At 72.8% G+C, this 108,849-nt stretch carries 104 protein-coding genes; 57 read left to right on the top strand and 47 right to left on the bottom strand.

Annotated elements, in window-relative coordinates:
• Positions 1-457: 457 nt before the first annotated feature.
• On the bottom strand, positions 458-1,414 hold the full coding sequence (locus CG736_RS08820) for an acyl-ACP desaturase (RefSeq protein ID WP_100585585.1): 957 nt from the start codon (positions 1,412-1,414) through the stop codon (positions 458-460).
• Between the two features lie 343 nt (positions 1,415-1,757).
• Here CG736_RS08820 and CG736_RS08815 point away from each other — a divergent pair, with 343 nt between their 5' ends.
• On the top strand, positions 1,758-2,222 hold the full coding sequence (locus CG736_RS08815) for a calmodulin-binding protein (RefSeq protein ID WP_100585584.1): 465 nt from the start codon (positions 1,758-1,760) through the stop codon (positions 2,220-2,222).
• A gap of 153 nt (positions 2,223-2,375) precedes the next feature.
• On the opposite strand, the gene CG736_RS08810 is transcribed toward CG736_RS08815, so the two are convergent.
• Positions 2,376-2,885: a helix-turn-helix domain-containing protein gene (locus CG736_RS08810; RefSeq protein WP_100585583.1), complete on the bottom strand. Its 510-nt coding sequence runs from the start codon at positions 2,883-2,885 to the stop codon at positions 2,376-2,378.
• A gap of 108 nt (positions 2,886-2,993) precedes the next feature.
• On the opposite strand from CG736_RS08810, the gene CG736_RS08805 reads away from it, so the two are divergent.
• On the top strand, positions 2,994-3,509 hold the full coding sequence (locus tag CG736_RS08805; RefSeq protein WP_100585582.1) for a Tautomerase enzyme: 516 nt from the start codon (positions 2,994-2,996) through the stop codon (positions 3,507-3,509).
• 63 nt (positions 3,510-3,572) lie between these two features.
• Here the strand turns inward: CG736_RS08805 and CG736_RS08800 are convergent, their stop codons facing one another.
• The 3 genes from CG736_RS08800 to CG736_RS08790 all read right to left on the bottom strand — a co-directional run bounded on the left by CG736_RS08800 (position 3,573) and on the right by CG736_RS08790 (position 8,105).
• The gene (locus CG736_RS08800; RefSeq protein ID WP_100585581.1) at positions 3,573-4,913 is read right to left on the bottom strand and encodes a GH1 family beta-glucosidase; all 1,341 of its coding nucleotides are present in this window, start codon (positions 4,911-4,913) and stop codon (positions 3,573-3,575) included.
• 188 nt (positions 4,914-5,101) lie between these two features.
• Positions 5,102-5,653 (bottom strand): transcriptional regulator, encoded by a 552-nt coding sequence (locus tag CG736_RS08795; RefSeq protein ID WP_100585580.1) that lies wholly within the window; start codon positions 5,651-5,653, stop codon positions 5,102-5,104.
• 247 nt (positions 5,654-5,900) lie between these two features.
• Positions 5,901-8,105, bottom strand: a complete 2,205-nt coding sequence (locus tag CG736_RS08790) for a DUF11 domain-containing protein (RefSeq protein ID WP_100585579.1) — start codon at positions 8,103-8,105, stop codon at positions 5,901-5,903.
• 1,181 nt (positions 8,106-9,286) lie between these two features.
• Here CG736_RS08790 and CG736_RS08780 point away from each other — a divergent pair.
• Positions 9,287-11,626 carry a collagenase gene (locus CG736_RS08780; RefSeq protein ID WP_100585577.1) on the top strand — a complete coding sequence of 780 codons (2,340 nt, stop codon included), beginning with the start codon at positions 9,287-9,289 and terminating at the stop codon, positions 11,624-11,626.
• Between the two features lie 200 nt (positions 11,627-11,826).
• On the opposite strand, the gene CG736_RS08775 is transcribed toward CG736_RS08780, so the two are convergent.
• The 7 genes from CG736_RS08775 to CG736_RS08745 form a co-directional block, all read right to left on the bottom strand.
• Positions 11,827-12,327 carry a hypothetical protein gene (locus tag CG736_RS08775; protein WP_157815482.1) on the bottom strand — a complete coding sequence of 167 codons (501 nt, stop codon included), beginning with the start codon at positions 12,325-12,327 and terminating at the stop codon, positions 11,827-11,829.
• Positions 12,328-12,616: 289 nt separating this feature from the next.
• Positions 12,617-13,108, bottom strand: a complete 492-nt coding sequence (locus CG736_RS08770; RefSeq protein ID WP_100585575.1) for a flavodoxin domain-containing protein — start codon at positions 13,106-13,108, stop codon at positions 12,617-12,619.
• 413 nt (positions 13,109-13,521) lie between these two features.
• Entirely contained in the window at positions 13,522-14,901 is a 1,380-nt protein-coding gene (locus CG736_RS08765; protein WP_100585574.1) for a dipeptidase, read from the bottom strand.
• Positions 14,898-15,332, bottom strand: a complete 435-nt coding sequence (locus CG736_RS08760; RefSeq protein ID WP_100585573.1) for a hypothetical protein — start codon at positions 15,330-15,332, stop codon at positions 14,898-14,900. Before CG736_RS08760 ends, CG736_RS08765 begins: the two co-directional genes overlap by 4 nt.
• Positions 15,329-16,819 (bottom strand): APC family permease, encoded by a 1,491-nt coding sequence (locus tag CG736_RS08755; protein WP_232733878.1) that lies wholly within the window; start codon positions 16,817-16,819, stop codon positions 15,329-15,331. The genes CG736_RS08760 and CG736_RS08755 overlap by 4 nt, the downstream gene beginning before the upstream one ends.
• Before the next feature lie 295 nt (positions 16,820-17,114).
• Positions 17,115-17,396 carry a DUF202 domain-containing protein gene (locus tag CG736_RS08750; RefSeq protein WP_100585572.1) on the bottom strand — a complete coding sequence of 94 codons (282 nt, stop codon included), beginning with the start codon at positions 17,394-17,396 and terminating at the stop codon, positions 17,115-17,117.
• Positions 17,393-17,743 carry a YidH family protein gene (locus tag CG736_RS08745; RefSeq protein WP_100585571.1) on the bottom strand — a complete coding sequence of 117 codons (351 nt, stop codon included), beginning with the start codon at positions 17,741-17,743 and terminating at the stop codon, positions 17,393-17,395. Before CG736_RS08745 ends, CG736_RS08750 begins: the two co-directional genes overlap by 4 nt.
• Positions 17,744-18,128: 385 nt before the next feature.
• Between CG736_RS08745 and CG736_RS08740 the strand changes: the two genes are divergently transcribed.
• Positions 18,129-19,247: a DUF2776 family protein gene (locus CG736_RS08740; RefSeq protein WP_100585570.1), complete on the top strand. Its 1,119-nt coding sequence runs from the start codon at positions 18,129-18,131 to the stop codon at positions 19,245-19,247.
• Between the two features lie 42 nt (positions 19,248-19,289).
• Here CG736_RS08740 and CG736_RS08735 read toward each other — a convergent pair whose 3' ends face one another.
• The 9 genes from CG736_RS08735 to CG736_RS08695 all read right to left on the bottom strand — a co-directional run bounded on the left by CG736_RS08735 (position 19,290) and on the right by CG736_RS08695 (position 27,564).
• Positions 19,290-20,636, bottom strand: a complete 1,347-nt coding sequence (locus CG736_RS08735; protein ID WP_100585569.1) for an ammonium transporter — start codon at positions 20,634-20,636, stop codon at positions 19,290-19,292.
• A 24-nt stretch (positions 20,637-20,660) separates the two neighbouring features.
• Positions 20,661-21,620 (bottom strand): urease accessory protein UreD, encoded by a 960-nt coding sequence (locus CG736_RS08730; RefSeq protein WP_100585647.1) that lies wholly within the window; start codon positions 21,618-21,620, stop codon positions 20,661-20,663.
• 79 nt (positions 21,621-21,699) lie between these two features.
• Positions 21,700-22,320 (bottom strand): urease accessory protein UreG, encoded by a 621-nt coding sequence (gene ureG / locus CG736_RS08725; RefSeq protein WP_100585568.1) that lies wholly within the window; start codon positions 22,318-22,320, stop codon positions 21,700-21,702.
• 37 nt (positions 22,321-22,357) lie between these two features.
• A complete protein-coding gene (locus tag CG736_RS08720; RefSeq protein ID WP_100585567.1) occupies positions 22,358-23,104 on the bottom strand; it encodes an urease accessory protein UreF in 747 nt (248 codons plus the stop codon).
• 5 nt (positions 23,105-23,109) lie between these two features.
• The gene (gene ureC / locus CG736_RS08715; protein ID WP_100585566.1) at positions 23,110-24,834 is read right to left on the bottom strand and encodes an urease subunit alpha; all 1,725 of its coding nucleotides are present in this window, start codon (positions 24,832-24,834) and stop codon (positions 23,110-23,112) included.
• The gene (locus CG736_RS08710; RefSeq protein ID WP_100585565.1) at positions 24,834-25,262 is read right to left on the bottom strand and encodes an urease subunit beta; all 429 of its coding nucleotides are present in this window, start codon (positions 25,260-25,262) and stop codon (positions 24,834-24,836) included. The genes ureC and CG736_RS08710 overlap by 1 nt, the downstream gene beginning before the upstream one ends.
• Positions 25,259-26,176 carry a sirohydrochlorin chelatase gene (locus CG736_RS08705; RefSeq protein WP_198520404.1) on the bottom strand — a complete coding sequence of 306 codons (918 nt, stop codon included), beginning with the start codon at positions 26,174-26,176 and terminating at the stop codon, positions 25,259-25,261. The genes CG736_RS08710 and CG736_RS08705 overlap by 4 nt, the downstream gene beginning before the upstream one ends.
• Before the next feature lie 3 nt (positions 26,177-26,179).
• On the bottom strand, positions 26,180-26,485 hold the full coding sequence (locus CG736_RS08700) for an urease subunit gamma (protein ID WP_100585564.1): 306 nt from the start codon (positions 26,483-26,485) through the stop codon (positions 26,180-26,182).
• A gap of 77 nt (positions 26,486-26,562) precedes the next feature.
• A complete protein-coding gene (locus CG736_RS08695) occupies positions 26,563-27,564 on the bottom strand; it encodes an urea transporter (protein WP_100585563.1) in 1,002 nt (333 codons plus the stop codon).
• Positions 27,565-27,723: 159 nt separating this feature from the next.
• Between CG736_RS08695 and CG736_RS08690 the strand changes: the two genes are divergently transcribed.
• The 3 genes from CG736_RS08690 to CG736_RS36040 all read left to right on the top strand — a co-directional run bounded on the left by CG736_RS08690 (position 27,724) and on the right by CG736_RS36040 (position 29,138).
• On the top strand, positions 27,724-28,221 hold the full coding sequence (locus tag CG736_RS08690; RefSeq protein WP_232733877.1) for a CrcB family protein: 498 nt from the start codon (positions 27,724-27,726) through the stop codon (positions 28,219-28,221).
• The gene (crcB, locus tag CG736_RS08685; RefSeq protein WP_100585562.1) at positions 28,211-28,588 is read left to right on the top strand and encodes a fluoride efflux transporter CrcB; all 378 of its coding nucleotides are present in this window, start codon (positions 28,211-28,213) and stop codon (positions 28,586-28,588) included. The genes CG736_RS08690 and crcB overlap by 11 nt, the downstream gene beginning before the upstream one ends.
• A 349-nt stretch (positions 28,589-28,937) precedes the next feature.
• A complete protein-coding gene (locus tag CG736_RS36040) occupies positions 28,938-29,138 on the top strand; it encodes a hypothetical protein (protein WP_157815481.1) in 201 nt (66 codons plus the stop codon).
• Positions 29,139-29,192: 54 nt separating this feature from the next.
• On the opposite strand, the gene CG736_RS08680 is transcribed toward CG736_RS36040, so the two are convergent.
• Positions 29,193-31,190, bottom strand: coding sequence for a S9 family peptidase (locus tag CG736_RS08680; RefSeq protein ID WP_232733876.1), 1,998 nt, complete (start codon positions 31,188-31,190; stop codon positions 29,193-29,195).
• Between the two features lie 136 nt (positions 31,191-31,326).
• Here CG736_RS08680 and CG736_RS08675 point away from each other — a divergent pair, with 136 nt between their 5' ends.
• The gene (locus tag CG736_RS08675; RefSeq protein WP_232733875.1) at positions 31,327-32,118 is read left to right on the top strand and encodes a MerR family transcriptional regulator; all 792 of its coding nucleotides are present in this window, start codon (positions 31,327-31,329) and stop codon (positions 32,116-32,118) included.
• A gap of 6 nt (positions 32,119-32,124) precedes the next feature.
• The gene (locus CG736_RS08670; RefSeq protein ID WP_100585559.1) at positions 32,125-33,327 is read left to right on the top strand and encodes a glycosyltransferase; all 1,203 of its coding nucleotides are present in this window, start codon (positions 32,125-32,127) and stop codon (positions 33,325-33,327) included.
• 1,138 nt (positions 33,328-34,465) lie between these two features.
• Here CG736_RS08670 and CG736_RS08655 read toward each other — a convergent pair.
• Entirely contained in the window at positions 34,466-34,828 is a 363-nt protein-coding gene (locus CG736_RS08655) for a hypothetical protein (RefSeq protein ID WP_100585557.1), read from the bottom strand.
• A gap of 229 nt (positions 34,829-35,057) precedes the next feature.
• Here CG736_RS08655 and CG736_RS08650 point away from each other — a divergent pair, with 229 nt between their 5' ends.
• The 14 genes from CG736_RS08650 to CG736_RS08585 all read left to right on the top strand — a co-directional run bounded on the left by CG736_RS08650 (position 35,058) and on the right by CG736_RS08585 (position 50,814).
• A complete protein-coding gene (locus tag CG736_RS08650) occupies positions 35,058-35,489 on the top strand; it encodes a DoxX family protein (protein WP_100585556.1) in 432 nt (143 codons plus the stop codon).
• A gap of 157 nt (positions 35,490-35,646) precedes the next feature.
• Positions 35,647-36,951: a globin domain-containing protein gene (locus CG736_RS08645; protein WP_198520403.1), complete on the top strand. Its 1,305-nt coding sequence runs from the start codon at positions 35,647-35,649 to the stop codon at positions 36,949-36,951.
• Positions 36,952-37,218: 267 nt separating this feature from the next.
• A complete protein-coding gene (locus tag CG736_RS08640) occupies positions 37,219-37,644 on the top strand; it encodes a hypothetical protein (protein ID WP_100585554.1) in 426 nt (141 codons plus the stop codon).
• A 495-nt stretch (positions 37,645-38,139) separates the two neighbouring features.
• Entirely contained in the window at positions 38,140-39,900 is a 1,761-nt protein-coding gene (gene ctaD, locus CG736_RS08635) for a cytochrome c oxidase subunit I (protein WP_100585553.1), read from the top strand.
• Between the two features lie 120 nt (positions 39,901-40,020).
• Positions 40,021-40,548, top strand: a complete 528-nt coding sequence (locus tag CG736_RS36980) for a hypothetical protein (protein ID WP_189277565.1) — start codon at positions 40,021-40,023, stop codon at positions 40,546-40,548.
• 29 nt (positions 40,549-40,577) lie between these two features.
• Entirely contained in the window at positions 40,578-41,300 is a 723-nt protein-coding gene (locus tag CG736_RS08625; protein WP_043907850.1) for a sigma 54 modulation/S30EA ribosomal C-terminal domain-containing protein, read from the top strand.
• Between the two features lie 78 nt (positions 41,301-41,378).
• Positions 41,379-42,041, top strand: a complete 663-nt coding sequence (locus CG736_RS08620) for a hypothetical protein (RefSeq protein WP_232733874.1) — start codon at positions 41,379-41,381, stop codon at positions 42,039-42,041.
• Positions 42,042-43,051: 1,010 nt separating this feature from the next.
• The gene (locus CG736_RS08615) at positions 43,052-46,639 is read left to right on the top strand and encodes a hypothetical protein (protein WP_232733873.1); all 3,588 of its coding nucleotides are present in this window, start codon (positions 43,052-43,054) and stop codon (positions 46,637-46,639) included.
• A gap of 121 nt (positions 46,640-46,760) precedes the next feature.
• Entirely contained in the window at positions 46,761-47,462 is a 702-nt protein-coding gene (locus CG736_RS08610; RefSeq protein WP_100585550.1) for a Crp/Fnr family transcriptional regulator, read from the top strand.
• Between the two features lie 111 nt (positions 47,463-47,573).
• A complete protein-coding gene (locus CG736_RS08605; RefSeq protein WP_100585549.1) occupies positions 47,574-48,362 on the top strand; it encodes a hypothetical protein in 789 nt (262 codons plus the stop codon).
• Positions 48,363-48,379: 17 nt separating this feature from the next.
• Positions 48,380-48,646, top strand: coding sequence for a hypothetical protein (locus CG736_RS08600; protein WP_100585548.1), 267 nt, complete (start codon positions 48,380-48,382; stop codon positions 48,644-48,646).
• Positions 48,633-49,388, top strand: coding sequence for a hypothetical protein (locus tag CG736_RS08595; RefSeq protein WP_157815480.1), 756 nt, complete (start codon positions 48,633-48,635; stop codon positions 49,386-49,388). Before CG736_RS08600 ends, CG736_RS08595 begins: the two co-directional genes overlap by 14 nt.
• Positions 49,385-49,693: a helix-turn-helix domain-containing protein gene (locus CG736_RS08590; RefSeq protein ID WP_100585546.1), complete on the top strand. Its 309-nt coding sequence runs from the start codon at positions 49,385-49,387 to the stop codon at positions 49,691-49,693. Before CG736_RS08595 ends, CG736_RS08590 begins: the two co-directional genes overlap by 4 nt.
• On the top strand, positions 49,690-50,814 hold the full coding sequence (locus CG736_RS08585) for a hypothetical protein (protein WP_100585545.1): 1,125 nt from the start codon (positions 49,690-49,692) through the stop codon (positions 50,812-50,814). The genes CG736_RS08590 and CG736_RS08585 overlap by 4 nt, the downstream gene beginning before the upstream one ends.
• Before the next feature lie 58 nt (positions 50,815-50,872).
• Here the strand turns inward: CG736_RS08585 and CG736_RS08580 are convergent, their stop codons facing one another.
• From CG736_RS08580 to CG736_RS08565, 4 genes are all read right to left on the bottom strand, one after another.
• Positions 50,873-52,045: a magnesium and cobalt transport protein CorA gene (locus CG736_RS08580; protein ID WP_100585544.1), complete on the bottom strand. Its 1,173-nt coding sequence runs from the start codon at positions 52,043-52,045 to the stop codon at positions 50,873-50,875.
• A gap of 371 nt (positions 52,046-52,416) precedes the next feature.
• The gene (locus CG736_RS08575; protein ID WP_100585543.1) at positions 52,417-52,836 is read right to left on the bottom strand and encodes an SRPBCC family protein; all 420 of its coding nucleotides are present in this window, start codon (positions 52,834-52,836) and stop codon (positions 52,417-52,419) included.
• 34 nt (positions 52,837-52,870) lie between these two features.
• Complete coding sequence (locus CG736_RS08570; RefSeq protein WP_100585542.1) at positions 52,871-53,881, bottom strand: aldo/keto reductase; 1,011 nt, start codon at positions 53,879-53,881, stop codon at positions 52,871-52,873.
• A 185-nt stretch (positions 53,882-54,066) separates the two neighbouring features.
• A complete protein-coding gene (locus tag CG736_RS08565) occupies positions 54,067-55,488 on the bottom strand; it encodes an MFS transporter (protein WP_100585541.1) in 1,422 nt (473 codons plus the stop codon).
• Positions 55,489-55,652: 164 nt separating this feature from the next.
• On the opposite strand from CG736_RS08565, the gene CG736_RS08560 reads away from it, so the two are divergent.
• Positions 55,653-56,510 (top strand): helix-turn-helix domain-containing protein, encoded by an 858-nt coding sequence (locus CG736_RS08560; RefSeq protein ID WP_100585540.1) that lies wholly within the window; start codon positions 55,653-55,655, stop codon positions 56,508-56,510.
• A gap of 10 nt (positions 56,511-56,520) precedes the next feature.
• Here the strand turns inward: CG736_RS08560 and CG736_RS08555 are convergent, their stop codons facing one another.
• Complete coding sequence (locus tag CG736_RS08555; protein WP_100585539.1) at positions 56,521-57,594, bottom strand: YafY family protein; 1,074 nt, start codon at positions 57,592-57,594, stop codon at positions 56,521-56,523.
• A 63-nt stretch (positions 57,595-57,657) separates the two neighbouring features.
• Between CG736_RS08555 and CG736_RS08550 the strand changes: the two genes are divergently transcribed.
• Complete coding sequence (locus CG736_RS08550) at positions 57,658-58,044, top strand: VOC family protein (RefSeq protein ID WP_100585538.1); 387 nt, start codon at positions 57,658-57,660, stop codon at positions 58,042-58,044.
• A 6-nt stretch (positions 58,045-58,050) separates the two neighbouring features.
• Here CG736_RS08550 and CG736_RS08545 read toward each other — a convergent pair whose 3' ends face one another.
• On the bottom strand, positions 58,051-59,952 hold the full coding sequence (locus CG736_RS08545) for a serine hydrolase (protein WP_100585537.1): 1,902 nt from the start codon (positions 59,950-59,952) through the stop codon (positions 58,051-58,053).
• A 100-nt stretch (positions 59,953-60,052) separates the two neighbouring features.
• Positions 60,053-60,358: a hypothetical protein gene (locus CG736_RS08540; RefSeq protein WP_100585536.1), complete on the bottom strand. Its 306-nt coding sequence runs from the start codon at positions 60,356-60,358 to the stop codon at positions 60,053-60,055.
• A 124-nt stretch (positions 60,359-60,482) separates the two neighbouring features.
• On the opposite strand from CG736_RS08540, the gene CG736_RS08535 reads away from it, so the two are divergent.
• Positions 60,483-62,177: a histidine kinase gene (locus tag CG736_RS08535; protein WP_100585535.1), complete on the top strand. Its 1,695-nt coding sequence runs from the start codon at positions 60,483-60,485 to the stop codon at positions 62,175-62,177.
• A gap of 29 nt (positions 62,178-62,206) precedes the next feature.
• Here the strand turns inward: CG736_RS08535 and CG736_RS08530 are convergent, their stop codons facing one another.
• Positions 62,207-63,007, bottom strand: coding sequence for an aspartate/glutamate racemase family protein (locus CG736_RS08530; protein ID WP_100585534.1), 801 nt, complete (start codon positions 63,005-63,007; stop codon positions 62,207-62,209).
• 168 nt (positions 63,008-63,175) lie between these two features.
• On the opposite strand from CG736_RS08530, the gene CG736_RS08525 reads away from it, so the two are divergent.
• The gene (locus tag CG736_RS08525; RefSeq protein WP_198520401.1) at positions 63,176-63,964 is read left to right on the top strand and encodes a beta-glucanase; all 789 of its coding nucleotides are present in this window, start codon (positions 63,176-63,178) and stop codon (positions 63,962-63,964) included.
• Here CG736_RS08525 and CG736_RS08520 read toward each other — a convergent pair.
• Complete coding sequence (locus CG736_RS08520) at positions 63,947-64,579, bottom strand: response regulator (RefSeq protein ID WP_100585533.1); 633 nt, start codon at positions 64,577-64,579, stop codon at positions 63,947-63,949. The genes CG736_RS08525 and CG736_RS08520 overlap by 18 nt on opposite strands.
• 183 nt (positions 64,580-64,762) lie before the next feature.
• On the opposite strand from CG736_RS08520, the gene CG736_RS08515 reads away from it, so the two are divergent.
• The gene (locus tag CG736_RS08515; RefSeq protein WP_043907866.1) at positions 64,763-64,969 is read left to right on the top strand and encodes a DUF6011 domain-containing protein; all 207 of its coding nucleotides are present in this window, start codon (positions 64,763-64,765) and stop codon (positions 64,967-64,969) included.
• 5 nt (positions 64,970-64,974) lie between these two features.
• On the opposite strand, the gene CG736_RS08510 is transcribed toward CG736_RS08515, so the two are convergent.
• A complete protein-coding gene (locus CG736_RS08510; protein WP_232733872.1) occupies positions 64,975-65,739 on the bottom strand; it encodes an adenosylcobinamide amidohydrolase in 765 nt (254 codons plus the stop codon).
• Between the two features lie 136 nt (positions 65,740-65,875).
• Here CG736_RS08510 and CG736_RS08505 point away from each other — a divergent pair, with 136 nt between their 5' ends.
• The 4 genes from CG736_RS08505 (at position 65,876) to CG736_RS08490 (ending at position 68,402) form a co-directional block, all read left to right on the top strand.
• A complete protein-coding gene (locus CG736_RS08505) occupies positions 65,876-66,562 on the top strand; it encodes a TetR/AcrR family transcriptional regulator (protein ID WP_100585532.1) in 687 nt (228 codons plus the stop codon).
• A 134-nt stretch (positions 66,563-66,696) separates the two neighbouring features.
• Positions 66,697-66,897 (top strand): DUF1918 domain-containing protein, encoded by a 201-nt coding sequence (locus CG736_RS08500; RefSeq protein WP_100585531.1) that lies wholly within the window; start codon positions 66,697-66,699, stop codon positions 66,895-66,897.
• A 36-nt stretch (positions 66,898-66,933) separates the two neighbouring features.
• Positions 66,934-67,623, top strand: coding sequence for a DedA family protein (locus CG736_RS08495; RefSeq protein WP_100585530.1), 690 nt, complete (start codon positions 66,934-66,936; stop codon positions 67,621-67,623).
• Positions 67,624-67,688: 65 nt separating this feature from the next.
• Positions 67,689-68,402 carry a hypothetical protein gene (locus CG736_RS08490; protein ID WP_100585529.1) on the top strand — a complete coding sequence of 238 codons (714 nt, stop codon included), beginning with the start codon at positions 67,689-67,691 and terminating at the stop codon, positions 68,400-68,402.
• Here the strand turns inward: CG736_RS08490 and CG736_RS08485 are convergent.
• On the bottom strand, positions 68,389-69,132 hold the full coding sequence (locus tag CG736_RS08485; RefSeq protein WP_100585528.1) for a PIG-L deacetylase family protein: 744 nt from the start codon (positions 69,130-69,132) through the stop codon (positions 68,389-68,391). The genes CG736_RS08490 and CG736_RS08485 overlap by 14 nt on opposite strands.
• 323 nt (positions 69,133-69,455) lie before the next feature.
• Positions 69,456-70,112, bottom strand: a complete 657-nt coding sequence (locus CG736_RS08480) for an NADPH-dependent F420 reductase (protein WP_100585527.1) — start codon at positions 70,110-70,112, stop codon at positions 69,456-69,458.
• Positions 70,113-70,481: 369 nt separating this feature from the next.
• Here CG736_RS08480 and CG736_RS38540 point away from each other — a divergent pair, with 369 nt between their 5' ends.
• The 6 genes from CG736_RS38540 to CG736_RS08450 all read left to right on the top strand — a co-directional run bounded on the left by CG736_RS38540 (position 70,482) and on the right by CG736_RS08450 (position 76,688).
• On the top strand, positions 70,482-73,394 hold the full coding sequence (locus CG736_RS38540) for a polysaccharide lyase family 8 super-sandwich domain-containing protein (RefSeq protein ID WP_100585526.1): 2,913 nt from the start codon (positions 70,482-70,484) through the stop codon (positions 73,392-73,394).
• A gap of 140 nt (positions 73,395-73,534) precedes the next feature.
• Complete coding sequence (locus CG736_RS08470) at positions 73,535-73,936, top strand: hypothetical protein (RefSeq protein ID WP_157815479.1); 402 nt, start codon at positions 73,535-73,537, stop codon at positions 73,934-73,936.
• Between the two features lie 71 nt (positions 73,937-74,007).
• Positions 74,008-74,517: a hypothetical protein gene (locus CG736_RS08465; RefSeq protein WP_100585524.1), complete on the top strand. Its 510-nt coding sequence runs from the start codon at positions 74,008-74,010 to the stop codon at positions 74,515-74,517.
• A gap of 157 nt (positions 74,518-74,674) precedes the next feature.
• Entirely contained in the window at positions 74,675-75,403 is a 729-nt protein-coding gene (locus tag CG736_RS08460; protein ID WP_100585523.1) for a class I SAM-dependent methyltransferase, read from the top strand.
• Between the two features lie 176 nt (positions 75,404-75,579).
• Positions 75,580-75,912, top strand: a complete 333-nt coding sequence (locus CG736_RS08455; protein WP_100585522.1) for a hypothetical protein — start codon at positions 75,580-75,582, stop codon at positions 75,910-75,912.
• Positions 75,913-76,070: 158 nt separating this feature from the next.
• On the top strand, positions 76,071-76,688 hold the full coding sequence (locus tag CG736_RS08450) for a DUF1707 domain-containing protein (RefSeq protein ID WP_198520400.1): 618 nt from the start codon (positions 76,071-76,073) through the stop codon (positions 76,686-76,688).
• A gap of 54 nt (positions 76,689-76,742) precedes the next feature.
• Here CG736_RS08450 and CG736_RS08445 read toward each other — a convergent pair whose 3' ends face one another.
• A complete protein-coding gene (locus CG736_RS08445) occupies positions 76,743-77,177 on the bottom strand; it encodes a MarR family winged helix-turn-helix transcriptional regulator (RefSeq protein WP_100585642.1) in 435 nt (144 codons plus the stop codon).
• A 66-nt stretch (positions 77,178-77,243) separates the two neighbouring features.
• On the opposite strand from CG736_RS08445, the gene CG736_RS08440 reads away from it, so the two are divergent.
• Together CG736_RS08440 and CG736_RS08435 are read left to right on the top strand one after the other, a co-directional pair.
• On the top strand, positions 77,244-77,648 hold the full coding sequence (locus tag CG736_RS08440) for a VOC family protein (protein ID WP_100585521.1): 405 nt from the start codon (positions 77,244-77,246) through the stop codon (positions 77,646-77,648).
• A gap of 29 nt (positions 77,649-77,677) precedes the next feature.
• On the top strand, positions 77,678-78,295 hold the full coding sequence (locus CG736_RS08435; RefSeq protein ID WP_100585520.1) for a DUF6629 family protein: 618 nt from the start codon (positions 77,678-77,680) through the stop codon (positions 78,293-78,295).
• On the opposite strand, the gene CG736_RS08430 is transcribed toward CG736_RS08435, so the two are convergent.
• Positions 78,267-78,557, bottom strand: coding sequence for a hypothetical protein (locus tag CG736_RS08430; protein ID WP_198520399.1), 291 nt, complete (start codon positions 78,555-78,557; stop codon positions 78,267-78,269). The genes CG736_RS08435 and CG736_RS08430 overlap by 29 nt on opposite strands.
• Before the next feature lie 240 nt (positions 78,558-78,797).
• Here CG736_RS08430 and CG736_RS08425 point away from each other — a divergent pair, with 240 nt between their 5' ends.
• Entirely contained in the window at positions 78,798-79,049 is a 252-nt protein-coding gene (locus CG736_RS08425) for a hypothetical protein (protein WP_100585519.1), read from the top strand.
• Between the two features lie 141 nt (positions 79,050-79,190).
• On the opposite strand, the gene CG736_RS08420 is transcribed toward CG736_RS08425, so the two are convergent.
• Positions 79,191-80,033, bottom strand: a complete 843-nt coding sequence (locus CG736_RS08420; RefSeq protein WP_100585518.1) for a polysaccharide deacetylase family protein — start codon at positions 80,031-80,033, stop codon at positions 79,191-79,193.
• Positions 80,034-80,128: 95 nt separating this feature from the next.
• Between CG736_RS08420 and CG736_RS08415 the strand changes: the two genes are divergently transcribed.
• Positions 80,129-81,232: a calcium:proton antiporter gene (locus CG736_RS08415; RefSeq protein WP_100585517.1), complete on the top strand. Its 1,104-nt coding sequence runs from the start codon at positions 80,129-80,131 to the stop codon at positions 81,230-81,232.
• 72 nt (positions 81,233-81,304) lie between these two features.
• Here CG736_RS08415 and glmS read toward each other — a convergent pair whose 3' ends face one another.
• The gene (gene glmS, locus CG736_RS08410; protein ID WP_100585516.1) at positions 81,305-83,146 is read right to left on the bottom strand and encodes a glutamine--fructose-6-phosphate transaminase (isomerizing); all 1,842 of its coding nucleotides are present in this window, start codon (positions 83,144-83,146) and stop codon (positions 81,305-81,307) included.
• Positions 83,147-83,209: 63 nt separating this feature from the next.
• Positions 83,210-83,515: a hypothetical protein gene (locus CG736_RS08405; RefSeq protein ID WP_043907886.1), complete on the bottom strand. Its 306-nt coding sequence runs from the start codon at positions 83,513-83,515 to the stop codon at positions 83,210-83,212.
• Between the two features lie 70 nt (positions 83,516-83,585).
• On the opposite strand from CG736_RS08405, the gene CG736_RS08400 reads away from it, so the two are divergent.
• The 10 genes from CG736_RS08400 to CG736_RS08355 all read left to right on the top strand — a co-directional run bounded on the left by CG736_RS08400 (position 83,586) and on the right by CG736_RS08355 (position 95,705).
• Positions 83,586-84,683, top strand: coding sequence for a winged helix DNA-binding domain-containing protein (locus CG736_RS08400; RefSeq protein ID WP_100585515.1), 1,098 nt, complete (start codon positions 83,586-83,588; stop codon positions 84,681-84,683).
• Between the two features lie 268 nt (positions 84,684-84,951).
• Complete coding sequence (locus CG736_RS08395) at positions 84,952-86,055, top strand: hypothetical protein (RefSeq protein ID WP_100585514.1); 1,104 nt, start codon at positions 84,952-84,954, stop codon at positions 86,053-86,055.
• Positions 86,056-86,175: 120 nt separating this feature from the next.
• Positions 86,176-87,615 (top strand): aminotransferase class V-fold PLP-dependent enzyme, encoded by a 1,440-nt coding sequence (locus CG736_RS08390; protein WP_100585513.1) that lies wholly within the window; start codon positions 86,176-86,178, stop codon positions 87,613-87,615.
• A gap of 105 nt (positions 87,616-87,720) precedes the next feature.
• Positions 87,721-89,055 (top strand): GNAT family N-acetyltransferase, encoded by a 1,335-nt coding sequence (locus CG736_RS08385; protein ID WP_100585512.1) that lies wholly within the window; start codon positions 87,721-87,723, stop codon positions 89,053-89,055.
• A 188-nt stretch (positions 89,056-89,243) separates the two neighbouring features.
• Positions 89,244-90,500 carry a MurT ligase domain-containing protein gene (locus CG736_RS08380; protein ID WP_043907891.1) on the top strand — a complete coding sequence of 419 codons (1,257 nt, stop codon included), beginning with the start codon at positions 89,244-89,246 and terminating at the stop codon, positions 90,498-90,500.
• Between the two features lie 254 nt (positions 90,501-90,754).
• Entirely contained in the window at positions 90,755-91,483 is a 729-nt protein-coding gene (locus CG736_RS08375; RefSeq protein WP_043909294.1) for a type 1 glutamine amidotransferase, read from the top strand.
• Positions 91,484-91,761: 278 nt separating this feature from the next.
• Positions 91,762-92,787, top strand: a complete 1,026-nt coding sequence (locus CG736_RS08370; protein WP_043907892.1) for a 6-phosphofructokinase — start codon at positions 91,762-91,764, stop codon at positions 92,785-92,787.
• Positions 92,788-92,852: 65 nt separating this feature from the next.
• Positions 92,853-93,848: a 2-hydroxyacid dehydrogenase gene (locus CG736_RS08365; protein ID WP_100585511.1), complete on the top strand. Its 996-nt coding sequence runs from the start codon at positions 92,853-92,855 to the stop codon at positions 93,846-93,848.
• A gap of 129 nt (positions 93,849-93,977) precedes the next feature.
• Complete coding sequence (locus CG736_RS08360; protein WP_369879968.1) at positions 93,978-94,532, top strand: TetR/AcrR family transcriptional regulator; 555 nt, start codon at positions 93,978-93,980, stop codon at positions 94,530-94,532.
• 150 nt (positions 94,533-94,682) lie between these two features.
• On the top strand, positions 94,683-95,705 hold the full coding sequence (locus CG736_RS08355; protein ID WP_100585509.1) for an agmatine/peptidylarginine deiminase: 1,023 nt from the start codon (positions 94,683-94,685) through the stop codon (positions 95,703-95,705).
• Positions 95,706-95,744: 39 nt separating this feature from the next.
• Here CG736_RS08355 and CG736_RS08350 read toward each other — a convergent pair whose 3' ends face one another.
• Positions 95,745-96,917, bottom strand: coding sequence for an agmatine/peptidylarginine deiminase (locus CG736_RS08350; RefSeq protein ID WP_232733871.1), 1,173 nt, complete (start codon positions 96,915-96,917; stop codon positions 95,745-95,747).
• 155 nt (positions 96,918-97,072) lie between these two features.
• Between CG736_RS08350 and CG736_RS08345 the strand changes: the two genes are divergently transcribed.
• A complete protein-coding gene (locus CG736_RS08345; protein ID WP_157815478.1) occupies positions 97,073-97,711 on the top strand; it encodes a TetR/AcrR family transcriptional regulator in 639 nt (212 codons plus the stop codon).
• 104 nt (positions 97,712-97,815) lie between these two features.
• On the opposite strand, the gene CG736_RS08340 is transcribed toward CG736_RS08345, so the two are convergent.
• From CG736_RS08340 to CG736_RS08315, 6 genes are all read right to left on the bottom strand, one after another.
• Positions 97,816-98,613: an ABC transporter ATP-binding protein gene (locus CG736_RS08340; protein ID WP_100585507.1), complete on the bottom strand. Its 798-nt coding sequence runs from the start codon at positions 98,611-98,613 to the stop codon at positions 97,816-97,818.
• Positions 98,606-99,562, bottom strand: a complete 957-nt coding sequence (locus CG736_RS08335) for an ABC transporter ATP-binding protein (protein WP_100585506.1) — start codon at positions 99,560-99,562, stop codon at positions 98,606-98,608. Before CG736_RS08335 ends, CG736_RS08340 begins: the two co-directional genes overlap by 8 nt.
• A gap of 13 nt (positions 99,563-99,575) precedes the next feature.
• Positions 99,576-100,433: an ABC transporter permease gene (locus CG736_RS08330; protein WP_100585505.1), complete on the bottom strand. Its 858-nt coding sequence runs from the start codon at positions 100,431-100,433 to the stop codon at positions 99,576-99,578.
• On the bottom strand, positions 100,430-101,392 hold the full coding sequence (locus CG736_RS08325; RefSeq protein ID WP_304528205.1) for an ABC transporter permease: 963 nt from the start codon (positions 101,390-101,392) through the stop codon (positions 100,430-100,432). The genes CG736_RS08330 and CG736_RS08325 overlap by 4 nt, the downstream gene beginning before the upstream one ends.
• Complete coding sequence (locus CG736_RS08320; RefSeq protein WP_100585504.1) at positions 101,389-103,035, bottom strand: ABC transporter substrate-binding protein; 1,647 nt, start codon at positions 103,033-103,035, stop codon at positions 101,389-101,391. The genes CG736_RS08325 and CG736_RS08320 overlap by 4 nt, the downstream gene beginning before the upstream one ends.
• A gap of 112 nt (positions 103,036-103,147) precedes the next feature.
• On the bottom strand, positions 103,148-104,158 hold the full coding sequence (locus tag CG736_RS08315; RefSeq protein WP_198520398.1) for an agmatine/peptidylarginine deiminase: 1,011 nt from the start codon (positions 104,156-104,158) through the stop codon (positions 103,148-103,150).
• Between the two features lie 262 nt (positions 104,159-104,420).
• On the opposite strand from CG736_RS08315, the gene CG736_RS08310 reads away from it, so the two are divergent.
• The 4 genes from CG736_RS08310 (at position 104,421) to CG736_RS08295 (ending at position 108,844) form a co-directional block, all read left to right on the top strand.
• Positions 104,421-105,002: a TetR/AcrR family transcriptional regulator gene (locus CG736_RS08310; protein WP_100585503.1), complete on the top strand. Its 582-nt coding sequence runs from the start codon at positions 104,421-104,423 to the stop codon at positions 105,000-105,002.
• 215 nt (positions 105,003-105,217) lie between these two features.
• A complete protein-coding gene (locus CG736_RS08305) occupies positions 105,218-106,381 on the top strand; it encodes an agmatine/peptidylarginine deiminase (protein ID WP_100585502.1) in 1,164 nt (387 codons plus the stop codon).
• Between the two features lie 43 nt (positions 106,382-106,424).
• Entirely contained in the window at positions 106,425-107,138 is a 714-nt protein-coding gene (gene ureA, locus CG736_RS08300; protein WP_100585501.1) for an urease subunit gamma, read from the top strand.
• Positions 107,135-108,844: an urease subunit alpha gene (locus CG736_RS08295; RefSeq protein ID WP_100585500.1), complete on the top strand. Its 1,710-nt coding sequence runs from the start codon at positions 107,135-107,137 to the stop codon at positions 108,842-108,844. Before ureA ends, CG736_RS08295 begins: the two co-directional genes overlap by 4 nt.
• Positions 108,845-108,849 lie beyond the last annotated feature (5 nt).

Genomic DNA, 108,849 nt, shown 5'->3' with positions numbered 1-108,849 from the left:
AAGGAACGGACACTTCCTTCGGGCGGCCTTCCGACCGACCCTCCGGGCGCTTCGTTCTTTCGTGTTTCCAGCTTATCAGATGTTTTCCGCTCCGTTTTCCGGAGTTTCCAATCCGACTTGCTGTTCGTCTTCCCGACCTGACGGCCTGTCCGACGTTTCAAACTCTAGCCGATCCCCGCTCCGAAAAGCGAATCCGCCGCAATCTCCGAAAACGCGCACAGCAAATACGAACGGAGACGCGAAAAGGACGCGACCCGGCACGGATCAACTGGGTGGTTCTTGAGGATTGGCCGCCCCGGGACCGTCCACACAGATGCGTGTCCGGTGCTCCCTGCCGAGCGACTGGTGAACAGTACTCCAACTTCGCGGCCGACACAAACACCCCTGCTGGTCACCGGCGCCCGCAGCCTCCGCCGGCGGTCGCGAGCGGAGGTTGCAGGTGTCGGAGGCGTCGGCGTCAGCCCTTGGCCGCGGCCCGCCGGGCCCGGATCGCCGCCTGCCGTTCGTCGAATCGGGTCGCCTGGGCGGTCAGCCCGTCGAGCATCAGGCCGAGCTCCATCTGAGCCCTGACCCCGTCCGGGCCCAGGCCGCCCATCTCCATCACCTTGAGGTGGCGCAGTACGGGGAGCAGCACGTCGTCGAGGTGGACGCGGAGGTTGTAGACGCCGTCGACGGCGATCCGCGCGGCTGCTCGTTCGAAGCCGGGCATGCCGTGGCCGGGCATGCGGAAGTTGGTCACCACCTCGTTGACGGCCTGCATCGTCTGGTCGGGGGCGAGTTCGAACGAGGCCTTGAGCAGGTTCCGGTAGAAGATCATGTGCAGGTTCTCGTCGTTGGCGACCTGCGCCAGCATCCGGTCGCAGACGGGGTCGCCGGAGGCGTGTCCGGTGTTGCGGTGGGAGATGCGGGTGGCCAATTCCTGGAACGCGACGTAGGCGACGGTGTGGAGCGGCGAGTGCCGGTTGTCGGAGACGAAACCGTTCTGCATGTGGGTCATGCGGGCCCGCTCCAGCTCCACCGGGTCGACGGCGCGGGAGGCGATCAGGTAGTCGCGCAGCACCATCGAGTGCCGCGCCTCTTCTGCCGTCCACTGGTGCACCCAGGTGCCCCAGGCCCCGTCCCGGCCGAACAGGGTCGCGATCTCGTGGTGGTAGCTGGGCAGGTTGTCCTCCGTCAGCAGGTTCACCACCAGCGAGACCCGGCCGACCTCGGTCAGCGGCGACTGCTCGACCGACCAGGCCTCACCGCCGAGCGGCCCGTCGAAATCCCGACCCCGACTCCAGGGCACGTACTCGTGCGGCATCCACTCCTTGAAGACCTGCAGGTGGCGGTGGAGCTCGCGCTCGACCACCTCCTCCAGGGCCTCCAGAAGTCGGGCGTCGGTCCACCGGGCGTGGGAGGAGGTGCTGCTCACGGGTTCAACTCTCGATCGACGAACAAACCTACGGTCCCGTAGGTAACGCCACCGTAGGTTCGCCACCCCGGCGGTGTCTGGGGCCGTTCGGCCCCATTCCTCACGGCCGAATTTCGTCGGCCTCCGTGCCCTGCCCGGCGAAGCACCCGAGGGCCGCGAACGCCTCGACGCCGACGGAGTACGGGCGACGGAGTGCAGGCGACGGGACGGCTCCCTCGCGCACCGGCGAGAACCACCCGGACGCGAACCGCACCATCGACCCAGTCACTCATCGTCACTGATTCAATGCGCAGGGTGCCGAGTCGTGCCGTGCACGACGCCCGGAGAGAAGAAGGGAACCCCTATGCCCCGCGTGTTCACCAAGGCGGTCGGCTTCGCCGCCGTCGGCGTGCTGGCCTTCGCCACCGCACAGCCCTCGCAGGCCAGCACCACCGCCGACCAGCCGGTCCGGGCGGCCGGCGCGCACCACGCCTACTTCGTGATGACCGACGTCACGGAGGAGGAGTTCGTCATCGAGCTGACGGAGCGCGACGAGATCGAGCACGCCCGGAGACTCGTCCACGGCGAGACCGCCGACCGTCCCCACGTGATCGCGCGGATCATTCCGCGGCCGGCTCGCTACAACCCCCGATGGAGCTACCACACCGACCCCGGGACCACGCACTTCTTCGACAGCGCCACCGAGGTCTGTGACGCGACCATCCCGTACGTCGAGGAGCACCTCGACGAGGCCGGCGGCGCCTTCCTGCCCGACTACACGTGGTGCGACTGGTCCTCCCACCTCGTCAGGGAGATCCACGCCCGATAGCCGACCATGCCGGCGTCACAACACCCGTTTCACACGCGGCTGTTGGGGCCGATCGCCGCGTCGGCCCCAACTCGCCGTCGCACTCGGGTCGCCCTGCCGGGCGCACCGGGCCGGAGCGCCGACCGAGACCCTCGGCCCCGCCGCGCCGCCGGCTCAGGCGGGCAGGAAGCGGGCGCCCGGGCCGGGAGAGCGGTAGACGGAGGCGGGCGGCAGGTCGGTGTGGCCGGCGGCGCACTGCAGGACGAGGGCGACCGGTTCGTCGCAGCCCGACGACCCCTCGGAGCTGTGGTGCCGTACGACGACCGACGGCCCCTGCTCGTCGACGAGGTACTTGTCCCCCCACTCCAGCAGGGCGATCACCGTGGGCCGCAGGTCCGTCCCCTTCTCGGTGAGGCGGTACTCGAAGCGCTCCCGGTCGCCGGGCTCGCGGTACGGCACGCGCTGCAGTACGCCCGCGGCGACGAGGCTGTCGAGCCGGGTGGAGAGCAGGTTGCTCGCGATGCCGAGGCGGGCCCGGAAGTCCCCGAAGCGGCTCGCACCGTCGAGAGCCTCGCGCACGATCAACAGCGACCAGCGCTCGCCGACCACGGACAGCGCGCGCCCCATCGAGCAGTTGGCCGGGTCGATCCGCCGGTTCTGCCGCTGCTCCTGCTGCTCCGTCATGCCTTGATCCTAACCTCCCGAAACAGACCTGGGTTGACAATCTCCATCCAGCTCTGGCTAGGCTCCCGACCACCTGAGTTGAGATGGTAAATCCAGGAGGTCGCGGCCATGCCGATGCTCGATGTCCACATCCCCGACGGCGCGTTGCGCCCGGAGGCCGAAGCGGCGCTGCTCGACCGGATCACCGGGATCCTCATCCGCCACGAGGGGTTCGACCCCACCGACCCGGTCGCCCGCTCCGTGTCCTGGCTCTTCCTGCACCGCCCCGCCGCCGTCTACGTCGGCGGCCGGATCACGGACGCCCCGCGCTACAAGGTCGTCCCCTCCGTGCCCGAGGGACAGCTCGACGCCGACAAGCGCGCAGGCGTCATCGCCGACGTCACCGAGGCCATCCTGGACGCCGAGGACGGCGCCTGGCCCCGCGACCCGGCCCGCATCTGGGTCTTCCCCACCGAAATCCCCGAGGGACACTGGGGCGGCCACGGACAGATCAGGCCCCTCGCCACCATCCTCGCCCGGCTCACCGACGACGACCACGACCGTGCCCGCACCCTGGCCACCGAACGCATCACCGCCAGCCGCACCGAACGCCACACACTGCCCGGACCCACCCCACAGCTCTGACGGCGGGGCACGCCCGACGGGTGGGCGCCGCGCCCCGCCGACACTGGAGCCTGCCGGACGCTGCTACCGCACGGCGGCCTTCGCCCGGTGAGCAGCAATCAGGTCGCGGTACCAGGCGTACGACGCCTTCGGCGTGCGGCGCTGGGTGGTGAAGTCGACGTGGACCAGGCCGAAGCGCTGACTGAAGCCCTCTGCCCATTCGAAGTTGTCGAGCAGGGACCAGGTGCAGTAGCCGCGGACGTCGATGCCGTCGGCGGCGGCGCGGGCCAGGGCGTCGAGGTGGCCGGCGAGGTAGTCGACGCGGAAGGTGTCGTCGAGGGTGTCGTCGGTGGAGCAGCCGCTCTCGGTGACGGTGATCGGGGGCAGGGCGGCGCCGTAGCGGTCCCGGAGGGTCAGCAGGAGTTCGCGCAGGCCGTCCGGGACCACTGGCCAGCCGAAGTGGGTGCGGGGGACGCCGTCGATGGGGGCCTCGGCGAACGGGAGTCCCGGGTCGGTGGGAGCGGCGATGCGGGTGGGGTTGTAGTAGTTGACGCCCAGTCCGTCGAGGCCGGGGGCGGCGATCAGCGCGAGATCGCCGTCGCGGACGGAACCGTGCAGGTCCTCCCCCACCCCGTACGCCGACAGGTCGGGGTAGCGGCCGAGCAACAGCGGGTCCGTGAACAGGCGGTTGTGCAGGGCGTCGTAGGCGTCGGCGGCGGCCCGGTCCTCGGCCGAGTCGCTCGCGGGCCGGACGGGCGTCAGATTGTTGGCGATCAGGACGTCGAGGCCTCGGGAGCGCAGCTCGGCGGCGGCCAGACCGTGGGCGAGCAGCTGGTGGTGGGCGGCCGGGAGTGCGTCGAGCATCATGCTGTGGCCGGGCGCGTGGATGCCCAGGGCGTAGCCGTAGACCATGTGCACGAAGGGCTCGTTGAGGGTGATCCAGGCGGGGACGCGGTCGCCGAGCCGGTCGGCCACCACGGACGCGTACTCGGCGAAACGGAAAGCGGTTTCCCGTTGCATCCAGCCGCCCTCGTCCTCCAGTGCCTGCGGCAGGTCCCAGTGGAACAGGGTGGGCAGCGGCGTGATGCCGGCCGCGAGGAGCCCGTCGACCAGCCGGTCGTAGAAGTCGAGCCCGGCAGCGTTGACGGGGCCCCGGCCGGTGGGCTGGACGCGCGGCCAGGCGAGCGAGAACCGGTAGGTGTCGAGCCCGAGTCCACGCATCAACTCCACGTCCTCGGGCCAGCGGTGGTAGTGGTCGCAGGCCTCCCGCCCGCTGTCGCCGTTCTTCACCGCACCCGGCCGCTCGCAGAAGGTGTCCCAGACCGACGGGCCCCGGCCGCCCTCGTCGACCGCCCCCTCGATCTGGTAGGCGGCAGTGGAGGCGCCCCAGCGGAAGCCGGCGGGGAGGTCGTAACGGTCCGTCATGGGGGTCCTTCCACACAACACGAGTCACAAAATGCGAGCAGTGCTCATGTTAGGAAGACGGAGAGTGCGGGTCCAGAGGCAGGAACGCCCGATCCACCGACCCGCCGACCACTCCAGCACCGCCAACAGCACCGCCAGCGCCTCGCACCGACCCGCGCCAGAGGTGCCAGCGCCCGGCCACAGACCCCTCACTGCGGGTCCGCTCCGTCCCCGGTGCGGGCCCACGCCGTGCGACGGCGGGACTCGTCCCCCTGGGCAAGGCGGCGCAGCACGGCCAGGACGGGTTCGGGGAGCAGGACGACGATGGCTGCGTGTTCGGCGAGCCGGCGGCGGTCCTCGATGTGTTCGAGCCGGTCGAGGTCCAGTCGGGCTGCGGCGGCGGCGAGTTCGGCGCAGGACAGCAGTTCCTCCGTGCCGTACTCCGTGCCGAGGCGGTTGAGGTCCATCGGGCCGGCGGCGAGTGCTCTGCGGTGCGGCGATTCCTCGGAGATCTCCCATCGCACGGCGTCCACCAGCCGGTCGACCTGCGGCGCCTGCTCGTCGACCGCGTCGGTCTCGGCGGCGTCGACCGGAGTGGGCGGGGCGTGGTGGACGGCGCGGAGCGTGTCCAGCGGTTCGAGCGGCTGGTCGATCGCAGTGAGAACGTCGCGGGTGGCGGAGATGGACAGGCCCCCGGAGGCGGTCCACTTCGACGCCCAGGCCGAGGCCGGACTCAACCGGGCCTGGGCCATGGTCGGCATCGGCTTCGCCGTCGCCCTCCTGCTCGGCCTCGCCAGCACCCGCCGCTACGACCGCAAGGGCCTGCACCGCACCGCGCCCCACGCACCCGCACCGCAACCCGCCCCGATCGGCCGACAGACAGGAAGCGCCTTGGGCCTCACCGGTCCTGGTAGTCAATTCGAGTCTGTCCTCGTCCCGACCGGGCACGTGCGAGGGCGGCCACAGACGGCTTCGGTGGCCGCCCTCACGGCGGGTCCGGACGGGGTGTCAGTGCCGGTGGCGCCGACGGCGGGAGGCTGCCAGGACGAGCGCTCCGCCGAGGCCGAGGACCGTGGCGATGCCCCCGGTCAGCGCGACCTGACTGCCCGTGTCGGCCAGATCTTCGCCGGTCGGGTGGCCCGGCTTGCCGCCGTGCCCCGGCCCGTGGCTGCCGCTCCCGGTCGGGGCGGGGCTCGGCGAACTGGTCGGGGTGTTCACGGTGACGGTGGCCGTGCACTCGGCGGCGGTGGAACCGGCCGGGCAGTTGCCGCCCGCCTGGTCGGCCACGACGGTGTTGCGCAGCGTGTGGTCCCCGGTGGCCGGGTCGTTGACCGTCACCGTGTAGGTCAACCGGGCGCTGGCGCCGACCGGCAGGTCGCCGGTCCAGCTGAGCACCGGCTGGGCGTAGGACGGCGTGCCCGCGGTGGCGGTGGCGTCGTCGTTGTACGTGGCGTCGTCGAGGACGGCGCTCAGGTCGTCGGTGACGGTCAGTTGGGTGAGCGGCGTGTTGCCGGTGTTGGTGATGTCCACCTGGTACTCGACGGTGTCACCGGGGAGGGCCTGCGCCTTGTCTGCGCTCTTGGCGAGCCGGTAGCCGGCGTGCTCGGCGACGGTGTTGCGCACGGTGTTGCTGGTGCGCTGCTGCTCGCGGTCGGTCTGGATACCGCGGTAGGAGAGCGAGGCGGTGTCGTCGAGCTTGGTGCCCGGCGCGAGCCCGGCGTCGACCCTGGCCCGGAAGGAGACGGTGGCCTCGGCGCCCGGAGCGAGGTCGGCGGCGGTGCAGGTGACGTTCCGCCCGGAGGCGGTGCAGCCGGCGCCGGAGCCGTCGACGTAGGTGGTGCCGGCCGGCAGCACGTCGGTCAGGGTGACGTCGGTGGCGGTGTCCAGGCCGGCGGTGCCGCCGTCGCTGTGCCGGTTGGCGAGGGTGAAGGTGTAGGTGATCTCGGCCCCGGGGTCGACGGTGCCGGGCGGGTTGTCCGTGGTGGAGCCGGCCGGGTCGTTGGCCTTGGTGATCTGCAGGTCCGGTTCGAGGGCGTCGACGGCGAGCCAGACGGCCTGGGGTTCGAGCGCATCGCCCGCGCCGTTGATCCGGAGCACGACCTGGGAGCTGCCGGCGGGGATCTTGCCGGTGACGTCGATCATCCGGGCGTCGTAGCCGTAGTTGTTCACCGGCGCGGGATCGCGGGTGGTGATGTTGGTGCCGGTCCCGTCCGCGGCGACGTGGTCGATCCGGCTGGTGAAGGCGTTGTCGGTGGTGACGCCGCCGGCCGGGTCGGGCATCGGCAGCAGCGTCAGGTCGTCGACCGAGGAGCCGACCAGCAACTGGTCGCCCGCGATCGGCGCGTCGCCGTCGCCGACGGTGACGCCCAGGGTGGCCGGCGGGACGGTGGCGGGCGTGCGGATGCCGGCCAGGGTGATCGTCGCGAGGTTATTGGGGCTGCGCAGCAGTTGGAAGCCGTCCCAGACCTGGAGGTAGCGCAGCGGCTCCGCCTGGTCCTCGTAGGCGACCACCAGCGACCAGCCGCCCCAGCAGCCCACGTTGTTGCCGCCGAAGTTCTGCGCGGAGGAACGTCCGGCGCATGCCTGGATGTCAGCGACGGTGTAGCTGCCCGCACCGGCGGCCTTCACCTCGGCGGTGACGTCCTTCACGCCTGCCCCGGCCAGCAGCGGCTCCGGCGGGTTGCCACCGACCTGCTGGTCGAACCAGTCGTAGGTGTCGGCGGTGAGCTGCTCGTAGGAGGAGCTGCCCGGGACCTTCCAGAACACGTGGTTGCCGGTGTTGATGTCCCCGGAAGTGCCGCCCATGGTGCTGGTGTTGGTCGGGTTGAACTGCCAGTACAGGCGGGCCGACAACACCTGGGCGCCGGCCGGGATCACCAGCTGCGCGGAGGACGCGTTGTTCCCGGGCGCGTTCGGGTCGATCTTGACGTACTTGGTGCGGTTGTTGTTGGAGCCCTCGGTGTCGTTGCAGACCGAGCCGTCACTGTCGTCACAGGTCAGCACCGAGTTCGACGCCATCGTGAGGTTGCCGTGCGCCAGCAGGTCCACCACCGGATCCGGGCCGATCGGCCGCTCGGTCCCGAGACCGCGAACCGCCGCGCCGGTCGTGTCCGCCCGCGCCTGGACCTGGCCCGAGGAGGAGACGGCCGACGGGGCGGCGAGCGGCGCGGAGGGGGCGAGCGCCAGCGCCGAGGCGGCGACGGCACCGATCACCGCGCGACCGGGCAGGCGGCGGACCCGATTTCCGAATGCCGGGCGTTTCCCGCGCGTGGCGGGTGGCGTGCGGTCTCTCACGGAGGCTCCAGGAGATTTTCGAGGGTACGGGAGGGCGAGGGGACCTTCCGGGTCGAATCATGACGTTCTGTCACTTTTCGAGCAGGTCGGGTAGTGACACACTCCCTCATCTCCCGCTCCTGAACGTCCGTCACCTCGCGGTGCCGGGCAGGAAATTACCTCGTTGGCCGCATCGCACCCCCTTTGCATCAACATGTCGACGTGGGTGACGGAGGTTCCGGGCCCCCAGGGCCGGCGGACGGCCCCCTCGGCACCGATGGCGAGCGCGCCCCCGGCACCCCTCGGGCGAGGAGCACGGAAACCCGACCTTCGGGCAAGCAGAGCCTGCGACATGACGACGCCCTCGGCCGGGCGCCGGCGGGTCGGCCGGGCACCGGCGGGTCGGCCGGGCACCGGCGGGTCGGCCGTTCTGTCGGGCCGCCAAGCCTCACCTCATGGGCAGGTAAACACTAGTGCAATTTCACATTGCCATGTTACATTTCACATCCGCGTCAACTGGCCCCCCATCTGACGGCCACTGCCCCATTCGGCCATCGACTCCGCCCCACCTCCCCCCACAGGAGAATCGGTGTCAACTCTTCGCGCCACGCGCCGAGTCACGCTCGCCCCGACGACGGGCAACGCCCGCACCCGCCCGCCGGGCCCCTAGGCCCTCTCTTCCGGATCTTGCCGGGCGCGCAACGCCGGATCGTCCCTCCCCCGGCCCTGGCGGGCCGGGATGCGCTCCCGCGGAAGCACCGGCAAACCGTCCAAGTACGCCCAGTACGAGGACAGTTCGTCGGCACTCCTGGCCGGGCGCGAACTGCGGGCACCTCCCGACCCCCAAGAGTCGGGGGAGCCACCCGCCGATCCGACAAGATCCGTAAGAGAGGGCCTAGCCGGAGCCCCGAAGCCCGTACGAAGGCGCCGGTCCACCGCTTCCGCCGCATTTCCGTACGGGCTTCGGGCTCCGCATCACCGGCGTGGTCACCCGTTCCCGGGCTGCCCGTTCCCTCACGCCCCCCGCACCGGTTCCGGCAGCGTTCGCTGCCCCGCTCCTCGCCCGGTGCGCCCCGCACACAGCACCACCAGACCACCCCCACACCAACGAGGAGATCTCGGTGCCTTCATCAGCCACCGTGCGCAACACCCTGCTCTCGGCCGCGCTGGCCGCCACCCTCGCGGTCCCGCTGCTGCACAGCGCCCAGGCCACTGCCTCGCCTGCGCGTACCGTCTCGGCGGCGTCCCCCACTGCGCCCGCCCCGCAGCAGGCCGGCGACCACGTCGCCCACCAGGGCGCCCCGGGCGGCGGCACCTCGGCCGGCCCGCAGGGCTGGCCCGGCACGGCCGCGCGACAGCCGACCACCGGCCTGCAGTCCGGCGATCCGGCCGACACCGCCGAGTCGCTCCCGGCGGCCGGAGCCGCGAAGAGCGCCGCCTGCACCCCGGAGGCGTTCACCTCGCTCTCCCCCGCCGCGCTGGTCGACTTCCTCACCGACCGCGGTCACACCTACCAGGACTGCCTGCGCCCGCTGCTGGTCAACTGGGACCCGCGGACCGCGAAGGTGATGACGCCCGACCACGTCCGGGCTGTCGCCGCCAAGGTGAGCTCCCTCGCGCCGTCCTTCGACAGCGCCAACAACCTGAACCAGCAGGAACTCTGGTACTACCTGCACATCGCCGTCTTCTTCGACTTCTACCACGCCGAGGTCGACCTCGGCGACGACACCACCGTCGCCGCCCTCGACCGCGCCATCCGCGACTACGCCGCCAACCCCCGGGTGTTCGACCCCACCACCACCAACGGCGACACCATGGGCGAGCTGCTGCAGACCAGCAGCGCCCCCAAGCTCCGGCTGGCCCGGCTGCCCCTGGTGAAGCAGGTCATGCGGACGTTCGCCCCCGGCTCGCCCGTGGTCGGCGACCGCGGCTGGAACTGGGCCGTCCAGGGCGCCCTCCAGATCAACTTCCAGGGCATCGAGAACGTCGGCGAGGACCCCGAGGGCCGGTTCCGGGCCGCCGTCGCCGCCGACGCCGACTACCGCGAGGCGTTCCGCGCCTACGCCGGCTACACCCACCTCAAGGGAACGAACAGCGAGTGGGCCGCCGGCGACGCCATGCTGGAGTACGGTCGCTTCGCCCGGATCGACGCCCTCAAGTCCGAGATGAAGCAGCGGATCGGCTCGCAACTGCAGCTCGCCGCAGCGACCTTCGGCCGGATGACCCTGCCCTGGGCCAACCTGGTCGGCCCGGTCAACGACCTCGGGCTCTGCGGCCAGTACGGGGTCTGCCGCACCGACCTGGAGCGCCAGATCTTCCCCTACACCTACAGCTACGACAACAACACCCTGATCGTGCGCACCGCGCTCGACAAGGCCGCCGCCGACCAGCTCTACTACGCCACCAAGCAGGTCAAGGCCCAGTTCTTCCGGACCCTGGGCACCGACCAGCCGCTGGCCGACGACAACCACCCGGCGCTGACCGTCCAGCTGTACGACACCAAGAGCAACTACCAGGCCCTCCAGCGCGTGCTGTTCGGCATCGGGGACGTCCAGAACGGCGGGATGTTCATCGAGGAGAACTCCACCTTCTACACCTACCAACGCACCTCCCAGGAGTCGTACTTCAGCCTGGAGGAGCTGTTCCGGCACGAGTACACCCACTACCTCAACGCCCGCTGGGCGATCCCCGGCGAGGGTTACACCACCCGCTGGCCCAGCGACGCCACCTTCGCCATGAACGAGGGCACCGCCGAGTACTTCGCCGGCGCCACCCGCGACAGCGGGGTCAAGGCCCGCAAGTACATGGTCCGCCAGATCGGTTGGGACGACCAGGCCCGCACCCCCCGCCTGACCGTCGACCAGGTCCTGCACGCCACCTGGGACGGACTGGGCTTCCGCGCCTACCCCTACGCCGCGACCTTCTTCAACCTGCTCGGCGAGAAGCACCCCGAACAGCTCGCCGAGATGTACCGCCTGCTGCGCGCCGACGACCGCGCCGGCTACGACGCCTGGCGCGACCGCCTGGGCCGGGACGCCGGCCTCCAGCAGGAGTACACCGCCTACCTGGACGCCGAAATCCCGCTCGCGGACAGCCTCTTCGTCCCCGTCACCGCCTACACGCCCAACGGGCAGCTGAACTACGCCTGGGCATCCGAGGTCCGCAACGCCTTCGCCGCCGCCACGCAGAACACCCCCGACTGCAAGGACAACGGCGACTGGAGCAACAAGATGCGCTTCACCTGCACCGGACGCATCACCGCCAACCTCACCAACTCCGCCGACCCCGGCCGGAACCGCAAGGAAATGGCCGCCACCGTCGACCACTTCCTCCTCGGCCGGGGTGGCGCCGCCAGCAACAACATGGCCGACATGAACTGTTGGTTCGGCAAGGTCGAGGTCTGGCCCTCGGGCCAGGCCGGAACCGCGAACTACTCGTGCGAGGGCCCGCTGCGCCGCTGACCCCGCGCAGCGACGACGGCCGAATCCGTCCGTCGGTGCACAACACGCCCGGGGAACAAGGACCGGGGTGCTGAGCGGCCTCCCGCGGGCACTCCGACGGCAACCTCACGGCGCGAACGAAGTGGCTGCGGCCCGGTCCTCGACGGTTTCGAGGACCGGGCCGCACAGCCGAGCCGGACGGGGCACGACGGCCCGCGGTGTCAGGGGCAGTGGACGGTGAAGGTGCCTTCGTGGATGCCGGCGACGCTACTGCCCCAGTTGCCGAGGACGTCCTTCATCTGGACGCCGTAGTAGCTCCACACCTTCCAGGCGCCGTCCTGGCAGGGGACGCGGCTGCTCTCCGATGCGGCCGAGCTCGAACCGGACGCACCGGGGAAGGTGCCCTCGTACACGGTGCCGTCGGGCGCCGTGAGCTTGTAGGAGCTGGGCTCCCAGATCCGACAGCCGTTGGGCGGCGCCGCCCAGCCGATGATCTTCCACCAGCGGCACTCGGTCCACAGGCCCGCATAGACGTTCCTGGAATCCCCGGCGTCGTACATGCACAGCCAACTCTTCATCTCCCGCGTGTCGTCGGAGTTGGAGTCGATCCACTCCCCCGCGCAGTGCGGTTCGTCGACCGATCGCGGCGCCGTGGCGGCGGCTGCGGGAACGGCCTGCACGGTCCGGTTCGACGGAGCCGGGACGGCAGTGGCGGTGGCCACGGGCACAAGAAACGCAACCGCGGAGGCAGAAGCCGCCAACCGCGCCAGTCCAGCGAAACGCATGAAAAGCTCCTTTTCGCGAAGGCCGACGAAGAGGGAAGCCCGAACCGGCCCCGGGGCAGTCAGAGCCCGGGCAGAACCCTCGCCCTGGGAGCTCAAAGTGGCATCGCCCGCAACCACCGGCAAGGCTCGCCGGGCGGTATCCACCCGAACGAGTGCGCCGTCGTTCCCACCGCACTCACGTCGTTGACCGACACGTGGAACCCTGCGACCCGGTGTCGCGGCGACCTCAGGCGAGCGCGGCGCCCCAGGCCTTCGCCCGGTCCAGTTCGCCGTCGCGCAGCGGTCCGTTGACCTCGTCCACGAGGAAGCCGACGGGGTCGGACGTGAGGTCGTAGTGGTGGCGGGTGAGGCGCGCGGCGATGCCGTCGGCCGCCGCCCCGGCGTGCTTCGTCTCGACCCGGGTGTCGAACGCGGCGGCGCGGACGCCCGCACCGTCGTCCGGCAGGGCGCGGAACCAGGCGCGCAGGCCCGGGCTCTCCTCCGGTGCGCCCGCCTTCGCGGCCAGGGTGCGGCTGAGGCCGGTGGACATGCCCCGCATGTGCGTCGGGCCGCCGACCACCAGCAGGTCCGCGTCCCCGACGACTCCGGTCCCGGCCTCGGCGACCGGTAGGCACCGCACGTCGGCGTCCGGCTTGGTCGTCCGAATGCCGTCGGCGATCGCCTTGGCGAGCTGCCCGGTGTTGCCGTACATGCTCTCGTAGACGATCACGGCAAGCATCGTTCGTTCACCTCTCTCTGGTCAGCGGCTTGTCGGCGCCGCGCCCGACGCGAACGCGGGAACGGCGACGACGCGGCGGAGCGCCCGGCGAAATCCGCGCCGCTCGGCTCGGCAGCCCGGCCGCCCCGCCGGGCACGGGCGCCCGGCACGATCGGGCGGGGTTCGGTGTGCGATGTCATGACTCCTCCCCCGCTGCGCCGGTCGTGGTCCGACGAAGGTCGGCCGATTCCCACGGTAGGCGCGCCCGGTGGGACGGGCGAGGGCCGACCGGCCCCGGCCCGGTGGGACGTCGGGACCTCGCCAAGTCGGCGAGTTCAGCGCGTGCAGTACGGCACACGCCGAGCCCCGGCCCTGTCACGCCGCAGTTCGCGCCCCACCGCGACGGCGGCAGCCGCAGCCGGGCGGCCGACGGTTCAACTACGGCCGGCCTGCGCGTAGTTGTGCAGGAACAGGGCCTCCACCAGGGACATCCGCTCGATCTCGGTGGGGTCCACGCTCTCGTTGGGAGCGTGGATGAGGCAGCGCGGCTCCTCCACGCCCATCAGGATCATCTCGGCGTCGGGGAAGGTCGAGCCGAGGACGTTGCACAGCGGGATCGATCCGCCCTGGCCGAGGAAGGACACCGGCCTGCCGTAGGCGTCGCGCATCGCGCGGTCGAGCGCGGCGTACGCGGGCCCACCGGTGGCGGCACGGAACGGCGCGCCGGTGCTTTCCCGTTCGACCTCGACCCGCGCGCCCCAGGGTGCGGCGGCTCTCAGGTGGGCCTCCAGCGCCTCGGCGGCCGCGGTGGCGCCGGTGCCGGGCGGCACTCGCAGGCTCACCCGGGCCCTGGCCCGGGCCGGGACGGCCGCGGCCGAGCCGACCACCGGGGGGCAGTCGATGCCGAGGACGGTGACTGCCGGACGCGCCCACAGCCGGTCGGCGACGCTGCCCGAGCCCAGCAGTGACACGCCGTCCAACACGCCCGCGTCCGTGCGGAACTGCTGTTCGTCGTAGCCGAGGCCCGGCCAGGCGCCCTCGTTGTCCAGGCCCTGGACGCGGGTGCCGCCGTCGGCGTCGCGCAGCGAGTCCAGGATCCGGATCAGTGCGGCCAGCGCGTCGGGGGCTGGGCCACCGAACATGCCCGAGTGCATGTCTCCCGCCAGGGTGGAGACGGTGACCACGACGTTGGCCAGGCCGCGCAGTGCTGTCGTCGCGGTCGGGACGCCGACGGCGGCGTTCCCGGTGTCGCAGATGAGCAGTGCGTCGGCGCGCAGCTCGTCGGCGTGGCCGGGGACGTAGGCCTCCAGTCCCCCGGTCCCCTGTTCCTCGGAACCCTCGACGACCAGCCTGAGGCCGACCGGGACGTCGTCGCCGAGCGCCCTCAGGGCGGTGAGGTGCATGACGATGTTGCCCTTGCAGTCGGCCGCTCCTCGCCCGTACCAGCGGCCGTCCCGCTCGGTCAGTTCGAACGGCGGGGAGTGCCAGGCGGCGGCCTCCAGCGGGGGCTGGACGTCGTAGTGGCTGTACAGCAGGACGGTCGGGGCACCGGGCGGCGCCGGGCGGTGGCCGAGGACGGCGTGGCTGCCGTCCGGGGTCTCGGCCAGCCGGACGTCCTCCAAGCCGGCGTCGGCGAAGGCTCCGGCCACCCACTCGGCCGCGCGGCGGCAGTGCTCGGGCGGGTACTGGCGTGCGTCGGCGACGGACGGCATCGCCACCAGCTCGGCGAGATCGGCCTTGGCCCGCGGCATCAGCGCGGCCACCCGGGCGGCGAGGTCGTCGGGCAGGCTCGGCCGGGCGGTCGGTTCTGTCATCGGACCAGCTCTCCGGTCTTGAGGGCGTTGATCTGTTCCTGGTATTCCGCCAGCTTCTCCGGGCAGTACACCTTGATCACCTCGGCGCCCGCCTCCAGGACCCGGCCGTCCGCGATGATCGGGCGCATGCCGGGCCCGCCGGCGCCGTTGGCCATCTGCACCCGCCACAGGCCCTGCCTCAGCGCCGAGTTCGGATCGTTGCAGACCGCGCCGCCGTCGGTGCCGAGGGTACGGGCCGTGTTCTGGACGTTGATGGCGCGAAAGCCCTTGGCGACCAGCGCGTCGTTCAGCTGCTGGGCCTTGGCGTGGGCCTCGTTGGTGGCCTTCTGCTGGGAGTAGGTCAGCAGGCCGATGATCACGAAGGCCACCAGCAGCACGATCGAGCCGATGTAGATCCACCGGTGCTCGGTGGCCATCCGGGTGGGGCTCATGCCACCTCCTCCTCGAAAGCGCCGGCGCCCGCCTCGGGCTGCCGCCAGCTCGGCTTGCGCGCCTTCAGGAAGGAGAACGGGATCACGACTCCGAGCAGCAGCAGACCGCCGCCGACGATCCCGATGTAGGCCCAGACGCTGCCGCTGCCGAACTGCGAGGACGGCACGAAGCCGATCACCATGGCCAGCGCCGAGGCCACGAACCCGACCACGCAGATCACGGTCAGCAGCGGCGCGCGGTAGCCGCGCGGGTGGTCCGGCTGCTTGCGGCGCAGCTGGATCGCGGCCAGGAACATCAGCAGATAGGTGATCAGGTACACCTGCGTGGTGATGACCGAGAAGATCCAGTAGACGCTGGACACGTTCGGGATCAGCGCGTACAGCAGGGCGATCACGGTGGTGACCACGCCCTGGGTGACCAGGATGTTCTGCTGGATGCCGTGGCTGTTGAGCCGCTGCAGGAACGGGGGCAGGTAGCCCTCCTGGCGGGAGATCAGCAGCAGGCCCTTCGACGGGCCGGCCAGCCAGGTCAGCATGCCGCCGAGCGAGGCGGCGCACAGGGCGACCGCGACGATCGGGACCAGCCAGCCGATGTGGAAGTACTGGAAGAACGCGTCGAACGCCTGCATGACACCGGCGGTCAGGCTGAGCTGGCTCGCCGGGATGACCCAGCTGATCGCCAGCGCCGGCAGGATGAAGATCAGCAGCACCATCCCCATGGCCAGGAACATCGACTTCGGGAACTCCTTGCCCGGGTCCCGCAGCTTGTTGACGTGGACGGCGTTCATCTCCATGCCGGAGTAGCTGAGGAAGTTGTTCACGATCAGCACCAGGCTGGCCACGCCGGTCCACTCCGGGAACAGGTGCGAGGCGGTCATCGGTGCGGCGGAGGCGTTGCCCTGTCCGAGGAAGACGAACCCGAGGAGGACCAGCAGCGCGCCGGGGATCAGCGTTCCGATGATCAACCCCCAGGACGCCAGCCCCGCGACGGCGTTCGTGCCGCGGGAGGACACCCACACGCCGGTCCAGTACAGGACGACGATGACGATCGCGGTGTAGGCGCCGTTGCTGGCCAGTGCCGGGTTGATCACGTAGGAGACCGTGCTTGCCACGAAGGCGAGCAGGCTGGGGTAGTAGAAGATCGTCATGGCGAACTGGCACCACACCGCGAGGAAGCCCATCCGCTTCGACAGGCCCTGCGCCACCCAGTTGTAGACCCCGCCGCTCCACCCGGAGGCCAGCTCCGCGGACACCAGGGCGGTCGGCAGCAGGAACACGACCGCGGGCAGCAGGTAGAGGAAGACACAGGCGAGGCCGTAGATCGCCATGGTGGGCGAGGCCCGCAGGCTCGCCACCGAACTGGTCGTCATCAGCGCCAGCGTCACCCAGGTGATCTTGTTCGACCCGGCTGCGACCCGAGCCTCACCGCCCGCCCGCGCTCTGCCCGCCCGGCCCGCGTCGTCGCCCGGTACGTCCATGGTGCTCAACTGGCGCCTCCTCAACCCGACCTGCCGATGCCTCATGCGTCGTACCCGATCGTGGTGACCCCTCGTGGGCACCGCACGCCCGACTACGCCGAGGGGAGGCAGCGAACGCCGGCGGTTCACCGGCGCGGTGGCCCGCGCCGACTTCCGTGGGGGTGACCCGATCCGCGGCCGCCGTGCACGGCGCACCGTGACACCGCGTCCTCGGCGGTAGCGGGCACCGGGCCCGTACTCGTGTCCGTCACCGCGTGCGGGCCGCCGGTTTCCCGGCGGCAACCCGGACCGGTGCGCGGACCCGTCACCGCGTCCGGGACACCAGGGCGCACCATGCGGTGCCGACCGCCGCGACCACCACCACCGCGGTCAGCGCCCGCACCGGCCACTCGCCGGCCACCGGGCCGCGCCCGCGCATGCCGAGGACGCAGAACCCCACTGCTGCCAGCGCCAACCCCCCGCCCACGGCCAACAGGCCGGGTTCGCCGCCGATCAGAGCGGTCCGCAGCACCAGCAGCGCGTCCACCGCGAGGACCAGCGCAGTGCGGCTCCACGCCAACAGGGTGCGCTCGCCGTGTCCGTTCACCGGGCCCAGCCGATGATCAGTACCGAGAACACGATCGCGGCCGCCGCCACGCACACCGTCAGCACGAGCATGATCCGGCCCGCCGGCAGCGGTTCGCCCGCGCGCATCGCCCGCTCCGTGCGCACCCACCGCCGGTACGACGCGATCCCGAGCACCGCCCCGCCCAGTGCCAGGGCCACCGCGAGCGCCGCCCGCACCGGGGCCGGCGCGAGCTCCGGCGCCAACTGGTCCAACGCCACCCCGCCCGCGAGCAGCGCCAGCGCCGTCCTGATCCAGGCCAGGAACGTCCGCTCGTTCGCCATCGTGAGCGGGTAGTCCGGCTCCACCGGCCCGTCGTCCTGCGCCATGTCACCGACCCTAGGTCCGAACCCGGACGGGTGCACCGGCAGGGCGGTTGGACGGCGAGCCGCCGTCGCTCTCCTCACCCGTTGCCGGTCTCCGCACCGGGAGGAGCGAACGTCCCCCCGGGCTGACGCAGCGCCAGGTGCCACCCGGCGGCCGGGACCAGCTCGACCCCGGGCATGAGCGCATCGACTGTCGGACCGCGTCACGCCGGTGCGTCGGCGCAGGTCGGTGGCCGCACCGGATCCGAGCAGCGGCGGTGTCCTCGCCGGGCGCACCCCGCGGCAGCAGGACCGCCTTCCGGGCCGGCGGACCGGGCCGTCCGTGTCCCGGTGGCCACCGGCCCGGACCGGCACGAGGATGAGGGCGACGCCACCACCGGGAGGCCTGGTGAACGACAAGATCAGCGTCCTGTTCCGTGCCATTCCCGTGCTGATGGGCGCGGTGTCGTCGGCGCTGGGCGGCTACGTCCTCGCCCACGCCTCCGGGCCGAGTGCCCGCGTCGCGGGCCTGGTGCTGGTCTTCCTGGCCGCCGTCTGCCTGTGCCTGTTCGCGACGGCGGCGACGATCATCAGGCAGCTCATCGGCCGCTTCACCGCGCTGGACAAGGTGCTGTACCCGGTGTTCGGGTTCGCGGTCAGTGGCGTCACCATCGGCTACGGGCTCTCCCTGCTGGCCGAGACTCCGCGGCCGGCACCGGACTTCGTCGCCGGGCACGTGGTGTTCGGGGTCGGCATGATCTGCGTCTGCGTCTCGTGCGTCGCCACGGTCTCCACCCGGTTCGTGAAGATCACCGAGAACTCCGCACGGCCCGAGGGCTCGCCACCGCTGTCGCCGGCGCCGTTCGGCGCGTTCACCGTCCGGGCTCTGCCGGCGCTCCCCGTCCTGGCGGCCGTGATCACCTGGGTGTGGGCCGTCGTCCTGCTGGCGGGCGGAGGCGGCGGGGACCGCGACGGGCGGTTCACCGCCGGACACGTGATGGTGGGCCTGGCGCTCGTCTGCACCTGCCTGATCGGGCTGGTGGCCGGCATCCTGCGGCAGATCCAGAACACGTACTCCGCCCGGGAGCGGGTGCTCTGGCCCGGTGTGGCCGCCGCCTGCGGCGCGGTCGCCGTCGTCTGGGCCGTGATCGTCCTCGCCGTGCACACCCGGTCCGCCCAACTGGCCGCCGCCTACGTGCTGATCGGGCTCGGGCTGATCTGCTGGAGCATCCTCAGCAAGGTGCTGCTGCTCGCGCTGGTCTGGCGCCGGGACGCCCCGCTGGCGAACCGGGTCCCGCTGATCCCGGTCGGCACGGCCCTGCTGTGCCTGTTCCTCTCCTCCTTCCTGTTCGAGTCCGCCGGTCCTGCAGTGATCGTCCCGGCCCGGGTCCTGGTCGGCCTCGGCTGCATCTGCTTCTCGCTGTTCTCCATCGTCTCCATCCTGGAAAGCGGAACCGGCGGCGGGGACGGCACGCAGGCGGACGACGACGGCAGGGCCGATCCCGTCAGCGGTACAGGGCCTGTCTGAGGCGTCCCGGCGAGGTGGCTGCGTGACGGCCGACGACGTGCGTCAGTCCTGGCGGCGGGTGCGGAGCAGTTCGGCGACTTTTCGGACGAGTTCGCTGTCGCTGCGGCCGGCGCCCTCGGAGACCAGGGTGCCGAGGCGTTCGGCGGTGAGGGTGTCGTAGGCGGTCTCGGCCTCCGCACCGGGGACGTGGGCGTACTCGGTGGCGTCCCGGAAGCCGATCGCCAGGTCGACGGCCTTGGCGAGCAGCCAGCTGAGCAGGAACGAGAAGGCGCCCACGGCGAGGACGGCGAGGACCTGCTTGCCGAGCAGGCTCCAGCCGCCGCCGTAGAACAGGCCTTTCTGGCCGCTGATCCGGGCGGTGGCGAACAGGCCGACCATCAGCAGCCCGGTGATGCCGCCGACGCCGTGCACGCCGACCACGTCGAGGGTGTCGTCCACACCGAAGCGGTACTTGAGGGTGATGGCGAACGCGCAGACCGCGCCGGCGACCAGGCCGGTGATCACCGCGCCGAGCGGGTTGATCTCGCCGCAGGCGGGGGTGATGGCGACCATGCCGGCGACCGCGGCGGAGACCACGCCGGTGGTGCTGACCCGACCGGTCTGCAGTTTTTCCACCAGGGGCCAGGTGACCATGGCGGCAGCCGCGCCGAGCTGGGTGTTGAGGAAGGCCGCGGCGGCGGTGCCCTGGTCGCTGAGTGCGGAGCCGGAGTTGAAGCCGAACCAGCCGAACCAGAGCAGCCCGACGCCGATCACCACCAGCGGGATGTTGTTGGGGCGCTCCTCGCGGCGGGCCCAGTCCCGGGGGCCGCGCAGGGCGAGCGCGACGGCCAGTCCGGCGGCGCCGGAGGCGAGTTCGACCGGCAGGCCGCCGGCGAAGTCGAGCGCGCCGAGCTGGTGGTGGATCCACCCCTGGGAGTCGAACACCCAGTGCGCGGCGGGCGCGTAGACGATCAGCAGCCAGAGCGGGACGAACACCAGCCAGCCGCGCATCCGGGCCCGGTCGGCGATGGAGCCGCTGATCAGGGCGACGGTGACGACGGCGAAGCCCATCTGGAAGGTGGCGAAGATGTAGGTGGGGATGGCGCCGGTGAGGGTGGTGAGCTGGATGCCGCGGAAGAACGCCCGGTCGACGTTGCCGATCAGGCCGACCCCGCCGACGTCCGGTCCGAAGGCCAGGGTGTAGCCGAGCGCCCACCAGACCAGGGTGCCGAAGGCGAGCGCGGCGAAGCTCATCTTGATCATCATCAGGATGTGCCGGACCCGGACCATGCCGCCGTAGAAGAACGCCAGTCCGGGCGTCATCAGCAGCACCATGGCGGTGGATGCCAGCAGCCAGGCCGTGTCGCCGGCGTTGTAGGCCGGGGGCATCGGCGGGGGCGCGGTCAGCACGGGTTCTACCTCCAGGACGGCGGGTCAGGTCTTGCGCAGGACGGGCGCGGGGCTGCCGGTGAGCAGCAGGCGGACGGCGCGCCAGGCGGTGTCGAGCGCGGCGGCGGTGCGGACGGGGCTGTCCTCCAGCAGGCGCAGCCAGGCCCCGCTGTCCCCGGGGAGGGTGGAGACGCCGAAGTGGAGGCCGTGTCCGTCGAGGGCGCGGTGCAGGGCGTCGGCGATCTCGGCGGCGGGGCGCAGGTCGCTGACGACGAACAGGGTGGCCAGCTGGTCGCGCCCGGCGAACACGGCGGGCCCGGTGACGGCGCTCCGGTCGCCGTCGGGGACCAGGCGCAGGGTGTCGACGGCGAGCAGGGTGCCGTCGGGGCGGGCGATCTCCAGGTCGGTGGCGAGCACCCGGTAGTCGTGGCGTTCGCCGCGGGCGAGCCGGCCGGCGGTGATCGTCTCGCCGAGGACGACGGTGGCGCCGGGGGCGGCGGTGACGGTGGTGCGCTGGTAGAACCGGGCGTCGCGGAACGGGATCAGCGGGTCGGGCAGGTACTCCAGGTACGCGCCGTCACCGGCCCGCAGGTTGACGAGCTGGGTGGCGTAGTCCTGTTCCATCCGGAACACCTTGGTGGCGGCCTGGGTGGTGAGGTGGACGTGGGTGCCGGGGCCGCAGCGCACGTCGATCCGGTAGCGGTCGGCCTGGGTGACGCCGCCGCCGGTGGCCATCAGGTAGACGTACGCGGCGTCGGGGTGGGCGGGGTCGAGCCGCAGCGGGCGCATGATCTGCAACGGGGTCTTCTGGTAGCGCTCGACCAACTCGGTGCGGCCGCCGCGCAGTTCGAAGCCGAGGTCGAGGATGCCGACCTTGGCGGGCGAGCCGGGGGCGAGGGTGTCGGGCCGACCGGCCCAGCCGGCCACCTCGGCGGGGAGGCGGCCGGCCGACCAGTACGCCTCGGCGAGCCGGTCGACGGCCGGCCGCGCCGGGACGGAGGTCATGCCGGTGGGGACATGTCGGGGAGCCTGCCGGGTCTCGGTGGGCCGGTCGGCGGCCGGCCGGGGCGGAGCGACGGTCATGTCAGATCAGTGCCTTGCGCCGGGCGCCGAGGAAGGAGGCGAGCTCCTCGATGCCGACTCCGTCGAGCGAGTTGGTGAGGAGGACCGGTCGGCCGTCGCGGACCTTGTGCGCGTCGGCCTCCATCACCTCGATGTCGGTGCGCACGTACTGGGCGATGTCGATCTTGTTGATGACCAACAGGTCGGACTCGGTGATGCCGGGGCCGCGCTTGCGGGGCATCTTCTCGCCCTCGGCGGTGTCCAGGACGAACACGAAGACGTCGACCAGGGCGGGGCTGAAGGTCAGGGTGAGGTTGTCGCCGCCGGATTCGTACAGCAGGGTGTCGACCTCGGGGAAGCGTTCCAGCAGTTCGGCGCCGGCGGCGAGGTTCATCGTCGGGTCGTCGCGGACGGCGGTGTGCGGGCAGGCGCCGGTCTCCACGCCGACCACCAGTTCGGGGTCGAGGACGCCGTCGAGGGTGCGGCGGACGTGCTGGGCGTCCTCCTGGGTGTAGATGTCGTTGGTGATCACGGCGGGGCGGTGGCCGCGGGCGATCAGCACCGGCACCAGCGCCTCGATCAGCGCGGTCTTGCCGGAGCCGACCGGTCCGCCGATCCCGATCCGCAGTACGTTGTCGTCCACAGTGCTCCTTGTCGTGCGAGGCGGCTCCGGGCCACTCTCAGCTGGCGAACAGTCGGGCCTCGGCGCGCTCGTGGCGGCCGGACATGATGTCGGAGGCGAAGGCGGTCGAACCGAGGTCCGCCGGCTCCCTCGCCAGCGCCGCCCGGACGGTCTCCTCGATCACCGGGGCGGCGCCGCGCAGCAGTACCTGGGCCTTGCGGTGGTCGGTGAGCCGCAGCCGCAGCGCGGCCCCGGCGAAGCTGGCGCTGAACGCGAACAGGTCGCTCGCGACGGCCTGCGCGGCGGGCACTCCGGCGGCGGCGTACACGATCCCGGCGGCGACGGCCTGGCAGCCGGGCGCCCGACGGTCCTTCACCAGTCGCAGGTAGGCGGGGATCGCCGGGTGGTCGAAGACCTCCGCCGACAGGTCGAGCAGCTGCCGCCCGGTGCGGGTGGCGGCCTGCCGCATCTCACGGCTCAGCCTGCCCGCGTACAGCCGCCGGTCGACGCTGACGGCGTCCGCCGACTCCCCTTCCCGGCAGGCCCGGTGGGCGAGCGCCAGCGCAGTGGCGTCGCCGGGGCCGACGCCGTGCCGGAGCAGGTCGGCGAGCAGCGCGGGGAGGGTGTCGGGGGTGACGGCGCCGGCCTGGGCGTAGCCCTCCAGGCTGTGCGAGAGGGTGTAGAAGCCGCTGGGGAAGGCGGAGTCGGCGAGTTGCAGGCTGACCAGCAGGGCCGAGAGCCCCCCGGGCGGGGCCTGCTCGGGGGACTGCGCCGCGGTGTCCGGGTGGTCCGGGCCGGCGAACATCCGCGCTACACCACGAAGTACAGCTGGTTCAGCGGCAGCGTCTCGGCGGGTTCGATGGTGGTGACCTCGCCGTCCAGGGAGACCTTGAAGGTCTCCGGGTCGACCTCGACCTTCGGCAGCGCGTTGTTGCGGACCATGTTGTGCTTGCCGATGACCCGGGTGCCGCGCACCGGCAGCACTCTGCGCTTGAGGCCCAGCTTCTCCGGGACGCCGGCGGCGATGCCCGCCTGCGACATGAAGGTGACGTGGGTGGACTCCTGGGCCCGTCCGAACTGGCCGAACATCGGCCGGTAGATCACCGGTTGCGGGGTGGGCAGGGAGGCGTTCGGGTCGCCCATCTGCGCCCAGGAGATGATCCCGCCCTTGATGATCATCTTGGGTTTGGCGGCGAACGAGTGGATCGGCCAGAGCACGATGTCCGCGAGCTTGCCGGGTTCCAACGAGCCGATGTACTCGGAGATGCCGGTGGCGATGGCCGGGTTGATGGTGACCTTGGCCAGGTAGCGCAGCACCCGCTGGTTGTCGTTGCGGGCGCTGTCGCCGTCCAGCGGGCCGCGCTTGTCCTTGCAGTGGTGCGCGATCTGGAAGCAGCGGGTGACGGATTCGCCGACCCGGCCCATGGCCTGGGAGTCGGAGGAGATCATGCTGATCACGCCGAGGTCGTGCAGCACCGATTCGGCGGCGATGGTCTCGGCCCGCACCCGGCTGTCGGCGAAAGACACGTCCTCCGGGATGTCGTGGTTGAGGTGATGGCAGACCATCACCATGTCGAGCAGTTCGTCCACCGAGTTCTTGGTGTACGGCAGCGTCGGGTTGGTGGAGGACGGCAGGATGTTGGCCTCGCCGGTGACCCGCAGGATGTCGGGGGCGTGACCGCCGCCCGCGCCCTCGGAGTGGAAGGTGTGGATGGTGCGGCCGTCGATCGCCGAGCGGGTGTCCTCGAAGAAGCCGGACTCGTTGAGGCTGTCGGTGTGGATCGCCACCTGCACGTCGTGCCGGTCGGCGACGCTCAGCGCGTTGTCGATCACCGCCGGGGTCGCGCCCCAGTCCTCGTGCACCTTGAGCGCGCAGGCGCCGGCCTCGATCTGCTCGTCCAGCGCGCCGGGCAGGCTGCCGTTGCCCTTGCCCATGATGCCGATGTTGACCGGCACCTTCTCGGCCGCCTCCAGGAAGCGGGCGATGTTGAACGGGCCGGGGGTGCAGGTGGTGCCGTTGGTGCCGTCGGACGGGCCGGTGCCGCCGCCGATCAGCGTGGTGATGCCGTTGGTCAGCGCCTGCTGGGCCTGCTGCGGGGAGATCAGGTGGACGTGGGTGTCGATCGCGCCGGCGGTGGCGATCAGGTGTTCGCCGGAGATCGCCTCGGTACCGGGGCCGACCACCAGCTTCGGGTGGACGTTGTTCTGGGTCTGCGGGTTGCCGGACTTGCCGATGCCTGCGATGAAGCCGTCCTTGATGCCGATGTCGCACTTGACGATGCCGAGCACCGGGTCGATCACCACCACGTTGGTGATCACGGTGTCCAGTGCGCCCTGCGCGGCGGTGGCCTGCGGGTCGGAGCCCATGCCGTCGCGCATCGACTTTCCGCCGCCGTACACGATCTCGTCACCGTACAGGCCCTCGCTGAAGTCCTTCTCCACCTCCACGATCAGGTTGGTGTCGGCCAGTTGGAACCGGTCGCCGACGGTGGGCCCGAACATGTCGGTGTACTGCTTGCGGGACAGGATCGGCATCAGTGCGCACCCTTCTTCTTCGCGGAGCCCTTGGCGGTGCTCTTCTCGTCCTTCGACCCTTCGGCTCCTTCGAAGCCCAGTTCCAGGGCGCGGTGGAAGGCCTCGATGCGGGCCGGGTGGGAGACCACGCTGCCGTTGATCAGGCCGCTGAAGCCGACCAGCCGGCCGGTGCCGGCGTACTCGCACAGCTCGACCTGGCGGGTGCCTCCGGGTTCGATCCGCACCGAGGTCCCCGCGGGGATGTTCAGGTGCATGCCGAGCGTTTCGTCCCGGTCGAACCGCAGCGCCGGGTTCACCTCGAAGAAGTGGAAGTGCGAGCCGATCTGGATCGCCCGGTCGCCGGTGTTGACCACCTCGACGGTGACGGTGCGGCGGCCGGCGTTGATCTCGATGTCGCCGTCGCCGTACAGGTACTTTCCGAATGTCATGGGTGGCTCCTTGCGCCCGCCGAGGCGACGGGTCGGGCGTGGGGGGACGGGGTGGGCGAGTGGACGTACGTGTGGGCCTGCGGGGAGTGACCGTGGGACCGGTCCTCCCCGGAACCGTGGTGATGGTGGTGGTCCGCACCGGGTCCGTGGGTGTGGGTGTGGGTGTCGGTGTGACCCTCCCCCGGTCCGTGGGTGTGGCCGAGACCGTGGCCGTGGGCGGCGCCGAGCGCACGGTCGACTCCGTCGTCCTCGCCCTCGCGCAGCAGGCGGACGGCGTCGGCGACCCGGGCGGCGAGCACCGCTGCGAGCGCGGCCGGGCTGAGCAGCGGACCGGCGTCGAGCACCCGGACGCCGTCGCTCGCGGACGGCCGGGGGACGGGGCTGAACGAGGCGGGGAGCAGGGCGATGCGCCGCGCCCCGAGCAGCGCGCACCGCCGCACCCCCTCGACGGGGTCGGGGTCGCCGCCGACGAACGCGGTCTCCACCAGCCGGTGCCGCCCGTAGCAGCGCACCAGCCGGGCGACGCGGTACAGCTCCGCGTCCTCGTACGGGTCGCCGGCGGGCGCGGTGACGAGCAGCGCCGCGTCGGCGGGCACGGTCGTCGCGGCGGCGCGCAGCCAGCCGATCAGGTGCTCGGCGGTGCCGAACGGCCGGGCGACGGCCACGCCCCGGCGCGACTCGGGCGGCAGGCCGCGGACGGTGCGGGCGGCGTCGGCGACGAGTTCGAGGTCGCGGCCCAGCGTCATCGGGACGACCACGACGTCCTGCCCGGCGGGGCGGGCGGCGAGCGCCCGGGCCAGCTCCCGTCCGCCGGTGACCACGCCGGTCCCGGGCCCGGCGAGTCGGCGCAGCGCGGCGCCGCGGGCGGATTCGTGGCCGCAGACCGCGAGGACGTGGGCGTGGGGGCGGGCCACCGGTCAGCCGCCGATGGGATCGTGCACGGAGACCAGCTTGGTCCCGTCCACGAAGGACGCCTCGACCTGGAGCAGAGGGAGCATCTGCCGCACGCCGTCCATGCAGGCGTCGGGGCCGATCACGTGCCGGCCGAGTTCCATGCAGTCGGCGACGGACCTGCCGTCCCGGGCGGCTTCCAGGATGGCCTCGGTGATCAGGGCGACCGCTTCGCTGTAGTTCAGCTTGAGGCCGCGGCCCTGGCGCTTGCGGGCCAGGTCGGCGACGACGTAGACGACCAGCTTGTCGAGTTCGCGGGGCGCGAGGTTCATCGGGTTCCTTCCTCGGGACTGGGGAAACGGGTCTGGGGCGGCGGCCGGGGGCACCTCGCGCGAGGGGTGACGGGGTGTCAGCCGGCCTCGGCATGCCGGAGTCTGGGCAGCAGGGGGACGGCAGCCATCAGCATCCAGGTGGTGAGGATGAACGGCCACGTGAAGGTGTGGCCGTGGAAGGGCTTGAAGAGCGTGGTGATGGCTGCGGTCAGCCCGGTGGACACGCCCGCGCCGAATGCGGCGTAGCAGGCGTTCCAGACCGTGCCGGCGAGGAACACCGCGCCGACGGCGATGCCGACCAGGACGGCGTTGTAGCCGTAGATGCCCTCGCGGATCAGCTCGGTCGGGGCGCCGAGCGCCCAGGCCGAGACGATGCCCACCACGCTGCCCAGGACAGCGGCGAGCAGCACCCGCATCCCCGCGAACGCCAGGCCCACCAGCATGATCAGCCCGACGTACCAGCTGTCCACCAGGAAGATCTGCGAGACGTTGGAGAAGAACGCGCGCCACAGGTCCGACCAGGCGATTCCGGTGTCGCCCATGGTGGGGTTGGCGACCGGCGAGGGGGCGCCGTGCCAGATCCGCGCGAAGGAGGGCGCGCCGTGCACCATCACGCCGGAGACGATGCAGAACGGCGAGGTCAGCGCAGTAAGGCCGTAGGGCTTCATGAAGTGGGTGACCGTCGCCGTGAGGACGGTGCAGATCACGCAGGCGGCCACCGTGAGCAGGTAGGTCGAGAGGTGGTTGCCGAGGAAGACCACCATGGCGATGCCGGTGAGACAACCTGAATAGCCCTGCAGACCCTGGGCGATGGAGCCGCGGTCGACGGCGAGCAGGTAGGCCGTGGCGGTGGAGATCAGGGTGCCCAGGGTGGCGAACAGACCGACCTTCCAGCCCGCGGCCCACAGGGCGGCCAGGATGAACGCACCGGTGAGCAGCTGCGGCTGCAGATCGACCTGGCCGACGCCGCGCAGCGAGGCGACCAGGTACGCCAACGGCTCCCGGTCCCAGATCCGGCGAGTGTCCTGCGCTGCGCCGGCGGCGTCACCCTGTGTCACGATTTCCCCTGAATGTCCCATCCACGCCGAACATTGTGAAATACGTTGATCTGCAATGTTTCTGTCCGGCAGTCATGTCTAACCGACCCGGACGGTCACCCGCATGCGGTGGCGGACGGTGACCGACGGTTTTCGCCTGATCAGCCCACGTTCGGGTTCCGATGGAAGGAACGCGCTCCCGTGACCAACCCCTACTTCGACCTGAAGGACCGTCCGCTCCGCCCGCCCGGCCACGCCCACTCCGAGCACGCGCCCGGCCGCCAGCTGCCGATCGTCCTCGCGGTGGCCGCCGGCGGCGGTCTCGGCGCCGTCGCCCGCTACGCGGTGGAGCGCGCCTGGGTGACGTCCGGCACCGCCTTCCCCTGGCCGATCCTGACCGTCAACGCGGTGGGCTGCACCGTGATGGGCGCGCTGATGACGGTGCTGACCGCCCGCTTCCCGCAGGCCAAGAAGCTGGCCGGCGCCCTGCTGGGCACCGGGTTCCTCGGCGGCTTCACCACCTTCTCGCACTACGAGAACGGCGTCCGGGAGCTGTTCCACGCCCACGCCCCCGGCACGGCCGTCGCCTACCTGCTGCTGACGGTGGTCGCGGCGCTGGCCGGCGTCACGCTCGGGGTGTTCGCGGCCCGCGCCGTCGTGGGCACCCCCGCGCACCAGGAGGCGTCCCGTGGTCACTGACTGGCTGCTCGTCCTGGCCGGCGGCATGCTCGGCGCGCCCACCCGCTACCTGACCGGGGTCGCCGTCAAATCCCGGGTGCACAGCCCGTTCCCGTTCGGAACGCTGACTGCCAACGCAGCCGCCTGCCTGATCCTCGGTTTCCTCTCCGAGGCGGTCCTGCGCGACCGGCTCGGCCCCGACCCCGAACTGTTGCTGGCCACCGGCTTCTGCGGCGCCCTGTCCACCTGGTCCACCTTCTCCTACGAGGTGTTCACCCTCACCTCCACCCGCCGGGTCGCGATCGCCGCCCTCTACGTGGTGGTCGCCGTGGCACTCGGCCTCGGCCTGTCCTTCACGGGCGCAGCCATCGCCGGCGGCATCTGGTGAACCTGCCGGGCGCGCCGAGGGTTCGCTGACGGGCCACCACCCCGAACACGGTGGGGTCCGCACGCGCAGCGGGCGGCCGCCGCGTGCCCCCGGGCGCGGGTGGGCCGCTCCGAACAATGGGACATGCCGTGTGCAGGGCCGGTGGTGAGAGGGGAAGGCCCGAGTCCCGGAGACAGCGCCCACTGGAGGGCGACGGAACGGCGGGCCGCCCCCGAACTTCCCACCCCGAGAGCCGAGTTGATCCCAGCCGAGACTCCACCACCGGGCCGTAGCCCTTCGGCAGGCCCGGCCGGCACCGCACCGCCCGACCCGGTGCGCACACTGTTCCGCGCAACCCCTTGGGCCTGGCATGACCGACCGCCAAATCGCATGCCTCGCAGCTCGGTTGGAAGGAGAGGGCATCCCCGGCGGCTCGGTCGCCATCTCCGACGTCGACGGCTACCCAGCCTGCGGCACCAGCGGGCCCGTTCCGATCCGCTTCGGCCCCGTCGACCCCTGGGTCACGGCCGGTCCGAACGCCACCGTCGGCGCCACCATGACGTTCGGGTAGGGCGCTTGTCGCATCGTGGTCCGGGTCGAAAACTCGATCCGGGGCGTCCCTCGGTCACGCCCCGGCGCGGGCTCGCAGCAGGCGGTCGTACCAGGCGCGGATGCGCCGGAGGGCGTCGAGCTGGTGGGCGCGTTCCTCCAGCCCGTGGCCCTCGCGGGGGTAGACGACGAACTCGTGCTCGACGTCGAAGTGGCGCAGGGCGCGATGGAAGTGGATCGCCTGGCCGAGCGGGACGTTGGTGTCCTGCTCGCCGTGCAGGATCAGCACCGGGGTGCGGATCCGGGCCGCGTGGGAGAGGGGGCTGTTCCGGTCGTGGAGGTGCGGCCCCGGGCCGTCCCATCCGTTGCTGCCGCCGAGCGCCGCGTCGAGGATCCCCCAGTCGCCCGTCCCGGCCTGCGCGCCCCAGTCGCTGATGCCGGCGCCCATCATGGCGGCCTTGAACCGGTCCGTCCGTCCGATCGCCCAGGCCGCGAGGAAGCCGCCGTGGCTCCAGCCGCCGATGCCCAGCCGCTCGGGGTCGGCGACGCCCTGCGCCACCAGTAGGTCGATGAAGCCGAGGATGTCGGTCCACTCGTCGCCGCCGACCGCGCCCGCGGCCGTGGCGGCGAACTCGTGGCCGTGTCCCGAGCCGCCCCGGGGGTTGGGCAGGAGGACCGCATACCCGGCGGCCGCCAGCCACTGGCCGCAGTCGACCGCGTTGAGGGCGAATTCGTCGGCGTACCGGGAGTAGGGACCGCCGTGGACCAGGGTGACGAGCGGGAACGGGCCGTCGTCCCGGGCCCGGCCGACCGGCAGGATCAGCAGGCCGTCCAACTGGAGCCCGTCGGCGGCCCGGTGCCTCAGGCGTTCCTGAACTCCCCAGCGAATCCCCCGCAGTTCGGGTGCGGTGTCGCCGATCCGGGCCAGCGGTCCGCCGACGGGTCCGGCGTGGACGTCCTTGGGCTCGTACGCCGTGCTCGCCAGCAGGGCGACGGTGTCCCCGGAGCGGCTCGCGGTGAGCCCGGCGAGCAGGCCGGGGGCCTTGGACAGCTGCTGGAACCGCAGCGTCTCCGGGTCGAGCCGGTACAGCGCGGTGTCCAGTCCGTCGGCGAACAGCGCGAGCGGGGGCCCGTCCGCGACCTGCACCAGCTCGGTCGGGCAGACGGACATGCCGGCGGTGAGGTTGCGGTGTTCGACGGCCGGGCCGGTCGTCGGCGGGACGGTGTCGACCACGGCGAGCCCGCCGATCACCTGCCCGGGGGTCACTGCCAGATGGGCCAGGTGCCAGCCGCCGTCGCGCTTCCACCAGACCGGGGACTGCGCCTCGGCCCCGACCGGACCCAGGTCGTGGACGGCCCCCGAGCCCGAGTCGACCACGTGCAGTTCCGCCGTCATGACGCCGTGGCCGAGCTCGGGGGTGGACCAGCTCAGCACCGCCAGCGGACCGCCGTCCGGACGCTGGGTCACCTCGACCACATGCCGGTCGCCGAGACCGTCCACGGTGCGGACCACGCCGCTCGTCAGGTCGAGCAGGCGCAGCCGGGTGGGCGGCAGGTGCCGGCCCCAGACCTTGGCGTCGTCGCGCTCGGCCTCCCGCCGTTCGTCCTCGGCGGTGGGTTCGTCCGCGGCGAGCAGGGCGACGGTGCGGCCGTCGAGGAGCGGACAGTGGTCGACGATCCCGCCGCGCCGGCCGGTCAGGGTCTCGGCCGTGTCCTCGCCGCCGTCCAGGCGGATCCGCCGGAGCTGCGCGCCGCCCGCCTCCTCGCGGTCGGAGGTGAAGAACAGAGCCGCCGAGTCCGGCGCCCACTTCGGCGCGAGCTCGCGGGCCGCGCCGTCGGTCAGCCTGCGCGGAGCGGCGCTGCCGTCGACGGCGGCGACCAGGACGGTCCCGGACGGCCGCCCGCCCGCACCCCCGTACGCGACCACGCCGTAGGCGACCAGTCGGCCGTCCGGCGAGACGGCCGGCGTCACGGCGGCAGCGATGTCCACCACCAGCTCGGCGGTCAGCGGGTCGGTCGGCTCGGGGTGCGGCATGCGGGCGGCCTCTCGCTCGTCGGTACGGCAGGCAGACATCCTGACGCACCATCAGGCGACCGTCAGCCGGATTTCGGCGAACGGGCGGCCCGCGATCCCGCGCGGCGGCCGGTCCCGGGTTGACCCTCTCCTGGCGTCAGGGTTCAGCATGGGGGCGTTCGAAGGGAGAACGGGCGTGGCCGAGCAGGGTGCGAGCTTTTCGGTGGGGCAGGTGGCGGGGTTCGCCGGGGTGACGGTGCGGACGTTGCACTACTACGACCGGGAGGGGTTGCTGTCGCCGAGCGAGCGAAGTGCGGCGGGGTACCGGCTGTACAACGACCGGGATTTGGCGCGGCTCCAACAGATCCTCTTCTACCGGGAGTTGGGGTTTCCGATCGAGGAGATCCGGGGCATCCTCGCCGACCCGCGGGCGACCGCGCTGAGCCACCTGAAGGAACGGCACCGCCAACTCAACGAGCAGATCGCCACCTTGCAGAAACTGGTGGAGGTCGCCGAGCAGGCCATCGAGGTGGAGCGGACCGGTGTGCAGCTCTCGCCGGAGGAGCGGTTCGACATCTTCGGCGAGGTCCGCTGGGATCTGAGCTACGCGACGGACGCGCAGCTGAAGTGGGCGGACAGTCCACGGCAGCGGGAGTCGATGGAGCGGGCGGCCCGGCACAGCAAGGCGGACTGGCGGCAGCTGATGGCCGAATCGACGGCGTGGCGGCGGGAGTTGATCGTCGCGTTCGAGGACGGCCAACCGGCCGACGGTGAGCGGGCGATGGACCTGGCGGAGCAGCACCGGGCGCATGTGGAGCGGTGGTTCACGCCGTGTCCGCCGGAGGCGCACCGGTTGATCGCGGCGGACTATCTGACCGATCCGCGGGCGTTCGCGATGCTCGTGCCGCCGTCCGAGCAGCTGCCCGGGCTGGCCCGGTTCCTGCATGCCGCGATCGAGGCCAACGCCTCTCGCACGATGGAGGGTTGAGAAGAGATGCGGATTCTGGTCACGGCGGCGGGCTCGCACGGCGACGTCGCACCGTACACGGGGCTCGGCGTTCGGCTGGCCGAGGCGGGGCACGAAGTCGCGCTGGCGACGCACGGCAGCTACGCGGAGACGGTGGAGCGGTGCGGGCTGGAGTTCCGGCCGCTGCCCGGCGACCCGCAGGGCGGCGGGAAGGGCGGGATGCTGCGCCGGGCGAAGGAGTTCGTCGGGGAGCTGGGGCAGGGGATCGCGCAGGCGGCCGAGCCGGGGGCGGACGTGCTGCTGCTGTCCACCTCGACGGCGCCGCTGGGGTGGCACGTGGCGGAGGCGCTGCGGACGGCCAGTGCGGGGGTGTATCTCCAACCGGTGGAGCCCACCGGGGAGTTCGGGCCGGTGGTGGGCGGCGCCAGGTCGCTCGGCCGGTGGGGGAACCGGGCGGCGGGGCGGGCCGCGCTGGGGGTCGTCGACCGCCTGCACCGGGACGCCGTGGCGCAGTTGCGGGCCCGGCTCGACCTGCCGCCGCTCTCCGGGCCGGCGATGCGCCGCAGGCTGCTCGGCGAGCAGTGGCCGGCCCTGCATGGCTTCAGCCCAGCGCTGGTGCGCCGACCGACGGACTGGCGGCCGGGGTTGGCGGTGGTGGGCAACTGGTGGCCGGTCGGGTCGGGCGAACTCCCGGACCAGGTCGAGGAGTTCCTCGCGGCCGGCCCGGCGCCGGTGTTCATCGGCTTCGGCAGCATGGGCGCGGGCCAGGGCGAACGCCTGGGCCGCCTCGCGGTGGCGGCGCTGCGCGCGGCCGGGCAGCGGGGGATCCTCCAGGCCGGCTGGGCGGGACTGACTGCGGAAGCGGAGGACGTCCTGACGGTGGGGCAGCTCGACCACGCCGCCCTGTTCCCGCGCGTGGCGACCGTCGTCCACCACGCGGGCGCGGGAACGACGGCGGCGACGCTCCGCGCGGGAGCGCCGTCCGTTCCCGTCCCGGTGACGGCCGATCAGCCGTTCTGGGCGCGGCGGTTGACGGCGATCGGGGCGGCGGTGGCGCCGATCCCGTTCCGCGACCTCACGGCGGAGCGCCTGGCGTCGGCGATCCGACAGGCCGTCACCGACCCGTCCCACCGGGAGTGCGCGGCCGCGGCCGCCGCCCGGATGGCGAAGGAGGACGGCGCGGGCCGCGTGGTGGACCTGGTCGCCCGACTGGGGCGGGACGATTTGTAGCTTCAACCGGTCGTTCCCGGAACGGGGTTGGCAGGCCGGCGCGGGTGGCGGCCCGGTCGTGGAAGGGGGCAGCCGACGGGGTCGGCATGGGTGCAGTCCAGGGCGCCCTGCACCAGGTCGAGGCAGGCCTCAACCTGTTCGAGGCGTCGGCGGATGCGGTCGGCGTGCTCTGCGAGGCGCTCGCGCCGGCCGGTCGGATCGGTGGTGTCGACGAGGGGGCGAGGCCGGTCTCCTTCGCAGTGAGGGCGGCGGCGACCCTGACCAGGTGCGCGGCGTCGTACCGGCGGTGTGTCCGGCCGCGTCCCGGTCCGGTTCGAGCAGGCCCGTGGCCTCCCGGTGCCGCAGCACGTGGGTGGCCAGTCCGAAACGGGCGGCGACATCAGCGACCGGGAGGGTCGCGCCGCTTGATTTCAAGCCAACGCGAAGGCACAGGCCGGCAGTTGTGACCATCGAAACCGGGCCCGACGCGGCCTCCCCGGAATCCACCCGCCTGCTCGACGCGGTCGACTCAACCTCGGAGTCGGCCGCACTCCGCGCCCGCTCCTTCGACCTGTTCGCCGTGGGCCCGGGCACCCGCCTGGTCGACGCGGGCTGCGGAGGCGACCTGGCGGAGGCCGGGCGCCGAGGCGGTCGGCGTCGACGCCGCTCCGTAGATGGTCGCGGCGGCCCAACAGCGGCGGCCCGAAGGGACATTCACCGACGGGGACGCCTGCGCCCTGCCGTTCGCGGACGGGTCACTGACGGCCCACCGGGCCGACACGGTCTACCACGAGCTCCCGGACCCGGCGTCGGCCGCGGCCGAGGCGCATTGTGCTGCTCGGTCAGGACTGGGACGCGCTGATCGTCGACGTGGACGACGCCGAGCTCACCCGCACCCCGGTCCGGGCCCGCGCGGCCCTGATCCCCCGCTCTCGGGTGGCCCGCCGAAGTCGCAATCTCCTGCTGGACACGGGCTTCCGCGAGGTGCGGGTCGAGTTCCGCACAGCGGTGTTCGCCGACGGCGCGGCCCTCCGAGTGCTGACGGGCTCGGCCGCTGCCCTCCCCCAGGCCGACCCCGGGACCGGCACCGCCCTCGGACGCCGGCCGGCCGAGCAGCGCCGCCGCGCTGCCGTGCCGTCGCACCGCCACAGGGCAAGGCTCAGGCGTCGGAGTAGCTCAGGTCGCCGACCGACCAGGCGCTGATGTCTCCGATGGCGATGCGGTACATGCCGCCGGTGTGCGGGAGGCCGAAGTCGCCCTGGAGGATCCTCGCCCGGTGCAGGTGGAGGTGGGTGGGGCGGGCCGGGGGGCCGGCGGTGGGCTGGGCGAAGAGGGCGGCGAAGGGCTTCAGGTGGTCGGAGGCCTGGAGGACGTCGGCCACGCGTTCCCACCACAGGGACACCGGGGCCAGCCGGCCGGTGATCACGGCGCCGGGGACGACCACCGTGAGGGACATCTGGTTGCTGTGCTCGGACTCGACCATCGCGGCGATGTCCACGAGCAACCCATCGGGGTTCGACATGCTGCCCAGCGTAGGACACACCCTCGCGGCCGCCGACCTTCCCGGGCCGCGCAGGGCGCCCGCACTCATAGGAATCTCATAGCTGGGGGCGCTTGGCCGCCACCCTGACCCACCGTCAGAATTGTCGCCACTTCGTCAAATCGGGGGCGGGTTCCGACCCGCTCCCCTCTCCGGTGGGCTCCCTGCAGCCGGTCGTCAACCGTCTCGCCCCCACACGAGGAGTTCACACATGTTCGAAGAGTTGTCGCGGCTCGCCGATCGGGCCCGCCCCACGGTGCTCGGCCTGGCCCGGATCGTCGTGTCGCTGCTGTTCGCCTGCCACGGCGCGGCCACCCTGTTCGGGGTGCTCGGCGGCCCGCACGGCAAGGCCCCGCAGGTCGGGGAATGGCCGGGCTGGTGGGCAGCACTGATTCAACTGGCTGGCGGCATCATGGTGTTGGCGGGCGTCGCGGTCCGCCCGGCGGCGCTGCTGTGCTCGGGTTCGATGGCGTACGCGTACTTCAGCGTGCACCAGGAGCACGCCCTGTGGCCGATCCAGAACGGCGGCGAGTCGGCCGCGATGTTCTGCTGGGCGTTCCTGCTGATCGCCGTCGTCGGACCGGGCGGGTTGGCGCTGGGCTCCCTGCTCCGTCGCCGCGTCCCGGCCGTCGCCACCGCCTGAGAACCTCGCGCCGCGGGCCCGTCGGACGCCTCCCCCGAGGCCGCCGACGGGCCTGCGGCAATGTGCATCGCACCAGGTCAAGGGCCGAACGTCCCTCCTTCGGGCGGCCGAACAGTCCATGATCAACTCGCCTTCGCGGGTGGTTAACCTGACGTTCATGGAGTACATCAGCAGCGGCGCCACGCGCCCGCGCACCGCCACCCCCACCACCGCCGGCTCCTACGACGAGGACGCGTTCAGCCCGGAGTACGATCGACTGCTCGCCCGCCACCACGCGATGCGATTGCGCCGCAGCATCCTGGCCCCGACCGGCCGGTCGTCCGCCCCGAAGGGGCCCGCGGTGGAGCCACCGGAACCCGGCGACCGGGACTTGATCCTCCGTCACCTCGCGCCGCTGCTTCCGTTCGACGCACTGATCGAGGTGCTGTACGACGCGATGTTCGTCCGGCGGCCGTACCTGCGGCGGCTGTTCCCGGAGTCGATGGAGTTCCAGCGCCAGCACCTGGCGCACATGTTCCAGCACCTGATCGACCACCTCGACCGGCCGGTCGAACTCGACGCCCGGCTGCGGGCGTTGGGCGCCGACCACCGCAAGCTCGGGGTCTGGCCCGCGCACTACGAGGCGTTCGAGGAGTCGCTGATCAGCGCGCTGCGGGTGCGCGGCGGGCAGCTGTGGACCGGGCAGGTCGAGGCGGCCTGGATCCGGATGCTGCGGTTCGCGGTGGCGGCGATGGTCGCGGGCGCGGAGGGCGCGGCCACCGAGCCGCCGTTCTGGCACGGCGAGGTGGTCGGGCACGAGCGGCGGCGCCCGGACCTGGCGGTGCTGCGGGTGCGCACCGGCGAGCCGTACCCGTACCGGGCGGGCCAGTACGCGGCGCTGGAGTCGCCGCTGCTGCCGCACACCTGGCGGACGTACTCGGTGGCGTGCGCGCCGCGCGAGGACCGGGTGCTGGAGTTCCACGTCCGCCGGACCTCGCCCGGCGGGGTGAGCGCGGCACTGGTGGAGGGCACGGGCGTCGGCGACCAGATCCGGGTCGGGCCGCCGCGCGGCTCGCTCTCGCTGGACCTCGACGGCTCGGACGTCCACCGCGATCTGCTGCTGGTCGGCGGCGGAACGGGCCTGGCTCCGATGAAGGCGCTGGTGGAGGAGTTCGCGGCGGCGCACCGGGCCCGCGGCCGGCGGGTGCGGCTGGTGGTCGCGGCGCGCGGCCGGGACGACCTGTACGACTGGCCGGCGCTGGTCGAACTGGCCGCCAACCGTTCCTGGTTGGAGCTGACCCCGATGCTCGGACCGGACCTGGAGGGCCTGGCGGCGCTGCTCCGCGGTCACCAGAGCGTGCCGGGGCTGGCGCTGCTCAGCGGCCCGTCCGGGATGGTCGCCGGGGCCCGTTCGCTACTGCTGGACGCGGGTGTGCCGGACCACCGGATCCGCTACGACGGGTCGACCGGCGTCTCGCGGTAGCCCCCGACCGCTGCGGCAACCGTCCGGTTCGGCCGCCCGTTTCCGGCGGCCGTTTCCGGCGGCCGGACCGCAGTAGGCCGCGGTGGGCCGCGGTCCGGTCGCAGTGGGGCCGCCGTCAGGCCCCGGCGAACGGGGCCGTTCGGCCCTTCCCCCGCCGTTTCCGGCTTGGGGACAGTGACACCCAGGTCAACAGGTCAGCGTTGGCTGTGTCCGGTCCGCACGCGGCGGGCCGGTCGGTTGGGCGCGCGCGCCCGGAGAGGCCGAGCAATGGAATCCGACGAGGTCATGCTGGCTGTCCGGCTCACCACCGCCGACCGGACGCTGCTACGGCGGCTGGCGCACGGACACCGCGGCGACGTGTCCGAGGTGGTGGCGGACGCCCTGCTGGACGTCCTGCCCGCCGTCCTCACCGGCGGCACTCCCCAACTCGCCGACGAGCTGCGGCGGTTCGCGCCCTGCGCGGTGACGGTGTGGCTGCCGCCGGAGCTCGCCGAGCTGCTGCCGGCGCTGGTCGACCGGATGACCGACCTGAGCGGCGTCCGCCCGGCCTCCCCGTGCGCGGCACTGGGCGCGGCGGTCCGACTCTGGCTGCGCCAGGACCCGGCGCTGCTGATGGCGGGCCTGCGCACGCTGCACGGCGCGGACGCCCGCAGCCACCACCTGCACCACGTCGCGCACCGCGCCGCGGCCTGACGCGCCGCGGCCTGACGCCCCGTCCGGACGCCTGACGCCCCGTCCGCGCGAGGCGCCGGGCCGGGCCGCGTCCCTGCGCACCCGACGGGCGTCCCTGCGACGCCCGTTCGCGTTCCCGCGGCGCCGGGAGCCGTCCCGCCCGTTCCCCAGCGGCGTCCCCGCGAGCCGCGTTCGGGCCCTTCCGGCGTCCTGACCTGGTGGTCCGTCAGTCCCTCCCGCTCCCGGGCCGTTCGGCGCGGGAGGGCCTCCGGACCGGGGACGCCCGGCCGCCCGCGGCGGGACCATCGGCCCTGGGGTCGCGACCCGTCCGCGAACGAGCATGGATCGCCACCGCTCGGCGGGGGTGCTCCACTCCCCGGAAGCACCCCGTGGACCGGGTGGTCCGGCACTGCGCCGCCGCCCGCCCCCGGACGTCACCGGTCTCCTGTCATGGCAGGTGACGGTCCGTCGGGCGGTGGCGCCACCAGGTTCGGCAAGGACGAAGGAGGGCGGCCGATGGCTGCCATCGAGGCGAGTCGGGGGGCGGCCGAGGCCGCTCCACGACGCACACCGGGCAGCGCGATAGTGCGGATGCTCACCACAACCGATCACAAGACGATCGGCACGATGTATCTGGTCAGCGCATTCGCGTTCTTCCTGATCGGCGGCGTGCTGGCGTTGGTGATGCGGGCGGAGCTGGCCCGCCCGGGGACGCAGATCCTCTCCAACGAGCAGTTCAACCAGGCGTTCACCATGCACGGCTCGGTGATGCTGCTGCTGTTCGCGATGCCGCTGTTCACCGGCTTCGCGAACTGGATCATGCCGCTGCAGATCGGCGCGCCCGACGTGGCGTTCCCGCGGCTGAACATGCTGTCGTACTGGATGTTCATGTTCGGCTCGCTGATCGCGGCGGCCGGCTTCCTCACCCCGCAGGGCGCGGCCGACTTCGGCTGGTTCGCCTACGCGCCGCTGTCCGACGCCATCCACTCCCCCGGTGTCGGCGCCGACATGTGGATCATGGGTGTGGCGTTCAGCGGCTTCGGCAGCGTGCTCGGCGCGGTCAACTTCATCACCACGATCATCTGCATGCGCGCCCCGGGCATGACCATGTTCCGGATGTCGATCTTCGCCTGGAACGTGCTGCTGACCTCGCTGCTCGTGCTGATGGTGTTCCCGGTGCTGGCGGCCGCGCTGCTCGCCCTGGAGATGGACCGCAAGTTCGGATCCCACGTCTTCGACCCGATGAACGGCGGGCCGATGCTGTGGCAGCACCTGTTCTGGTTCTTCGGCCACCCCGAGGTGTACATCCTGGCGCTGCCGTTCTTCGGCATCGTCTCGGAGATCATCCCGGTGTTCAGCCGCAAGCCGATGTTCGGCTACTCCGGCCTGATCGCCGCGACCATCGCCATCGCCGGCCTCTCGGTGACGGTGTGGGCGCACCACATGTACGTGACCGGCCAGGTGTTGCTGCCGTTCTTCTCGTTCATGACCTTCCTGATCGCGGTCCCGACCGGTGTGAAGTTCTTCAACTGGGTCGGCACCATGTGGAAGGGCTCGTTGTCCTTCGAGACGCCGATGCTGTGGGCGACGGGCTTCCTGGTCACCTTCCTGTTCGGCGGCCTGACGGGCGTCCTGCTGGCCGCGCCGGTGCTGGACTTCCACGTCTCGGACTCGTACTTCGTGGTCGCGCACTTCCACTACACGCTGTTCGGCACCGTGGTGTACGCGATGTTCGCCGGCTTCCACTTCTGGTGGCCGAAGTTCACCGGCAAGATGCTGGACGAGCGCCTCGGCAAGATCACCTTCTGGACGCTGACCATCGGCTTCCACACCACCTTCCTGGTCCAGCACTGGCTCGGCGCCGAGGGCATGCCCCGCCGCTACGCCGACTACCTGGCCGCGGACGGCTTCACCACCCTCAACATGATCTCCACCATCGGCTCGTTCCTGCTCGGCCTGTCGATCCTGCCGTTCCTCTACAACGTCTGGAAGACCGCCAAGTACGCGCCGAAGGTCCAGGAGGACGACCCCTGGGGCTGGGGCCGTTCGCTGGAGTGGGCGACCTCCTGCCCGCCGCCGCGGCACAACTTCACCAAGCTGCCGAAGGTCCGCTCCGAGTCCCCGGCGTTCGACCTCCACCACCCGGAGATCGCCGCGCTGGACTACCTGGAGAACCACGGCAAGCCGGCGCCGCACCTCGGCGACGTCACCCCGGCCAAGCTCGACCTGCCGGAGCGCGAACGCCGTCGGCTCGCCGCGTCCTCGTCCGAGGACTGACCGGCCGGCCCACCCGCCCGTCGGCCCGGCCGACGGTTCATCGACCGCCGTCCCCGCCCCGCCCCCTCTCCCGGCCCGGGCGGGGCGGGGACGGCATCCCTCAGCCCTGGAGGACCCGCCATGGCCCACCCCGTCCTGGCCCTCGGCACCGCCGCACTCACCGCCGCCGGCAGCGCCTGGTACCTGCCCGCGCTGCTCGACCTGCGGGCCGGCGCCGACCGCCCGCGCGCCGTCCGGCTCGCCGCCACCGGCTGCCTGCTCTGGTGGAGCGGCCTGGCCGCCGCCGCGCTGCTGCTCACCACCCCGCTCAGCTGGCACGTTCCGCTCGGCGCGGCCCTCACCGGCGCGCTGTCGGGTGCGGCGCTGCGGGTCCTCGCCGCCTCCGAGCGGCGCGCCGACCGGCGCGAACAGGACCGCGCCTGGGGCCTGTCCCCGTACGAGCTGCCCACCGTCCGGGGCGTGCGGCCCTCCGCCGCCGCCGTCGGCTGGGTGACCGGCGGGCTGGCGGTCGCCGCCGCGACCGCCGCCGCCACCCTGCTGGCCGGAAACCCGGGGCCGACCGGCTCCGCGGTGGTGACCGTCGCCGGGTCCGTCGGACTGTGCCTGCTGATCCTGCTGGTCGCCCTGAACCGCACCCGCCCGCACTGACCCCGCTCTCCCCCGGAGGAAGCACAGCCATGGACGTCGCCGAGTCGATCACCCTGCACCCGGGCGGCCTGCCGGGCGAGGCGGCCGCTCTCGCCCGGACCCGGATCGCCGCGGTCACGCAGGACGCCTCCGCGTTGGTCGAAGCCGTCCGGATCCGCCTGGCCGGCGCGCCGGGACGGGTGCTCGCCCAGGTCAACGCCGAGGTCGACGGGCGCCGGGTCCGGGTCCAACTGGCCGCGCGCAACATCGGCGAGGCCGCCGACCGGCTCGCCGACGGGCTGGGCCGGCGCATCCGCGCCGTCTCCGCGAGCTGGCGGCCGCGGCCCTGGCCGTCCGCGGGCGACCGCGCGATCGGCGTGCCGACCACCGGCAGCGAACGCATCGTCCGGGTCAAGTCCGCGCCGCTGGTGTGGTGTTCGCCCGACGCGGCGGTCCGCACCCTGGACGCGATGGACTACGACATCCACCTGTTCACCGACCCGGCGACCGAGACCGACGCCGTCGTCCACCGGGTCGGCCCCACCGGCTACCGGCTGGCCCGCACCCGGCCCGCGGCGCCGCCGCAGCGACCCGCCACCCCGCTCACCCTCAGCCCGCACCCGGCCCCGCCCCTGACGGACCGCCAGGCCGCGGCCCGGCTCACCGCCGCCGAACTCCCCTACCTCTTCTTCGCCGACCCCGTCACCCACCGCGGCCGCCTGCTCTACCGCCGCCTGGACGGGGACCTCGCGCTGGTCGTCCCGGCCGGCTGAAAACCCCGGTGAGCGCCGCTCCGTCACCCGCTAGAGTCCGATCTGCCAACCACCACGGGGAGATCGATGCAGCAGCGGGTGACGGTTCAGCACATCCGGACGGGGCCGACCGAGTACCGGGTGATCCGGGCCGCCGACGGACCCGGACGGATCGCCCTGTACGACCGCCACTACTGCCTGGACATGTTCGCCGACCGCGACGGCCTGGCCCGGCTGACCGCCGTCTGGTCGCTGGCCACCCGCTCCGCGCACTCCCTGGTCCACCTGCCGCTGCGCGCCCAACCCGCCCCGGCCGGCTACCAGGACGCCCTCGCGGACGAGATCACGCCGGTCGCCCTGGACCTCCTGCTGGTCCACCACCGCCTCCAGTTCCGCCCCGCCGACTGGAAGTCCCTGCGCGCCCGCCTCGGCCCCGGCCGCCCCCACACCACCGCCACGCCGGACCCGGACTTCCCCGCCGAGTACCCCGAAGCCCGCCGTCACGGCCGGGGCGTCCACGACCACCTGCGCTTCGACCGCGCCGCCCGCACCCTGGTCGTCACCGGCAGCCCCGCCGCCTTCCGCTTCGAGGGCGTCGGCCTCCACACCCTCCTCACCGAGGCCCCCGCCGACCACCGCACCTGGCCCGCCGTCCACCACTGCACCGAACTCGACGCCGGCCCCTGGCGCAAGTACCCCACCCCGCACTCCCCCGTCGCCGGCCGCCTCCACGTCCAGTACTCCCCGGACTGGACACTCTGACCGGCGACCGTCAACTCCCTTCGGACAGCATGACGTTGACGCAATCGGGTGGCTTCGACTCGGCGGCCCCGGCCTCGTCGGAGACGTACGGTAGCGTCCCGGACAACTGCCTGCCGAAGCGGGCGCGCGATGAACCGAGGGGTGGGTTGGTGGCACCGCGACCGGGCGGCGAGGCCGACAAGTTCGGCATCCGCTACGAGGATGCGTGGACGGTCAGACACGCGCTGTACGTGCTGCTGGGCATCGGAACCTCGATCACTGTGGAGCCGGGGCCGCCCTCGGGCGACGGCATCGAGTTCGCCTACCGTGTCGACGGCGCGACCACCCAGGTCCACCAGGTCAAACGGCAGAACCGCAATGCGAACAGCTGGAACGTCGCCTCCCTCCGGGACAGGGAAGTCTGGAGCAGTCTGCGGTCCCACGTCGACGGCGGACGGGCGTTCCACTTCATCTCGACGGTCCCGGCCCACGCGATCTACGAGTTGGCCGACCGGGCCCGCCGCTCGGACGACTTCGCCACCTTCGAGGCCGAGTGGCTGACGGACGGACTCCGCGGCCCGTTCTCCGCTCTCGCCGCCGCCGACATCTACGGCTCGGCAGCCACCGCCTGGCGGGTTCTCCGCGGACTGTGGATCGAGTGGCACAACGAGCGGGAAATCGTCGACACCAATGCGGTCCTCGCCGAACAGGTCCTGGCCGGGGCTCCCGGCCGCCTCGCGGTCACCGGGCTCAGCGACCTCCTGCTGAACAGCCTCGGCACCACACTTGACGCCCAGGCCATCACTGCGCGCCTCGGCCAGTACGGACTGCGGCCGGTCAGCCGGTCGGACAGTGCCGAGGTGGCCCGTGCCGTCGAGCGGGCGACCCGCCGGTGGGCGACCACCGTGGAACACGGTCAGCTCCAGCCCGTCATCCCTCGGAGCGAGGCCGACCAGTTGGTGGCCCAGGTCCTGGGTGACGCCCGACAGCTCGTTCTGCTGACGGGCACCGCAGGCAGCGGGAAGACCTCGGTGGTGCACCAGGCCTCCGAAGCGTTCGCCCTCCAGGGCACTCCGGTTCTCGCATTCCGCCTGGACCGGCTGGCCTCGTTCGCCTCGACTTCCGAACTGGGGCGGCACCTCGAACTGGCCATGTCCCCGGTCGGCGCACTCGGCACCGTTGCAGCCGGCCGACCGTGTGTCCTGATCGTGGATCAGCTCGACGCCGTCAGCACGGCTTCCGGACGCCTTCCGGACGCCTTCGACGCGGTCGCCAACCTGGTGGGCGAGGCCGCCGTCCACCCCGCCATGCGCGTTGTCCTGGTGTGTCGGGAGTTCGACGCCGAAGCCGACCCTCGAATCCGCGGCCTCACCGCCTCCGACCGTTCATCGCGCCTGTCCGTCGGCGCGCTCTCCGACTCCCAGGTCGACTCCGCCCTCACCGACATGGGAGTGGACGCCTCCCGCATCGCACCGTCGCAACGTGCCTTGCTGCGCAGGCCGCTGTACCTGGTTCTGCTCACCCAGATCGCGAGTCGGGCGGATGCCCTCGCGGCATTCACGTCCACGCGGCAGCTCCTCGACGAGTTCTGGGAAACCAAGCGGACGCTGTGCATGTACGGCCGGCCGTCCGTACGCTTTCACGAGGCGATCGCCACCGTCGTCACGGCCATGAGCAGGAGGCAACGACTGTCCGTACCGGACAGTGTGCTCGACACGGACGACCTCGCCGCGAGCAGGGACCTCCTCGTGTCGGAGCAGATCCTGGTCCGTGACGGACGTCAACTGGCGTTCTTCCACGAGAGTTTCTTCGACTACGCCTTTGCACGCGACTGGCTCCGGCGCGACGAGACCCTGGTCGGCTTTCTCACCGGCGGGGACCAGGAACTCTTCCGCCGGGCGCAGGTTCGGCAGGTCCTCGACCATCTGCGGGACCAGGATCCGGAGCGGTTCGCCGAGGAGGTCGAGGCGCTGCTCACCAGCCCAGACATCCGCTACCACCTCAAGGACGTCGTCCTCGCCGTCCTGCGCGGATTGGAGAACCCCACCGCCCGTGAGTGGGCCGCGGTGGCCGGCGTGCTGGAGACTCGCCCCCCGTTCCATGACCAGCTGGTGAACGCGGTGCGGACTGCGGCGTGGTTCCGTCGCGCGGACGACGAGGCAGTCATCGATGCCTGGTTGACGAGCCCGGACACCCGGGAACAGGACTGGGCGGTCCGGTTGATGGCTGCCGCCGCCGACACCTGCCCGGAGCGGGTGGGCCGGCTCCTGGAGCCGCACACCTCGCATCCGCAGTTCGGCGCCTGGCTGAACTGGATCGTCCGCTTTGCCCGCCTGTCCGGCAGCCGCTTGCTCTTCGACCTCGTACTCGACGCCGCACGGTCGAAGCTCCCCGCCGTGCACGAGCACATCCTCTGGATTTCGGCCAAGGACGTGGCGGACGAACGGCCCGGCTGGGCAGTCGAGTTGATCGACGCCATGGTCGCAGGCCGTCCGGACCCGCCCCAGTTGGATCACCGGGGCAGGCTCCCCGTTCTGACCGGCCGCGATCATGCGGCGCTCCAGGTCGTCGCCACCGCCGCGACGGGCGCACCCGAGGAGTACTGCGCTCGGGTGCTGCCCGTGCTCGTGGACGTGATGTCCGCGACCGCCCTGCCGCGGAAGCCCGGCGGCCCTGTTTACGACGGCCACTTCTCGGTCCGCAGCCCGGACGCCCGACCCGGCGATCTGGGCGAAGCCCTGTACCAGGGCGCGGCCGCCGCCCTGCGGATGGTGGCCGCCGACAGGCCCGTCCGGGTCTGTGAACTCGTGTCAGCGCTCGTCGGCACTCCGTTCGACGCCGCCGCCTGGCTGCTCTACCAGGCGCTGACCGCGGCAGGACCTGCGCTCGCCCCGTGGTCCGCCGAGATGCTCCTGGAAGGCCCGCACCGCCTCTTCGTCGGCTACCTGTCCAATGCCTGCTGGGGTGCACGCGACCTCATTCTGGCCATCGGCGACGCGCTGCCCGACGAAACCCTCGCGGAACTGGAGGCGATGATCCTCCACCTGCGTCTCCCGCCGGACGGCACACTGTCGCCGTGGCACGAGTTCACGCTGCTGACGGCGTTCCCCGAGGACCGTCTCTCCGACCGGGCGCGGCGGCGGCTGGGCGAGCTTCGCAGACGCCACGGCGACCGGCAGGAACCGGACAAGCCGCAGAAGGTGACGGCTCAGTTCGTCGAGTCACCGATCCCGCTTCGGTCAGCCCACCGGATGAGCGACGACCAGTGGCTGACCGCCATGACGAAGCACAGCCAGGACCGCACCGACTGGTCGACCGGCAGCGGCGGAGCTCGCGAACTGTCCCATGTGCTGCAGAACATGACGGAGGCGGATCCTCGGCGGTTCGCCCGCCTCGCGCTGCGGATCGGCTCCGCCGCACACCCCTCGTACGGAGCCGCGATCCTGCTCGGCCTCGGCAACGCAGAACCGCACGACGATCCGGAGGAGATCTTCGCGACGGTCCGCCATTTCGCCCGCCTGGCACGGCCTGAACACGACCGCTGGCTGGGGCACGCGTTCCGGAGGTACCGCACCAGTGTTCCGCTCGACCTGGTGGAGGTGCTGCTAGATCTCGCCCTCGGCGCCGGCCGTCCCGCTGCCACCGACGCGGAGGCCGAGGAGATCACGGACAGCGACCTGCTGACCGTGGGAATCAACACCGTGCGCGGCAGCGCCGCCGTAAGCCTGGGGGACGCGCTGGTGCGCGACCCCGATGGCTCCCGGGCCGCTCTGGTGGTTCCTCACCTGAGCAGGCTCGCCGCCGACCCGTCTCCTGCTGTTCGATCCTGCATGGCCCATGTGCTGCATGTCGCCATGCACCACGATCGCGCTGCGGTGGCACGGGCGTTCGACGTCCTGGTTCAGGCACCCGATCCGCTGCTGGCCTCCGGGCCCGTGTTCCGGCTCTTCCTGGCCCTGTGCCACGGAGACCCGGTGGCCGGCAGGCCGGTGATCGAGCGCATGCTGTGCTCCCCCGTTCCGCAGGTACGCCGGGTCGGCGGCCAGGCCGCTTCGCTGGCGGCGATGGAGTGGGAGACGAGAGACCTGTTGGCGGCCGTTCTCGCCAGGAGCGACGGAGCCCAGCTGCAGGGTGCCGCGGACGTCTGCGCCCAGCGCCTCCTGAACACCGGCGACGCGGAGCTCGCCCACCACGCGCTCGTCCAGTTCTTCCACCACCCTGATGAGGACGTGCGCGAGGCCGCCGCTGCTGTCGCCGTTGCCCTGCGGGGACACCGGTTGGGGCCGTTCCGCCGGACGTTGACCGCGCTGGTGGAGTCTCGCGCCTTTGAAGCTGCGCTGCCCCAGCTGCTGATCACTCTGCAGGACGCCCACGATCGGGTCGACGACCTGGTGTTGGGGTGTGTGCGACGTTTCCTGAAGGTCTTCGGCGCAGCTGCGGCCGACCTGCGCACCGAGGCGGCCGCCGACGCCCACCAGATCGGCGAACTGCTGGTCAGCGCCCACACCCAGGCCACTTCCGCGGTTCGCCGCGCCGAAATCCTGGACCTGCTGGACCAGTTGCTGCTCCTTGGCGCCTACGGCGTGGCCGAGGCGGTGGTCAGCGCGGACCGCGACTGACCTTCGGCATTCACTGCGGCAGTGGCCGGTCCGGCGACACGCTACAGCGCGCCCCGGCGCATGGTCCCGCAGGCCCGGAGAAACGGCTGCCGCCAAGAACAGGCCATGCTGTTCTTGGCCCATGACTTACGGCTCGCACATGGACGGTCGCGCTCTGTTTCTCGAAACTCTCGCGGAGGGAACCCGAACAGCGCTGGAGCGACTCGGCACTCGGAAGCACTTCGCCGTCGGGGAGACGCTCATCAGGGAGGGCGACAAGTCACGGGACTTGGTGCTGCTGCACGCGGGGTTGGTGAAGGTGACCAGGCGCCTGGGCCGCCGCACCGCATCGCTGATGGACATCAAGATTGCCGGCGATGTGGTCGGCGAGATCGCCGCTGTCGACTCCGGCCCGAGGTCGGCCACCGTCACAGCCTGCAGGACGGTCACTGCCACTCTGATCCCGTGGAACAACCTGCTGCCCTTCCTCCAGGCCAGCCCTGAGGCCGCGATGGCCCTCAACCAGGTCCTCGGCCAGAGCCTGCGTTCGTCCAATCTCCGGCGACTCGAGTTCAGCACGTACACGGCACCGGTCCGGCTGGCTCGAGTCCTGGTCGAACTCGCGAACTCGTACGGGAAGCCGGGCCGGAATGCAACGCGCATCGACGTGAACCTGACGCAGACCGAGTACGCCGACCTCATCGGGTGCCGGACAAGGACCGCGCACCAGGCGCTTCGAGGCTTCCGGCGGGCAGATCTGATCAGCACCGAGGGACAGCAGACCTGCATCCACGACATGCCCGGCCTGCAACGCGCGGCGCGGCTCAGGATGCCTGCCGGCTGACGTCTCGGGCCACCATTCCGCAAAAATGCGGGATCTTCGACGACCCGCTCCCCTTCCCTCACAGTTGGGCGAACAGCGCACCCAACACCACTGGAAAGGTGGCGAGTTGTCGTGACCGAGACTTCCTCCCCCCGGCCTCCGGACGGGACCCCGCACCACCGTCTCTGCCTGGCGGCGGACGTGGAGCAGTACAGCCGCCTCGACGCCCGGGCCCAGTCCGCCGTCCAGGCCGACCTGGTCCGGATCCTGGACGAGGCGGCAGCCCTCACCGGGCTCGACCGTGCGGCCTGGGAGCGCCAGCCACAGGGCGACCTGGAGTTCGCCGTCCTCCCCGAGAACACGCCGGAGGCCACCGTGCTGGGGCCGTTCGTGAACCACTTGGCGGACGGCCTGAGCACCCGCAACGCCATGCCCTCCGCCACCCGGATCCGGCTGCGAGTCGCCGTCGACAAGGGGCTCGCCAAGCGTGCCCCGCTCGGTCATGCCGGACACGCGCCGGTGGCCGTGGCCCGCTTCGTCAATGCACCCCAGCTGAAGGCCGTACTGGCCGCCCTCGCGGCGGCGGATCTCGCCGTCATCGTCTCGGACCGCCTGTACCAGGACATCGTGCGATCCGGAGGTGACGGCCTCGCCCCCGAGCAGTACGTCCGCGCCAACGTCAAGGTCAAGGACTTCGGCGGCTACGGCTGGATCCGCGTTCCGGGACACGGAGCTGACGACATGCGCCCGGTGGTGGACGGCCCGCAACAGCCCTTGCCGTCGCCTTCTGCGCACGTTCCGGGCCCTGCCGTGCTCTCACAGGTCGTTCGCCACGGTGCCGCCGTCGGGCGGGACGTGACCGGCGGTCTCACCATCGGGGCACCCGTGGACCCCTCGGACAGCCGCCGGCGTCACCGGTGACAGCGCCTCAGGAACCTGTGCCCGACGAGGGCGGCGCCCAGTGGGTCGACTACGGGGTGAACGTCGGTCGCAACGTGATCGGCGACATCCACATCCACACGGTCCGCCCGTCGGCCGAGCCGCCCCTGTTCCGGTCCGGGCCCACCAGTGCGTTCCCGGTTCTGCGCCCGGCTGCCTTCCGGTCGGCCCTCGTTGGCCTCGGCCGCGCCTGCGAACGCGCCGCGTCGACACTGTCGTCACCCGGCCTGCTGGGGCCGGAGAGGAGAAACAATGAGCTGGAATGATCGCCGCAGCATGTTCGCCCGGCTCGGTCAGGTCCTGACCGGTCCCGACGCCGCACGGCACCACCTCACGGTGGACCTCGGCGACCGCTCGGTACGGCTCTCCCCCCAGGAGTGCCGAACCAAGCTGTACGGTCCTGAGCGGACCGCAACCCTGTGGACCGCGATCTGGCGGCAGGCTGCCGCGGACGCCCGGTGCGGGTCCCGGAACAGCACCGACGTGGGACGGCTGCTCGCCGTATGGCTGGCCGTACCTGGTATGAACCGCAACCTGTACCGCCTCCTCCATGAATTCCCGGTCGAGCGTGCCGACCTCGAAGCCGAAGCCGCTCTCGGGGTACTCACCGCCCTCGACACGACAGATCCGAACGCCTCGAACACCGGCGGCCACCTGATCAGGGCCGGAGTGCGGCAGATGTGGTCGCACTCCGTCCGCGGCCGCAAGGAGGTCCCGGTCCTCGACCTCGCCCGCTTCGCCCGGATCCGCAATGCCGTCCCGGTCCTGACGGAGGAACAGCGATCACCGGTCGGCGGGTGGGAACTGCACATCACACCCCCGGCCGATCCTGCCGGCCTGTCCGCGAGCCTGCGCTTCACCCAGTCGCGGCGTCGAATCGAAGGTGAGCGGTTGGGCGCGCTCGCTCACGGCGCCGGCCTGTCCCGACTGGTGTTCCGGGCCCGCCGCCACGAAGAGGAGGAGCTCATCGGAACCCTGACGCTGCGCCCTGCGGGAGGGCGGCGATGACCAGCCGTTCCGGACCGCCCATGGGCTTCGCGGAGGCTTTCGACCTGCCGCTGACCATCGACCTGCGTACGGCCGCCCGAGCCGTCGGTGTCTGCCCTGCCACGGCCTACAAACTGATCCGCCTGGGCGCCTTCCCGTGCCCCGTTCTCCGGGTCGGCTGGAAGTACCGCATCGCCACCGCCGACCTCATGCGTTCGCTCGGCATCGACGAACGTCCGGTGTACGCGGCCGACATGGAAGCCGGCGCCAGGTACGCCGCTCAGCTCGACGACATCTACGCCCGTGAAACGGAGGACTCGAAGTGATCACGCCGCTGCCTGCCCAGCAGGAACCCGACCGACCTCGGCTGTGCTTCGTCATCGGCCCCATCGGCGACTCGTACGCGGTCAATGGCAGCCCCGAACGAGAGGCGTACGAACACCATCTCGAGGTCTTCGAGGAGATGATCGCACCCGCCTGCCAGAAGTTCGGCATCGACGCCGTCCGGGCGGACCGCATCGACGCCGCCGGTGACATCAACGAGCAGATCTGCCGGTACATCCTCCACTCCGACCTGGTCGTCGCGGACATCAGCGGTGGCAACCCCAACGTGATGTACGAACTGGGGTTGCGTCACCTCACCGGAAAACCGACGATCCACATCGGCGAGGCCGGCCAGCTGCCCTTCGACATCGCGTCGATCCGCACGATCCAGTACACCCGGGCACGCAGCCAGTTGGCCAAGGCACGGCGCGGGATCGAGGGCGCCCTGGAAGCCGGGATCCGCGACGGCTTCGAACTCCTGACCCCCGCACGGATGATGCGAGCGATCGAACCTGTCCGCCGGGACGGGGCCGACGAGGATGCGGACGAGGACGGGGACGACACACCTGGTCTGCTCGACGACTTCGTGGCCATCGAGGAAGGGCTGGACGAAATGATGGAGCAGCTGGCCACGATCACCAGGGCGATCGAGACGGTCGGTGCACTGACCCAGCAGAGCAACATCGAAGTCCTCGACCTCACCCAGGCGAACGCACCCGCGAGCGCCCGGCACGCAGCGGTGGCCCGGTTTGCAGACGCGCTCCGTACGCCGACCGAGGAGATGCGCACCGCCGCCATGGACTTCGCGGGACGCATGGCCCGCCTCGACAGCGGTGTGAAGCGCGCACTGGGCTTCGTCGAGGCCACCCCGTACGAGAAGCGCGACGAGCGAGAGGCCGAGTTCTTGGAGCAGCTCATCCTGCTGGACGAGTCCGTCCGGACCGAACTGTCCCACGTCACCGTCTTCGATGCGGCTCTGGGCAAGATGGCCCTCATGAGCCGGCACCTCCGCAAGCCGGTGAAGGACATGTCCACCTCGGTGAAGGTCATGGCCTCCGCCATCACGTGCATGGGCACCTGGGCGGACCAGGCCCGCTCGCTCACCCACCGCAACACCGTGTAGAACGAACGCCGACAGCAGCCCGGGCCTCCGAGTCCCGGGTTGCTGTTCTTCCCTCCCGCTACAGCCAGTCGCGCTTCTTGAAGACGAGGTAGAGGCTGACGCAGACCACGCCCATCAGGCCGACGGCGAAGGGGTAGCCGAACATCCAGTGGAGTTCCGGCATTTCGTCGAAGTTCATGCCGTAGACGGTGCCGATGAGGGTGGGGGCGAACAGGATGGCGGCCCAGGAGGAGATCTTCTTGATCTCGTCGTTCTGGGCGTGGCCGGCTTCGGCGAGTTGCTTCATCTCCTCGTTCTGGCGCTGGGAGACCAGGGTGGCGTTGACGGTGAGGATGTTCTGGAGCATCTGGCGGAAGCCGTCGACGCGTTCCGCGGCGTAGGTGGCGTGGTCGGCGACGTCGCGGAGGTAGCGCTGGAGCTCCTCGTCGGTGCGGTACTTCTGGAAGCCGGCTTCGAGGGCGCGCATGATCTCCAGGAGGGGGCCGGTGGCGCGCTGGAGTTCGATGACCTCGCGGGAGAGTTCGTAGATGCGGCGGGAGACCCGGGGGTCGCCGCCGAAGACCTCGGTCTCGATCTCGTCGATGTCGTGCTGGAGGCCGGCGATGACGGGGGCGTAGCCGTCGACGACGGCGTCCAGCACGGCGTAGAGGACGGCCTCGGGGCCGAGGGCGAGCAGGTCGGGGTCGGCTTCGAGGCGGCCGCGGATCATCGAGAGGTCGGGCGACTGGGAGTGGCGGACGGTCACCACGAAGTCGGGGCCGACGAAGAGGTGGATCTCGCCGAAGTCGACCTCTTCGACGTCGTCGAGGTAGCGGGCGGCGCGCAGCACGACGAAGAGGGTGTCGCCGTAGCGTTCCAGCTTGGGGCGCTGGTGGGCGACGATGGCGTCCTCGATGGCGAGTTCGTGCAGGTCGAACTTCTCGGCGGCTTCGACGAGTTGGGACTCGGCGGGGCGGTAGAGGCCGATCCAGGCCATGGTGCCGGGCTTGCCCGGGAGTTCGCGGTAGATCTCGGCGAGGCCGGCGGGGGCCGCTATCCGGCGGCCGTCGCGGTAGACGGCGGCGTCGACCACGGAGCGTTCCACCGAGGCGGGTTCGCGGTCGTCGGTGTTCTGCTCGGAGCGCGGGTCCATGGAGTGCTCGGGGGCCGCGGAGTGGTCGGCGACGAGCCGGGGGCTGCGGTTGAACGGTCGCTTGCTCGCGCGCACGGCGCGCACACGCCAGTCGGACATGGCGGTACCTCCACGGGTCTGGGTCCGTCACGCCGCACGGTGGCGAGGGGGACGGCCGGCCCTGGACGGCCGTCCGCGCGGCAGGAGGCCCGAGGAACGCGAGGCGTTCAGCGGGTGGTGCGCGGGCGGGGGTTCCGGGGGCCGTGAGTGGGTGAGAACTTCCCGGAGCGGGGCCGACTTCGGCCCGGACTACTGCACTCCACTGCTCTCACCTCCGTACGCTCCGGACGCGCACGGGTGCCACGACCGCCGCCCAGTGTAGCCCCGCCGTTGCTCCCGTCCCGGCCACCCCACCCCTCGGAGCTGCGCGGACATGCCGCGGCCCGGCCACGCGGGGGCGTGTCCGGGCCGTGCGGGTGGGGGCAGTGGCGTCAGCCGGCGAGGGTGGTGTGCAGGGCGTCGAGGCCGTCGGCGTAGATGCCGGTGAACAGGTCGACGACCTGCTGCTCGGTGGCGTCCACGGGGTTGAAGCGGCCGGACCACTGGACCTCGGCGAGGTCGTCGCGGCCGGGGACGGCGTGGACCCGGATGGTCGAGACGTAGCCGTCGACCGGGAACGGCGCCTGCAGGATGGCGTAGCTGTAGTGCCGCTCGGCCTCGTTGAAGGCGACGAGGCGCTCGACGATGACCTCGCCCTCGGGGTTGGTCAGGCGCCGGACGCGGCCGCCTTCGAGGGCGGTGCTCTCGGGGATGTAGGGCAGCCAGTCGGGCAGGGCGTCGAAGCCGCCGATCAGGTTCCAGACCCGTTCGGGGGTGGCGGGGACGATGCGGCTGACAGTGGTGGAAGCCATGGTCGATCCTCCTGGATCGGGTAGTGGGTGGGGCTCAGGCGCCCGCGGGCAGCGGGGCGGCGGGGCTGACCAGTCCGGCGGCGCGCAGCTCGTGCCAGAACGCGGCGGGGACGGTCTCGTTGAGTGCGGCGGTGTCCTCGGCGATCCGGCTGGGCCGGGTGGCGCCGGGGACGGCGGCGGCGGCCGCCGGGTGGGCGAGGGAGAACTGCAGGGCGGCGGCCTTGATGGACACGCCGTGCTTCTCGGCGAGGGCCTTGAGCCGGGAGACCTTCTCGACGATCTCGGCGGGGGCCTGCTGGTACTCGAAGTGGGTGCCGCCGGCCAGGATGCCGGAGCTGTAGGGGCCGCCCACGACCATGTCGACGTTCTGCTGCTGGGCGAGGGGCAGCAGTCGCTGGAGGGCGTGCTCGTGGTCGAGGAGGGTGTAGCGGCCGGCCAGTAGGAAGCCGTCGGGCCGGGGCCCGTCGAGGGCGAGGGTCAGCTCGATCGGCTCGGTCTTGTTGACGCCCAGGCCCCAGGCCTTGATGACGCCCTCGTCGCGCAGCCGGGACAGCACCCGGAAGGCGCCGGTGCGGGCCTCCTCGAACTTGCCCAGCCAGGCGTCGCCGTGGAAGTCCTGGGCGATGTCGTGGACCCAGACGATGTCCAGGCGGTCGGTGCCCAGGCGCTTGAGGCTGCCTTCGATGGAGCGCTCGGTGGCGTCGGCGGTCCACTCGTGGAGGATCCGGTTCGGGTTGCCGTGCTCGAACAGGCCGCCCTTCTCGCCGAAGTCGGGGACGTCGGTCTCGTGCTCGTCCAGGATGACCCGGCCGACCTTGGTGGACAGCACGTAGGAGTCGCGCGGCTTGGCGGACAGCACCTCGCCCAGGCGCTCCTCGGCGAGGCCGGCGCCGTAGAAGGGGGCGGTGTCGAAGTAGCGGATGCCCTGGTCCCAGGCGGCCTGGACGGTGGCGGCGGCCTCTTCGTCGGGGATCGCGCGGAACATGTTGCCGAGCGGGGCGGTGCCGAAGCCGAGCTTGCCGGGGAGGAGGTTCTTGAGGGTCATTGTGATGCCTTTGCAGTGGAGCCGAGGGGCGAAGCATTCGATGCAGACGCCGCTACTTGCATTGACAATAGTTGCAGGCGCTGGCTATTTCAAGTGAGCCCCGTCACCCGGGGGCCGCAGCGGGGTCCACCCTCCTCAACGCGCGGACGGCCGCCCCGCAACGGGGCGGCCGTCCGGGAAAGCGCTCAGCTCCGCTGCCGCAGGCGGGTCGAGGCCAGGACGGCGACCAGGACCAGCACGGCGTTGGCCAGGACGGCGATCGCGATGCCGGTCAGGACGCCGTGCGCGGGGGCCGCGCCGGCCACGATCGCGCTCATGACCGGGGTGCCCATGGTGATGCCGATCTGCTGGGTCATGGTGGCGAGCCCGGCGGCGGTGCCCTGTTCGCGGTCGGGGAGGCCGGCCGTCGCGGTGACCATGAAGCCGACGATCACCAGCATGTTGCCGACGCCGCCGAGGAAGGTCGCGGGCAGCAGCAGCCACAGCCAGCCCGCGCCGGGGCCGAGCGCCAGCAGCGCGCCCGTCGCGGCGGCCTGGACGAGTCCGCCGGCCAGCAGCGTGCCGCGGGTGCCGAGCCGGCCGATCACCCGGGCGGCGAGGGTGCCGCCGAGGACGGTGCCGAGGCCGAGGACGCCGAACGACAGACCGGCGGCGAGGGCGGAGAAGTCCAGCACCTCCTGCAGGTACAGGGTGAGCAGGAAGACCAGCGAGGTCTCGGTGAGGAAGGCCAGCAGGCCGACCAGGTTGCCGAGCCGGACGGTCGGGCGGCGCAGCACGGCGGGCGGCACCAGCGGCGCGGCGGCGCGGCGTTCGACGGCGAGGAAGGCGCCGAGCAGGGCGACTCCGAGCAGCAGGACGGGCAGCGCGGCGGGGTGGGTCCAGCCGTACTGGCCGGCTTCGGTGAGGCCGAGGACGAGGGCGAGCAGGCCGAGGGTGACGGTGATCGCGCCGGGCAGGTCGAGGCGTTCGCGGGCGGCGGCGTCGGGGCGGCTCTCGGCGAGCACCCGGGGCGCGATCAGCAGGACGGCGAGCGCCACGGGGACGTTGATCAGGAACGCCCAGCGCCAGGACAGCAGGTCGGTGAGGACGCCGCCGAGGACCGCGCCGGCCGTGAACCCGGCCGACATCAGTGCGCCGTTGAGGCCCAACGCCCTTTCGCGGAGCGGGCCTTCGGGGAACGCGGTGGTGAGCAGGGCGAGTCCGGCGGGGGTGACGGCGGCGGTGGCCAGGCCCTGGGCGACGCGGGCGGCGATCAGCACGGCCGGGTCGGTGGCGAGGCCGCCGGCCAGCGAGGCGACGGCCAGCAGGGCGAGGCCGAGCAGGAACAGCCGGCGGCGGCCGAACAGGTCCGCGACCCGGCCGAACAGCAGGGTGAATCCGGCGGCGGGCAGGGCGAACGCGGTGGCGATCCACTGCAGGCGGCCGATCGACAGGCCCATGCCGGTGCCGATGGCGGGCAGGGCCACGTTCAGGATGGAGAAGTCCACGGCCAGCATGAACTGGGCGACCAGCAGCACCACCAGGATCACCAGGGTCCGCCCCGCGAGCCGTGGCGCCGGCTCCGCGGCCCGCGCCTCCGCGCTTCCCAGTACTTCCACTGTCGACATGTCGATCGGCCTTCCTGCTCGGGGTGTTCGCTTCGAGAAGGAGCCTGCTCCGATCCGCCCGACCGAGGCAGTCCCCGGCCGGGGCCACCTTCCGGAAGGGTGGCACTGACAGGGACACCCTCGGCCGCAGACGCGCCCGCCCCTCCCCGGGCACACTGGTGCGCATGGACACTTCGACCGCTCTCGGGGAGTTCCTGCGCAGCCGCCGGGCCCTGCTCCGGCCGCAGGACGTGGGGCTGAACGCCGCGGACACCCGCCGCCGGGTGCCGGGGCTGCGCCGCGAGGAACTCGCGCTGCTCGCCGGGGTGAGCGTCACCTACTACACCCGGCTCGAACAGGGGCAGAGCGTCAACGCCTCGGACGGAGTGCTGGACGCGGTGGCCCGGGCGCTGCGCCTGGACCGCGACGAGCAGGCCCACCTGCGCGACCTGGCCCGCCCGCGCAAGGCCCCGGCGAACCGCGGGTCCGCGCCCAGGCCGGAGCGGGTCCGGCCCGCGACCCGGCAGTTGATCGCGGCGATGGACCGCGTCCCGGCCGTCGTCCTGGACCGCCGCAACGACGTGCTGGCCTGGAACCCGCTGGGCCACGCCCTGCTGGCCGGGCACCTGGACCCGTCGGGCCCGGACCGTCCGGCCGAGCGCCCCAACCTGACCGGGCTGCTGTTCCTCGACCCGCACACCCGGGAGCTGTACACCCACTGGGAGAGCGAGACGAAGGTCGCCCTCGCCGCGCTCCGACTGACCGTCGGCCGGCACCCGGAGGACCGCCGGCTGGCCGAACTGGTCGGCCATCTCGCCATCCACAGCCCGGAGTTCGCCGCCCTGTGGGCCCGGCACCCGGTGCGCGAGTGCACCGTCGGCAGCAAGCAGTTCCACCATCCGCTGGTCGGCGAGCTCGACCTCGCCTTCGAGAACCTGCGCACCTCGGACGGCAGCGACCACCGCGTCCTGCTGTACAGCGCCGAGCCCGACTCGCCGTCCGCCGCCGCGCTCGACCTGCTGGCCGGGACGCTGCGCGGATAGCCGGCGCGGCTCAGCCCGTCGCGTCGGCCTCGTCGATCTCGTCGATCTCGTCGATCTCGTCGATCTCGTCGATCTCGTTGCCCTCGTTGGCTTCGTTGGCTTCGTTGGCTTCGCTGGTCTCGTTGGCTTCGCTGGTCTCGTTGGCCTCCAGCAGCTCCCGGGTGCGGCGCAGCAGGGCGTCGCGGACCTCGTCGGGCGCCAGGACGCGCAGGGGTGTCGCGAGGCCGAGCAGGTAGCGGGCGAGGCCGTCCGCGTCGGGGCCGCCGATCTCGGCGACGGTGGCGTCGGGGCCGTCGGGGCGGTGGGTGCCGACCGTCGGCGGGATCAGTTCGAGTGCCCGGTCGAGCGGCAGCGGGAGCCGGATCGTCACGTGGAGCGGGTAGCTGGCGCGTCCGAGCGAGTCGGCGACCAGCAGCGCCGGGTCGGGCGGGTCGGCGATGTCGACCGGGTGCCCGGTGGGGCGTATTCGGCCGACCCGGTCGGCGCGGAAGGTCCGCCACTGGTCGCGCGCCACGTCCCGGGCGACGAAGTACCAGTGGCGGCCGGTGCTGACCAGGCGGTACGGGTCGACGTCCCGGACGGTGGCCTTCCCCTGCCGGTCGCGGTAGGTCAGGCGGCTGCGTTCGCCGCCGCGGCAGGCGGCGGCCAGCTCCAGCAACTGGCCCGGCGCGAGCGGCGGTTCACCGGTCCTTGGGGTGTGCACCAGCGCCGTGTCCAGCTCGCCCAGCCGTTCGGCGATCCGCGGCGGCAGCACCTGGCGCAGTTTCAGCAGCGCCGACAGCGCGGCCTGGTCGCCGCCGAGGACGCCGCTGAGCGCGGCCTCGCGCAGCCCGACGGCCACCGCGAGCGCCTCCTCCTCGTCGAGGATCAGCGGCGGGACGCGGGACCCGGCGCGCAGCCGGTAGCCGCCCCAGGGCCCGGGGTCGGACTCGACGCCGTAGCCGAGTTCGCGGAGCCGGGCGATGTCCCGCCGCACCGTGCGCTCGGTGACGGTGAGCCGTTCGGCCAGTGCGCCGCAGGTCCAGGACGGGCGGGTGGACAGCAGCGAGACCAGGCGCAGCAGCCGGGCGGAGGTGGTGATCACCTTTCGCAGTGTGCCGCACGACCAGGACCGAACCTGTCCTGGTCCGGTCGTAGCGTCTTCCCCATGAGCACCGGAAACACCTCCGCACCTGCCCTCCGCTGGTCCGCCGTCACCTTCGACTGCCCGGATCCGGCCGAACTCGCCCGCTTCTACACCGCCGCCACCGGCCTGCCCGTCGTGTACTCCACCGACGGCTTCGTCCTGCTCGGCCAGGAGGGCGCGGCCGGGCTCGGGTTCAACCAGGTGGCCGACCACCGGCCGCCGAGCTGGCCGGACCAGTCCGGCGGGAAGCAGGCCCACCTGGAGTTCGGCGTCGACGACCTGGACGCCGCGCAGGACCGACTGGTCGAACTGGGGGCCGTCGCCCCCGAGTTCCAGCCGGACGCCGAGCGCTGGCGGGTCCTGCTGGACCCGGCCGGCCACCCGTTCTGCATCTCCACCGTGGTCTGAGCCCGCTCAGCCGAGCAGCCCGCCCAGCGGCCCGGCGATCAGGTGGTACTGGGCCAGGAAGGCCGTGAACGCGCAGCAGGCGAGCGCGGTGGCGGTCATCGCGAGCCGGCCGGCCGGCCGCCACCAGTGGCGCAGCCAGCCGGCCACCGCACCGGCGGTGACGGCGAGCGCGACGAGCGGGAAGGCCGCGCCCCACCAGGTGGGGGCGAGGGCCAGCGGGGTGCCGAGCGGGACGGCCTCCATCATGGCGTTGCCGTCGGACACCAGGGCGAGCAGCGCAGTGAGGAACCCCGCGGCGAGCAGCCCGGCGAGGGCGGCGGCGGCCCGGGCGGCCTGCGCGGGCCGCGGGTGGGCGGGCCGCCGGCGCAGTCGCCGGGTGAGCGCGGTGGCGGGCACGGTGACGGCCGCGCCCAGCAGCACGGTCAGGGCGACGCCGAGAACGGCCAGCCGCGGGCCGGGCCGATTCCGCCAGGTCATTGCCCGGTAGGCGGTGGACGGGTTGTCGGAGGCGGTCAGCACCCCGTTGCGGAAAGCGATTTCCGCCTGCCCGTCGCGTTCCCGGTAGCGGTCGCCGCCGAGCGGCAGCCAGTGCTGTTCGGGGTGCCGGGGGTCGAGCGCCAGGCCGTCGGTGCGCAGGCCGCTGCCCTCGGCGGTGACGGTGACCGAGCCGAACAGTTCCTCGGTCCGCATCAGGCTGTCCCGGCTGACCCGGGCGGCCCGGTACGTCCCGGCGACCTTCCCGGCCTCCGCCGCACTGCCCGCAGGTCCGCCGCCCGCCGGCGCCTCGGCTCCGGGGAGGGCGTCGACCACGGCGCGGATCAGTTCCTTGCCGTCCCAGTTGGCGCTGCCGTCCACGCCGTCGCCGTTGTACACCACGTAGATGCCGAGGCCCTGTTCGGGCAGCACCAGCAGGTTGCCGTGGAAGCCGGGCAGGTCGCCGTCCTTGAACCAGCCGGTGAAGCCGTCCCGGGTCCAGCCCTCGTAGGCGTACCCGACACCGGGCAGTGCCGGGTCCTGCCGGTAGTGGGTGGTCTGCATCAGGCGTCCGGCGGCGTCGGGGGCGAGCTGGGCCCGCAGCCAGCGGGCCATGTCGGCGGCGGTGGTGAGGCCGCCGGGGCCGCTGGGCGTCCACGGCCCGTACTGACCGCGGTCCTCGACCCAGCCGTCCGCGCCGTCGGGCCGGTAGCCGCGGGCGGGTTGCAGGCCCTCGGGGTGCGGCTGGACGAACGAGGTGCGGGTCATCCCCAGCGGGTCCAGGACGCGCATGCGCAGTTGCTCCGCGAACGGGCGGCCGCTGACCCGTTCGACCACCAGACCGGCCAGCGCGGCACCGTAGTTGTCGTAGGCGACGACCGTCCCGGGCGGCCGGACCCGGGCCGGCCGGTGCGCGGCCAGGCTGTCGGCCAGGCTGGAAATCCCTTGCGGTTCAGCTGAGTTGACGCCAACCAGATCACTGTCGAAGCCGGCGGTGTGGGTGAGCAGGTGGTCGGTGGTGACGGGGTGCCCGGGGTAGCTGTCGGGCAGGCGGTCGGCGGGCGGCAGGTAGCGGTTGACGTCGGCGCCGGGGTCGAGCTGCCCCTCCACGATCAGCTGGGCGCCGGCCTGCGCGGTGAACAACTTGGCCAGCGAGCCGAGATAGAACCCGGTGCGGTCCGGATCGACGGGCGTCCCGGCGGCGATGTCGGCGACGCCGTAGCCCCGGGTGAGCACGCTCCCGTCGGCGCCGACCACGGCGACGGCGGCCCCCGGTATCCGGTCGCGGCTCAGCTGCGCCGTCACCGTCCGGTCGATCAGCCCGGCCAGCGTGACGGGGACGACCGGAGCAGGGGCGGCGTGTGCGGGTGCGGCGGTCGACAGCAGGGCGGCGGCGATGACGAGGCCGAGGACGGCGGTTCGACGACTGATCATGCGTCAACGATCGTCCCCGGCCCGGGGGTCGGTGCAGTGCCCGGCGCACCTGTCGGCATGCATTCTGCACCTCCCCCACCTGCGGGGCGCACCCGGGCGCTCAGAGCTTGCAGTACCTCACGCAGAACATGTGCGGCGCCTCGCCGGCGAGTTCGCAGCAGAACGGTCCGTCCTCGGACTCGTTCCCGAAGTCGTCGCGGCTCACGAACTCCGTCACCATCCGCCCGCCCTCGATGCGCGACACCCCGACCTGCTTCGTGAAGTCCACTCCCAGCACCTCGGTCTCGGCGGCCAGACACCGCACCGAGTACCTCTTCGACGACTCCGGGTACTTGGCGAACACCGCAGCCACGTCCTTGAAGAACTCCGGATCCCGCTCCGGCCCGCACTGGGCCTGCTGAGTCATGGCAACCTCCTCCGAGTCCGTGCCTCCATTCCAGCCTCCCGCCGACGGCGCCCCGGCGCGCGCCGCGCCGTCCACCGGTCGGCCGGGGTGCGAGTCGCATGATCAACTCGGGCACAATGGCCGGGTGTTCGGGGGAACGAAGGACGAGGACGAGGGCCTGCCCGGCCCGGTGGTGCTGTCGTTGGTGCTGCTGGGCGCGATGTTCGGCATGGCCGCACCGGCCGACGGCGGGTGGTGGCCCGCGCCCGCCGCCCTGGTGGCGCTTGCTGTGCAGGCCGTGCACTGCCTGCCGTGGACGACCCGGCTGCGCGGCGCGTGGACGCCGGCCGCCCAACTGCTGCTCGCCCCCTGGTCGGGCGTGCCGGGCTTCGCCGCCGCGTCGGTGCTGCTGCTGGTCCGCCGGCCGGTGCGCTGGGTGCTATTCGCCCTGGTGGTGGCAGGCGCCGCAGTACTCGCCGGGGACACCGGCCACCTGGCGGCGAACGGCGCGAGCAACGCCCTCGCCCAGGGCCTGACGGTCTACGCGCTGACCAGGCTCTTCCACCTGTACGCCGAACTCCACGCCGCACGCGACCAGTTGGCCGCCGCGCAGGTCACGCAGGAGCGGCGGCGCGCGGCCCGTGAGCTGCACGCCGCGATCGGGGTGCCACTGGCCGCGGTCCTGCGGCTGGCCGCCGACGGGGACGCCGCCGCCGTCGCGGCCACCGCCCGCCGGGCCGCCGCCCGGGTCCGCGCGACCCCCGAACCGCCCCGCCCCGCCGACCCGCCGGACGGCCCGACGCCCGCACCGGTGCTGCCCGTACTGATCGCCGTCCACCTCGGCTACCTGGCCGCCGGCCTCGCCCTCCTCGCCGACCTCGACCTCGCCCCGCTCCATCTGGCCGTCGCCATCGGCGCGTTGACCGTCGTCACCGGCCTCCAGGTGCACCACTCGCTCCCCCGCCCGCCAGGAGTCCACCCGCCCGGGTACCGCTGGACGTGGGCGCTCCAGTGCGCCCTCGCGGTCGCCGTGCTGTTCGGACCGGCCGGCCCGCACCCGCAACTGCTCGCCTTCGCCGCCGCGTCCGCGCTGGTCCTGCTGCCGCCCGCCGCCGGGTGGCCCGCGTTCGGCGCGGCGGTGCTCGCGGCCGGCACGGTGAGCGGGACAGCGGCCGTCGACGTCGTCACCATCGCCCTCGTGTACTACGGCCTGACGCTGCTCACCACCCTGGTGCACCGGGTCCGCGAGGCCCACCGGGCGCTGGCCGAACTGGCCGTCGCCCGCGAACGACGACGAATCGCCCGCGACGTCCACGACCTGCTCGGCTCCGGCCTCACCGCCGTCGCCGTCACCGCCGAGCTCGCCCTCCGCGAACCCGCCGCCGAGCACCTGCCGCAGGCCGCCGCCCTCGCCGAACGCACCCTCGCCGAGCTGCGCGCCATTCCCGCGGACCACACCGAACTCGACCTCGACCGTGAACTCGCCTCCACGAAGGCCCTGCTGGCCGCCGCCGGAATCGACCTGCGACTCACCGGCACCCCCGGCACCACCCCCGCCGAGGCCCGCCCCCTGCTCGCGGCCGTCCTGCGCGAGGGCGTCACCAACCTCCTCCGCCACAGCCGGGCCACCCACTGCACCCTCACCCTCCACCCCGAGGGCCTGCACCTCACCAACAACCACCCCCACCCGGGCCCGCACCACCCCGGCAACGGCACCCCCAACCTCACGGCCCGCGCCGGCGCCTTCGGCGCGAGCCTCACCACGGGGCCGACACCGCCGGATCACTGGACGCTCGACCTGAAGGTCAGGGGCGCGGCGCACCGCCCGAGCAGGGCGTGAGCGCCGGCCGGGTCGCGATCACGTGCAGGTCATCGTCCTGCGTCGCGATCTCGCGGCCGGGTGCCTTCCGCATCGCGCAGTTCTCCCCCCAGCCCTGGCGGGCCGGGAGGTGCCCCCACGCTCCCCTGGTGGTTCTCACCCTCGCTTTGCGCTGCCGCCACCGCCGCTGCCGCGTGGATCCGCGTGGTGGGGAAGACCGGCACCGGGCTGTCCTCCGCGCCGACGAGCAGCTCGATCTCCGTGCAGCCGAGGATCACCCCCTGTGCGCCGGCCGCCACCAGGGCGGCGATCACGGTGCGGTAGGCCTCGCGGGACTCGTGCCGGACCACGCCGAGGCACAGCTCCTGGTAGATCACCCGGTGCACCAGGTCCCGGTCTGCGGGGGGCGGGACGATCACCTCCAGGCCGTGGGCGGCGAGGCGGTCGCGGTAGAAGTCCTGTTCCATGGTGAACGCGGTGCCGAGCAGGCCGACCCGTCGAATTCCGGCGGCCAGTACGGCTTCTGCGGTGGCGTCGCCGAGGTGCAGCAGGGGGATGCCGACTGCGGCGGAGACCTGTTCGGCCACCTTGTGCATGGTGTTGGTGCAGATCAGCAGCAGGTCCGCGCCGCCCGCTTCGACGGATTTCGCGGCGGCGGCGAGCAGTTCGCCCGCCGCCTGCCACTGTCCGGTGGCCTGGAGGTGTTCGATCTCCGCGAAGTCCACCGAGTGCAGGACGCACTTGGCGGAGTGCAGCCCGCCGAGGCGTTCGCGGGTGAACTCGTTGAGCAGCCGGTAGTACTCCGCCGTGGATTCCCAACTCATGCCGCCGAGCAGGCCGATCGTCTTCATCGCGCCACTGTGTCACACCCGGCCCGGCCCGCCCGGTCCGTCGCACGCCGTCACGCGCCCCCACGCCGGCGCTCGCACCTCAGTGCGCCGGTGGCGCGGACGGTCGTGGAACGCTTTTGCCGGGAATGCCCCTGGATGAACCAATCGCACGACCCGGGAGAGTGTCCGGTGACCGAAGTGATCCCCCCGAACGGCAGCCCCACGGACCCCACGGACTCCGCCGCCCCCACAGACTCCGCCGACCTCGCCCCGGGAACGCCCGCCCCCGTCGTCGTCTTCGACGCCCCGTTCTCGGACGCCTCGCAGTGGGCCGCCGGCGCTTCGTCCGCGTACCCGCCGGACGGACGCAACAGCGGTGACAACAAGCTGGACCACCTGGTGGCGGGCTTCGGCCCGGACGGCGACGTGTTCACGGCGGTGCGGGAGAACCCGTTCAGCTGGCGGACCCCGCTGGTGACCACGGAGAACACCCGGGGCGGTTTCGAACTCCGGCCGGAGGACGTGCTGGAGGCGCAGTGCCTGCTGTCGGCCACCCAGGGCGCCTGGCCCGCCCTCTGGACGTGGGGTCGGGACACCGCCTCGGGCCGCTCGCAGCCCGGGCACGGCGAGGTGGACGTCCTGGAGTACCACCCCGACCACCCGCGGATGCTGGAGCTGAGCAACCACGTCAACCCGGGCAGCCCGGCCTACCTGGACGGTCTGGTCACTCCCGGCACCTGGTTCACCGTCACCTGCCGCTTCGGCACGGACTCGGTGGTCTGGTCGGTGGACGGCCGCCAGGTGTTCGCGGACGGCCACGGCGTCGGCGCCGGCTGGCGGGCCTGGATCATCGTCAACCTGTCGGTGTCGGCCGGCCAGTGGGGCCACCTGCGCCCGAGGCCCGACGTCCGCCAGATCTCCTGGCAGGTCCGGGGCCTGCGCGTCCTGCGCAACAGCCCGTCACCGAGCGGAAGTTGAGACCGGGGTCGGCAGCCAGCCGGCCTCCCGGGCGATCCGGACGGCGTCCAGGCGGGTGCGGGCGTCGAGTTTGACCTGGGCGGCGGCCAGATAGTTGCGGACGGTGCCGGCCGACAGGTGCAGGCGCTTGGCGATCTCGCGCGGCTCGCAGCCGTCCGCCGCCAGGGCGAGGGCCTGCGCCTCGCGTTCGGTGAGCGGGCTGGCGGGGGCCGTGAGAGCGCGGGCGGCGAGTTCGGGGTCGATCGCGGTGCCGCCCGCCGCGACCGTCCGGATCGCCTCGGCGAGCCGCTCCGGCGGGGCGTCCTTCGGCATGAACCCCGTCGCGCCGGCGGCCAGCGCGGCCCGCAGCACCTCGGGCCGCCGATGCGCCGTCAGGATCAGCACCCCGCACCCGGGCAGCCGTTCACGCAGCACGCCCGCGTTGGTGAGGCCGTCGGCGCCGGGCATGTCGACGTCCAGCACGGCCACGTCGGGCCGGTGGGCGAGCGCGGCGGCGACCACCTGGTCGCCGTGCCCGGTGTCGGCCACCACCTCGATGTCGCCGGCCGCGGAGAGCAGCGCCCGCAGGGCGCCGCGCACCAGGTGCATGTCCTCGGCCAGCAGCACTCTCACCATGACGTCCCGTTTTCCCCCGTCGACACAGAGCGCCCAGGATACCCGCGCCGCCCCGAACGGCCTTGGAGCCGTGAGCCCTTGCCCGCCGGCGGGACGTTCGCGACGCACCGCAGCTCCGGGCCCGCGGGCGCGGGGGCGGCCCCCCGTCGCACCGCCGCCGGGCCGGAATGATGAACTGGAGGGATGAGCACCGACCTGAAGACCGTCGAACCGCCGCTGCCGGGGACAGCCGTCGAGCGCCGTCCTGCCCCGGTCGTCCGGTGCCGTCGGTGCCACCGGCCGCTGCACTCCCCCGAGTCCCGCTGGGAGAAGCTCGGCCGGCACTGCGCCGACGCGCCCGAGCGCACCCGGGTCTACGTGATCGACCAGGACCGGCTGCCCGGCACCTGACGGCCTTACCGGGGGCCACGCCCCGTCAGCACGTCCGCGAGTTCGCAGCCCGGCACCGTCGCCGGGTGCACCGGCGGGCCGTCCCACTCGGCGCGGCGCTCGCGGTCCAGCACCGCCCCCTCGAACACCGCCGCCCGCACCGCCCGCGCCAGCCGGGAGCCCCAGTGCGAGCGCGGGCCGCCGAACGGCTCGACCGGCTCGCCCGCCACCGGCGTCCGCACGGCGACGCAGACCGCGTCCGACGGAGTGCCCGAACAGTCGCGGCCCGCCTCCAACAGGGCCTGCACCTTCGCCTCGGTGGCCGTCGCCAGCAGGTTCACCAGCCCCGCGTCCGCCACCGCCGCCGGGACCACCGCCAGCACATTGATCGTCCCCGGCGCCCAGGAATCCCTCGGAGCGGCGAAAGTTGACGCTTCGTCAGCTTCGGCGGCCCAGGTCGGTACGCCTATTCCGGTGGTGACCACAGCCGTCACCCCGCCGTCCTCCGCCCAGGTGCAGGCGTCCACCTCGGCGGCCGTCATCAGGCCCACCCCGGGGCCCACCAGTCCCTGCGCGGCGGCGAGTTCGGCCAGGTGCGCATCCGGGTCCAACCGCCCGTAGCCGGCCCGGACCTGGGCGTTCAGCACCCAGTGGCGTTCGCCCAGCCCGCCGCCGAGCACTCCGGAGCTGACCATCCGCCAGCCCGGACCGGCCCGCCACACCAGCAGGTGCCGGCACCCGCCGTCCTCCAGCCGCCCGGCCCGCTGCACCGTCACCGGCCGCCCGTCCACACCCGCCACCTCCGCCACCGCCCCGGGCCTGCCGGAACGTTCCCGTCCGTCGTCGAACGGCCACCCAATCACACCGCCCCGCGTGCCCGGCACCGGGATTGGCCGCGACGCGACCCGATGCGGCAGAGTGTCCGCCATGACCGCGCAGCCCTCCGCCCCCGCCACCGCTTCCCGTGCCCCGGCGGCCGGCGCCCGCCGCCGCCCGGTGCAGCAGCGCAGCCAGGAGCGGTACGAGCGGCTGCTGGACGCCTGCGCCGGTCTGCTCGACGAGGTCGGCTCGGCAGGGCTGACGACCAAGGAGGTCGCGCAGCGCGCCGAGGTGCCGATCGGCACCCTGTACCAGTTCTTCTCCGGCAAGGAGGGCCTGCTCGCCGCCCTCGCCGAACGCAACCTGGCGTCCTTCCTGGACGGCCTGGCCCGCCGGGTCGACGCCGCCGGCCACCCGGGCGTCGCCGAGTTCACCGACCACGCGGTCGAGGAGTTCGTGGCGATGAAGCGCACCCTCCCCGGCTTCGGCCACCTCGACTTCGGCCTGGTCGACGCCGTCCCCGCCGAGATCGACGACCTGCACCTGCTGGACGCCGAACTCGACAACAACGCGGCCGTCGCGCTGCGCCTGCGCACCATCGGCGGCGAGCTCTTCGCCGCCCCCGGCTACGCCGTCGCCCTACGGGTCGCCATGGAGTGCGCGGACGCCGTGCTCAAGCTCGCCTTCCGCGCCGACCCGGACGGCGACCCGCTGCTGATCGCCGAGTGCAAGCGCCTGGTGCGCAGCTACCTCGCCACTCCGCCGACCGCCGAGCGACCGGCGCCGCTCGGGTGACCGGACCGGTGCGCACCGTGGGCTGACCGGTTCCGCCATTGCACCGCCCGGAGCGCCGCCGCACAGTGGAAACAGGGGTCCGCCCCCGTCCCACCGGTCCCGGCCACCGGTCCCGCCGAACCGCAGGAGCAGCGATGCAAGCCACAGTGGGAGACCACGTCCACATGTACAGCCGGTCGGTCGGCATGACCGACCGCAAGGGCGAGATCGTCGAGGTGCGCGGCACCGACGGCTCGCCGCCCTACCTGGTCCGTTTCGAGGACGGACACCAAGGCCTCGTCTACCCCGGCCCCGACTGCCTCGTCGAGCACCGGCCCGGCGAAGAGCAGCGCTGATCCCGGGCCGCGGCCCGGTGGGAGGAGCGGTCCCCCTTGCCCCCACCCCTGCCGGGCCCGCTGGCCCAGCTCGCCCCGCTGCTGGACGACTACGGCTACCTGGCGGTCGGCGTCCTGGTCTTCTTCGACAACTGCGCGATCCCGGTGCCCGGCCAGACCATCCTGGTGCTGGCCGCGGTCTACGCCGGCGCCGGGCAGCTGTCGCTGCCCGTGGTGGTGACCGTCGCGGTGCTGGCCGCGTTCGCCGGCAACGGCCTGGCCTACCTGATCGGACGCACCGGCGGCCTGGCGTTCGTCCACCGCTGGGGGCGCTACCTGCGGCTCACGCCGGAGCGGATGGCCCGCGCCGAGGACTTCTTCCGCCGTCGCGGCACCCTGGTGGTCACCGGCGCCCGCTTCGTGGACGGCCTGCGGCAGACCAACGGACTGGTCGCCGGCACCACCGGGATGCCGCTGCGGCGCTTCCTGCCCGCCAACGCCGCGGGCGCCGTCCTCTGGTCGGGCGTCTGGGCCGCGGTCGGCTACTTCGCGGGCAGCAACATCACCGTCCTGTACCGGCAGGCCGTCCGTTACCAGGTCCTGCTGCTGATCGCCCTCGTGGCCGTCCTCGCCCTGGTCGGCACCCGCGCCTGGCTCCGCCACCGCCGTCGGCCGCCGGTGGACGCCGGCGACCGGATCCCGCACCAGGACAGCGGCGAGGACGTGCCGGCCGACGGCCGACGGTGACGTTCCGTCGCAACGGGCCGTGATCACTCTGTACGCCCGCTCCGGCGTGCGACAGGATGTCGATCATGACGAGCGAGCACGAGTTCGACGGTTCGTACGTGATCCGGTCCAGATGGACGCGGTTCGCCGTCCTCTGGAGCCTGGTCGTGTCCGGGCTCGTCGCGGTCTGCTTCCTGCCCGGCGCCGCGCCGGCGCAGCACATCGAACTCGTGCTCGTCCCGGTCCCGCTGTTCTACCTCGCCGTCTGCTCCGGTCGCCGCAGGCGGGTGACGTTCGACGGGCGGGGGATCACGTTCCACCGCTTCCTGTCGTCCCGCCCCGCCGAGGTCATTGCCTGGGCCGACGTCCTGGCCGTGGACTGGTGCGACGAGCATCCCCGCAGCACCCTGCTGGTCTACCGGCGCGCCACCGACGGGGACACCCCGTTCCCGCTCCTCGCGGACCACCCCGCGACGGAGATGATGGACCAGCTCCTCGCCCGGCTGGACGATCCTGAGTTCGCCGAGACCTACCGGACGTCCGTGCGGGTGCGCCGTGACACCACCCTGTGCCGGGTCGACCCGTTCCTGCTGGCCTCCGCGGTCGCCCTGCTCGCGCCCGGCGTCCGGCACTACGGCGACCTCGGGGCCCTCGACCTCGGCGACCTCGCGCTCATCCTCGGCGACGACGACCCCGGCGACGAGGACCCGCGCGACGAGGACCCGCGCGACGACGACGGTGACAGCGGCGGGAACGACGGCCGGCCCGACGGAACGGCCCCGCGGCTCAGCGGAAGTTGATCACCTCGAACGAGGCGGCGAACGTGGTCCCGAGGCGGCTTCCGGCGATCCGGCCCATCGACTCCAGGAACTCGGCGGCGTTGGCCATCTCCCCGCTGAGGCCCGCCAGGTAGGCGTGGTGGGCCTCCAGTGAGGCGACGCCCGCAGCAAAGGTCTCGGTGGTGTCGACGGCGTGCATTCCGTCGGGCGAGCCGGCCGCCCACACCTGCCGGACGCCGTTCCACGGCTCGTGGCCCTCGGCGGTGAGTTCGCGGAACACCCAGCGGTTCCCGGCCGCCGGCACCGCGTCCAGCGTGGCTCGGCCGACGGCTATGTGGTCGGCCTGGTTCGGGAACACCCCGCCGTACGTCTCGCGGAAATTGGTGGTGATCACGATCTCCGGCCGGTGCCGCCGGATCGCCCGTGCCAGGTCGCGGCGCAGTGGCAGCCCGTACTCCACGATGCCGTCCGGGTAGCCGAGGAACTCGACGGTGTCCACGCCGACCAGGGCCGCCGACTCGACCTGTTCGCGCTCGCGGATCGGCCGGCACAGTTCGGGTTCCATGCCGTCGATCCCGGCCTCACCGCTGGTGACCATCAGGTAGCTGACGCGTTTGCCCTGGGCGGTCCAGCGGGCGACGGCGGCGGCCGCGCCGTACTCCATGTCGTCGGGGTGGGCGACGATCGCGAGGGCGGTCTCCCAGTCCTCGTCCAGCGGGCGGAACGGGGGCTGCTCGGCGAGGGTGCTCATGGTGACGCCTTTCCTTGTCCGGTTCCGAGTTCGATTCCGACCCGGTTGAGTTCGCGGTGCGGCCCGACTCGCGGTGCGGCCCGACTCGCGGTGCGGCCCGACTCGCGGTGCGGCCCGACTCGCGGGTGCGGATCAGCCCGCGCCGCGGTTCGGTTCGCGGTGCGGTTCAGTTCGCGGTGCGGCCCGGCTCGCGGTGCGGCCCGGCTCGCGGGTGCAGTTCAGTTCACGGTGCGGCCCGGCTCGCGGTGCGGCCCGACTCGCGGATGCGGTTCAGTTCACGATGCGGCCCGGCGCGCGGTGCGGCTCCGGCTCGCGGGTGCGGTTCAGTTCGCGGTGCGGATCGAGTAGTTGAAGTCGGCGTGGCCGTAGTGCCGCATCAGCCGCATCCAGAACGGCATCAGCATCTCCATCCCGCGGGCCGCGTCGATCCCGCCGAGGTCGAGCACCCGCTCCGCGGGCCACCCGAACTCGCCCAGCAGCGCCGTGACCTGCGCCTTGGCGGCGGCGTCCTCGCCGGCCACGAACAGCTGGTGCTCGCCCGGGATCCGGTCGGGGTCCACCATCACGGTGACGGTCACGGTGTTGAGCGCCTTCACCACCCGGCTCCCGGGCAGCGCGCGCTGCAGCTGCTCGCCCACGCTGTCGGTGTTGACGGGGTCGAGCGTCAGCTCCCCGGTCGGCGAGAACACCAGCGGGTTCGAGAGGTCCAGCACGACCTTCCCGGCCAGGTTCTCCGCACCGGCGAGCTCCACGGCGGCGGGCGCGACGGTGCCGCCGGTGGCGACGATCACCAGCTCGCCGAACTCGGCCGCCTCCGCGAACGTCCCGGCCCGGCCGCCCGGGCCGCTGCGCTCCGCCCAGTCGGTGGCGGCGGCGTTGCCCTTGCTGCGCGACCCGAGCGTGACGTCGTGGCCGAGCGCGACCAGCTTGCTGCCGAGAGTCTGCCCGACCGTACCGGTACCGATGATTCCGATCCGCATTGCTGCTCCGTCCCCGTCCGTACCGCCTCGGGCCGATCCCGAAAATCCGAACGCACCCTATCCGAGCCGCAGCTGACGCAGGGTCAGATCCCCCGACTCGCTCCGCCCCGGGCACCCTTCCCCCGGCTCCCCCGCCCACCACCATGCGACCCCGGCCGCCCCTGCGCCACCCATGCCGACCGCGGCCGCGCGGGCCGCCGCTGTCGCAAACCTGCACGCGGGAGCGGTGGACAGCGCGGTGGACAGTGCAGTCGAAAGCGCAGTGGAAAGCGCTTACCGAATGCCGCGCCGAACCGTTGACGCCCCGACCGGAAAGCGCTTACCGTCGGCTCCCGGAAAGCGCTTTCCCACCCCCCTCACGGAGGCGTCGTGTCCCTGCCTGCCCTGTCCCGTCGCACCCTGCTCCAGGCCGGCACCGCCGGTGCTCTCGCCCTCGCCGTCACCGGCGCCACCGCCACCGCAGCCGGTGCCGCGACCGCCGATCCCTACGAGACGCTCCGCCTGCGGTGGCTGGCGCTGCTGACCGGCACCGGGTTCGATCCGGCCGCCGAGCCGTTCGGCTCCGCGTTGCGGGCGCTCGGGGATCGGGCCCGGGCGCAGCAGCAGGCGATGGCTCCGACGGCGGGGTCGCTCTGGCCGGACCTGCCGCTGGGGTCGGTCTCGGCGAACATCACCGGCAGTTTCGTGCGGCTGCGCACCATGGCGCTGGCGTGGGCGCAGCCGGGCACGGGGCTGACGGGCGACGCGACGCTGGCCGCGGCCATCACGACCGGCCTGGACCGGCTGTGCGCCTCCGCGTACACCGCGACGGCGACGGCGTACGACAACTGGTGGGACTGGCAGATCGGTTCGCCGCAGGCGCTGCTGGACACCTGCGTGCTGGTGCTGCCGCAGTTGACGGCCACTCAGGTGAGCACCTACTGCGCGGCCGTGGACCACGCCGTCCCGGACTCCAGGGTGGCCGCGTACTCGGGGACGAGCACGGGGGCGAACCGGGTCGACCTCTGCCGGGTCCTGGCGCTGCGCGGGGTGGTCGGGAAGAGCGCGGCGAAGCTGGCGACGGCGTCGGCGGCGCTGTCACCGGTGTTCCCGTACGTGCTGACGGGGGACGGGCTGTACCCGGACGGGTCGTTCGTGCAGCACACCTGGGTGCCGTACACGGGCTCGTACGGGGAGGTGCTGCTGAGCGGGCTGAGCCGGCTGTTCGCGCTGCTGGCGGGGTCGTCGTGGGAGGTGACGGATCCGCAGCGGCAGAACGTGTTCGACGCGGTGGACTCGGCGTACGCACCGTTCCTGTTCAACGGCCTGGTGATGGACTCGGTGGTGGGCCGGGCGAGCAGTCGGGGTCTGCAGTCCTCGGACCTGCTGCACCTTCAGCAGGACGACCACGGCCGCGGGCACACGATCATCGGGCACATCCTGCGGTTGGCGGACTCGGGCGCCGCGCCGGCGGTGCAGTCCGCGCGGTGGCGGGCGGCGGTGAAGGGCTGGATCGGCCGTGACTACTACCGGCCGTACCTCTCGGACGCGGCCGTCGACGTCCCGGAGTTGGCGCGGGCGCAGGCGCTGATGGGCGACGGCGCGGTGGCGGCGTCGGCGGAGCCGGTGGGGGCGCGGGTGTTCGCGATGGACCGGGCGGTGGTGCGCCGTCCGGGCTGGGCGGTGTCGCTGTCGATGTGCTCGGCGCGCACCACGTTCTACGAGACCGGCAACGGCGAGAACGTGCGCGGCTGGCACACCAACAACGGTCTGCTGGCGTGGTGGAACGCGACCACGGGCAACGGCCAGTACGCGGACGCGTTCTGGCCGACCGTCGACCCGTACCGGCTGCCGGGGACGACCGTCTCCACGAAGAAGCTGGCGGACGCGGCGGGCGGCGCGTGGGGCGCGGCCCGGCCGGACGCCGTGTGGGCGGGCGGGGCGAGCGACGGCACGTACGCGGCGGTCGGCCAGGCGGTGCGCGGGCTGTCGTCGACGCTGTCGGGCTGGAAGTCCTGGTTCCTGCTGGACGATTCGGTGGTCTGCCTGGGCGCGGGCATCAGCTGCACCGACGGCGTCCCGGTGGAGACGGTGGTGGAGAACCGCAACCTGGGCGCGTCCGGCACCCACGCGTTCACGGTGGACGGGGTGGCGCAGCCGGCCACGCTCGGCTGGTCGCAGCAGTTCACGGGCGCGAAGTCGATGGCGATCGCCGGCTTCGGCGGCTACGTGTTCCCGGGCGGCACGACGGTGCAGGCCAAGCGCGAGGCGCGGACGGGCAGTTGGCACGACATCAACTCCGGCGGCACGTCCGAGGCGTTGACCCGTCGCTACCTGACGCTCTGGTTCGACCACGGCGCCGCCCCGTCGAACGCCGGGTACGCGTACCTGCTGCTGCCGGGCGCGGACGCCGCCGCCACGGCGGCCCGGGCGGCCGCCCCGACGGTCACGATCCTCGCCAACTCGTCGTCCGTGCAGGCGATTTCGGACTCCGCCTCGGGTGTGACGGCGGCGAACTTCTTCGCCCCGGGCAGCGCCGGTCCGATCACCGTCTCGGCGCCGTGCTCGGTGCTGGTCCGGGAGTCGGGCGGCACGCTCAGCGTCTCGGTGGCCGACCCGTCCCGCACGGCCGCCACGGTGCGGGTGACGGTGGACCGCCCGGGCTACGTCTCGGCGGACCCGGCCACGGGCGTCACGGTCCTGGCCACCGGATCCTCCGTGCAGCTGCTGGCGGAGCTCGGCGGCACGCAGGGCGCCGGGCGCACTGTGACGCTGCGCACCTCGGGCGCGCCGGCGGCCGCGACCGCCGTGCTGCTCGCCCCCGTGCAGGACACCTACGTCCGGGACGGCTCGTACGGCGACGCCAACTACGGGACGGCGACCGTGCTGACGGTGAAGAACACCGACACCACCGGGTCCGGCTTCTCGCGGCGGGCGCTCCTGGCCTTCGACACCTCGCAGTTGACGGGGACGGTGCGGCGCGCGGTGCTCTGGGTGCGCGGCGCGGTCGCGGACTCGGGCGGCACCGAGACGGACCTCCAGGCGTTCGCCACCGCGCCCGGCGCCTGGCAGGAGACCGCCGCGACCTGGAACCGCTGCCCGGCCCCGGCCGCCGCGCTCGGCACCGGCCGGATCTCCACCGCCGCCGACTGGGTGGCCCTGGACGTCACCGCGGCCGTCACCGCCGATCCGGCGCTGACCCTGACGGTCGGTCAGCCGGCCGGACGGGTCGGGCTGGCGGTGAACCTCAACAGCCGGGAGAACGCCGCGTACCCGCCGGTCCTCCAGGTGATCACCGCCTGATCGGACGCGCATGTTGACGCCGAACTCCGCGCCGCAGGCGCGGAGTTGCGGCACGAACAAACAATCGCCGCGTCCCCTGTTCCGGTGAATCGCGGTTCAATTCGTTGTCGACCGACCGCCGCGCTCCTACCGTCGGTCGCATGGCAATTCGTTGGCGTTCTGTCACCCGCGTCGCCGCAGTGACGGCGGCCGCCACCGGCGTCCTCACCCTCGCAGCGGCCCCGGCCGGTGCCTTCTCCCAGTCCTTCGGCAGCGGTTCCTACCACGCCAGCAAGGACTTCGTCCCCACCTCGGGCACCATCAGGATCGGCGGAAAGGGCTGCACCGGCGGTGCCGCCCGCAGCTTCTACGTCCAACTCGTCCGGACCCACAACAGCACCAAGGTGTTCTCCAGCTACAGCTACGGCGCGGACGGCCGGGGCCACACCGACCCGCGCGGCATCGGCGTCGACACCGGCTCCTCGTACTACCTGCGCTGGTACGGCAGGGACAACGGCGGCCACAGCGCGTCCGCCCCCTGTGCGGGGGCCTACACCGTGTAGTCCCCGACGGTCGGCCCCGGCCCTCCCCGGGCCGGGGCCGGCCGTCCGCCGCACAGCCCGGAGGAGATCCCGTGACGTCCCGGCGCGTCCTCGTCGTCCTGTCCTGCCTGGCGGCCCTGCTCGCCGCCTGCGCCCCGACCCGCCGCCCGGCGCCGCCGACCGTCGACGTGTCGGCCTCCGTCACCCAGGTCGCGCTGATCGCCGAGGGCACCCAGGACGGAGTCCGCTGGCGGGTCGACCTGGTCTCCGTGGCGGGCGAGCTCTGCACCCGGGCCACCGTCGACAACCGTCCCGCCGGCCAGGGCTGTGAACCGCCTGTCTCCGTCCAGGCCCCCGTCAACGTCGCCCTGGACGCCCTCGACCCCCGTGTCCTGCTCCTCTACGGCGCGGCCGCCCCCACCGTCGCCCGCCTCACCGCCACTCCGCCGCGCCCCGTACCCCTCACCGCCCCGCACGGCGGCAGGTCCTTCTTCGCCTACGCCACCACCCCCGGCACGGCCACCGACCTCACCGCCTTCGACACCGCCGGACGGCAACTCTGGTCCGCGGCCGACAAGATCCACGACTTCGAGACCCCTTGACGCCCCGTCACCCCACCGGGCGCGCCGCAGCACCGTCCCGCCCGACTCCGGCCCTGCGCCGAGCCGTTCGGACCGGCAGCATCCGCAGGCACGCTCCGCCGACCGCGGCTGCCGGAACTCCCGGACCGGCGGCCCGGATCCGGTTACGCTCGCAGGCATGTCGACCTCTGCGCTGTCCTTCGGTTCCGCCGCGCGCCTCTACGACTCGATCCGGCCCGCCTACCCGGCGCAGGCGGTCGCCCGGGCCATCGGCAGCGAGCCGGTCCGCGTCCTGGACCTGGGCGCCGGCACCGGGCTGCTGACCCGGGTGCTGCGCGCCGCCGGCCACGAGGTGATCGCGGTCGAGCCCGACGCGCAGATGCGCGTCGTGGCCGCCGAACGCCACCCGGGCACGCAGGTGCTCGCCGGCAGCGCCGAGGACATCCCGCTGCCGGACGGGTCCGTGGACGCCGTCGTGGTCGGGCAGGCGTACCACTGGTTCACTCCGCAGGACGCGCTGCCGCAGATCCACCGGGTGCTGCGCAAGGACGGCGTCTTCGCCCCGATGTGGAACGTCCGCGACGATCGGACCCCGTGGGTGGCCGCGCTCTCCGGCGTCATCGGCACCGAGGGGTACGGCCTGGAGAGCGCCTGGCAGTACGGGCCGGTGACGCCGTGGTTCACCGCACCCGAACTCGTCCTGACCGAGCACACGGTGACCGTCCCGACGGACCGGCTGGTCGACCTGGTGCGGTCCCGCTCGTACTACCTGACCGCCGACGCCGCCGAGCGGGCCCGCCTGGACCGGGAGGTCGGCGAGCTGGCCGCCACCGACCCGGCCCTGGCCGGCCGCGACAGTGTCGAGATGCCCTACCGGACCTGCGTCTACCGGATGCTGCGGGTCTGACTCCCGTCCGGATCCGCGACGACCCACGGCTCACCACCCACGACCGACGGCCCGCAGCCGGAAAATTCACCTGCTCGCCGCGCTGGACCACACCACCGGCGCTCGCCGACTGCGCCGAGGCCCCGAGCGGACTGAATCCTGGTGGCTCACCCCATTCGAAAGCGACGGGACGCCCCATGACTGCTGCGAAGAACGCCGGCCGATTCGCTCTTGCCGCCTGCACCGCGCTCACACTCGTCATCGGAATCGCCACCAGCGCCAACGCCGCCACCGGCGAATTCACCTACACCGACATCGACGGGGAGGACCACACTCTGGTCGACCCGCCGAGCGGTGAGTGCATCAGCTTCGGCCTCCCGGTGACCGGTGCGGACAACGAGACGAACGCCTCGGCGACCGTCTACGAGAACACCGACTGCAGCGGGCCCGCCCTGGACACGCTTCCGCCCAAGACCGGCATGTCCTGGGGTTCCGTCCTCCCCAATGCCGTCCGGTTCAACTTCTTCTGAGCTCGGACGTGCCGCGCAGGTCGTCGTGTCGCTCTTCGCGTCCCGCACCCGGCCGTTGGCGAACCCGACCCTGGCGGGAACACCTATCGCGATATATCGTAAGTTCCCGTCGCCCGCCCCACTGCGGGGAGACCTACGTCAAACTCAGGACGGGAAGTATGCCGGGAGAGATCGCGCCCGCCGAGAAGCCCTCTGGCCTCAACTCGCAGCCCGAGATGCGGGCTTCGCATGCGGATCGGGATCGGGTGGCCGATGTCCTGCGGGTGGCGGCGGGTGACGGACGGCTGACCGCGGAGGAGCTGGACCAGCGCCTGGAGGTCGCCCTCTCCGCGCGGACGGTTCGTGAACTGGCCGAGCTCACCGTCGACCTGCCGGCCGTCTCGTTCGCTGCCGACGGGGTGGTGGCCGAGGCCAAGGAGGTCCTCCGGATCGAGCAGAAGTGGAGACCGGTCAAGCGGACGGGCCGCTGGGTGGTGCCGCGTCGGCTGGTGCTCGACGTGGAGTGGTGCGCGGTGACGCTCGACCTCACCGAGGCGGTGATCACCCAGGACACCCTGCAGATCGACGTGGACATGCGCGGCAAGACCCTGACACTGATCGTCGGGCCGGACACGGTGGTCGACACCGACGGCCTGATGCTGCAGCACAGCAGGGTCAGGAACCGGGCGTCGGACGCCGCGGCGCCGACCACGCTGCGGGTGGAGCTGGTCGGCGAGAAGCAGTTCGGCCGCGTCGTGGTGCGCCGGCCGCGGCGGGCACTCGGCCGCCGTCGCTGACCGCGCGCCTGCGCGCCCGCCCACCGGGGCGACGGCGGCGCCGAACTCCGCCCCTCAGCCGTGCACGCGCAGCAACAGGCCGTGCAGGGTGGCGCGTTCGGCGGCGGTCAGTGGGGCGAGGACGGTGTCCTGGACGTCGCGGGCCAGGGCGTCGAGTTCGGCGAACCGGGCGGCACCGGCGGGGGTCAGCGTGAGGGTGAGGCGGCGGCGGTCGGCGGGATCGCGGGTGCGGTCGAGCCAGCCGGCGGCGGCGAGTTGGTCGGCGGCCTTGGCTAGGTCGCTGGGGTCGAGGCGCAGGCGGGTGGCGAGGTCGCGCTGGGTGTGCGGGCCGAAGTCGGCGAGGGCCGCGAGGGCCGCGTGGTGGTGGAGGCGCAGTCCGTCGGCGGCGAGGAGTTCGGCGAGGCGGTTGCGGGCGTCCTTGCCGACCCTGGAGAGCAGATAGGTCGTCAACTCCAGCAGTGCTGGCGGGGTTTCGTTCGGATCGGCCATGTCGAACATGGTAGGGGTCGCCCTATAGTGGGTCCAGACCCACGATTCGCTCCGGAGGGATTGCCCGTGGACGCGCTCCATCCCCGCCTGCTGGTCGCCGAGTTCGCCGCCTGCTTCGCCTTCTACGACGCCGTCCTGCCCCCGCTGCTCGGCGCGCACCTGGTCAAGGGCACGGCCGCCGGGCCGTACGCGCACTGGGACGTGGCCGAGCAGGCCGTGCTGGTGCTGTTCGACCGGGCGGCGATGGCCGCCACCCTCGGCACCGCCCCGGCGCCGGCGGACGCTCCCCCGGCCGACACCGGCATGTTCGTCTGCCGGGTCGCGGACGTGGACGCCGCGTACGCGCTCTGCCTGGCCCACGGCGCGACGCCCGTGCTGGCGCCGACCGACCGCCCCGAGTGGGGGCCGACGCTGCGCAGCGCCCATCTGCGCGACCCGCAGGGCACGCTGATCGAGCTTCAGTCGTACTGATCGCGGGGTCCGCTCAGTACGCTGGCGGGGTGTGCTGGAGCGCCGAGGCCGATCTGCTCGTCGGCAGCGCCGTCACGGCGGTCGGGGTCGCGGCAGTGCTGCGCGCCGGACCGGGGCGTCAACTACCGCTGGCCGCACTGCCGTTGCTGCTGGGCGTGCACCAGCTGGTGGAGGCGGGCGGGTGGTCGGGCTGGGCGTGGGCCCGCACGGCGTGGGCGGTGATCGCACTGCCGCTGCTGCCGGTGTACGTGCCGGCGGCGGTGTGGTGCGCGACCGGCCGCCGCTCGGCGGCGTGGTTCACCGCGCTGGGCGCGGCCGTCGCCGTCCCGCTGGCCCTTGCGCTCGCCCGGCACCCGGTGACGGCGCACCCGCACGGCCACACCCTCGACTACGCCATCGGCGTCCCGGCCGCCGGCCTGTTGCTGGCGGGCTACCTGGCCGCCACCGTGGGCGCGTTGCTCTGCTCGGGCGACCGCCGGCTGCGCGGCCTCGGCGTGGTGCTCGGCGTGGGCGCGCTCGCCTGCGGCCTGCTGTGGCGGCTGGCGTTCGTCTCCACCTGGTGCGCGCTGGCCGCCGTCGCCTCCGTCCTGCTGTACGACCGGGCCCGCCGAACCGCCGTCAACTCCCACTCCCCACAACATCGATGAGCGCCAGTGCGTCCTGCACCGAGCCGCCCGGGTCGGGGACGGGGTACAGCACGCTGCGCACCGCGCGGGTGGCGTCGATCAGGAGGGGGAGGCGCTTGAGCCGTTCGGCGCCGCCGGCCCGGCAGGTGGGCGGCGAACGCAGCGCGCCGGTCAGGCGCAGCGCGGCGTCGGACAGGAGCGGGAACGGGATGACCTGGTGGTGGGCGGCGAACCCGGTCTGCTGGTGCGGTGCTGGGCGCGGCCACCGCGCTGGGCACGGCACCGACGCGGTCGGCTACCTGCTGTCCGCGGCCCTGCTGCGCACCCTGCCCCGAGCGGCCGCCGCTCGGCCCGCGCCCGGGCGGCGGCCTCGGTGGCGGCGCAGATCGGCGAGGGCCGGCGGTACGTCACCCGCATCCGATGGTGGGCCCGTGCGTGGCGATGGCGACCTCGGTGCACTTCGCGTGCGGCGCGCTGATGACGCCGACCCCGGTATTCCTGGTCGCCGCCTGGGGTGGCGGGTGTGCGGACGGCCACCGAGGGCATGGGCAGTCTGCTCGTCGCGGCGCTCACCCCGTGGCTGAACTCCCGCTTCGGCAGCGCCCGGGCGCTGCTGGTGTCCCCCGTCGTGGGTGCGGCGCCGACGCTGCTGATGCCGCCGGCGGCGGCGGCCGACGGGCCGGGGCTGGTGCTGTTCGCGCTGGGCAACGCGGGGTTCGCACCGCCGCCCCGCTGTGGGGCACCCGCACCGCGCTCCGGGCGGCCTGCGCGCTGACGGCGGTGGCGCCGGTGGTACTGCTCTGCTCGGGGGGTGCACGGCCTGCTGCACCGACTGGACGAGCTCGACGCCCCGGGCGCGGTCTGACGATCCGCCCATACGCCCACCCGTCCGTCAGTCCTTCAGTCCTTCAGTCCTTCAGTCCGACAGCCGGACGAAGCGGCGGCCCGCGTCCAGCAGCCGGGGCAGCGCCTGCGCGTAGCCGGGGCCGGTGCCCGCGTCGGGGTGGTTGAAGTGGCTGATCACCACCGCTCCGGGTGGGGCCGCGGTCACCGTCCGCGCCACCTGGTCGGCGGTGAAGGTCGCCCCGGCGTCGCCGTTCACCGCGAACCCGGCCACCCGCTCGCCGAGTTCGCCGACGATCCGGACCGCGACCTCGTCGTAGTGCGCCGTCCCGGAGCGGAACCAGCGCGGTGGCTTTCCGAGCAGCCCGGCCAGCTTCGCCGCGTTGTCCGCCACCTCCTGGTAGGCGGCCGCGGCGTCCGCGGTGCCGGTGATGCCGTACGCCGAGCGGCCGGTGACGGACAGCGGGCGGTGCGCGGTGCCGTGGTTGCCGAGTTCGAACAGCGGGTCGGCGGCCAGTTCGCCGAACGGCCCGGGGTTGGCGTCGATCCACCGGGCGTTCAGGAACAGCGTGGCGGGCACCCGGTGCCGGCGCAGGGTGTCGATCAGCGCCGCGTCGTAGCCGTTCCCGCCCGACCCGCCGCAGGCGTCGAAGGTCAGCGCGAGCGCCCCGCCCGGAACCTCGGCGACCACCCCGGGCAGGTCGGTCCCCCACCGGGTGGGCCGCTGCCCCGCGTACCGGGCGAGCACCGCCTCGCGGCTCGGCGGCGCGGAGGTGGCGGACGCGGTGACGGAAGGGGACGGGGACGGCGGCGGGGACGGATCGGCCGCCTCGGGAGCCGCCGGTTCCGGGCGGGCGCGGGCGCAGCCCGCCGCGAGTCCGAGGGCCGCTGCCAGTACCGTTCGCCGTCCGACCATTGCTCCGCTCCTGACCGTTCGTCACCGTTCATCGTGACCACCGCCACGAGTGTCACTTCCGGTCCGGGCGGGTGCCATCTGCCAAGCTCGGCCGTATGGCTTCTCCCAACCGACCGCTCTATCTGCAGTGGACCACCGTCGCCCCGGTGATGGCGTTCATGCTGCTCCTGGCGACCTGGCACCGCGAGATGCCGTGGCCGGTGGTGACCTTGGTGGCGTGCTTCCTGGCGGCGTCGGTGGTGGCGGCCGTGCACCACGCGGAGCTGATCGCCCATCGGGTCGGCGAGCCGTACGGGTCGCTGGTGCTGGCGGTCGCCGTCACCATCATCGAGGTGGCGCTGATCGTGACGCTGATGGCGGGCGGCGGCGACAAGACCGCGGGCCTGGCCCGGGACACCGTGTTCGCCGCCGTGATGATCACCTGCAACGGGATCCTCGGGCTGTCCATCCTGGTCGGCGCGCTGAAGTACCGGGTGGCGGTGTTCAACGCGGAGGGCACCGGCGCGGCGTTCGGCGCGATCGCCACGCTGGCGACGCTGAGCCTGGTGCTGCCGACGTTCACCACCTCCACGCCCGGTCCGGAGTTCTCGCCGACCCAGCTGGCGTTCGCGGCGACCGCCTCGATCGTCATCTACGGGCTGTTCGTCTCCACCCTGACGGTCCGTCACCGCGACTACTTCCTCCCGGTCACCCCGGCGGGCGAGGTGGTCGACCCGATGGACGAGCACTCCGACCCGCCGACCCTGAAGATGACGCTGGTCAGCGTGGCGATGCTGTCCGTCGCCCTGGTCTCGGTGGTCGGCCTGGCCAAGGGCGTGTCCCCGACCATCGAGCGCGGGGTGGAGTCGGCGGGGCTGCCGAACGCGGTGGTCGGCGTGGTGATCGCGCTGATGGTGCTGCTGCCGGAGTCGATCGCCGCCGTCCGGGCCGCCGTCCGCAACAAGGTGCAGATCAGCCTCAACCTGGCGCTCGGCTCGGCGCTGGCGTCGATCGGCCTGACCATTCCGGCCGTCGCGATCGCCTCCACCTGGCTGAGCGGGCCGCTCGAACTCGGCCTCGGCGCCAATCACATGATCCTGCTGGCGTTGACGGTGGCGGTCGGCACCCTCACCGTCATCCCCAAGCGCGCCACCCCGCTCCAGGGCGGTGTGCACCTGGCGATCCTCGGCGCCTACCTGGTCCTCGCCGTCAGCCCGTGAGCCGTCAGCCCGTGAGCCGTCGGCCCGTAGGCAGTCAGCCCGTGAGCCGACGGCGGGGAACCAGGTCCACCGTCACTCCACGGTGACGCTCTTGGCCAGGTTGCGGGGCTTGTCCACGTCCCGGCCGAGGGCCACCGCGGCGTGGTAGGCCAGCAGCTGGAGCGGGATGTTGAGCAGCAGCGGGTCGAGTTCCGGCTCGCTCTTCGGGACCACCACGCAGTGGTCGGCCAGCTTCGCCTCGATGGGCCGGTGGGCGATCGCCAGCACCCGCCCGGAGCGGGCCTTGATCTCGCCGAGCGTGGTCAGGTTCTTGTCGAGCAGCTCGTCGTCCGGCACCAGCGCCACCGTCGGCAGTTCGGGGCTGATCAGCGCCAGCGGGCCGTGCTTCAGCTCGGAGGCGGGGTACGCCTCGGCGTGCACGTAGGAGATCTCCTTGAGCTTCTGCGCGCCCTCCCGGGCCACGGGGTAGCCGCGCACCCGGCCGACGAACATCATGCCCTGGCTCTCGGCGTACTCGGCGGCGAGCTTCTCGATCTCCGCCTGCTGCCCGAGCACCTCCCGGATCTGCTCCGGCAGCGCCTTCAGCGCATTGACGATCCGCCGGCCGTCGGCGGGCGACAGGTCGTGGATCCGGCCGAAGTGCAGCGCCAGCAGCGCGAACGCCACCACGGTGGAGGTGAACGCCTTGGTGGAGGCGACCGAGATCTCCGGGCCGGCGTGCAGGTAGATGCCGCCGTCGCACTCGCGGGCGATCGCCGAGCCGACGGTGTTCACCACACCCAGCACCCGGCCGCCCTTGCGCTTGATCTCCTGCACCGCCGCCAGCGTGTCGTAGGTCTCGCCGGACTGGCTGACCGCCACGTACAGGGTGTCCGCCTCGATCACCGGATTGCGGTAGCGGAACTCGGAGGCCGGCTCGGAGTGCGCGGGGATCCGGGCCAGCTCCTCGATCAGCTGCGCGCCCATCTCGCCCGCGTAGTACGCCGAGCCGCAGCCGAGGATCTTCACCCGGCGGATCTCCCGCAGCTCCCGGGCGTCCAGGTTCAGCCCGCCCAGGTGCGCGGTGGAGAACCGCTCGTCGAGCCGGCCGGACAGCGTGCGCTCGACGGCGCCGGGCTGCTCGTGGATCTCCTTCAGCAGGTAGTGCGCGTAGCCGCCGGTGTCGTACGAGCCGATTTCCCAGTCGACGGTGGACGGCTGCCGGGTGACGGTCCGGGCGTCCTCGGTGAACGTCCGGAAGCCGTCGGCGCGGACCGTCGCCAGCTCGCCGTCCTCCAGGTGCACCACCTGCCGGGTGTAGCGGACCAGCGCGGAGACGTCGGACGCGGCGAACATCTCCTTCTCCCCGATGCCGAGCACGATCGGGCTGCCGTTGCGGGCCACCACGATCCGGTCGGACTGCTCGGCGTCCAGCACCGCGATGCCGTACGTGCCGACCACCAGCTTCAGCGCGGCCCGCACCGCGTCCTCCAGCTCGCCGCCGTCGGCGCGGTGCGCGGCGATCAGGTGGGCCAGCACCTCGGTGTCGGTCTCCGAGCGGAACACCGCGCCGTCCGCGGCCAGCTTGGCGCGCAGCTCGTCGGCGTTCTCGATGATGCCGTTGTGCACCACCGCGATCCGGCCCTCGTTGTCGGTGTGCGGGTGCGCGTTCGCGTCCGACGGCACGCCGTGGGTCGCCCAGCGGGTGTGGCCGATGCCGGTCCCGCCCTTGAACCGGGCCGGCAGCGCCGCCGCCAGGTCCGCGACCCGGCCCTTGACCTTGCACACCTTCAACTTCGCCGGGACGGACTTGGTGGCGGGGGCGACCACCGCCACGCCCGCCGAGTCGTATCCCCGGTACTCCAGTCGCTGCAGGCCCTCCAGCAGGAAGGGGGACGCGTCCTTGGGGCCGATGTAGGCCACGATTCCGCACATGGGCGTGGACTCCTGGTGTTCGAGGGTTTCGGGTGGACTCGGGGCCTGCTCCGCTCCGGCCGGTCAGCCGTAGACCAGCCGCCGCAGCTGACGCACCGACAGCTCCGGCGCGGCCACCCGGCGGGCGGCCAGCTCCGCGCCCAGCCGGGCGAAGATCCGATCGTTGGTCAGGCCCCTGGCCTGGAGCTCACCGTGACGGCGGCGCACGTACTCCTCCGTGGTCTCGGAGAAGTACGCCAGCACCTCCGCGACGACCCGGGCCGCCTCCCCGGGGGCCAGCGCTGTGGTCCGGGCGAGATGGGCGAGCAGGTCCTCATGAGGGTGTGGTGAGACAGGCACGGTCGGTGAGCCTAGGCGTGAAGTGTCCATTTGCCAAAGATCCTGCCCGAAATCGGGCAGGACGGCGAGCGGGAGCCCGCCCGCTCGGTACCGTGAGGGCATGCGCGCACTGGACGACGATCAGGTACGGGCCCTGCGCACCCGGGGGCAGGGCATCGGCGGCGGAGTCACCTTCCGCACCGCCGCCGAGACGGTCGAACGGGTGGTCGGCATCCAGGCCCAGGACGCCCGGCCCGCCGCGGTCGGCATCGGGGTCAGGACCCGGGGCGGCACCGCCGCCGATGTCCGGCTGGCCCTGGAGGAGGACCGCACCCTGGTCCGGGGCTGGTTCCTGCGCGGCACCCTGCACATCGTCACCACCGCCGACCTGCACTGGCTGCTCGCCCTGCTCGGACCGCGCTTCCTGCGCCTGAGCGCCCGCCGCCACCGCGAGCTGGGCCTGGACGAGGCCCTGTGCGACCGGGCGGAGGCGGTGATCACGGACACCCTGGCCGCCCACGGCCCGTCCACCCGCGAGGAGCTGACGGACCGGCTGGCCGCGATCGGTGTCCCGAGGCGCGGCCAGGAGGCGTTCCACCTGATCCGCCGGACGGCCCTGCGCGGCCTGATCTGCCACGGCCCGTCCCGGAACGGCACCGCCACCGCCGTCCTGCTCGCCGACTGGCTGCCCGACGCCCCCGAGGGGCCCATCGGGGAGACCGCCGTCACCGAACTGGCCCGCCGCTACCTGCGGGCCTACGGGCCGGCCGCACCCGAGGACTTCGCGGGCTGGTCCGGCCTGCCCGTCACGGCCGCCCGACGCGCCTGGCGGGCCCTCGACGCGTCCGGCGAACTCCTCCACGTCCGGGTCCGCGAGCAGGACTGCGCGCTCCCCGCCGACCGGGCCGACGAACTCGACCTCGCCCCGCTGCCCGCCCCCGACGTGCGGCTGCTGCCCGGATACGACAACTACCTGGTCGGCTACCGCTCCTCGGCGCTCTCCGTCCCGGCCGCCCACGAGAAGCGGATCCGCCCCGGCGGCGGCCAGATCCACGCCGCCGTCCTGGTCGACGGACTCGCCCGCGGCACCTGGTCCCCGCGCCACGGCCGGGCCGACATCACCCTGTTCGACCCGCCGCCCGCCGTCCCCGCCCCCGGGCTCGCCGACGGCATCGCCACCGCCGACAACGACCTGGCCCGCTTCCTGCGGACACCCTGACCCGGCGCCGCACCGGCTCGACTCCCCCGCGGCCCCGGGCGCAACCGATGGCCGCCGCGGCGCGTAGTGCTTCAACGACGGCCGAACGGGTGAGCAGGGGCGTGCCCGGGATGGGGGGCCGTCGTTGAAGGACGGTGCGCAGCCGGTGTACGGGTGATCGTGGCCCGGCGCTTGCATCCGTCGGCGGTGTCCGACCGGCGGTTTCCGGCGGTCACCCCGCAGGATGGGCCGCGTACTGTCCGTGTCGATCACAGGGGGACCGTCCGTCATGCAACCGCGTGTGTTCGCCGTCGTCACCGCCGTCCTGCTGGCCGCCCTCGGCCTCGGGGCGGTCCTGGTCACCGACTGGACGCCCAGACCGGCCACCGCCGCCACCTCCGCCGACCCGGCGGGCCGCACCGCCGCCGCGCCCGGCTCCGCGTCCCCCTCCCCCACCGGCGACCCGGCGGTGTGGACCCGCTCCACCCTGCGCAACAAGCTGATGTCCGAGATGGACGCCACCGACCCCGGCGTCGCCCTCGCCGACCTCGACAGGATCTCCAAGGCCAAGCCGTACACCGTGCGGTTCTGCCACCCCATCGCCCACGAGCTCGGGCACGCCGCGGTGAAGCGCTACCACCAGGACTTCCAGAAGGTCATCTCCTTCCCGCACGAGACCTGCGCGGCCGGCTACCTGCACGGCGCGGTCGAGGAGATGCTCGCCAACTCCCAGGACCCCCAGCACGACATCCTCACCCTGTGCGCCCCCGCCAACACCGGCCCCTGCATCCACGGCGTCGGCCACGGCATCATGTTCGTCACCAAGCAGGACATCCCCTCCGCCCGCGCCCTGTGCGACAAGTTCCCCTCCCAGAACCGCCGCATCACCTGCTCCGAGGGCGTCTTCATGCAGCTCTTCGCCCCCGACGAGGAGGACGAGAAGGCCAAGGCGAACCTCCCCGCGGACAAGCTCGCCGCCGAACCGCTCTACCCCTGCCCCGAGCAGCCGTCCCTCTACCAGTCCGCCTGCTTCTTCTACGCCCCCACCTACTTCCTCTCCTCCCACGACTACCCCAATCACCCCGAGTCCTTCGCCCAGGCCCTCCAGTGGTGCCTCAACGCCCAGGCCAGCGGCGGCGAGAACGACTGCTCCCGCGGCGTCGGCTCCCGCACCATGAAGTACAACCTGGACCGCGAGGACTGGGCCGCCCAGCAGTGCGCCACCGCCAAGGACGCCTGGCAGCGCAAGGCCTGCGCCCAGGGCCTGGTCAGCTACTACACCGTCAACTACACCGACAACGGCGCGGCCGGACGCCTCTGCGCCAAGATCACCGACAAGGAGATCCAGGGCTACTGCCGCTCCGCGGGCGGCCTGTCCAGCACCCTGGACTGAGAAGCGACCAGGGGCGCCTTCCGCTTCGCGCAGTTCTCCCCCGGCCCGGGCGGGCCGGGGGAGAACTGCGCGCCCCCGGTGTCGCACCTGCTCGCTCCCGCGCCCTTAGCATTCGCTCCCATGAACGACGACTTCCGAAGTGCCGCCCAGGCCGCCGCGCAGCTGGTGGCGGACTATCTCGACGCGCTGCCCTCGCGCCCGGTGTGGCAGCCGATGGACCCCGCGGAGCGCTCCGCGCTGCTGGAGCTGGAGCTGCCGGAGGACGGGGTGGGCTTCGAGGAGCTGCTGACGGCAGTCGAGTCGCGGATCATGCCGTATCCGATGGGCAACGGAAGCCCCCGGTTCTTCGGGTGGGTGAACTCCGCGCCGCAGCCCGCGGGTGTGCTGGCGACGCTGGCCGCGTCGGCGATGAACCCAAGCTCGGCGGGCGGCGACCACGCGGACGTCCATCTGGAGCGGGCGGTGGTGCGGTGGATCGCGGAGCTGGTGGGCTTCCCGCACCCGCCCGGCGGCGGTCTGCTGACGTCCGGCACGTCGATGGCGACCATCGTCTGTCTGGCCGCGGCCCGCGGCCGCGCGGCGCGCACCGCGGGGTGGGACGTCCGGGAGGACGGACTCGCGGGGATGCCGCCGCTGGTGGGGTACGTCACGGGCGAGGCGCACAGCTGTGTGCGCAAGGCCGCGGAGCTGCTCGGGCTCGGGTCGAAGCACCTGCGGGTGGTGGCCGCCGACGAGGACGGCCACCTGCGGCTGGACAGTCTCGAAGCGGCGATCGCCGAGGACCGCGCCGCGGGCCGGCTCCCCTTCCTGGTGGTGGCGTCCGCGGGAACCGTCGGCACCGGCGCCGTCGACCCGTTCGAGCCGATCGCCGAGCTGGCCGCCCGCGAAGGGCTGTGGTTCCACGTCGACGGCGCGTACGGCGCGTTCGGGGTGCTGGACCCGGAGATCGCGCACCGCTACCGGGGGCTCGACCGCGCCGACTCCCTCGCGCTGGATCCGCACAAGTGGCTGGGCGTGCCGGTCGACTGCGGCTGTGCGCTGGTGCGGGACGCGGCGGAGTTGCGGGGCACGTTCAGCCTGGTGCCGTCGTACCTGCGGGACGAGGAAGCGGGCGGTCTGGGCTGGTTCTCGGAGTACGGCACCGAGCAGACCCGTCCGTTCCGCTCGCTGAAGGTGTGGGCGTCGATCGCGCACCGCGGCCGCTCGGGGGTGGCCCGGGACGTCGCGCACTGCACCGCGCAGGCCCGGCGGCTGGGCGCGTGGGTGGAGCAGGACCCCGAGTTGGAGCTGCTGGCGCCGGTGGAGACGTCGATCGTCGCGTTCCGGTACCGCCCGTCCGGCCTCGACGAGGAGGCGACACAGCAGCTCAACTCCCTTCTGCCGGTGGCGGTCCAGCAGCGCGGCCGGGTGTTCGTGACCGGCGCGGTGTACCGCGGGCGGGAGATGCTGCGGGCGTGTCTGCTGAACTCCGCGACCACGGACGAGGATCTGCGGCTGCTGCTGGCCGAGGTGAAATCGGCCGGTGCGGAACTCCTGGACCGGGGCCGCACGTCAGAGTGATCGCGGGAGCGGATCAGCGCCGATCCGACGGGGGCCGCGCAGACATTAACCGTCGGGTCACGGGGGGTTCGTGATCGTGAAACAGCGGAGCGCCACCATTCAGGCATGGATGACACGGCGTACACCCACAGATTCGGTACGAAGCGGCAGCGCTGGCGCCGGGAGGCGGTCGAGCTCGCGGCGGTGTTCGCGGCGGTCGCGGCCGCCGACCTGGTCGCGAACGTCGTCGTGCACGGCCACGACGGGCCGGTGCTGCTGTTCGCCTCCGCCGGGGCGCTGCTCGCCGCCACGCTGTTCCGCGTCCGGCTGGCGCACCGGCACCCGCCCGGCCCGGACGCCCTCGCACCACCGGGCGGGCCCGAGGTGAGCACCGTCGAGGAGCCGACCGTGCTGTGGCGGCTGCGGACCAGTGTCGCGGACGCGCCGGGCAGCCTGGCCCGGGTGTGCACGGCGTTGGCGGAGCGGCGGGTGAACATCGTCTCGATGCAGGCGCACCCGCTGCCCGACTGCACGGTGGACGAGTTCATCGTGCGCGCGCCGGCCTCGCTGGCCCGGGCCGAGCTGGTGGCGGCGGTCGCGGCGGGCGGCGGCCGGGACATCTGGTCGGACCGGGCGGACGCCCACGAGCTGGTGGACGTGCCCCGGCAGGTGCTGGCGCTGGCGACCCGTACCGCGCTGGACGCGGCGGAGCTGCCGGTCGCGCTGCGGCAGTTGTTCGGGCGGGCGGCGATCCGCCAGTACCCGGGGCGGGGCGCCGCGGCGCAGCCCGGCGTGGACGGGCACGTGATGCGGCTGCCGCTGCCGAACGGGGACCTGCTGGAGCTGTCCCGGCCGAGCCTGCCGTTCACGCCGACCGAGTTCGCCCGGGCCCGGGCGCTGGTGGAGCTGGACACCCTGCTGGGCCCGCGGGTGCCGCAGGTCGCGGCGCGGATCAGCCGCCCGGCGGGCGACGACCTGACGGTGCGCCGGGCCACGCCGGCCGACAAGGACGCGGCGGTGGCGATGCACGCCCGGTGCTCGCCGGAGTCGCTGCGGCGGCGCTACCACGGGCCGGTGAAGGACGCCGACCGCTACCTGGACCACCTGTTGGACCCGCGGCACGGGCAGACCCTGGCGGTGGAGACCGCGCAGGGCCGGCTGGTGGCGCTGGCGCACCTGATGTGGGACGACGAGGGCGCGGAGATCGCGCTGCTGGTCGAGGACGCCTGGCAGCGCCGCGGCCTGGGGGTGGACCTGGTGCGGCGGATGGCGGCGCTGGCGCTGGAGGCGGGCGTGGGCACGGTGTACGCGGTGACGACGGCGGCGAACACCGGGCTGATCTCGACCATGCGCCGGCTGTCGGCGCCGCTGGACTACCAGGTGGAGGAGGGCACCCTGGTGATCACCGCGCACCTGTCGGAGGCGGCGGAGAAACTGCCCGCGCCGTGGGCGGCACGCTGACGGCCCGTCGGGCCCGGTGGCGCGTCCTCCGGGCCCGTCGCGGCGCCGCCCCGGCCGGGTGTGGCGCGGGCCGGTATGTCGCCCCTGCTCAAGTGTGCGGGCGGGAGTCGGTAGGCTGAGTCCGTCCATGCCGCCCGTGGGTCGTCGAACGACCTGGGCGGTGCCGCAGCAAGGAGGAACCCCTGAGCATGCCAGGCACCGATTCGGAAGCCGCGCGCGACGCCTCGCTGCCCGCCCGCGCAAAGATCGCCGTGACGGCCGGCAAGATGGCGGCCGCGCTGTCCCAGAAGGCCGGGCGCGGCAGTGGGTCGGTGATCGGCGGCAAGGTCGCGCTCAAGCTCGACCCGGATCTGCTGAAGACCCTCGCCGAGCACCTGGACGTGGTCCTGGTCAGCGCCACCAACGGCAAGACCACCACCACCCGGCTGATCGCCGAGGCCCTGCGGGCGGCGGGACCGGTGGTCTCCAACGCGCTGGGCGCGAACATGCCGGCCGGTATCACGGCGGCGCTGGCGGGCGGCACGGACGCCCGGTTCGGCGTCATCGAGGTGGACGAGAAGTACCTGCCGATGGTCGCCCGGGACACCCGGCCGAAGGCGATAGCGCTGCTGAACCTCTCCCGTGACCAGCTCGACCGGGCCGCCGAGACCCGGATGATGGCCGAGAAGTGGCGCGAGGGCCTGAAGGACACCGAGGCCGTGATCATCGCCAACGCGGACGACCCGCTGGTGACCTGGGCCGCCTCGTCCTGCAAGAAGGTGGTCTGGGTGGCCGCCGGGCAGGCGTGGAAGGAGGACGCCTGGTCGTGCCCGTCGTGCGGCGGTGTGATGCAGCGTCCGGGCGACGACTGGTTCTGCGGCGAGTGCGGTTTCCGCCGTCCGAACCCGCACTGGGCGCTGCAGGGCACCCACGTGATCGACCCGCACCGCGGCGCCTGGCCGATCCAGCTCCAGCTGCCGGGCCGCGCCAACCTGGCCAACGCGACCAGCTCGGCGGCGGTCGCCGCGGTGTTCGGGGTGGCCCCGCAGGTCGCGCTTCAGCGCATGCAGGCGGTGGCGGCGGTGGCCGGCCGCTACGACGTGGTGCAGTTCCGCGGCCGGGACATCCGGCTGCTGCTGGCGAAGAACCCGGCCGGCTGGCTGGAGACCTTCTCGCTGATCGACGGCCCGCCGGCGCCGGTGATCCTGTCGGTGAACGCGATGGACGCCGACGGCACCGACACCTCCTGGCTGTGGGACGTCGACTACGAGCGCCTGGCCGGTCACCCGATCTTCGTGATGGGCCAGCGCAAGCTCGACCTGGCGGTCCGTCTGGAGGTCGCCGGCCTGCAGTTCCAGGTCGTCGACTCGCTCTCCCAGGCGGTGGACGCCGCCCCCGAGGGCCGCATCGAGGCGATCGCCAACTACACGGCGTTCCAGCAGCTGCGCAAGGCCGTGGTGGCCTGATGAGCGACCAGCAGCACTACCAGCAGTACGGCGGGCAGCAGTTCGACGACCAGCAGTACCAGCAGCAGCAGTACGGCGACCAGTCGTACGGCGAGCAGCAGGCGTACGGCGACCAGTCGTTCGCGGAGCCGCAGCACCGGCAGCAGTACGACGGGCAGCAGTTCGCCGGACGGCAGCGGGGGTTCGACGAGCCGCAGCAGCAGTACGGGGGCGGTGCGCCGGAGGCGGCGCCGCAGTACGGGAGGTCTTCCAGGATGAGCGAGAGCAGCCTGCGGGTGGTCTGGGTGTACCCGGACCTGCTGTCCACGTACGGCGACCGCGGCAATGCGCTGGTGGTGGAGCGCCGGGCGCAGCAGCGCGGGCTCGGGGTGCAGCGGATCGACGTGCGCTCCGACCAGTCGGTGCCGACCAGTGGCGACATCTACCTGATCGGCGGCGGTGAGGACCGTCCGCAGCGGCTCGCGGCGGAGCGGCTGCGCAACGACGGCGGGCTGGTCCGGGCCGCCGAGAACGGTGCGATCATCTTCTCGGTGTGCGCCGGGTTCCAGATCCTGGGCCACGAGTTCATCAACGACCTCGGCGAGCGCGAGGCGGGCCTGGGCCTGCTGGACGTGTGGACCACCCGCGGCGAGGGCGCGCGCTGCGTCGGCGACGTGCTGGCGGAGGTCAATCCGCAGCTGGGTCTGCCGCAGCTGACCGGTTTCGAGAACCACCAGGGCATCACGCACCTCGGCGAGGGCGTCAAGCCGCTCGCCACGGTGCAGGTCGGCCGGGGCAACGGCACCGGCGACGGCACCGAGGGCGCCTGGCGCGACACCGTGTTCGGCACCTACCTGCACGGCCCGGTGATGGCCCGCAACCCCGCCGTCGCCGACCTGCTGATCAAGCTGGCGCTGGACGTGAACGCGCTGCCGCCGGCGGACACCACCTGGTACGACGCGCTGCGTACCGAGCGGATCGCCTCGGCGGCCCGCCCGGCGTAGCCGTCGGCCGTTGGCCCGGTGGACGGCTGACCGCCATGTGGTCGGCCGTCCCCGGTGGGACAACTTCATAGGAGAATAAGGAGAGCCCGGGCGCAACACCCTCCTCGGCGGTCGGGTCGCAGTTACGTGTGGTGCGTCGAGGAAGCCGCCCCCGCGTCGGTTTCGGCTCGGCCGGACGCAGGAACCGTATGCTGTGCAGCAGGTCCGATTCGGGCGCTATGTCCGATTCTCACCCACCAGTCCGGCCGTCCGAATCCTGCTCGGGAGTTGGCAAAGCAATGCGTATTGGTGTCCTGACCAGTGGCGGTGACTGCCCCGGCCTGAACGCCGTCATCCGTTCCGTGGTCCACCGGGGGGTGGTCGACCACGGCGACGAGATCATCGGGTTCGAGGACGGCTGGCGCGGTCTCCTGGAGGGCGTCCACCGCCCGCTGACGCTCGACTCGGTGAGCGGCATCCTCGCCCAGGGCGGCACGATCCTGGGTTCCTCCCGGGTCCAGCCCAGCCACCTGCGCGACGGCGTGGAGCGCGCCAAGAAGTACTGCGCGGACCTGGGCATCGACGCGGTGATCCCGATCGGCGGCGAGGGCACCCTGAAGGCCGCGAAGCTGATGAGCGACGCGGGCCTGCCGGTGATCGGCGTGCCGAAGACCATCGACAACGACATCGCCTGCACCGACGTCACCTTCGGCTTCGACACCGCCGTGTCGGTGGCCACCGAGGCGCTGGACCGGCTGAAGACCACCGCCGAGTCGCACCAGCGCGTCATGGTGGTCGAGGTGATGGGCCGGCACACCGGCTGGATCGCCCTGAACGCGGGCATGGCGGCCGGCGCGCACGCCATCGTCGTCCCCGAACGGCCCTTCCACATCGACAAGTTGACGGACGTGGTGCGCGAGCGCTTCGACCGGCAGAAGAAGTTCGCGATCGTGGTGTGCGCCGAGGGCGCCAAGCCCGAGCCCGGCACCATGGCCTGGGAGGAGGGCACCAAGGACATGTACGGCCACGAGCGGTTCACCGGCATCGCCACCCAGCTCTCCCGCGAGCTGGAGCACCGCCTCGGCAAGGAGGCCCGCCCGGTCATCCTCGGCCACACCCAGCGCGGCGGCACCCCGACCGCCTACGACCGGGTGCTGGCCACCCGGTTCGGCTGGCACGCCGTGGAGGCCGCGCACAAGGGCGCGTTCGGCCACATCACCGCCCTGCAGGGCACCGACATCCGGCTGGTGCCGCTGGGCGAGGCCGTCGCCGAGCTGAAGACGGTCCCGTCCGACCGCTACCTGGAGGCGGAGACCGTCATCTGACGGTTCGTCACCCCGGGGGCGCGTCGTGGTTCACCCCGCACGCCCCCGGGGATAGCCTTCGCCGCATGGAGATCCTCGCGTACGGCGTCCAAGCAGACGAGCAGCCGCTTCTGGAGCAGGCCTTCAAGGGCCGGCACTCGCTGCGCACCCTCGCCGTGTTCCTCGACCGCGACACCGCCCCGCTCGCCGCCGGCTACCCGGCCGTCAGCAGCAGCGTCAACGACGTCCTCGACGCCGAGACCCTCTCCGTCCTCGCCGCCGGCGGCACCCGGCTGGTCGCCCAACGCGCCACCGGCTTCAACAACATCGACCTCGACGCCGCCGCCCGACTCGGCCTGACCATCGCCCGGGTCTCCCACTACAGCCCGTACGCGGTCGCCGAACACGCCTGGGCGCTCACCCTCGCCGTCAACCGCCGCCTGGCCCGCGCCTCGAACCGCTCCCGCGAGTTCGACTTCCGCCTCGACGGCCTGATGGGCCGCGACATCCACGGCATGACCGTCGGCGTCATCGGCACCGGCAAGATCGGCGAGTGCTTCGCCCGCATCGCCGCCGGCTTCGGCACCCACCTCCTCGGCTGGGACATCGCCCCCAACCCCGCCTGCCTCGACCTCGGCATGCACTACACCGAACTCCCCGAACTCCTCACCCGGGCCGACCTGATCAGCCTCCACGTCCCCCTCCTCCCCGCCACCCACCACCTCGTCGACGCCGCCGCCCTGGCCCGGATGAAGGACGACGCGATCCTCATCAACTCCAGCCGCGGCGGCCTCCTCGACAGCGCCGCCCTCGTCGAAACCCTCCGCGCCGGACGCCTCTCCGGCGTCGGCCTCGACGTCTACGAGGAAGAGACCGGCGTCTTCTTCACCGACCGCTCCATCCACGGCATCACCGACGACACCCTCGCCCGCCTCATCACCTTCCCCCAGGTCCTCGTCACCAGCCACCAGGCCTACTTCACCCACACCGCCGTCGGCCAGATCATCGACGCCACCGCCCGCAACATCGACGACTTCGCCGCCGGCCGCACCAACGAGAACACCCTGGTGCCGAAGGCCTGACGGATCACGCCGCACTGCCGGAGGCGCGCTGCCGGGCCGGGGCTGACCGATGATTCGGACAGCCCGGTCCGATGCCCGCGGGGCGCCCCGGTAGGGTGGTGGGTCGTGGCCAGTCGTAAAACGTCGATCATGGAAGCAGCGGCGCGGGTGATCGCGCGGCGCGGGGTGCGCGGGCTGCGGGTGGAGGAGCTCGCGGCCGAGGCCGGTGTGTCCACTGCGCTGATCTACTACCACTTCAAGGACCGGACGGGGATTCTCCGGCAGACGCTGGAGTTCATCAACGACCGGGCGGAGCGGTACACGACCGAGCGCGCCGCGGACGCCCCGCCGTTGACGGCCCGCGAGGAGTTGGAGCAGACGCTGCTGCTGGAGCTCCAGGACACCGCCGCGGTACGGGAGAACAGCACCGCCTGGGGCGAGCTGCGGGCGAGCGCGGTGTTCGACGAGACGCTGCGGGAGGACCTGGCCCGGGCCACCCGGATCTGGGTGCAGGAGATCGCCGAACTCCTCGGCGCCGTCCGGCCGATGGCCTCGGCGGTGGCGCTGGCCGGCACGGCCGAGCGGTTGACGGCGCTGCTGGAGGGGCTGAGCACGCGGTGGCTCAGCGGCAGCCTGCCGCTGGCGCACGCCCGGACGCTCATGGCCGACGCCGTCGACGTCGAGGTGGCCCGGCTCGGCTCCTGATCCGCCCGGATCGGCACGCGCCGGCCGTCGACGGCACTCCGGGGCACGCCGGGGCACCCGCATGTTTGACCGATTTTTCAGTCAGTGCGAACCTGGACCCGCAGGAGAGGTGCTGTCCGTCGGCACCGTCACACGATCCGGAGACCCTCGATGACCCACCACCACGACGCCCGCCCCCGGGTGCCCGCGGACGACGTCCCGCACGCACGGACCTGGATGTCCTGGCCCTCCCGCCGGGGCGTGTGGGGGCTGCGGCTGGGGGGCGTCCAGGACGACATCGCGCTGATCGCCCGCACGATCGCCGAGTTCGAACCGGTGGTCATGTGCGCCCCCGACGACTGGACGGCGGGCAAGGCCCGGGCCCGGTGCGGCTCCGGGGTGGAGGTGATCAGCTCGATCCCCACCGACGACCTGTGGATGCGCGACACCGCGCCGGTGTTCCGCCGGGACGGCCGCGGCGGGTTGGACGCCGTGGTCCTCAACTTCAACGGCTGGGGCGACAAGCAGGTCCACTACGACGACGCCCGGGTCGCCCGACTGGTCGCCGCCCGCCGGGGCCTGCGGTACGTCCACGCGGACTTCGTCGGCGAGGGCGGCGCGATCGAGACGGACGGCGACGGCACCGTGATGGCCACCGAGAGCAGCCTGGTCAACAAGAACCGCAACCGCGGCATGAGCCGGGACGAGGTCGAGGAGGCCGTCCTGGACGCCTACGGCGCGGACACGATGATCTGGCTGCCCGGGATCAAGGGCCGGGACATCACCGACGACCACGTGGACGTCACCTCCCGGTTCGTCCGGCCCGGCGTGGTGATGGTGCAGCTGCCGCCCCCGGACCGCGACGACGTCTGGGCGCGGGACGCCCGCGAGCAGTTCGCGATCCTCTCCACCGCCACCGACGCCCGGGGCCGCCGCCTCCAGGTCGTCCCCGTGCACGGGCCGGACACCGTCCGCTCGCGCAGCTCGAAGTTCGTCGACTCCTACCTCAACTTCCACCTCGTCAACGGCGGCGTCGTCACCACCCAGTTCGGCGACCCGCACAAGGACGCCGCCGCGAAGGACGCGCTCGCCGCCGCCTTCCCCGGCCGCGAGGTGGTGCAGCTGGACGTCGACCGGCTGATGGCCGGGGGCGGCGGCATCCACTGCTCGACCATGCACGAGCCCCGGCCGTAGCCGTCGGCCCCGACGTCGGGGCCGACGGCTACGGCCGGTTCACGCGGCGGGCTGCTGCTGGGTGACGCAGTGGATCCCGCCGCCGCCCGCCCCCAGGGCGTCGATGTTGAGCTGTTCGACGGTGCGGCCGGGGAACAGCCGGGCGAGGGTGGCCCTGGCGGCGCTGTCGGCCTTGCTGTCGCCGAACTGCGCGGAGATCACCGCGTTGTTGCACAGGTAGTAATTGGCGTAGGAGCCGACGAAGTTGGGGTCGGTGGAGCGGATCAGGTTGTAGTCGGGGCCCTGGATCCGGCCGACCGTGAACGGGGTTCCCTGGGCGCTGGTGGCGGAGGTCAGGATCGCGTACTGGCGGCGCTGGTCCTCGGACCAGACGTCGGTGTCGGCCGCCGGCGGCTGCTGGACCACGGCCGCGGCGGCGCCGAGGAAGCGCGAGGTCGCGTCCACGTGGTCGTCGGTGATGTCCTGGCCCGCGATGCCGGGGACCCAGATCACCTTGGTGGCGCCGTAGGCGGTGCACATCGCCTTCTCAACCGCGGCCTGGGCCATGCCGGGGTTCCGGTTGGCGTTGAGGATGCTGCTCCGGGTGGCCATCAGCGTCCCCGCGCCGTCGGTCTCGATGGCGCCGCCCTCGGCGACCAGTCCGGCGGCGGTGAACGGCAGGCCCAGGAGGGCGGCGAGGCGGCCGGCGACCAGGGCGTCGTTGCCGTGCGGGTTCTGGTGGTTGCCCCAGCCGTTGAAGTTGAGGCCGACGGTGTCGAGGCCGCCCGCGCCGTCGGTGCGGAAGACCGGGCCGGTGTCGCGCATCCAGCAGTCGTCGACGGGGATGTCCCCGATGACGGTGACGGTCGGCCCGCACAGCGAGCGCGCCTTGGCGACACTGCCCGGGTTGGCGCACATGGTGACCGGCTCGTACTTCGCGATGGTCCGCGCGATGAGGGCGATGTTCGACTGGACGCCGCCGAGCCTGCTCCGCCAGATGGTGCTGCTGTCCGGCCAGGCCATCCAGGTCCGGGTGTGCGGGACGGTGTCCACCGGGACCCGGAAGCCGGCCGCACTGCCCGATCCGGCGGCCGATCCGTTGGCGGCGCTGCGCTGCGACGCCCGGGCCTGCCCGCCGGTCGCGGCGGTCAACGCGGTACCGGCGGCCGCGAGCCCGGCGGCCGTCAGGAACCGGCGCCGACCGAGTCGAAGGCCGGTCGTGGGGTGGGGCATGGAATGCATGGAACCTTCCGACATCACTTCCTCCATCTCAACATCCGTTACTCACAGGTGAGTTGACCGAGAACATAAAACTGACCAAGCGCTCGGTCAATACTTTGCGCAGCATCCGCCCGTGACGTCCTCCCGGAGTCGTTACAGTGGCGGCCATGGCGACACGGGTGACGGGCGAGGCACCGCGGACGGGCTCGGGGGCAGGCCGCGCCGGCGGGACGCGCGCTTCCACCAAGGGCGAGCAGACCCGGGCCCGGCTGATCGCGGCGGCCCGCACCCTGCTCGCGGGCGACGGCGCCGGACGGTTCACCACCCGCAACGTGGCCACGCTGTGCGGGGTCTCGCACGGGATGTGCCACTACCACTTCGCGGACCGCACCGACCTGATCGTCGCGGTGGTGCAGGACATCCGGCCCGAGTGGATCACCCCGCTGGAGGAGGCCGTCGCCGCTCCGGGCGGCTGGGCCGAGCGCGCCGACCGGGTCCTCGCGCTGCTCACCAGCCCCGAGAGCCCCGACCTGGCCCGCCTGCACGCGGCCCTGCACTGGCTCGCCCTCTCCGACGAACGCGTCCACGCCGCCCTGGAGGCCGAGTACGCGCGCTGGCGGTCCTGCTTCGTGCTGCTGTTCCGGTGCCTGGTCGAGGAGCGCGGCAGCGCCGCCGATCCGGCGCCGCTCGGCGAGGCCTTCGCCGCCGCGGTGGACGGGCTCGCCGCCATCGGGTCGCTCGACGGGACGGTGGACGCCGAGCGGGTGCTCCGGACACTGCTGGACGCGCTGTCCGCCACGGCCTGACCTGCCGCCGGGCGACGCCCTGATGCAGGTCCGACAGGCCCCACCGCCGGGCGACGCCCCGCGGCGGGTCCGGCCGGCCCGCCCCCTGCCGGACCCCGGCCGCCCTACAGCGCGCGGCGCGCGGCGGCGATCCGCTCGGGATCCCAGCCCGGCCGGGGGACGGACTCCAGCAGCAGCCTGGTGTAGGCGTGTTGCGGGGTGTCGAGGACCCGGCCGGTGGGGCCGGACTCGACGATCCGCCCGTGGCGCATCACGACGACGTCGTCGGTGACGCAGCGCACGACGCCGAGGTCGTGGGTGATGAACAGGTAGCCGATGCCGGTCTGTTCGCGGATGTCGGCGAGCAGGTTGAGCACCTGGGCCTGCACCGAGACGTCCAGGGCGGCGACCGCCTCGTCCAGCACCAGCACGGCCGGTCGGACGGCCAGCGCCCGGGCGATGGCGACGCGTTGGCGCTGCCCGCCGGAGAGCTGCCGGGGCAGCGCCTCGGCCACCCGGGCGCCCAGGCCGACCTGGTCGAGGAGTTCCCCGATCCGGGCCGGGTGGTCGGCGCCGGGGAAGTGCAGCCGCAGCGTCTCGGCGAGGGCGGCCCGGACGCTGGTGCGCGGATCCAGGGACAGGTACGGGTCCTGGAAGACCATCTGGACCTCCCGGGCCCGGGCCAGCCGCTCGGCCCTCCCCCGCGCCCGGCCGGTCCGGGGCCGGCCCCCGACCAGCACCTCGCCCGCGTCGGCCCGCTCCAGATCGACCACGATCCGGGCGGTGGTGGTCTTCCCGGAGCCGGACTCGCCCACGATGCCGAGCGATCCGCCGGCCGCGAGGGTGAAGGAGACCTCGTCCACGGCGCGGACCGGGCCGAAGGAGCGGCACAGCCCGTCGACGCGCAGTACTGGCTCAGCCATCGGTGCGGCTCCCTTCGAGCGGGTGGTGGCAGGCGGCCGGGTGCTCCCCCGCCGGGGCGGGCGCCCGTTCCCCGCACAGCGCGGTCGCCCGGCCGCACCGCGCGGCGAACGCACAGCCGGTCAACTCCTGTCGCAGGTCGGGCGGTTGGCCGTCGATGGCGGCGAGCCGGCCGGCCGGGCCGACCTGGCCCGGGGTCGCCGCGAGGAGGGCGGCGGTGTACGGGTGGCGGGGCCGCTCGAACAGCGCGGCGGCGGGGCCGTGTTCGGCGATCCGCCCGGCGTACATCACGTAGACCCGGTCGCTGATCGCGGCGGCGAGCCCGAGGTCGTGGGTGACGAACAGCAGGCCGGTGCCGAAGCGTTCGCGCAGCCGGCCGAGCAGTGCCACCACCTCCGCCTGGCTGGTGACGTCCAGGGCCGTGGTCGGCTCGTCGGCGAGCAGCAGGCCCGGATCGCCCATCAGGGCGGCGGCGATCATGACGCGCTGCAGCATGCCGCCGGACAGCTGCCCGGGGTGGCGGCGCAGCAGGTCCGGCCGCAGGCCCACGGCGTCGAGGAGTTCGACGGCGCGCCGGTCGGCGTCCGCGGCGCTCATGACACCGTTGAGGCGCACGCTCTCGGTGAGGAAGTCGCCGATCCGGCGCAGCGGGTTGATGGCGGCCCGGGGGTCCTGGAAGATCATCGCGGCCCGGCCGGTGCGCAGGGCGCGGAGCTGTCCGGGGTCCATGGTCAGCACGTCCCGGCCGTCGACCAGGACCCGGCCCTCCGCCGTCGCGCCCGGTGGCAGCAGACCGAGGGCGGCGCGGGAGGTGAGGGTCTTGCCGGAGCCGGACTCGCCGACCAGGGCGACGGTCTCGCCGGGGGCGACGGTGAGGCCCACGCCGTCGAGGACGGGGCGGACGGTGCCGGGCAGTCGGAGCCTCAGGCCCCGGATGTCGAGGGCGTTCATGCGGTCCTCCGAGTCATGAGGCTCTCCGGGCGACCCGGTCGGCCCAGCGTTCGCCGACGACGTTGAAGGCGACCACCGTGAGCACGACGAGGGCGCAGGGCAGGATCGCGGAGAGCGGGTAGCCGTGCTGGATCGCGGTCTGGCCGTCGAAGACCATCCGGCCCCAGTCGGGGGTGAGGGCGGGGACGGCGAGGCCGAGGAAGGACAGGCCGGCGAGGTCCATCAGGGCGTACCCGAAGTTGACGGCGGACTGGGCGAGGACGACCGGCGCGATGTTGGGCAGGACGTGCCGCAGGCAGATCTGCGCGGCCGAATGGCCCTGGACCCGGTGGGCGCTGACGTAGGGGCGGGTCCGTTCGGTCAGCACCAGCGAGCGGGTGAGGCGGGACACGTAGGGCAGGTAGGCGATCGCGAGGGCGACGACCGGGGCGAGCAGGCCCTCCCCGTACACCGACACGATCAGGATGGCGAGCAGCATGCCGGGGAACGCGAAGACCAGTTCGGTGCTGCGGGACAGGACGGAGTCGAGCCAGCCGCCCCGCCAGCCGGCGGCGAGGCCGATGGCGAGGCCGGCGACCGTGGAGAAGGCGACCACGCCGAGCGGGCCGAGCAGGGAGGTGCGGGCGCCGAGCAGGAGCCGGGAGAGGGTGTCGCGGCCGGCGGCGTCGACGCCGAGCAGGTGGTCGGGCGAGGGCCCGGCGAGGGCGTTGCCGAGGTCGACGCCGTTCGGGTCGTAGGGCGCCAGCCAGGGCGCGAGCAGGGCGGCGAGCACCACCAGGGCGGCGAAGCCGAGGCAGAGCAGTGGGAGCGGGCCGCCGGCGGCGGTCCCCAGCCGGGCGAGGCCGGGCCGGCGGGTGAGGGCGGCGGTCATGCGTCGTTCCTCCCGGATCCGAGGGCGACCCGGGGGTCGACCAGCGGGTGGAGCAGGTCGACGACCAGGTTCACGGTCATGAACAGCGCGACGATGATCAGGGAGATGGCCTGGACGGTCGGGAAGTCCTTGGTGGTGGTGGACAGTTCGAGCAGCTGGCCGAGTCCGCCGACGCCGAACGCGGACTCCACCAGGATCGTGCAGACCAGCAGGGTGGAAACGATCAGGCCGCCGGTGGTCAGCACGGTGCCCAGCGAGTTGCGCAGCACGTGCCGGCGGATCACCTCGCGTTCGGGGACGCCGCGGCTGCGGGCGACGGTGACGTGCTCGCCGTCCAGGGCCTCCAGCATCGCCGAGCGGGTGACCCGGGCGAGCATGCCGATCAGGTACAGCGCGAGGGCGATCGCCGGGAGGGTGAGGTGCCACAGCAGGTCGCCGGGGCCGTCGCCGGAGCCGCTGGTCGGGAACCAGCCCAGCTTCACCGCGAACAGTCCCTGCAGCAGGACGGCCGCGACGAACGAGGGCGTGCCGAGGGCGAGTGCGGTGGTGACCAGGATCGTGGCGTCGGTCGTGCCGCCGCGCACCGCGCCGAGCCGGCCGAGCACCAGGCCGATCACGACGACCAGGAGCAGCGCCATGGCCACCAGCAGCAGGGTGGCGGGCAGCCGGTCGGCGAGCAGCCGGGACACGTCGGTGCGGTAGGTGATGGAGCGTCCGAAGTCGCCCCGGAGCACGTCGCCGAGCCAGCGGAGGTACCGGACCAGGAAGGGGTCGTCCAGGTGGTACTGCTCGTTGATCGCCCGGAGGGCCTCCGGGGAGGCGGACCGGCCGGACAGCAGGAAGCTCGCCGGGTTGCCCGGCGCCAGATACATCGCGCCGAAGACCACGAAGGAGGCGCCGAGCAGGGTGGCCGCCATCTCCAGCAGCCGCCGGGCGGCGAATCTCAGGAAGCCGCTCACTGGGCGGCCCCGATGTCCGCGGCCCACGGGTAGTACAGGTAGGCGATGGTGGTGGGGGCGCCGGTGATCCGCCGGTTGAGGAACAGGGCGGTGGGCCACTCGGCGACCGGGATCCACAGCAGCTGCTCGGAGGCGGTCCGCTGGAGTTCGGCCTCGATCGCGCCGCGCCTGGCCGGGTCGTACTCGGCGGTGGCCCGGTCGACGAGCGAGTCGTAGGCCCGGTCGCTCCAGCCGCCGAAGTTCTGGTAGGCGCCGGTCCTGAAGTTGGCGAGCAGGTCGAGCGGGTCGGTGACGGAGTCGTAGTAGGTCTCGGGGAACAGGTCCAGGCCCTCGCGGGCCTCTGGGTCGGTGAACAGCGCGGTGAAGGCGTTCGGCGCGATCGACTTCAGCCGGACGTTCAGGCCGATCCGCGCGCCGGCGGCCTGGACGGCGGTGGCGAGCAGGGAGACGTCCTGGCCGATGGCGCTGGTGGCGACGGTGAGCGTGCTGCCCTCGGCACCGGCCTCCTTCACCAGGGCCTTGGCCCGGTCGATGTCCTGGCCGGTCGGGGTGAGGTGCGCGAAGGCCGCCGCCCGGACGTCGTCGGGGGCGCCGGCCCAGGCGGCGCGGGTGGTGAGTGAGCCGGTGACGGTTCCGGCTCCGGCGAGGCCGGCCTTGACGAAGCCGGACCGGTCGAGCGCCAGCGACAGGGCCTGGCGGACCCGGACGTCGCCGAGCGGGCCCTTCAGGCTGGTGACGTTGAGGTTGACGGTGCTCAGGCCCTCGCCGAAGTACAGCGTGCCGACGCCGCTCCGCTCCAGCCGGTCGTAGCTCTCGGTGGGAATCAGGTAGCCGCCGTCGACCTCGCCGCTGCGCATCGCGTTGGTGCGGGCCGAGGAGTCGGTGAGGAAGCGGAAGACGGCCTTCTTGGCCTTGGCCCGGGTACCCCAGTAGTCGTCGAACCGCTTGAGCTCGATCGACTGGCCCTTGTCCCAGGCGCCGAGCTCGAACGGGCCGGTGCAGTCCAGGCTGCCGCCGGTGCCGTAGTCCTTGCCCGCCGACTGCACGCCGGCCTTGGCGGCGACGACCCCGGCCGCCGTCGCCATGTACTGCGGGAACTGGGAGTCGGGGCGCTTGAGCTTGACGGTGACCTGGAGCGGTCCGGTCGCGGTGACGGAGTCGACGTTCTGGAACACCTGGGCCCAGGCGGCGGCGTTGTCGGGGTCCATCTGGCGGCCGAGGCTGTGGACCGCGTCGTCGGCGGTCATCACCGAGCCGTCGTGGAAGTGCACGCCGGGGCGCAGGTCGTAGACCCAGGTGGTCGGGTCGGGGTTGGTGGCCCTCTCGGCCAGGCCGGGGGCCACGGTGAGCTGGGGGGTCCAGCGCATCAGGCTCTCGCAGACGTTGGCCAGGATGGTGTTCTGCGGGTAGTCGAAGGCCTGGATCCAGTCCAGCGTGGGCGGTTCGGCGTAGCTGGCCCAGGTGAAGGAGTCGATCTCGCCCTTGGCGGGCGGGGTGGTGGCGGAGAGCCGGACGCCGGCCCGGTCGGCGCCGGGCGGCGGGCCGGAGCAGCCGGCGACCAGGGCCGCGGCGGAGAGCAGCGCGGTGGTGGCGAGGGCGAGCCGGCCCCGGGGGGCGGCGCGTCTGGTGGGGGCGAGGGTCATGAGGGTGGCCTTCGGTCGGTGCGGGTGAGGCGTGCGGGCCCGACGTGTCCGCGGGCCCGGCGGGGTGACCGGTGGGTGCGGGCCCGGACGGGCCGGCCCGCGGGTCGGTGCGTCAGCCGCGGGCGGCCGGGATCTGCTGGGTGATGCAGTGGATGCCGCCGCCGCCCCAGGCCACCGCCCGGGCGCGGACGCCGACGACCTTGCGGCCCGGGTAGGCCTCGGCGAGGACGGCGAGGGCGCCCTCGTCCTCGGGGTGGCCGGCGACCGGGACGACGACGGCGCCGTTGGCCAGGTAGTAGTTGAGGTAGCCGACCTCGACCTCGCGGCCGTCGACCTCGACGAACGCGGCCTGCGGGACGTCGACGATCTCGAAGCGCCGGCCCAGGGCGTCGGTGGAGTGCTCCAGCACGGCGCGGTTGGCTCGCATCCGGGCGTAGTCGGGGTGCGCGGGGTCGGCCGGGAGCTGGACGACGACCTTGCCGGGGGCGGCGAAGGCGCAGACCCCGTCCACGTGTCCGTCGGTCTCGGTGTCCAGCAGGCCGCCGTACGGCAGCCAGATCACCTTGGTCACGCCGAGCCGTTCCTTGAGCTCCGCCTCGATCTCCTCCCGGCTCATGCCGGGGTTGCGGTTGGGGTGCAGCAGGCACTGCTCGGTGGTGATCAGGGTGCCCTCGCCGTCGACGGTGATCGCGCCGCCCTCGAGGATCATCTCGGAGCGGATCGCCGGCACGTCGAGGTGCTCCAGCAGCAGCGCGGCGATCCGGTCGTCGGCCTCCCAGGGGTGGTGCTTGCGGCCCCAGGCGTTGAAGCGGAAGTCGACGCCCGCGCGGCGGCCCTCGGCGTCGAGAACGAAGATCGGGGCGGAGTCGCGGAACCACGAGTCGTCCATCGGCAGCTCCACGACCCGGACGGCGTCGCCGCACATCGCCCGCGCCTCGTCGCCGCGGCCGGGCGGGACGGCCATCGTCACCGGCTCGAACTCCGCGATGGCACGGGCGACTTCGGCGTACTCGCGCTTCGCCTCGGCAAGCGTGTCGCCCCACAGGTCCGGGCGGACGGGCCAGGCCATCAGGCAGCCCTCGTGCTCGGCCCACTCGGCGGGCATGCGGTGGGTGACGGTCATGGGGAACCTCTTCGGGATCGGGTGTGCGGGTGGGGCGGAGGGCTCGACGGGCCGCCCTCGCGATGTCGCGGCAAGCGCGCCGCCGGGGAACGCGTCGCGGCTCGGACGGCTCGGACGCCTCGACGACCGGCCGGACGGTGCCCCGCATCCTTCACCTAGCTGAAAATTCAGTCAACCCTCTGCGGGCCTCTTGGGAAGTTTTCCTGACGGAACAGTCAGGATCCTGTCGAGTTCCGGTCCTGGGCGGGTAGGGTCGGCTCCCATGTCGGACCGACGGACAGGAATACTCACGGCCGCCACCCGGGTCATCGCCCGACGCGGGGTGCGCGGCCTCCGGATGGGCGAGCTGGCCACCGAGGCCGGGGTGTCCATCGCCCTGATCTACTACCACTTCACCGACCGGGCGGGCGTCCTGCGGCAGACGCTGGAGCACATCAGCGACCGCGCCGACCACTACACCACCGAGGACCGCCCCGCCCCGGGCCGCTCCGGGGACCCGCGCGCCGAGCTCGAACAGGTGCTGCTGCTGGAGCTCCAGGACACCGCCGAGGTGCGCGAGAACAGCATCGCCTGGGGCGAGCTGCGGGCCACCGCCGTGTTCGAGCCGGACCTGCGCGAGGAGCTGGCCCGCAGCACCCACAGCTGGGTGCACGATGTCGCCGACCTGCTCGCCCGGGCCGATCCGACCGGCACCGCCCCGGCCCACGCGGCGGCGGCGGAACGGCTCACCGCACTGGTCGAGGGCCTGAGCGTGCGCTGGCACAGCGGATCGCTGCCGGTCGAGCAGGCCCGCCGGCTGCTGCGCGACGCCGTCCGGGCGGAGCTGGAGCACCCGCCGGGCTGAGCCGGACCATCCCGGCCACCGCGCGCGGCCCACCCGGCGCGGGGTGCGGCCACACTCGGCGCGCCAAACTTGACTGACTTTTCAGTCAGTGCGAGAGTGCAGCTCCGGCGATGTCGGGCGACCGCGCCCACCGCCTGCCGGTGCCGCGCACGGCAGCACGCAGAGCCCCGCCCGCCGCACCGGCCCGATCCACCCTCGCCCCAGCGGAGTTCCTCGTGTTCCACTCCTCCCCCTCCCGCCGCACGGTGCTGCGCTCCCTCGCCGGCGCCGGCCTGATCGCCGCCGGCGCGACCGCCTGCGCGGCCGTCGACGACGTGCCGGCGGAGCCGTCCGCGAGCGGCCCGGCGGCCCCCACCGCACCCACCGGCCCTGCCCCCGGGCGACGGTTCGGCGGCGAGTGGGAGAAGCACGAGCGGACCTTCATGGCCTGGCCCGCCTCCGAGGACGTCTGGGGCGGGCAGCTCGGGGCCGTCCGCAAGGACATCGCCTCGGTGGCCCGGGCCGTCGGCGGGCGCGAGCCGGTGGTCCTGCTGGTCCGCCCCGGCCAGGAGGACTCGGCCCGGAACGCCTGCGGCAGCGACGTCGAGCTGCTGTCCCTCCCGGTGGACGACCTGTGGGCCCGCGACACCCTGCCGGTGTTCGTCGAGGAGGGCGGGAAGGTCAAGGGCGTCGACTTCAACTTCAACGGCTGGGGCGGCAAGCAACAGCACGGCGACGACGCCCGGGTCGCCCGGGCGGTGCTGGCCAGGTACGGGATGGAGCGGATCACGACCCCGCTCGTCGCCGAGGGCGGCTCCCTGGAGAGCGACGGGCAGGGGACGTTGCTGGTCACCGAGAGCTCGGTGGTGAACGCCAACCGCAACCCCGGGCTCGACCGCGACCGGGTCGAGGCCGAGCTCAAGCAGGCGCTCGGCGTCACCAAGGTGATCTGGCTGGCGGGAGTCCGGGGCCAGGACATCACCGATGCCCACGTCGACTGCCTGGCCCGCTTCGCCGCGCCCGGTGTCGTCCTGCTGGACCGGGCGTTCCCCGGCACCCCGCCCGACGTCTGGTCCCGCTCCGCCGACCAGGCCCGCGCCGTCCTGGCGGAGGCCACCGACGCGGCCGGCCGCCGGCCCAAGGTGATCGAGATCAGCCAGCCCGACCCCGACCTGATCACCGGGCGCGGCGACGCGTTCGTCTCCTCGTACCTGAACTTCTACATCGGCAACAAGGGCGTCTACCTGCCGTCGTTCGGCGACTCCCGGGCCGACGGGCACGCCCGGGAGGTGTTCCAGGACCAGTTCCCGGGCCGCGAGATCGTCCCCCTGCGGATCGACACCCTCGCCTCCGGCGGCGGCGGCATCCACTGCGCCACCCACGACCAGCCCGCCGGCTGACCTCCGCACCGCACTGCACCGCACCGAGGGAGAAGGGACCCCCGTGCAGCTGACCCCCACCGAGCGCGACCGGCTGTTGATCTTCACCGCCGCCGAACTCGCCCGCGCCCGCCGCGGCCGCGGCCTGCGCCTGAACGTCCCCGAGGCCACCGCGCTCATCTCGGACACCGTCTGCGAAGCCGCCCGCGACGGCCTGCGCCTCGCCGAGGCCGTCGCGCGCGGACGCGCCGCCCTCTCCCCCGCCGACGTCCTGCCCGGCGTCCCCGACCTGATACCCGAGATCCAGGTCGAGGCGGTGTTCGAGGACGGCACCCGGCTCGCCGTCGTCGCCGACCCGTTCGGCGGCGGCGGCCTCGGCGGGGCCGCGCCCGGCGCCGTGCTGCCGGGCCGCGGCGCCGAGCCGGCGCCGCGGCCGGTCCGCACCCTGACCGTCCGCAACACCGCCTCGGTGCCGATCTCGGTGACCTCGCACTTCCACTTCTTCGAGTCCAACCCGCGCCTGGCCTTCGACCGCGCCGCCGCGTACGGGATGCACCTGGCCGTGCCGGCCGGCTCCTCGGTGCGCTTCGACCCGGGCGCCACCGTCGAGGTCGGCCTGGTGCCGATCGGCGGCGAGCGGGTGGCGATCGGCTTCGCCGGCCTGGTGGACGGGCCGCTGGACGCGCCGGGCGCGAAGGACGCGGCGCTGGCCAGGGCCCGCGCGACCGGCTACCTCGGCATGAGCAGTGACGACGACACGGAGGAGAGCGAGCGGTGAGCAGCAGCATCGAGGCGTCCGAGTACGCGGCCGTCCACGGCCCCCGCGCCGGGGACCGGGTCCGGCTCGGCGACAGCGGCCTGGTCGTCCGGGTCGAGTCCGACTCCCAGCGGCCGGGCGACGAGTTCCTGGTCGGCTTCGGCAAGACCGCCCGCGACGGCCTGCACCTGAAGGCCGCCGCGGTCCGCGACACCTGCGACCTCGTCATCAGCAACGTGCTGGTGATCGACGCGGTCCAGGGCATCCGGAAGACCTCGATCGGCATCCGGGAGGGCCGGATCGCGTCGATCGGCCGGGCCGGCAACCCGGACACCCTGGACGGCGTGGACGTGGTCGTCGGCACCGGGACGGCGATCGTCTCCGGCGAGGGCCTGATCGCCACCGCGGGCGCCATCGACACCCACGTCCACCTGATGTCCCCCCGCATCATGGAGGCCTCGCTCGCCTCCGGCGTGACCACCATCATCGGCCAGGAGTTCGGCCCCGCCTGGGGCGTCGGCGTCAGCTCCCCCTGGGCGCTGCGGCACGCGTTCAACGCCTTCGACGCCTGGCCGGTCAACATCGGCTTCCTCGGCCGCGGTTCGTCCTCCCACCCGGCGCCGCTGGTGGAGGCCCTGGCCGAGGGCGGCGCCTGCGGGTTCAAGGTGCACGAGGACATGGGCGCGCACACCCGGGCGCTGGACACCGCACTGTCCGTCGCCGAGGAGTACGACGTCCAGGTCGCGCTGCACACCGACGGGTTGAACGAGTGCCTGTCCGTCGACGACACCCTGCGCGTCCTCGAAGGACGGACCATCCACGCCTTCCACATCGAGGGCTGCGGCGGCGGCCACGTCCCCAACGTGCTGAAGATGGCGGGCGTGCCGAACGTGATCGGCTCCTCCACCAACCCCACGCTGCCCTACGGCCGGGACGCGGTCGCCGAGCACTACGGCATGATCGTCTCCGTCCATGCCCTCAAGACCGACCTGCCGGGCGACGCCGCGATGGCCCGCGACCGGATCCGGGCCGGCACCATGGGCGCCGAGGACGTGCTGCACGACCTCGGCGCGATCGGCATCACCTCCTCCGACGCCCAGGGCATGGGCCGGGCCGGCGAGACCGTGCGCCGCACCTTCGCGATGGCCGGCAAGATGAAGGCCGAGCGCGGCCCGCTGGACGGCGACGGCCCGAACGACGACAACGAGCGAGTGCTCCGCTACATCGCCAAGCTGACCGTCAACCCGGCCATCGCGCACGGACTTGTCCACGAGGTCGGCTCGATCGAGGTCGGCAAGCTCGCCGACATCGTGCTCTGGCCGCCGGCGTCCTTCGGCGCCAAGCCGTACCTGGTCCTGAAGGCCGGCTTCCCGGCCTATGGCGTCACCGGCGACCCCAACGCCGCCACCGAGAGCTGCCAGCCCCTCGTCCTGGGACCCCTGTTCGGCGCCCACGGCGCCACCCCCGCCGACCTGTCCGTCGCCTTCACCAGCCTCGCCGCCGCCGAGGCGGGCACCGCCGCCCGGCCGTACGACACGATGACCACCCGGCGCCGCCGCGTCCCGGTCCGCCACACCCGCGGCATCGGGCCCGCGGACCTGGTGCGCAACAACCGCCTCGGGGAGATCCTCGTCGACGGCGCGCGGGGCCTGGTCACCCTCGACGGCGCCCCGCTGCACTCCGACGCCGCCCAGGAAGTCTCGCTGAACCGCCTCTACTTCCTGTGAGCGGG

The sequence above is a fragment of the Kitasatospora sp. CB02891 genome, from assembly GCF_002803145.1.
Lineage (GTDB): Bacteria > Actinomycetota > Actinomycetes > Streptomycetales > Streptomycetaceae > Kitasatospora > Kitasatospora griseola.
The sequence above is the reverse complement of the archived record's forward strand: the minus strand, read 5'-3'. Positions and strand labels throughout refer to the sequence as shown.

What these genes read in the sequence shown, in the direction of transcription:
- CG736_RS08360 (WP_369879968.1), top strand. Translation starts at nt 93,978, where the DNA reads ATGGAAGCAGCGGCGCGGGTGATCGCGCGGCGCGGGGTGCGCGGGCTG.
- CG736_RS08520 (WP_100585533.1), bottom strand. Translation starts at nt 64,579, where the DNA reads ATGGTGAGAGTGCTGCTGGCCGAGGACATGCACCTGGTGCGCGGCGCC.
- CG736_RS08490 (WP_100585529.1), top strand. Translation starts at nt 67,689, where the DNA reads ATGACGAGCGAGCACGAGTTCGACGGTTCGTACGTGATCCGGTCCAGA.
- CG736_RS08395 (WP_100585514.1), top strand. Translation starts at nt 84,952, where the DNA reads ATGCAACCGCGTGTGTTCGCCGTCGTCACCGCCGTCCTGCTGGCCGCC.
- CG736_RS08560 (WP_100585540.1), top strand. Translation starts at nt 55,653, where the DNA reads ATGGACACTTCGACCGCTCTCGGGGAGTTCCTGCGCAGCCGCCGGGCC.
- CG736_RS08540 (WP_100585536.1), bottom strand. Translation starts at nt 60,358, where the DNA reads ATGACTCAGCAGGCCCAGTGCGGGCCGGAGCGGGATCCGGAGTTCTTC.
- CG736_RS08320 (WP_100585504.1), bottom strand. Translation starts at nt 103,035, where the DNA reads ATGACCCTCGCCCCCACCAGACGCGCCGCCCCCCGGGGCCGGCTCGCC.
- CG736_RS08770 (WP_100585575.1), bottom strand. Translation starts at nt 13,108, where the DNA reads ATGCTTGCCGTGATCGTCTACGAGAGCATGTACGGCAACACCGGGCAG.
- CG736_RS08565 (WP_100585541.1), bottom strand. Translation starts at nt 55,488, where the DNA reads ATGTCGACAGTGGAAGTACTGGGAAGCGCGGAGGCGCGGGCCGCGGAG.
- CG736_RS08470 (WP_157815479.1), top strand. Translation starts at nt 73,535, where the DNA reads ATGGCAATTCGTTGGCGTTCTGTCACCCGCGTCGCCGCAGTGACGGCG.
- ureC (WP_100585566.1), bottom strand. Translation starts at nt 24,834, where the DNA reads ATGCCGATCCTGTCCCGCAAGCAGTACACCGACATGTTCGGGCCCACC.
- CG736_RS08550 (WP_100585538.1), top strand. Translation starts at nt 57,658, where the DNA reads ATGAGCACCGGAAACACCTCCGCACCTGCCCTCCGCTGGTCCGCCGTC.
- CG736_RS08335 (WP_100585506.1), bottom strand. Translation starts at nt 99,562, where the DNA reads ATGAACGCCCTCGACATCCGGGGCCTGAGGCTCCGACTGCCCGGCACC.
- CG736_RS08570 (WP_100585542.1), bottom strand. Translation starts at nt 53,881, where the DNA reads ATGACCCTCAAGAACCTCCTCCCCGGCAAGCTCGGCTTCGGCACCGCC.
- CG736_RS08730 (WP_100585647.1), bottom strand. Translation starts at nt 21,620, where the DNA reads ATGACCTCCGTCCCGGCGCGGCCGGCCGTCGACCGGCTCGCCGAGGCG.
- CG736_RS08405 (WP_043907886.1), bottom strand. Translation starts at nt 83,515, where the DNA reads ATGGACACTTCACGCCTAGGCTCACCGACCGTGCCTGTCTCACCACAC.
- ctaD (WP_100585553.1), top strand. Translation starts at nt 38,140, where the DNA reads ATGGCTGCCATCGAGGCGAGTCGGGGGGCGGCCGAGGCCGCTCCACGA.
- CG736_RS08455 (WP_100585522.1), top strand. Translation starts at nt 75,580, where the DNA reads ATGACTGCTGCGAAGAACGCCGGCCGATTCGCTCTTGCCGCCTGCACC.
- CG736_RS08815 (WP_100585584.1), top strand. Translation starts at nt 1,758, where the DNA reads ATGCCCCGCGTGTTCACCAAGGCGGTCGGCTTCGCCGCCGTCGGCGTG.
- CG736_RS08720 (WP_100585567.1), bottom strand. Translation starts at nt 23,104, where the DNA reads ATGTTCGCCGGCCCGGACCACCCGGACACCGCGGCGCAGTCCCCCGAG.
- CG736_RS08415 (WP_100585517.1), top strand. Translation starts at nt 80,129, where the DNA reads ATGGCTTCTCCCAACCGACCGCTCTATCTGCAGTGGACCACCGTCGCC.
- glmS (WP_100585516.1), bottom strand. Translation starts at nt 83,146, where the DNA reads ATGTGCGGAATCGTGGCCTACATCGGCCCCAAGGACGCGTCCCCCTTC.
- CG736_RS08350 (WP_232733871.1), bottom strand. Translation starts at nt 96,917, where the DNA reads ATGCCCCACCCCACGACCGGCCTTCGACTCGGTCGGCGCCGGTTCCTG.
- CG736_RS08800 (WP_100585581.1), bottom strand. Translation starts at nt 4,913, where the DNA reads ATGACGGACCGTTACGACCTCCCCGCCGGCTTCCGCTGGGGCGCCTCC.
- CG736_RS08380 (WP_043907891.1), top strand. Translation starts at nt 89,244, where the DNA reads ATGCCAGGCACCGATTCGGAAGCCGCGCGCGACGCCTCGCTGCCCGCC.
- CG736_RS08580 (WP_100585544.1), bottom strand. Translation starts at nt 52,045, where the DNA reads ATGTCCGACTGGCGTGTGCGCGCCGTGCGCGCGAGCAAGCGACCGTTC.
- CG736_RS08810 (WP_100585583.1), bottom strand. Translation starts at nt 2,885, where the DNA reads ATGACGGAGCAGCAGGAGCAGCGGCAGAACCGGCGGATCGACCCGGCC.
- CG736_RS08590 (WP_100585546.1), top strand. Translation starts at nt 49,385, where the DNA reads ATGACCAGCCGTTCCGGACCGCCCATGGGCTTCGCGGAGGCTTTCGAC.
- CG736_RS08480 (WP_100585527.1), bottom strand. Translation starts at nt 70,112, where the DNA reads ATGCGGATCGGAATCATCGGTACCGGTACGGTCGGGCAGACTCTCGGC.
- CG736_RS08310 (WP_100585503.1), top strand. Translation starts at nt 104,421, where the DNA reads ATGTCGGACCGACGGACAGGAATACTCACGGCCGCCACCCGGGTCATC.
- CG736_RS08515 (WP_043907866.1), top strand. Translation starts at nt 64,763, where the DNA reads ATGAGCACCGACCTGAAGACCGTCGAACCGCCGCTGCCGGGGACAGCC.
- CG736_RS08370 (WP_043907892.1), top strand. Translation starts at nt 91,762, where the DNA reads ATGCGTATTGGTGTCCTGACCAGTGGCGGTGACTGCCCCGGCCTGAAC.
- CG736_RS08795 (WP_100585580.1), bottom strand. Translation starts at nt 5,653, where the DNA reads ATGCCGACCATGGCCCAGGCCCGGTTGAGTCCGGCCTCGGCCTGGGCG.
- CG736_RS08610 (WP_100585550.1), top strand. Translation starts at nt 46,761, where the DNA reads ATGACTTACGGCTCGCACATGGACGGTCGCGCTCTGTTTCTCGAAACT.
- CG736_RS08765 (WP_100585574.1), bottom strand. Translation starts at nt 14,901, where the DNA reads ATGACAGAACCGACCGCCCGGCCGAGCCTGCCCGACGACCTCGCCGCC.
- CG736_RS08365 (WP_100585511.1), top strand. Translation starts at nt 92,853, where the DNA reads ATGGAGATCCTCGCGTACGGCGTCCAAGCAGACGAGCAGCCGCTTCTG.
- CG736_RS08460 (WP_100585523.1), top strand. Translation starts at nt 74,675, where the DNA reads ATGTCGACCTCTGCGCTGTCCTTCGGTTCCGCCGCGCGCCTCTACGAC.
- CG736_RS08500 (WP_100585531.1), top strand. Translation starts at nt 66,697, where the DNA reads ATGCAAGCCACAGTGGGAGACCACGTCCACATGTACAGCCGGTCGGTC.
- CG736_RS08315 (WP_198520398.1), bottom strand. Translation starts at nt 104,158, where the DNA reads ATGACCGTCACCCACCGCATGCCCGCCGAGTGGGCCGAGCACGAGGGC.
- CG736_RS08680 (WP_232733876.1), bottom strand. Translation starts at nt 31,190, where the DNA reads ATGTCTGCCTGCCGTACCGACGAGCGAGAGGCCGCCCGCATGCCGCAC.
- CG736_RS08625 (WP_043907850.1), top strand. Translation starts at nt 40,578, where the DNA reads ATGGACGTCGCCGAGTCGATCACCCTGCACCCGGGCGGCCTGCCGGGC.
- CG736_RS08670 (WP_100585559.1), top strand. Translation starts at nt 32,125, where the DNA reads ATGCGGATTCTGGTCACGGCGGCGGGCTCGCACGGCGACGTCGCACCG.
- CG736_RS08595 (WP_157815480.1), top strand. Translation starts at nt 48,633, where the DNA reads ATGAGCTGGAATGATCGCCGCAGCATGTTCGCCCGGCTCGGTCAGGTC.
- CG736_RS08400 (WP_100585515.1), top strand. Translation starts at nt 83,586, where the DNA reads ATGCGCGCACTGGACGACGATCAGGTACGGGCCCTGCGCACCCGGGGG.
- CG736_RS08390 (WP_100585513.1), top strand. Translation starts at nt 86,176, where the DNA reads ATGAACGACGACTTCCGAAGTGCCGCCCAGGCCGCCGCGCAGCTGGTG.
- CG736_RS08545 (WP_100585537.1), bottom strand. Translation starts at nt 59,952, where the DNA reads ATGATCAGTCGTCGAACCGCCGTCCTCGGCCTCGTCATCGCCGCCGCC.
- CG736_RS08485 (WP_100585528.1), bottom strand. Translation starts at nt 69,132, where the DNA reads ATGAGCACCCTCGCCGAGCAGCCCCCGTTCCGCCCGCTGGACGAGGAC.
- CG736_RS08375 (WP_043909294.1), top strand. Translation starts at nt 90,755, where the DNA reads ATGAGCGAGAGCAGCCTGCGGGTGGTCTGGGTGTACCCGGACCTGCTG.
- CG736_RS08745 (WP_100585571.1), bottom strand. Translation starts at nt 17,743, where the DNA reads ATGGCGCAGGACGACGGGCCGGTGGAGCCGGACTACCCGCTCACGATG.
- CG736_RS08640 (WP_100585554.1), top strand. Translation starts at nt 37,219, where the DNA reads ATGGAATCCGACGAGGTCATGCTGGCTGTCCGGCTCACCACCGCCGAC.
- CG736_RS08330 (WP_100585505.1), bottom strand. Translation starts at nt 100,433, where the DNA reads ATGACCGCCGCCCTCACCCGCCGGCCCGGCCTCGCCCGGCTGGGGACC.
- CG736_RS08345 (WP_157815478.1), top strand. Translation starts at nt 97,073, where the DNA reads ATGGCGACACGGGTGACGGGCGAGGCACCGCGGACGGGCTCGGGGGCA.
- CG736_RS08530 (WP_100585534.1), bottom strand. Translation starts at nt 63,007, where the DNA reads ATGAAGACGATCGGCCTGCTCGGCGGCATGAGTTGGGAATCCACGGCG.
- CG736_RS08505 (WP_100585532.1), top strand. Translation starts at nt 65,876, where the DNA reads ATGACCGCGCAGCCCTCCGCCCCCGCCACCGCTTCCCGTGCCCCGGCG.
- CG736_RS08340 (WP_100585507.1), bottom strand. Translation starts at nt 98,613, where the DNA reads ATGGCTGAGCCAGTACTGCGCGTCGACGGGCTGTGCCGCTCCTTCGGC.
- CG736_RS08655 (WP_100585557.1), bottom strand. Translation starts at nt 34,828, where the DNA reads ATGTCGAACCCCGATGGGTTGCTCGTGGACATCGCCGCGATGGTCGAG.
- CG736_RS08420 (WP_100585518.1), bottom strand. Translation starts at nt 80,033, where the DNA reads ATGGTCGGACGGCGAACGGTACTGGCAGCGGCCCTCGGACTCGCGGCG.
- CG736_RS08355 (WP_100585509.1), top strand. Translation starts at nt 94,683, where the DNA reads ATGACCCACCACCACGACGCCCGCCCCCGGGTGCCCGCGGACGACGTC.
- CG736_RS08385 (WP_100585512.1), top strand. Translation starts at nt 87,721, where the DNA reads ATGGATGACACGGCGTACACCCACAGATTCGGTACGAAGCGGCAGCGC.
- CG736_RS08700 (WP_100585564.1), bottom strand. Translation starts at nt 26,485, where the DNA reads ATGAACCTCGCGCCCCGCGAACTCGACAAGCTGGTCGTCTACGTCGTC.
- CG736_RS08645 (WP_198520403.1), top strand. Translation starts at nt 35,647, where the DNA reads ATGGAGTACATCAGCAGCGGCGCCACGCGCCCGCGCACCGCCACCCCC.
- CG736_RS08445 (WP_100585642.1), bottom strand. Translation starts at nt 77,177, where the DNA reads ATGGCCGATCCGAACGAAACCCCGCCAGCACTGCTGGAGTTGACGACC.
- CG736_RS08805 (WP_100585582.1), top strand. Translation starts at nt 2,994, where the DNA reads ATGCCGATGCTCGATGTCCACATCCCCGACGGCGCGTTGCGCCCGGAG.
- CG736_RS36980 (WP_189277565.1), top strand. Translation starts at nt 40,021, where the DNA reads ATGGCCCACCCCGTCCTGGCCCTCGGCACCGCCGCACTCACCGCCGCC.
- CG736_RS08710 (WP_100585565.1), bottom strand. Translation starts at nt 25,262, where the DNA reads ATGACATTCGGAAAGTACCTGTACGGCGACGGCGACATCGAGATCAAC.
- CG736_RS36040 (WP_157815481.1), top strand. Translation starts at nt 28,938, where the DNA reads ATGACCGACCGCCAAATCGCATGCCTCGCAGCTCGGTTGGAAGGAGAG.
- CG736_RS08575 (WP_100585543.1), bottom strand. Translation starts at nt 52,836, where the DNA reads ATGGCTTCCACCACTGTCAGCCGCATCGTCCCCGCCACCCCCGAACGG.
- CG736_RS08650 (WP_100585556.1), top strand. Translation starts at nt 35,058, where the DNA reads ATGTTCGAAGAGTTGTCGCGGCTCGCCGATCGGGCCCGCCCCACGGTG.
- CG736_RS08760 (WP_100585573.1), bottom strand. Translation starts at nt 15,332, where the DNA reads ATGAGCCCCACCCGGATGGCCACCGAGCACCGGTGGATCTACATCGGC.
- CG736_RS08450 (WP_198520400.1), top strand. Translation starts at nt 76,071, where the DNA reads ATGCCGGGAGAGATCGCGCCCGCCGAGAAGCCCTCTGGCCTCAACTCG.
- CG736_RS08695 (WP_100585563.1), bottom strand. Translation starts at nt 27,564, where the DNA reads ATGGGACATTCAGGGGAAATCGTGACACAGGGTGACGCCGCCGGCGCA.